The organism is Paenibacillus sp. W2I17, from assembly GCF_030815985.1.
Taxonomy (GTDB): Bacteria; Bacillota; Bacilli; order Paenibacillales; family Paenibacillaceae; genus Paenibacillus.
Window position 1 is genome coordinate 4,380,868 of the sequence record NZ_JAUSXM010000001.1, and the last position, 115,343, is coordinate 4,496,210.

Sequence of the window (115,343 nt, forward strand, 5' to 3'; positions counted from 1 at the left end):
TTCTGGAGCGTGTGTTGCCTGTCATCGGCTCAAGTCTGAACGTTAATGCGATTCAAGAGCCTTCTGAAGCCAAGTATGAATTCGGTACTGTGGATGTGATTGATCTGAACCTCGTTCCTGCGGATCTGGAATACGGTAAAGTATCTGCCGTGGCTGGGGATGCAGCATTCCAGTTTCTCGCCAAAGCTATTGATCTTGCTAAAAAACAGCAGATTCACTCCATCTGCACCGCGCCTTTGAACAAAGAAGCTCTCCATCAAGGGGGGCACCTGTATCCGGGGCACACCGAGATTCTGGCTGACCTGACGGATACGCAGGACTTCTCGATGATGCTGACCACGCCGAATCTGCGCGTTATTCACCTGACAACACACATGGGTCTGATCGATGCCATTGCGAGTATTAACCCGGAAAGAACCTACACCGTTGTGAAGCTTGCTCATGATACGTTGAAAAAAGCAGGCTTTGAGAATCCGCGCGTTGCCGTATGCGGAATCAATCCTCATGCCGGGGAGAACGGCTTGTTCGGTAATGGAGAAGAAGAAGAGAAACTGCAGCCCGGCATTGAGCGTGCGCAGCAGGAAGGCATTAACGTCGTTGGTCCACTCCCGGCGGACACACTCTTCTTCCGCGCTGGCCGCGGCGACTTCGATATCGTAGTAGCTTGCTACCACGACCAAGGCCATGCGCCAATTAAGGTAATGGGCATCGAGGAAGGCGTGAACATCACCGTTGGTCTGAAGGGCGGCATCATTCGTACGTCGGTTGACCACGGTACAGCCTTCGATATCGCCGGCAAAAATATCGCCGATGATAAAAGCATGCTGGCCGCCATCCGCTCTGCTATTGAGCTGGCGCCGAAAGATCATGTTTAAGAGTAGCCGTCATACGGGGACATGAGTGAGTCTGATCGTAAGATCAATTGTATTCGTATCGGTATATATTCGGTATTCGATAAATAGAAGGAAAAAGGCAAACCCTCTGTAAGTTCAAGGGTTTGCCTTTTTGTATATCGTCCACCCATTTATCCAGAACAATAGTCTTGGTTGGTATTATGGCCATCAAACATATGCTAAACTGATCATAATAAGCAAGTAAGTGTAGAACTCCTGCAGACCTGCAGTACACATCGATTACGTGAAGTTCACACCGACTTTAAATGATAAAAAGGAAGAGATTTAATGGGAAGAAAACAATCTTTTACTGAAACAGAGCTACTGGACACAACTAAAAAATTAATACTTGAGCATGGCTATGACGGTTTTCATCTCAAGCTGCTCTCACAGCATCTGTCCGGAGCCCGGAGCACGATATATCAATATTACGCGAATAAAGAAGAGATCGTTGCTGCTTGTATGAAGCGATCAATTGCAACCGTATTAGAGAATTCATTAGCCATTGATGAGACTGATCCAATGGATGCTCTTGAGCAACTGCTTCTGATCTACGCAGAAGAATCTACGCTCCATCAACTTCTGGGAGATGCCAGTAAAATTAATACGACTAATTCTGCTGCTGCAGCGAGAGATCTTGAATTTATTGAGGAAGCACATAGGACCCTAAAAATTCAATTATCACGCTTATTTGAACGTGCACAGCAGGATCAAGCCCTGCGACAAGATATTCCTCTACCTGTACTTATTGGTGTTTTTTTTAACTTAATTAATACGCCTAATATGCTAAATATCCCTACGCCTGATTGGGGGAAGCTGTTGTTTCAAATGTGGGTTGGGGGAGCCAAGAGCTAGATTTATTCTTGGATTAAATTTGACACATGTGTCATTTATATCGTTTAATTATATAAACCACGCGGCCGCACCTCTAATTTGACACATGTGTCAATAAAAATGAAAGAAGGAGTTGAACAGATCATGTTTTTAGCTATGAAGGAATTAATGCATAGTAAAATGAAATTTTTAATGATTATCATTATTTTTGTACTAATCGCTTGGTTGGTATTTATTTTATCCGGTCTGGGGAATGGATTATCTACGCTAGCTGCGTCAACATTCAAGACCATGAAGGCTGATTATGTCATCTTTGAAGAAGGGTCACAGTCTTCAATGAGCAAGTCGTTGCTGTCAGATCAATTGGTTGCTGAGGCAGAAAAGCTTCCAAATGTGGATGCTGCTGCACCCATGGGAAGTACGATGGCAACGGCACTGAAAGAGAATAGCACCAAGAATGAAGATAAGGTAGATATAGCGATTATAGGAATTGACCCAGGCAGCTTTTTGGAACCAGCTATTGTAGAAGGTGAAAGCCTGTCTTCCGAGAACCCTACGGGTGTCGTGGTGAATTCAACCATGAAAGATGAGGGCTATCAACTTGGGGACACGTTTCAACTGGATGGAACGACTGAATCATTGACAATTATCGGATATGTGGAGAATCAGACCTATAACCACGTTGCATCCGTATTTACTCCAATGGCTGAATGGCGGAAGATTACCTTCGCGGCTCCGGGTTCTGATAAAGGAGTTACTGGACCCGTCAATGCAATCATGTTACAAGGCAAGGATATCGATCCAAATGTAATTAATAACATGCTATCAGGTACGGATACGGTTACTCGAGCGGCAGCCGTTCAAGGTATGCCAGGGTACAAAGAAGAGAATGGTACGATTCTAATGATGCTTGCATTTTTGCTTGCAATCTCCGCATTTGTGCTTGGGGTATTCTTTTATGTCATCACGATGCAAAAGACCAATCAGTTCGGCATTATGAAAGCGATAGGCGCTAGTAACCGTTTCTTGGGAAAAGCCATTATCTCGCAAGTGTTTGTACTTTCGCTGACTAGTATTGTTGTTGGAATCTTGCTGACTTATGGGACAGCAGCAATTATGCCAAAAGGAATGCCATTTAAGCTGGAAACCAGTCTTGTCTTCAATTATTCTATTATCTTGCTGGTTATTGCTATGTTAAGTTCACTGGTATCTGTTCGCAAAATTACTAAGATTGATCCGCTTAAGGCGCTCGGGAGGGTTGAATAATGAGTAAGGGACTGCACATGCGGGAAGTCACCATGTATTATGCCGAAGGAAACAATCGGATCACCGCGCTTGATCATGTATCCATATCCGTGGAACCGGGGGAGTTTGTTGCTGTAGTTGGACCTTCTGGTTCTGGTAAAAGTACATTCTTATCTATTGCTGGGGCCATGCTGAAAGCCTCCGAAGGAGATATTCAACTAAACGGAAATCATATTTCGAAGCTTACGGAGAAAGAGCTATCTAATATAAGGCTGCAAGAAGTTGGATTTATTATGCAATCTTCAAATCTAGTTCCCTATCTAAATGTTCTGGATCAACTGCTAGTTGTAAAAAGGATGGCGGGGACGATTAAAAAAGAGGATAAGGCATTTGCCACCAAGCTGTTGGAAGAACTGGGGCTGGGTTTGAAGTTAAAAAGTTTTCCCGAAGAGTTATCCGGTGGTGAGAAACAACGGACAGCCATTGCTCGTTCTTTAATGAATAATCCCAACATCATCTTAGCTGATGAACCAACCGCCAGTTTGGATACCAAACGAGCCCATGAAGTGGTTAGTCTAATCGCGCAAGAAGTGAAATCACGCCAAAAAGCAGCCATTATGGTTACCCATGATGAGCGTATGCTTGAATATTGTGACAGAGTATATCGGATGTATGATGGCGGTTTGTCCCTAGCTGAGTCGTAAATATATGCACCAAACAATATACCATTTCTCTTCTCTATTCTTTCTTTTATAAAAAGCTTCTATTCAGAAAAGAGTAACATGTTAAGTAGATTTTAGCTCTGTCCATCACTCTCCTCGTCCCTCTCACTCTAGGCTCCCAAGTGATTCGGGGCTCTCACCCACAAGCATAACTTCACGCTCGCTCTGCGAATGTCTGCTTCGGCGATATGCACTTGGTGACATTCCGTTCTGTTTGTTGAAGATGCGATTGAACTGGGAAAAGCTTGTGAACCCACACTGTGCAGCAATATCTGTGATTTTCTCACTCGAATTCAGCAGCAATTGCTGAGCATTCCGAATACGGGTCATCTGCACATACTCCGTGAAGGTGAAGCCGGTAACCCTATTGAATTGGCGAGACAAGTGATGGGCACTTACATAAAAACGCTTGGATACTTCGTCCAAAGATAAATCCTGCTGATAATGGCTGTGAATATAAGAGGCAATGGCATACATGCGCCTGGACATCGTTGATCCAGTCTCTTCACGCACATACCCGTTCTCTGGTGAGTAACGATGAAGAGCACAGAGAAACTCCACGAACTTGCTATGAATCATAACCGATTGAAGTGCAGAAGGCTGCTGCGATATAGCAAAAATATCATTGATCGGCGCGAGGACTTCCTTGCGTCTTTCTTCTGTAAATCGGAATATCGGGATCGGTTTATCAAAGATTGAGAACAGCTCTGTGTAACCGCTATCAAGACCAGGTGTATTACGTGGCATGGCAAAGGTGATCATCAATCGTTTAGGCGGAGCACCCTTCGGATATTGCGTTTTATGCAGCAAAGAAGGCCGCAACAGAACGATATCCAGAGGCTGGATCTCATATAAACTGCCTTCAATGATGTGCGCAGCTGTGCGATCCAGAAGGATACAGATTTCATAGCAATCATGGAAATGCTGAAACTCCATATTCAGTTCATGGGAACGCTCGTCATAATCGAGATGATAAAAAAGTGAATCTCCAGGCTGGTTCACATGGATCGCATATCCCTGCTCGTATGCCAAAATCGATGGTGTCATGGACATGCCCCCTATCCCTGATTCTAATGATTTTATTTTAGCATGAAATGCAATAAAAAGACGTTGTTTTCAGCATACAATACGTAGTTTCGTCCATTTTTCTTTTGTTATGATAGAGTTGATATGTTAGCGCTTGCATTGTTATCACTCCAACAACGACTACAGCCTGTACTTACTACAAACCAAGGTGGGAAACCAACATGAAAATGAATTCCTTATATACTCGAATCCATACCATTGTTAAACACTTGGAACGTGCTCGTCTTACCTCAAAGACATATATCCCTGAGCTTTATCATAAAGAAAGTGGTTACCACTCCTGGGAACTGGTGCATGAGGACCCTTCCTCCTGGAACGTATTCCGTAAGGGTGATGGCTGGGGCGGCAAAGACGTTCATAGCTGCTTCAAAACCCGCATTCAAATCCCGGATCATCTGGAAGGGAAAAAGGTCGTGTGTGCCATCGTCACCGGTGCTGATGATATCTGGAATTACGATAATCCGCAGTTTCTGGCATTCCTCAATGGGGAATTGATCTGCGGTCTGGATGTTAATCATACGGAAATCGACTTGACCTCATCCGCAGTGAAGGGCGAAGAGATTGAGTTGGCATTATATGCGTATTGCAGTACGTCTGCCGCGGATGTTTTTCTAAATGTATATATCGCCGAGCATCATCAGCAAGTCTCCGATTTGTATTATGATCTCAAGGCTGCGCTAGATGCTGCGGATCTGCTGCGTGAGGATGATCTGGAGCGGCTGAAGTTGGTCGAACATCTGAATAAAGCCGTGAATCTGCTGGATTTGCGCCAGGAAAACAGTGCAGAATTCCATGCGTCAGTGCTGGAAGCGCGCCGATATCTGCAAGATCATGTCTATGGTGATATCCGCCCTGCCGGTGATCACATCCCTACCGTGCACTGTATCGGACACACGCATATCGATGTGGCATGGCTGTGGACGCTGGATCAGACTCGGGAGAAGGTCATCCGCAGCTTCGCCAGTGTACTGTATCTAATGGACAAGTTTCCAGAATACACGTTCATGTCTTCTCAGCCCCAGCTGTATGCGTACCTGAAAGCAGACTACCCACCTCTGTATGAGAAAATCAAAGAAAAGGTGGCGGAAGGTCGCTGGGAAGCGGAAGGTTCAATGTGGCTGGAAGCCGACTGTAACCTGATCTCGGGTGAATCCATGATCCGTCAGATTATCTACGGCAAACGTTTCTTCAAGGAAGAATTCGGCGTGGAGAACCGTGTGCTCTGGTTGCCAGATGTATTTGGTTATAGTGCAGCGATGCCGCAGATTATGCGCAAGAGCGGCATTGATTATTTTATGACAACCAAAATTGCCTGGAATGATACAAACCAGATTCCAAACGACACGATGTACTGGAGAGGAATCGACGGATCAGAGGTCCTCACCCATTTCATTACAGCAACAGACTATGACAAACATCCTGATTTCAGGCAGCACCGCTTCGAAACGACCTATAATGGACGATTTAATGCTTCGCAAGTAAAAGGCACGTGGCAGCGATACCAGAACAAAAATATCAATGCAGATGTGTTACAGTGCTACGGCTTCGGCGATGGGGGCGGCGGTCCAACCGAGGAGATGCTAGAGCACGGCAGACGGCTTGAAAAAGGGTTGCCAGGCGTACCCGACGTGAAACGTACGTTTGTACGAGAGTTCTTCGAGAAGCTGGAGCAAAATCTGGCGGATGTTCCTTCCGTTCCCCGCTGGTCGGGAGAGCTGTATCTGGAGTATCACCGGGGTACCTACACTTCCATGGCACGTAACAAACGGTACAACCGTCATAGCGAATTTGCACTGGCCGACGCCGAGCTATATGCCATGATTCATCGTCAGGCGAATGCACACGCGGCCTATCCAACCGATGCACTGGAGCATGCATGGAAGCTGACGATGCTGAACCAGTTCCATGATATTCTCCCGGGCAGCTCCATTGAGCAGGTATATGTGGATTCCAAAGAGCAATATGAAGAAGTTCTGCGTGTCACGGATGAGCTGAAAGACAGCGCACTGAACGGCATTGCGAGCCGAATTACATCTGATAGCGAAGCCATTGTGGTATTTAACACCACCGGATTTGTACGGACGGATGTGGTTGAACTGCCTGCTTTTGCGAGAAAGGTAACCGTCTACGATGGAGATCACCCTGTACCAAGCCAGCGGACTCCCGAAGGCGGACTTGTATTCCTTGCAGAAAATGTACCTGCATCCGGGTATAAATCTTTCCGAATCACACCGGATCTCACAGACGAGCTTGTCGCGGGCGTATCGGTTGCACAGTGGGAAGCAGATCAGCGCCACATCCATACACCTTGGTACGATATTGACCTGAATGAAAGTGCCGAATTCACATCCTTATGGGACAAGCTGGAGGGCCGTGAGCTGCTTCAGTCTGGCAAGCGCGGTAACGTGCTGCAAGTGTTCGAGGATCGACCTGCGGAATACGAGGCATGGAACATTGACGATTATTATGAACAGCATATGTGGGAGATTAATCACCTGCAGTCGCTGGAGTGGATTGAAAGCGGGCCGGTGCGTTCCGTGCTTCAAGTGAAGCGACATTTCCTGGACTCTGTCATTGAGCAAACGATCATCTTCTATGCGCACACGCGCCGGATTGATTTCCGTACGTTTGTGGATTGGAAGCAGGAGCATTTGCTGCTGAAAGCCGCCTTCCCGCTCGATATCTGGAGTGAAAAGGCCGTCTACGAAATCCAGTACGGCAACGTTGAGCGTGCTACCCACCGTAATACGAGCTGGGATCAAGCCCGGTTTGAAGTATGCGGGCAGAAGTGGGCTGATCTGGCGGAGAACGGGTACGGCGCTGCTCTGCTGAACGACTGCAAATACGGATATGACATTCATAACTCGGTGATGCGACTGTCACTGATCAAGAGCGCAACGTACCCGAATGAAAATGCCGACAAAGAGCAGCACGTATTCACCTACGCGCTCTATCCGCATCAGGGCGACTTCCGTGAAGGACGTGTCATCCAAGCCGCTTATGATCTCAACCGTCCACTGGTTGCCCGTGAAGTAAGTCCGCAAACCGGTACGTTGCCGGGAACATGGTCACTTGCATCGGTCGATCAGGATAATGTCGTGCTGGAGGTTATCAAAAAAGCCGAGAACAACGATGATATGATCATCCGTCTCTACGAAGCACACGGCCGCCGCAGCCGTGCTTCCCTGCAATTGCCTGAAGGAGCAGGTGCTACGGCGTACGCGTGTGATTTGCTCGAGAATAACGAAGCGGAATGCGCCGTGGAAAATGGTCGGATTACTTTTGATATCAAACCGTACGAGATTTGTACCTTCCGTATCCCTGCCGGACACTAAACAGAACTTACGCAACATGGAAAACTGCAACAATGCTTACTATGCTTCAACAATAAAGGGCTGCTTCCTGTCATATCTGACATGGGAGCAGCCCTTCATTTGTCGTTCTTTAAAATTCTTCGTACTCGCTTGGGTCCTGATCCCACAACCGTCCATCCGGACGATTAAATGCAGAGATGACCTGCATCTCTTCTGTGCTCAACTCAAAATCGAATATATCGATATTTTCCTGCTGATGCTGCAGGGAGCCGGCTTTCGGAATTGGAATGGAACCCAGCTGAACATGCCAGCGCAGAATGATCTGGGTTGGCGTTTTGCCATGCGTTTCCGCGATCTGAAGAATATTCTCATCCTTCAGAATATCCTGTACGGCATCATTGCCACGTCCAATCGGACTCCAGGATTCGTTCACGATGCCATGCTTCGTATCCTGTTCCCGCTGATCGGCTTGGTCAAAGAACGGATGCAGCTCAATCTGATTCAGACTCGGCGCTATCCCCGTTTCCTTAATCAGGCGTTCATTGTGCTCAGGCAGGAAGTTGCTCACTCCAATGGATCGGATATATCCACGTTTTTTGGCTTCGATCAGCGCTTGCCATGCCTCGACATACATGTCCTTCTTCGGATTGGGCCAGTGAATCAAATACAGGTCGTAATAATCCAGATCCGCTCTGTACAGGGATTCCTGGATCGCTACAAGTGCTTTATCATGAGCGTGATAACGCCCCGGCAGCTTCGAGGAAATGAGCAGTTCTTCTCTGGCGATGGAGCTTTGTTTGATTGCTCTGCCCACCGTTGCCTCATTCTCATAGTTATACGCCGTATCAATTAATCGATAACCCGCATCCATTGCGGACGCGATCGATTTAACGCCTTCTTCACCTTTTAAACTATAGGTACCAAATCCAATTGCAGGCACTTTCAAGCCATCGTTCAATGTGTATTCAGGGATTGTATGATTCATGTGGGAACTCTCCTTTGTGAAAGGTATGCTTCCTATTTTAATGCGACAAAATGACATGTGCTCTCGGTTATCTCTAACCTTTCCTCAAGCGCTTGAATCAATTGTACACCATCATCGAGAATCCCTTCGACCTCTCGCTCTGTTCACACGGTAAGTCAACCTCTCTAATAAGAGGAAAGTCGCCTCTTCATTCAAGGGAAGAGATAGTCGTGGCTGATAAAGGTCGATTGCCCAAAAATTCTTTGATGGCAGCAGCCGCCCGCTTATACCCGCCAGCATCACGCAGTGTGTTCCCAATCACTCCTGCATGTTCCCTGTAGGAATCATTGCCGAGCACCTCTAATACTGCGGTTCTCAGTATGTCAGGCGTCAGGTTATTTTTATCCACGATTACTCCCGCGCCCAACTCCTGTATCCGGCCTGCTACACGAGGCTGATCCGAGGTTAAAGGGAGCATGATCAACGGTACATTGTAATACAAAGCCTCACTTGCACTGTTCATGCCTGTATGTGTCAGAAACGCATCGACATGTTGCAGCACTTCCAACTGAGGCAGGTACGGTCTAATGATGAAATTATCGGGAATGAGATCCGCAATCGGCTCCAGATCGGTATCCTTTCCCGAAGCCAATATAAATTGCACAGGCAAATCACGAAAGGCCGTAAAGCAAAGCTTATAAAACTCGAGATCTTTATTTAAAATGGTTCCCATCGAAATATAAACGACCTGCTTATAAAGAGCATGCAGAGATTCATTTGCAAAAGCTGGCGCATCCTTACGAGGAATAATGGACGGGCCAGTGAACACAAAGCTGTCGTCCAGCTTGTCCCCCATGGGTTGAAAATAGCGGCTTGTATAGACAATCTTCAGTTGTCCTGGATGCCCTGAAAGTTCCGCCAGAGAAGGCGCAGCCACATTGAACCGGGAAGCTAATTGTTGAGATATTTCCATAATGCCGTTATATAGCTCCTGAACCTCCTCATTGTCATCCTTCAGATTATGGCTACCTGACCCGAGAGGCTCTACAAAAACAAAGGTACTGGTCGAGCAGATCGTGGGTATCCCCAGCTTTTCGCCCAAAATTTGTCCGCCCCAGCCGATTAAGGAATCAAAAATTAAATAGTCATAGGTTTCATTTTCGATCAAATTCAGAACATCCGGAATAAACCGTTGAGTTATTTTTTTCAAAATCATATATAAGAATTGGTAAGGATGCTTGATTTCAAATGGCTTCATATTGGGGTTGTTGAGCAGGGTTGCCTCGTTGAAGGAGTAAGCTTTAAATTGAGCACCTAACGCTTCAATCTTCGTCCGGTATTTTTCAGTACAACAATAGACGACCTCATCTCCGCTCTCTATCAACTCCTTGATTAACCCGAGCGACGGATTGATATGCCCTTCTGCAGGCATCATCACAACTAACACACGTGCCACGAAGCTCACCTCCATCAAATTTTTCAATAATCAAAGCGGTACATTGTATATCCATATGATTGAGAAGATAAAGAAAAAATAGAATATGGAAATCAAACCCACATAAACATAATATTAATTATTTCCATTTTTGTAAATAGTAAATATGTCACTTTTTGAATAAAAAAAAGCACCTTTACGGTGCTTCGGATCTCAATATCCGCTCGAATATTGCTTATCCTCTTTCAGCTGTACAATGTCATGTCCAGTTGGATTCTGGAAGGCCCGTAGTCCAAATGTCGACGCCACCGCGAAGATATGGTCGAAGATATCCGCCTGAACGTTCTCATATACACCCCAGTTGATATCATTGCTGAATGCATAGATTTCCAGAGGAAGCCCGCGATCTTCCGGTGCTAATTGTCGCACAATCATCGTCATATCTTTATTGATTTTTGGATGATTCCTCAGATATTGATGGATATATTCCCGGAATACACCGACGTTTGTCAGTTGTCTGCCATTCACGTTGCTTTCGGTATTCACCTGGTGCTCCATGTTGTAAGCCTGAATTTCTTTCAATTTCGCCGTGACATAATCAGTCAGGTAGTGGATTTTCTCAAATTCAGCCACCATCTCTTCCGTACAAAAACGGATACTGCTGATATCAATATAGATACTCCGCTTAATCCTTCTGCCACCGGACACCTGCATCCCTCTCCAGTTACGGAACGAATCCGAAATGAGGGCGTAGCTTGGAATCATCGTAATCGTTTTATCAAAATTCATAACCTTTACCGTATTCAAAGTAATGTCGATGACATCGCCGTCCGCATTATACTTTGGCATCTCGATCCAGTCACCAACGCGCACCATATCGTTTGACGATAGCTGTACACCGGCCACGAGGCCCAGGATTGAGTCTTTGAATACGAGCATTAATACTGCCGATAACGCCCCAAGTCCACTGAGGATAATGAGCGGGTTCTGTCCGATCAGGCTGGAGATGACGATAATGCCCCCGATAATGAACAGGACAATCTTGGCTACCTGAATGTAACTCTTGATTGGGCGGATCTTAGACACCTCATAGGTACGATAGATATCATCGAAGACATTCAGCAGAGCATTCAGAACCGTAATCATGATAACAATCATATAGGTCATTGCTGATTTTTCAATCAAAGCCTGATAGGGTGGGAAAATATAAGCAGAATAATAGATAATAATGGCCGGTACGAGATGCGACAGCTTATGGAATAACTTCTTCTCCACAATGATGTTGCCCCACTTATACCTATTGTTATTAACGATATGATTAATCGCTTTGAGCACTAATTTTTTGGCTATAAAGTTCGCCAGTACCGAAATCACTGCTATAAAAATAACCATAATCACATTCGAAAGGTATCCAATGGAGGGTCCACTCATGCCGAGTTCTTCTAGTTGATTTCTGATAAAGTCCATTGTTTCCTCCTGACATAATCTAGTTTAGCCTATTATTATAAAGTAGTTTGAGAGGGCAAGCAAAGTTTGTGCTTTCACTTCATTCTTCCTATGTATTATATATATTAAAAAAAGACCCTGTCATTCAAAGAATGATGGGCCCACTTGATTATGTCGTCTTTTCATCATGATCACGAGAAATTTCTAACAACTCACTCACCGTCACCAGACGGTACCCTTCCGCGACCAGTTCCTCCACCAGCACACGAACCGCCTCCACCGTCTGGGAACGATCCCCGTACCCGTCATGGAATATAAGCACGCTGCCGGGTTTCACTACAGACCGAGTATGCTCCAGAATGTGCCCAACGCCGGGATTGTCCCAATCCTTCGCATCACCGTTTACCGCACCAATCGTACGATATCCACGCTCCGCTGCCAGAGACAGTATATCATCGTTTACGCCAAAATACGGCGGGCGGAAGCAGCGGGCAGGTTGCCCCGTAACTTCTTGAACAAGATTTTCTGCGCGTTGCAGCTCCTCCCCGGCTTCCTCCAGCGTCAACTTGGTCAGATCCGGATGCGTGTACGTATGGTTGGCAATCTCATGCCCTTCACGATGCACCTCCACCGCAATCTCCGGGTGAGTCTCCATCTCTTGGCCAATCATGAAAAACGTCGCCTGCCCACCCGCACGGCGGAATATCTCAAGCACTTGAGGTGTATACACCGGATGCGGCCCATCATCAAACGTGAACGCCACAACCTTTTCCCGAACTGACTCCTGCTCTACCATCGCGATATTGACCATAAATAATGACCCCTCTCTGCAACTGCCTGCTACATACTCCCTTATTATTCCATGACCACAGGCTCCGGTCTAGTCCAGAGATCATACCTTGCGAAATCCCAAATCAAGCCGATATCTACCAGAAAGAGAGTACAGCGAGCGAGCAGCAAGCCCTTCTAACGCCAAGCCTCCAGTCCAGCCTCCAGCTAACCTTTGATCGCACCTGCGATCATACTCTTCTGCACCTGTTTGTTCAACAGCAAATAGATGACCACCGTTGGCACTGTCGTAATCATCAGTCCCGCACCAATGATACCCCATTGCGTAATGTACGTTCCCACCATCGACATCATGCCCACCGTCAATGTCTGGTAAGCCGTGTTATTGATAAACGTGACCGCAAACATCAGCTCATTCCAGCAGGACAGAAATGTGAAGATCGCTACAGTTGATATGGCCGGACGCACAAGCGGCAGGATAATGGAGAAAAACGTCCGGTATATGCCGCAGCCGTCGATAACCGCCGACTCCTCCATCTCTCTTGGGATACCTTTGAAAAAGCTGCCCAGAATGAATACTGCCATCGGAATGCCAAATGCCACATAGGGAATGATCAGAGACCAGTAGCTGTTGAGCAGGCTAAGATTCTTCAAAATAATAAACAATGGCAGCAGCGCCGCATGAATCGGCACCATCATGCCCAGCAAAATGATCGTCATCGTCAACCCGCTGAGCTTCCAGTTCATTCTTGTGATTGCGTATCCCGTCATGGAGGACAGGATCAGTACCAAGACAATGGAGGCCGCAGTAACCAGCACACTATTCATAAAATAGGTCAGCACATGGCCGTCGGACATTGCTTTGGTGTAGTTGCTCCATAGGAACGCTTTGGGCAACCCGGCCACATCACCGCTGAAAATCTCACTATTATCCTTCAGGGAAAACAGCGCCAGCCAGATGAGCGGGTAAATCTGCACAATCGCAACGAGGATCAGAAACGCTTGCAGGAACACTTTCCCGATCGGTCCGGAGATGGACCTCGGCTTGGGCTTTTTTTGCAACATGACTTCTACAGTACTCATGCCTTATGCCTCCCTCTACTCCGTTTTGAACAATGAATTAATGAGGACCGTACACACCAGACACTCCACAATGATAAAGACCGAGATCGCACTGCCATATCCGTATCGGAACGTATCAAAAATGGTAGCGTACATCAGCGTGCTCGGCACTTCAGTTGTGTAAAATGGCCCACCACCTGTCAGCACATAGATCAGGTCAAACACCTTGAATGCACCGATGACCGAAAAAACAAGGCTTACCTTCAGAATTGGCTTCATCAGCGGGATCATAATGGACCACGCCGTGCGAATACGGGAAGCACCATCCATTCGAGCAGCTTCGAGCACATCCTGAGACACGGACTTCGCACCTGCATACATCAGCAGCATGTGATACCCTACGTACTGCCATAAGGTTGGAATAAACGATGCCGCCAGCGCGGTGTCCTTCTGCCCCAGCCAGTCCTGTGCCAGGCTGGATAAGCCGATACTTTGCAGCAACACGTTCAGTAGACCATAATCGGCATTGTAGATTTTAGACCACAACTGGGCAATAACCACCGTTGAGATCAACACCGGGATGAAATACACGGTCCGGTAGAAGCCTTCCCCCTTGACGCTGGACGCCAGAATCAGTGCAAGCACCAGCGAGATCGGCAGTTGAATGAACACCGAAGCACCTGCGAATAACAGGGAGTTCTTGATCGAATTCAGCACCCGGGTATCCTTAAACATCTCTACATAGTTGTCCAGGCCGATAAATGTACCCCTGCCCACGCCGTTCCAGTCCAGCAGACTGTAATAACTGGAGACAAAGATCGGAATAAGCACAATTCCGCAGAACAGAATCAGGGTAGGCAGTACAAAGACGGCTATCGTGCCTTTATTGGAAAATACAGAGTTCATTATTGTTCTCCTCTCAAAGGCGTGACCGGGATACACCGGACCACGCCTTGTTTGGGTTCATCTTCATTGTTAGAAGCGGTAGCATTGCAAGCTCACAAGGTCTATGCGCAAGATATTCACAGGTAATTTACAAAGCTTATAGTGTAAGGACCTAGGACCTGTAAGCATTTAAGCTTGTAAGCTTGCACGCACGTATACCTGCCTACCTGTTTTCTATAGACTCAGCTCTGTTGGTTTGAGCTGTGCCATCTGTTTGCAGAACTCCTCCGGTGTTACATCTCCGGCAAGCAGCTGGGCAATCAGGTTTTTGTGCGCTTCCGCAGACTCCGCTGGCAGAATGTTATCCCACCATGCGATGAATGAGGTCGCCGTTTTCATAATATCTGCCGCAGACAGATCTAGAGAGGACAGGCTGGACGTGTCGAGTGCATCTGTTTTCCAGCTTGGCAGACCCGCTCCAGCCAGGAAACCTTGCGTACCAAGCTGCTCACTCAGATACATGAGGAATTCCACGGCTTCCTTCGGATGTTTGGTATTCTGGTTGATGTAGAAACCATCGACGGCTCCGCCGAAGATTTCGGTATTTGTGCCTTTTCCATCCTCAAACACCGGGAACGGAATCACTTTCACTTTGCCTTTGACTGCGGAGGACGGGTCCTCAATTCCAGCATTCACCCAGTTGGCCTGGAACATCATCGCCCCGTTGCCTGCATTAAATGCCCCAAGCATCTCGTCATAGCTCATGCTGAACATGCTGCTGTTGAACGCTCCTGCTTGCGCAAGCTGCTGCATTTTAGTGGCCGCGGCAACAAAGTCGGGCGAATCCCACTTTGACGGATCTTTAAAGGCTTCCATCACCGCAACATTGCCTGCCTGACGCATCGCAATAATGTCGTACCAGTACATGCCCGGCCAGCGATCCTTTTCCCCAATCACAGCCGGGGTGATCCCCGCCGCTTTCAGCTTGGTGACTGCATCCAGCAGTTCCTTATAGGTGGTCGGAATCTTGGCACCCGCCTGCTCGAACAGTTCTGTATTCACGTAAAGGTTGGCGATATGTGTGTACACGGGCAATGTGTAGATTTTGCCGTCCATATTGATGGCCTCAGCCATACCCGGACCCATTCGTTCTTTGATATCGTCAGTCAGGTAACTTGAGATTTCCAGCACATTGCCGGATTTGATGTACGGCTGCATGAAGCTGCCGCCACCCATGCCATAGAACAGGTCTGGCGCCTCACCAGCCGCAATCGATGTTTTGACTTTGGTTTTGTACTGTTCTCCTGTCTGCCCGTACGTTCAACCTGGATGTCCGGATGCTCGCTGTTCCATTTCTCAACAATCTCGGGCAGCAGTTTGGCTGAAGGATCGGTATTGCCAACTGATTGATCCCATAGCGTCAGCTTGATCTTTCCATCGCTCTCCCCCTGTGTACCACCGGACGAACCGGTTGAACATGCCGCCAGACTGATTACAATTCCCAGAGTCAGAATTAGACTTGCTGATTTTTTTAATAGCGCTTTCATCTCTATGGACCTCCCTATATGTTTTAGTTGGTTCTAGCCCATATTTTAGGCGAACTGTGCGTTGTTCTCCATTTAGAAAACAGGCATCGATTTGTAATATTCGAACATATGTGGAATTGGAAGTGGGGGTTGGTATTCTCGTTTTTCAGGTTTTTACATTCCGATATTCATTCATGGATCGGCCGATATGTTTTTTGAACAAGACGCTGAAATAGTGTGGGTCCGGGATGCCTACCTGCTGCCCGATCTCATACCCCTTTAAATCGGTCTGCTTCAGCAACGTTTCGGCCTTTCTCATACGAAGCTGCGTCATATATTCCACAAATGTCTGCCCGGTTTCTTTTTTCATCAGCCGCCCCAGATGGCCCGAACTTACGTAAAAAGTAGCCGCGGTGCTGGAAAGACCCACCTCCGCATTGCCCATGTTCTCTTCAAGATAAGCCATCACCCGGTCGATCAGATTGCCTTCCTTCGCCTGGCGCTTGGCTTGTATGACATCCGATACCATGCGGACATGCTGCTCCAGCATGTTTTTTAGTTCAGGCAGATGACCTGCTGTAAAAATGGCCGCAACGGCCTCTTTGTTCAATGCGTACTCTCCCTCAAGCTGCTGCTCTATGGCAGCACGCTGGCACTCCGTAACCACATCCATGGCTGCCATCCGAAACTGTGAAACGTCCGAGAACGGCACAGACAGCATACGCTCCAGCAACAATACGGCTTCTTCCCCCGCACCAACACTGACGTAAAATTGCAGTTGTTGGAGCAGCTGAGCATCCGAGTGGTAGGGCTTTTTCCCGCCTTCGATGACCAGATCCTCGAAGCAAATGACCTGATTTTTCCCCACAAACGCCTGATAATCGAGTGCACGACAAGCTTCCCGGTATCCCACACAGGCCCTTCCCCATCCTGATTGCCATTGCCCAATCCCTACGGTCACATCAACTTCACACCCTTCGAGCTTAAGTGTATGTTGAAGTTCTTCCTGAAGCTGCTGTACCTGATTGGCAAATTCCGTATCCGCACCAAGCGAGAGCACAACTATCCGGTTATGCGGGTCCATGACAATAATGGTTTGCGAATCCTGCGGATAAAATGCCTGCACCTGCTTCATGCCTACCATTCGCAGCAAAATATGTATTTCCTCAGCGGGTTGTCGATGAGCTTCTGTCTGATGCTGGCTTAATTGGGGCTGACCGTGTTGATGTTGAGGCCCTCCTTGTGCTTGGTGTGTTTGGTGATATGGTTCGGACAGATGTGGATATACCTCTGGTGCAGCTATCTTCGCTTGCGATACGGCAACCTCCACCTCCATTACTGCAATGCGCAATCCTGGTTCGCCAGACGAGATAGGAATGCCGAAGAAACGCGCCTTCTCTTGTAGTTCATCCTCAGGTATCACATCACTTAACCATTGATTTATAAACCTCTCCCTGAGATAAGGGAAGCTCTGCTTCATCTCCTCCCGCAGCTTCATCAGCTCGTACTCGCGCCCCATCTCCTGCTCGATTGCCACTCGCAGCTTCGTCGTAACCTGTAATAACTCAGAAGCACGGATGGGTTTCAAAATAAAATCGGATATGCCCAGCTTCACACTCTGACGAGCATATTCAAATTCATCATGTCCCGTCACAACCACGATTTTTAAGTTCTGGTAACGCTCCATGAGGATGCCGCTTAGTTCAATGCCGTCCATCTTTGGCATGTATATGTCCGTGAACACGATGTCTGGACGCAACAGCTCAACCTGATTCAAAGCCTCTTCAGCATCGGAGGCCTCGCCAATGATGGTCATGCCTTGCTGCTCCCAATCGATACGCATGCGCAGCAGATTTCGGATGAGGTACTCGTCATCCACAATCAATACCTTTAATGGTTCCACAGTTAATTCCATGATTCATCGGCTCCCTTCGGGATCGTTATAATAATGGTGGTTCCTTTTCCAACTTCGCTCTGCAGCTTGAGTCCATCTTCTCTGTCATAAAAAATGCGAAGCCGCTCCATCGTCCCCCACAAGCCAAAGCTTGGATTGTGTTTAGAGTGATAGGTAGGATTAGAAGTATTAGAAGAGTTAGATGGGTTAGATGAGTTCGAGCGATTAGACCTGTTCATTTCTGTTCGTTGAATCTGCTTCACTTCTTCCTCGGACATGCCGACTCCGTCGTCAGTGATCGTTAGAAGTACTCCCTCCTTGGATCGACGAGCTTGGATGCATATCGTGCCCGGGCTGCCTTTGGGACGAATACCGTGATACAGCGAATTTTCCACCAACGGCTGGAGCACAAGTTTGGGAATCATCACTCGCTCACAATCTGGAGCAATATCGTACTGCACCTCAAATACACCGGGGTATCGTACCTGCTGGATCGTCAGATAATTGCGTACAATCTCAACCTCCTCGTGCAGCGTAATCAGTTCGCGCCCTTTACTGACACTCAGCCGATAGTAACTTCCGAGTGCTTCTAACAGCTCACATACCTTATCGTTCATGCCCGACATCGCTAGGGAGGTAATGGAATCAAGTGTGTTGTATAGAAAATGCGGCTTGATCTGCGCCTGAAGTGTATTCAGCTCTGCTCGGCGAATCGTCTGCTGCTCCTGAATGATGCGTTTCAACATCTGGTCAATCTGCTCAATCATCTGGTTGTATCCTCCATATAGCTGTGCGAACTCGTAGCTGTTCAGTTCAACCGTCACTTTGTGGAAGTTGCCACTTGGTGCTTTCTGCATGGAACGAAGCAGCTTGTGAATCGGCTTAATGACACTGCGCGAGATGATGAACGAACTGACGAAAAAAACAGTCCCGTTCACCGCCAGTAGGATCAGCGCAAGCAACACCATAGATTTATTGCGGGTATCGGTAGCCTGGTATGGGCTCATGCTGATGAATTTCCACTGATCATCACCAGCCGAACGATAGGTCACCGCATATTCCTGACCACCCGATTGCAAGGTGATGAAGCCGGAGGATTGCTCTTGAAATGTTTGTTTTAACTTGACCTGATTGGCCTCTAACATCTCGTACATCCCTTCCTGTCCAGAAGCCGCTGACATGGATGCGTCGGATACAGCAGGCACGGCCTTCTTTCCATCGGTAGCGTTCGTTGCGATCACCCGCTGATGCTCATCCAGGATGGCCACCTGAAATGAATCCGGTGCAGACAGGTTGGCATAGGCTTGAGCGATGGATTTGCCCTTGATGTTCATGACCAGAAATCCAAGCGGAGACGTATCATCCAAATCTCGAATGAGTCGAATAAATGAGACCACCTCGTGCCCATCATTCTCCCCCGTCGCCGAGACTTCGCTGTCGTTGTTGCCACCATTCAGCCTGAGGAGATATCGTCCGTTGTGCTTCAGTGCCTGTTCGTACCACGGCGCTTCCTTCACATTCGCTTCCATAAACGTGGGCCATTCCTGTGTACCGACCGAGAATCGGTGCCCGGAATTATCATAAATATATACTGAATCAATAATTGGAACCGCTTGCATTAGATTGGTCAAATACGCGCTGACCTTGGACTGTGTCTGTAAATTGGAGTACACATTGCCCTGCCGCAGCAGGTTCTGCAAGTTGGGATCGGAGAAAATCATTTTCGAATAATTGTTCACGTTCTCGATCATCAGATTAACGTTGGTCTCAATGGATGTAATCGTCTGCAGTGATGCCTCATTGATCTTTCGCTGCGCATCACTTTCCGAGATTCGATTCAACACCAACGCACTGAACGCCACCGTTAGCAGAATAATGACAAAGTAGGCAAACGGGATTTTAAAAGCCAGCGTCTTGGGCTTGCGTTGAATGAACTCTTTGAAATGGGGAGTCCAATTCTTTTTCATTGCACTGGTGTTCGCTTTTGCATTTGCGTTTACTTCTGCATCGGTCTCAATATCTGATTGGGCTGTTGCTTTCACTTCTGTTTATCATCTCCTTCTGTTGCTGCTGCATCCGTTGTTGCATCTTTTGCTCATTGATTCAATGTGACCCTCCTTTGGTTCCGAGGTGTGGTGGGTTTAACGGTTGTGATCGGATGACCTGTTGTGATATCCACCACTCTCTCGGATTTTATACAATTGTATATTATAGGACTGTGCATGGAGAAGGCTCAACTCTTTTTGTCGCATACGGATGGCTTGACTGAGTGAAATAGAATGAGGCTTTGGGAAGAGGATTGCTGTGAATGCTGCGGGTAGGGGCCCCCGTAATTGGAGCCGCAAGGAGTACTGCTTTATAAAATGTTGGAGGTACAGATAATAAGTTGTGGTTTGTGCCGGATGGAGAGTGAGGCGAGGGAGAGGCGGAGGGTCTGATTACACAAAAACGATGATAAACGTCTACCTTGATATGCGCATACTTTTGAGCAAGATTACAATATCTACGGGCATAATCTTACTACTTACAGAGTGTTGATCGAGTGGTTAAGGCTGGGAAGTCCAATTATGGTCTTCTCGTATGATGAATTTAAGTGGGGAAAATGTCGGGGGCAAACTGCCCTCGGGCAGGACAAGTACAGAGTTCGTTTATGGTAAGAAACAGCGAATCGTGATCAAAGCGAGAATTCGGTAACGCCTTTTTTGGAGGCATATTTCAGCGTGTAGCTTCCTTCTTTGCCATATGGCAGCGTAGCGATTTGGATGCGGGTATAATCCAACCGACTCTCTCTCAGCACTTTTTTAATCAGCGCTATGCTCCGATCCTCGTCCGTGACCACACAGAAAATATTCATTACATATTCCTTTGGATCAGCCACACGGCTACCCATATCACATCCATCCACCTCTCCCAACTCCGCCTGGGTCAGAACGGTTTCCAGATATTCCATCACCTTTTCCTTCAACCAATGATCTCGTTTGCTGCCCTGCGCGCTCTTCAGCGGATATTGCACCACAAGCCAGTATTTTTCACTCATTTAGCTTCACCAACCAATCTTTATATGATGGGGCACTACGTTATGTGTAGGACACTTGAACAATAAGAATACATATGTCAGCCTCACATTCCTCCAGTTCAAAATGGGCTAGATAATTGACCTTACTGCTTTTTGGAATTGTACTGCCCTTCCATTTGCAGGATGAGGAACATGGTGATGTTTAATGAGATGTGAGCTTAACGTGTCTGCTGACTTTCTGCCAATAGCCACGATCTGAGCATCGGGATTCAGTTGCATAAGCTGTCTGGCGAATAAAACACCTTCCTCCAACTCTGCCAAAGTCGGCGTTCGATTCGTCATCCTGTTTTCAGCAGATTGATGAGGATGAAAGGGATAAATGTTCCAGAATATAAAGTCCGTTGGTTTCCACCTTGAACTGAATAACACTTCACCCCATATGATGGATGCTGTCGGTTCTGCGAAACCATACAGTGCCTGACTCCGGTTAGGTTTGGCGATATTGGGCAGACTTGTTCGGATACCCGGCTCGCCTGAAAAAATCATCTGGTGATTCACCAGCGAGTGATTCCCGGTAACCATTCGCTCGGACGTCAGGGGTACGCCAGAGAACCTCGCCCCTTGATATCCCACGGCTTCAGCAATAAAAATGTACCGAGCCTTGGACATTCGTGGTTCCAAATACCTGACCAAATGTTCCGAACGAATCTCCACCGCTTCGGGGCCGATATCATAACCCATCACATAATCTCTCCAAGGATTAATCACATTTACTGGCGAGACATATGCTTGTACCCCTGCAACAAACTCGCGGATCTGTTGGTGCGTTTCGCTCATGCTTTTCTGCCTCCTTTGGGAGATTACAGAGTATATCGGGCCTGCATCAGCTTATTTTACAAAGATTATAGCATAAACAGAAAAACCACCAACCAGGACGCTGGTTGATGGTTTATGACTCTAATGGAGGCGAGGGGATCGAACCCAATTTAGTACTTAAAATTATATGAAGACACAATGTATGACAAAAACAAACGAAGAGACCTTGACGATCTCTCCGCTTTTGTTTAATCGTATAATTCACCGAAACCGGCATATGTAACTACTTTATCATCAACTTCGTTTACAGTGAATCTCATATAGGCATCCTCGACTTTTGTTGTCTTACCATGTATGGTGAGCTGTTTTCCTTTATCTTTATTTTGCCCCCATGCATCTGTGTAACCCCATTGCTCAGAACCCAACCATGTATTGTTTCTGATTTCATATCTTACCGTGTTATCAATTCCTAAACCATTATCATTCCATTGCCGATAGTTTATAACAACTTCACTATCTGTTGTGTTAATATCAAATGAACATATTGAATCAAAACTTCTCCCATCTACACGACCTGAAAAATTCCATGTACATCTTGTGGCTTGAATAGTAATAGTATCAGTATTATTTTGAGGCACTACTGAACTCTCTAACTCGTCATTATCTGGAGCCTTTTGAATCTCTAAAATATCATCATTGATTGTGTGCGGGCTTTCTATTACTACCCTCATTTCCCCTTCAATATTATCAACCACAAACGGAGCTTCTGATATTGCCCCATTCTCAAAATATATTCTAACAGAGAATTTAGTTGCCTCATTCTTTATTTGTTCACTGTCAGTTATCTCATAGTCAGTAATCCCCTCCCGATCAGAGGATAACGATCTTTGATACAAATCCTTTTTATCATCCAAATTAGAAAATCTATAATCATGAGTGAGATCCATCATCCTATCTAAATTCTTGTCTTTAACGGCATTTAAATAATCCTCTAAGTAAAATTTCGGATCTGAATGGATATTTAGATCGCTTGAGGCACTAGCATTATGGACAGTTGTTAACATTACTAGAATACACAGAAGAATTGATAAAGATGCTCTTTTCATACTTACATTCTCCTTAATTGAATAGATTATAGTTTGATTCTATATAAGCACAATTCGATTCGATAAGGTGACTATCATAGTTATCTTCTAGGCTCTCCATTGTCCGAGAGAAATTTATAGCAGACTCTGTAAGCCCAAAGATGAAACTTTTCTCCTCACAATTAAATAAAAAAATACTTTCCCCTCCTAGAATTTCTTCGTATTGAAGGCATACTTCAATGACGCCTGGCTCCAATTCAGTAAAATTCAAAACCATAGGCTCTACTCCAAAAGGGACTGACACCTTTTTTGAATTAATGTATTTTGAAGCTGCATTAGTGTATGAATTCCAGATCTCAAACCCTGATTTTTCAGCAACAATTTTCTCATTCAAAAGTATGCAAATATTGTAATAGTCTAATTTCGCCTTGGAGAAGTAATTATTATAGGTATCTTGATTTAAATCGTTCAATTCAATATTTTTGTCAGATAGTTGTACTAAAGTTTTAAAATGAATCAAGCTATTTCACTCCTTAAAGTAAATAGTTAGCGAAGCCAACTTCATATAGCTTCACTAACTTTCTTTACTTTTATCGACTTTCAGCTACGTTCCAACCGTAAGGGTAGGCTGTAACTACCTTCAGGTTTCCATCCACCACTACTCTATAAAGCTTACCACTGTAGTATCCGTCAACTGCTACATTATTGCTATAATTGTTAAGAATTTTTTGTTTATTTTCATCACTATAATTAATTACTACTGCGATTATGTCCACTATATCTTGCATTGAAGTAGTGTCATTAAAAAATGAATTGTACTCCCGGTAGCCTAGCCCAGTCCAATATTTAGGATGGTGTTTTGACATAATGTGCTCGAAACCTCTACTTTGAGTACCGAACTCTATGGTAACTTTCTTATTTGAACCTATTAACCATAGTTCCTTTATGTTCGTATATTGTGTTGTAAGTGCAGATAAATCAAAATAATCTTTAATTGCATCCTCTACATGGTTTTCAGTCACTTTTGCATATGTTTTAGTTGCTCCATATGCAATCCTTGCCAGATACATTATGATGCTGACAACATTCTGTGGACGAATTTCTCCATCGGTATTATTTTGTTGAAAATTAGAAGCTCTCTCAATTATCTCAAGTGTTTCCTTTTTGGTTTCTTCTGTGACCATCAGTTCTCTATTATTTTCATTCTCTGAAACATTGTTATGGTCTGTACTTGCCGCTAACGCAAAACTGCTCATGCTAGAAAAAATCAGAGCAAATGATAAAAGCAAAGCCAAAGAAAATTTAAATTTTTTCATTATTTTTTCTCTCCTTTTGTTTTTTGTTCTGTATGCTGGCCAGCAATACAAAAATTGTAAATATGTAATCCGATAATTATAGTATCACCACACCCCTAAAAAGGTAAAGTATGTAAAAAAAGAGTGTGTAAATATTTATTACTTTATATAGTCAAAGTTTCTAGTTTGAAGTTATTTTTCTGAATTTTAGACTATATTCCTTAACTATAGAATAGACCAGTATTACTGCTTGTCTTTAAATCTCTCAATATTTAGTCCAATATTCCATAATTGTCTTTGTGGGTATCTTTGGTTTGCGGAAGTTTAGGAAGCTCAGACTCCCTCTCCCATCCCACCAGAATAAAAATATTAGCCGTATCCGATTTGTTTTTCCACGTTATGTAATTCCCTGCGATTAGACCATCAAACGCTGCCATGATGTCTGCCTTGTTCCTTCCGGTCTTAATGGTCAATTCATAAAGTGTCGGAAATCGTCTGCGCCCGCTACTTAATTAAACAAGATCCTCAACATTTTACGTTCGTAATCAGATAACATATATCCGCCTCCAAAGCCGTTGTTCTGATTGGATAACATGCCAGCAAACCGGATTCCTTAACTGTCCGTGGCTGCCCCGACAATAGATCATCAGCTTTAATCATTCCGAATCCACATGCTCCGTGCATAGCGAGACGAGACAACTTAAGAATGTTGAAAATCCTCAGAGTAATGAGTGTCATGAAAATTCATTTCATATTGATGGTCCCATGGAACCTTAGTTATCTTTGAGACGAACTAATTAATACTAATGGGTAACTTTTCGATATAGACTTAACTCAAATAAAAAATTTTCATACTTGTAATCCATAAAATTAACGTTCATAACTACCTCTGAAAAAGAAAAATCTAATTATGTATGTTACAAAAAAAAATCAGATTGCTGACATCTATTGATGTTCCAGCTACCTGATTTTTTTCGCTTGGAGTTACCTAAACGCCTTCAACATAGTACATACTCATTAAGTTCCATCTTGGGCGAGGGGAGTCGAACCCCTGTCCGAAGATAACGGCACATAAGCTTCTATGAGTGTAGTCACAGTTTTGATGTCACCCAAGTATCGCCCCGTAATCCGCTATACATTGAAATAGCCTGATTGTCTTCTCCAGCCCACTCCAGGAGTAGATGTGACAGTGTATCCCACTACTTGTTAGCCCCTATCCCTGTCACATGGGCTATTCAGGCTAGAATATTTAAAGAGATTATTGTATCTCCCAAATGCCTTTTAAGCGATTAATGGTATGAATCCATTTAGATGCACGCGGCTTACAAACGGTGTTTTGGTTTCCAAAAAAACCAATTTCCGATATAGCTACATTCGCAGGCAGAGCTTTAACCCATGCCACTTTTACAATGAACTCGGCACGATCATCGTCACATAAGAATTCTTTAAAGTAAGCGGCATTATTGCTAAGTTGATATATATTCTGTTCAACTCCATTTTCTTCAAAGAAAACTTCATCTGCTTTTTTGGCTGTATCCGTAACTTTACCAACACCAACATAACCAACACCAGGAATATTAACCCAAACTCGGTCGCCAATAGATAACTGATTAAGTGTACGTGAGTACCACTCTCCGCCTCCCCCTGAGATAAATCCATATTTTAAAGCATCTGACCAACTTCGACTCAATCCATCACCAAAAGAAACATAATACTCTCCGTTCCAAGGTTCCTTATCTTTAACTACAATAGATGCATTATCTAATGTCTCTTGCGGATCAATCATCCATGCACGGCTTATATATTTAGTAGCCTCCTCTTCAAATACAGTGAAAAAGATGACATTTATCGGTATAAGAGAGTCACTCAAGTACTCCACAATTCTTTCTGTGCTTGAATCCAATTCAGCCGCTACAATAACGATCTGATGGGAGTGATTAATACTTTCTTCTTCTAGTTTAACCTTGAATTTTGCGTAAAATTCGTCCTCTAAACTGTTTTGTTTTAGAGAGTATCTAGCTATATATGCCTCATATATTGCGGAGATTTGACTTGCAGACAAGCCTTTAATCCACGATGCATAATCTAGTCCCTGTGCAACAACTTCTCGACTTGTTTTATGTTTTTTTAATTCAATGATAATTATTGAGCCGCTATTATCAATTGCTAATAAATCAATGTATGTATTAAATTCGGTCATGACTTGTCTTCCAATAATCAGCCAATTTTCATCCAGTATAGCTGGATTGGATTGAATAATTTTCTCAAGTTCGATTTCTAGATTTAAAGTAACATTCTTTACTTCTCTAACCCCATCATCGGCAACTCTCCATATTCCATGCTTGATCGCCATTAAAATCATCTCATTTCATTTTCAATTTAAATCTAGCGTTTTATAATTTTATCAGTTCAAAAAATCATTGGCTAGTGTTTAATTTTATAGCTTTTATAAGATTTATGTTCTCGATTTTTAATCATCTTGAGTCCCCCCAACTATTAATTGAGTATAAATTAAAAACCACCAACCAGAACACTGGTTGATGGCTTTTGACTCTAATGGAGGCGAGGGGAGTCGAACCCCTGTCCGAAGATAACGGCACATAAGCTTCTACGGGTGTAGTCACAGTTTTGATGTCACCCGAGTATCGCCCCGTAACCGGCTATACGTTGGGTCAGCCTGATTGTCTTCTTCAGCACACCCCAGGCGGAGATGTGACAGCGTATCCCACTACTAGTTAGCCCCTATCCCTGTCACATGGGCGATGCAGGGTAGAAGCACGCACACAGTTTCTTAGGCTGCGAAAGCGTAGTTTGTTTGTTGTTTGCCGTTTAATAGGCTTTAGCGTTGATAAAGCGGACGCGTCCCCACTACCCGCTACCCATGCTCGAACTATCCCCGTCGAATCCATAAACGCCCCCTCAATGAAGAAGGGCTCCAGGATTAATCCGTGAATACGGAGCAAAGGTGCTGCACATCTTTTTCCTCCAAGGTAAAAAGATGCTTCTTTCAAACTCGGCATTCCTGTCTGCTACATGAGTAATCATAACACAGGACACATCACCGAAATAGTACAGATTGCTGGAAGACATTCCAGCTGGCTGAGCACAGATACAAGGTTATCCAATATAACAGGCTCAATCGTCTACATATTATACCGCGTCACCAATCGGAAGTAAAGTTTACCAGATCGGATCATGTACAAGGACACCTAAGTATTTTACCCACGTTCCAGGCAAACTACGCAACAGCTGATAATTTAGATTCATCACCGCACTAAGCTCCATGCTCCTAGCAGTTTTCTTAGTCACACATCAATAAAAATCAGCCCACTGCACACTTCAGCTATTCACATCACATCCCCTTTCTACTAATAATAAAAAAGCCTCAATCTTGCCCATTGCAGGGCAAACCTTGAGACTCCTTAACTCATACATCAATCTTCCTAGCTCCATCACAAAAACTAACATATACACCTAAAGTAAGGCTTTTCACGCACATCGCTCCACTTAACGTGCAACCTTCTGCTTCTCGCGCAGTACCCGTTGGATATCACGTTGAGCATCGCGCTTGGCTGCAGTCTCCCGTTTATCATACTGCTTCTTACCTTTACCCAGGCCAAGCAAAAGCTTTGCGTAACCATTGCGGATATAGATTTTCAACGGCACAATGCTGTACCCATCCTGTTTCGACAGCCCGAGCAGCTTGTGGATCTGCACTTTATGCATTAGCAACTTGCGCGTACGTGTCGGATCGAGCGGATTATTTCGGTTCCCTTGTTCAAAAGGACTAATATGCATATTGTGAATATGAATCTCACCGTTTCGAATCGTGGCAAATGCATCTCCAATATTCGCACGGCCGTTACGAAGAGATTTGATCTCCGTTCCGGTAAGCACCATGCCCGCTTCATACGTATCTTCAATGAAGTAGTCATGGGAAGCCTTTTTATTCTGTGCAAGCACTTTACTCTGTCCATCATTCTTGCCCATGTCCTCACTCCTTCTCCGTAAAATAAGCCGGTACCATGCTCTATAGCAGCACCCAATGTTGCACCAAGGTACCACGTGCCAGACCTTAATTGTAGCAAGTACGGCTGTTAAAATCAAGAAAGAGGCGACCTCTGCCGCCCCTCCTCATTACACCACTTTCAGACTGTGCGAAACAACACACCGGCTGAAGTGACTATTTTCTCCAACGCTTAACCTGGAGGAACGAATTGTAATCCATTTCTCCAAGTTACGTTAGCTTTATTTTTTCTTTTTCCGTACAAAAGCTGCCGTACCATTACCAGCTGCACCTTTGCTCTTCTTCCGCTTGCGTCGTGGTGCTCCACCTTCCTGAGCGCCACCAGGAGTTGCATTTTCTCCAATAAATACGCCGCTTGGCGAAGTGTTTTTGCGTCCACTTCCGCCTTTGCCACCTTTACCGCCGCCCTTGCCGGACTTAAAGCTTCCTTCACCACGACCGCTGCCGCTGTTCAGGCCACTTCCTTGTCCACCGGTTGAACTACTATCCGATCCACCCGATGTAGAGCTATATCCGCCTTTACCTGAGCCAAAACCAAAGCTCAACGCGCCTTTGCCCCGGCCAGTTGATCCACCAGCATCACCAGCACGACGCTCACCTTTTGGTTTGCCACCGCCCTTACCTGCGTAGCCACCAGATGAGCCCGCGCCTGCACTCGCTGCTCCACCGCGACCGCCACGTCCACCTTTGCTGCTTTCTTCCGTTGATCTGCCACCACGGCTGGCTCCAGCACCTGTCGAACTGCCTTTGCCGCCACGTGAACCGCTGAATCCACCTGGTCCACCCTTGGCACCGCCGCGTCCGCCGCCGCTACTAGGACGTCCACCTTTACCGCCACGTCCACCACCGAAGCCGCCAGGACGTTCAGCGCGAGGTTTCATATCCACCATTTCAAAATCAATCGTGTACTCTTCCATGCTTACACGTGCCACACGGATCTTCACTTCATCACCGATACGGAAGACTTTCGAGGTACGTTCACCAATCAGAGCCATATGCTGATCGTCAAAATGGTAATAGTCGTCCGTGAGCGCGCTCAGGCGAATAAGACCTTCAACCGTATTCTCCAGTTCAATGAACATACCAAAGCTGGTCACACTGCTGATCATGCCTTCGAACTCTTCGCCTACTTTGTCGAGCATGTACTCGGCTTTTTTCATTTTCTCCGTATCCCGCTCAGCTTCTACCGCCACACGTTCACGTTCCGAAGACTGCTGCGCAATATCGGACATACGTGCTGCCAAATATTCCTGACGGTTCTCCGGCAAAGCACCATTATTTTCAATGACTTCGCGAATCACCCGATGAATGACAAGATCGGGATAACGACGAATTGGAGAAGTGAAGTGACTATAGAATTCTGCCGCGAGGCCAAAGTGACCTGACATTTCAGAATCATACTTCGCCTGTTTCATGGAACGGAGCATCATCGTACTAATCACGGTTTGTTCTTTCGTTTCTTTGATATCCTCAAGCAACGATTGAAGCGCCCGTGGATGAATTGCATTGCCACGTCCTTTGACCTGGTGTCCAAAATTCGCCGCAAAGGCGAGGAAATTTTGTAGTTTTTCCTGATCGGGATCTTCGTGCACACGATAAATGAACGGAACCTTCAACCAGTGGAAATGCTCTGCCACTGTTTCGTTCGCTGCCAACATGAATTCCTCAATAATTTGCTCAGCAATCGAACGTTCCCGTTTCACGATATCTACCGGTTTGCACTCTGCGTCCACAATGATTTTGGATTCTTCAAAATCAAAGTCAACCGCACCACGGCGCATACGCATAGCACGCAGCTTCAGAGCAATCTCTTTCATCAGATGGAAATCATCTACCAGATCCTTATACCGCTCGAGCAATTCTGGCTCTTCACCTTCAAGGATTTTACGGACGTTGGAATACGTCATCCGCTCTTTGGTTTTGATTACACTTGTGAAAATGTCATGTTTTACAACCTTCATCTGGTCGTTAAACTCCATCTCACAAGACAGTGTCAGACGATCTACCTGTGGGTTCAAACTACAGATCCCGTTGGACAGACGCTGTGGCAACATCGGAATAACCCGATCCACCAGATACACACTGCATCCACGGTTGTAAGCTTCCTGATCAAGCTTGGAATTCTCCTGCACATAATAGCCAACGTCAGCAATATGAACACCCAGACGATAGTTACCGTTAGGCAGCTTCTCTACGTTAACAGCATCATCCAGATCCTTGGCATCTTCGCCATCAATCGTGACAATGTTAAGTCCGCGCAGATCACGGCGACCCTGTTGTACGATCTCCTCATCCGTGATGGAGTCGGGTGCTTTCTCCGCCTCTTCTACCACCTCATCAGGGAAAGCTTCAGGCAACTGATGCTTGCGAATGACGGACAAAATATCAATACCCGGCTCATCCTTATGACCGAGAATCTCGATCACTTCACCCTCGGCTGCCGCACGACCCTCCGGATAGCTGACGATCTTTGCTACGACCTTCTGTCCATCAACCGCCCCAGCAAAGTTGGTACGCGGGATGAAAATATCGCGATTAATCCGTTTGTCATCCGGAATGACAAATCCGTACACCTCATGGCTTTGGAACACACCAACGACTTGTGTCACAGCACGAGTAACAATGCGAACGATCTCACCTTCAAGGCGACCGCCAGAAGGTCCTTGAGACGTGACTTTAACCAATACCGTATCACCATTCATCGCACTCTTCATATCATTGGCATGAATGTATACATCCGGGTGCTCCCGATCCTCAGGAATGAGGAAAGCGAACCCTTTGGCGTGAGCCTGTAAACGTCCACGTACCAAGTCCATGCGCTCTGGCATACCATAGCGATTGTTACGGGTCAGCAAAACTTTACCGGATTCCTCCAGCGTATTAAGCATAATCAAAAAGGCTTTGAAATCAGCTGCATCTTCGATCGCGAAGTGCTGTTCCAACTCCTGATAAGTCATGGGTTTATAAGCGGTCTCCCGCATGAAGTCGAGCAATTGTTGTTCTGTTATCATTAATATATTCACCTCGGGAAACATAAAAGTGTAATCAAGTCTCATCTCTTTATGTATCGGAATTCTTACCATTTTCATGATACATATTGCCGTTGTCGTGTAGAGTGTAGTAGTGCAACCATACTATCTCATACCCTAGTATACACGAATTCAATCCGGACCATCCGTACCTCGCAAAAAAACCACAGTGGCCTGACGCTCCGTTATAATCACGCTTTCACATATCTCTACAGACATTTTATGCGGCACATATACAGTACGCATCTGGAAAAGGACTAGACCCGAAAAATTTTCTGTACACATGACATTCATTATAAGGAGTGAATTCGCGTAACGAATAAGCGAGGGACATACCATGCATGATAGGGGTGTTTCACGCTAAGGAAGGAATTCTGAACAGAAGTTGAGAAGAAGACCGAAATCATGGAGTCTATTAGTCATTGGAAAAGTTTGGACGCGTAAGAATTTATTAAAAAACCCCCGTTTCTCCACGAAACGAAGGTTTATCAATTAAGCCATTAGCTTAAAAGCTATTCATTGCCGTGCTGATCCAAGTCTTACTTGGAAACCACCGTAACAATAATAGACAAAATCATAAATCCTGCACCCAGTACCACCGTTGCACGTTGCAGGAAGAGATCCAATCCGCGCGCTTTCGTTTTACCGAAAAGATGTTCCGCACCACCGGAGATGGCACCCGCCAAACCAGCGCTTTTCCCGTGCTGCAGCAATACTACAGTGATTAGACCGATCGAGAAAACAACGAGCAGCAATTTCAAAGCAATATCCATTCTTTCCACCTCCTACCCATGTGGGCATACATCTCACCATAAAAACAGTTACTTTAATTGTAACATAGCTATGGTTGTACTACAAGTAGTACAGTTTATACAATGCCCTAAATTTCACCATCTGCTCGATCCTTACGTTATGCCATTACATCGTTGCAATAAAAAAGACAAGCCGGTTACCCGACTTGCCTGTAAAAGCTGGATATCCAGCTTATTTTTTAAGGTTGTAGAATCCTTTAAGACCATTGTATTGAGCCAGTTCACCCAGTTGATCCTCAATGCGGAGCAATTGGTTGTACTTCGCGATACGGTCTGTACGGGAAGGAGCACCCGTTTTGATTTGACCAGCGTTAGTTGCAACAGCGATATCAGCGATTGTGCTGTCTTCGGACTCACCGGAACGGTGGGAGATTACAGCTGTGTATCCTGCGCGTTTAGCCATTTCGATTGCATCAAATGTTTCAGTCAATGTACCGATTTGGTTAACTTTGATCAAGATGGAGTTACCGATACCTTCGTCGATACCTCTGCCCAGACGCTCAGTGTTTGTTACGAACAGGTCATCACCAACGAGTTGTACTTTGTCGCCCAATTTCTCAGTGAGCAATTTCCAACCATCCCAGTCATCTTCGGACATACCGTCTTCGATTGTGATGATTGGGTATTTCTCAACCCATGAAGCCAGAAGGTCAACATACTCAGCGGAAGTGTAAGATTTACCTTCGCCAGCAAGTGTGTACTTACCATCTTTGTAGAACTCAGTGGAAGCAACGTCCATACCCAGGAATACGTCAACGCCTGGTTTGTAACCAGCTTTTTCAATTGCTTCGATGATTGTAGTGATTGCTTCTTCGTTTGAACCAAGGTTTGGTGCGAAACCACCTTCGTCACCTACAGCTGTGTTCAAGCCTTTTGAGCTCAATACAGATTTCAGGTTGTGGAAGATCTCTGCGCCTACGCGAAGAGCTTCTTTGAAGCTTGGTGCTCCAACTGGAAGAACCATGAACTCTTGAACGTCGATGTTGTTGTCAGCATGCTCACCACCGTTGATGATGTTCATCATTGGAACTGGCAATGCTTTAGCGTTGAATCCGCCCAGGTAGACGTACAATGGCAGGTCCAGAGCGTCAGCAGCTGCGCGAGCTACTGCCATGGATACAGCCAGGATTGCGTTTGCGCCCAGTTTACCTTTGTTTGGCGTACCATCCAAAGTGATCATCAATTTGTCGATACCCAGTTGATCCAATGCATCCATACCGATAACTTCTGGAGCGATTGTTTCGTTTACGTTTTTAACAGCTTGCAGAACGCCTTTACCGAGGTAACGGGATTTGTCGCCATCGCGAAGCTCAACGGCTTCGTGGGCACCAGTGGATGCACCGGATGGAACGATTGCGCGTCCGATTGCGCCGGACTCCAGGTATACTTCAACTTCTACTGTAGGGTTACCGCGGGAGTCGAGGACTTCGCGAGCGTACACGTCAGAAATAATAGTCATTTGTGATAATCTCCTTTAAATTTGAAATTTTATTTTAATACGTTCAGAACAAACATGTTTCACCAAGCCACTCCGCGTGCAGTACCGTCCTTCGATCGCTGTTATCCCCAAACCTTTGAACTCTTTATAAAAGGTGAGAATTAGGGGATAAAGGCGAGCGCTTCGCTTCTCCAGATCGGTTCTGCCCGCTTCGTTAAAGTGTAACTTAGGTCTTATTCGACAACCTATTAAAATTATATTATTTACGGGTAGAGATAACGGATGTACCTGTCATCTCAGCAGGTTTAGGCAATTGCATCAGGTCAAGGATCGTTGGCGCGATATCTGCCAGGATTCCGCCTTCACGCAAGGTTACATTTGCATCCGTAACGATGAATGGAACCGGGTTCGTTGTATGAGCTGTGAACGGACGTCCTTGCTCATCGAACACCATATCCGCGTTACCATGATCCGCAGTGATCAGTACAACGCCGCCTTTGGCAAGTACTGCATCTACAACACGGCCCATGCACTCATCTGTTACTTCAACCGCTTTGATGGTAGGCTCCAGCATGCCGGAGTGTCCAACCATGTCAGGGTTAGCAAAGTTCAGAATGATGGCGTCATGTTTGTCTGCTTCGATCTCGCGAACACATGCGTCAGCCACTTCATACGCGCTCATCTCTGGTTGCAGATCATACGTTGCAACTTTTGGCGAGTTTATCAGTACGCGAGTTTCGCCCGGAAGCTCCACATCACGACCGCCGCTGAAGAAGAAGGTAACGTGCGGGTATTTCTCAGTTTCTGCAATACGCAGTTGTTTTTTATTGTTCTGTACCAGAACTTCACCCAGGGTGTTGTCGAGGTTTTTCGGCGAATAAGCCACATAACCTTCAACCGTCTCACTGAACAAAGTCAAGCATACAAAGTGCAAGCCCACAGGGAACTTCGGACCACGATCAAAACCGCGGAAATCCTGGTTTGTGAATACTTGCGACAACTGGATCGCACGGTCAGGACGGAAGTTGAGGAAGATAACGGAATCGCCGCTTTCTACCAAACCTACCGGCTCACCATCCGCTTTGACGATAACCGTTGGTTCAACGAATTCATCAAATACGGACTTCTCATACGATTCTTCAACCGCTTTGAGTGGGTCGGTGTATTTTGGTCCATCTCCATAAACGATGGCGCGGTATGATTTCTCAACCCGTTCCCAACGTTTGTCACGGTCCATCGCGTAATAGCGACCTTGAACCGTTGCGATTTTACCTACTCCGACTTCTTCAATCTTAGCGATCAGCTTCTGCATGAAGTCTTTACCACTGTCTGGCATAACATCACGGCCATCCATGAAGGCATGAATATATACATCGTTCATTTCTTCTTTTTTGGCCAGATCCAGCATAGCAAACAGGTGGTCGATGTGACTATGTACGCCGCCATCGGACAACAAACCGTAAAGATGAAGCTTTTTGCCGCTTTGTTTCGCTTCGCGAACAGCTTTGACAAGTGTTTCATTGTCGTAGAACTCGCCGTCACGAATGGATTTGGAGATACGGGTCAAATCCTGGTATACGATCCGGCCGGCACCAATGTTCAGGTGACCTACCTCGGAATTCCCCATTTGCCCTTCTGGCAAACCTACAGCTTCACCGCAAGCAGTGAGTGTTGTATGTGGGAATTGGCTCATGAAACGGTCGTAGTTCGGTTTCTTGGCTTGCGCTACCGCGTTGCCTTCCACCGTGTTACGCAGACCAAAGCCATCCATGATGATCAGTGCTACAGGTTTTGGAGCTGTCATCTTACTTCGCCCCCTCAACAAGCGCGATGAACGAAGCCGGCTGCAAGCTGGCACCGCCAACAAGTGCGCCGTCGATGTCGCTTTGTCCGAGGTATTCTGTTACGTTCTCCGGTTTAACACTGCCGCCGTATTGAATACGAACTGCACTCGCAACCGTCTCGTTGTACAGATCCTTCACCAGCGTACGGATGTAAGCAATAACTTCATTCGCATCTTGGGAAGTGGATGATTTGCCTGTACCAATCGCCCAGATTGGCTCATAAGCGATAACAACTTGTGCCGCTTGCTCTGCAGACAGACCTGCAAAAGCAGCTACTGTTTGCACTTTGCATACGTCTTTTGTTTGGTTCGCTTCACGCTCTTCAAGCGTCTCACCAAGGCAAAAGATTGGAGTCAATCCGTGACGGAATGCTGCATGCAACTTTTTATTAACAGTCTCATCGGTTTCCGCAAAATATTGACGGCGCTCCGAGTGACCAATAATGACATAATCCACACCCAGGTCTTTCAGCATTACACCGCTGATTTCACCTGTGAATGCACCGTTATCTTCAAAGTGAAGATTTTGTGCACCAATTTTGATGTTTGTGCCTTTAACGGCTTCTACCAGGGATGGCAGATTTGTAAACGGTGCGCAGATTACAGTCTCCACGCCTTCAACTTCCGCTTTTCCTTTAACTTCCTGAATGAAGTCATTGGATTCGGAAACCGTTTTGAACATTTTCCAGTTACCTGCGATAATCGGTGTTCTCATGGGTTTCAACTCCTTCATGCTATAGACTACTAAAACTTACTTGTCGTTCAATGCCACTACGCCTGGAAGTACTTTACCTTCCATGAACTCGAGCGATGCACCGCCACCTGTAGAGATGTGGTTCATCTTGTCAGCCAATTTGAACTTCTCAGCTGCTGCTGCGGAGTCACCGCCACCAATTACAGTGTAAGCTTCTGTCTCAGCGCAAGCTTCCGCTACTGCACGAGTACCGTGGGAGAATGGTTCGATTTCAAATACGCCCATTGGTCCGTTCCACACAACCAATTTGGAGTTTTTGATAACGCCAGCATAGATCTCACGTGTTTTAGGACCGATGTCGATGCCTTCCCAATCTGCTGGGATGCCGTCGATGTCAACGATTTGTGTGTTTGCTTTCGCACTGAAATCGTCAGACACTACGATATCTACCGGCAGGTAGAAGTTTTTGCCCAGTTTTTTCGCTTTTTCGATGAAACCGAGAGCAACATCAAGTTTGGAGTCATCCAACAAGGATTGTCCAATTTCATGTCCTTGTGCTTTCAAGAACGTGTAAGTCAGACCGCCACCGATGATCACGTTGTCTGCAATGTTCAGCAGGTTGTCGATTACATCGATTTTGTCCTTAACTTTGGATCCACCAATGATAGCTGTGAAAGGACGCTCAGGGTTGGAGATTGCTTTACCCAACACTTCAAGTTCTTTCTCCATCAACAAACCGGACACTGCTGGAAGCAAGTGAGCGATTCCTTCAGTCGAAGCGTGTGCTCTGTGAGCCGCGCCAAACGCATCGTTAACGAAAACGTCAGCCAGTTCAGCAAATTGTTTTGCGAGTGCTGCATCGTTTTTCTCTTCGCCTGCATGGAAACGAACGTTTTCAAGCAACAATACGTCGCCGTTGTTCAGTTCAGCGATTTGAGCTTTAACAGCGTCACCAACAGAATCGTCAGCTTTAACAACTGTTTTACCAAGCAATTCAGACAAACGCTCAGCTGCTGGAGTCAAACGCAAGGATTCAACCACTTCGCCGTTAGGACGACCCATGTGGCTTGCCAAAATGACTTTAGCGCCTTTTTCAATCAAGAAGTTGATTGTAGGAAGCGTTGCACGAATACGTTTGTCATCTGTAATTTTACCATCTTCGAGCGGCACATTGAAATCTACACGGACAAAAGCCCGTTTTCCTGTCAATTCGATATCGCGTACACTTTTTTTGTTCATCTGTATTTCCTCCGCACCCATGTATTTGGTGGACCAATCAAGAGCTAAAATCCCCTGTCAATCCTGGTGTTTTTGAGAAATTTGCAAAATGTAGATATATAAAGAGCGGAAACAATATAGCATCTGTTTCCGCTCTATGTTATTGCAGATATTACTTAATCATTTTTGCAAAGTGCTCCAAAGTGCGAACCAATTGTGCAGTGTAGGACATTTCATTGTCATACCAAGCTACAGTTTTAACCAATTGTTGGTCGCCAACAGTCAGAACTTTAGTTTGAGTTGCATCAAACAGGGAACCGAAAGTGATTCCTTGGATATCGGAAGATACGATTTCGTCTTCTGTGTATCCGAAAGTTTCTGGATCGGAAGCTTCTTGCATAGCAGCGTTAACTTCTTCAGCAGTTACTTTTTTGTTCAGAACAGTTACGAGCTCAGTCAGGGAACCAGTAGCTACTGGTACACGTTGAGCTGCACCATCAAGGATGCCTTGCAGTTCTGGGATTACCAGACCGATTGCTTTAGCAGCACCAGTTGTGTTAGGGATGATGTTTTCAGCTGCTGCGCGAGCACGACGGAAGTCACCTTTAGGGTGTGGAGCATCCAACGTGTTTTGGTCGCCAGTGTATGCGTGAATTGTAGTCATCAAACCTTGAACGATTCCGAATTTGTCTTGCAGTGTTTTTGCCATAGGTGCCAGGCAGTTTGTTGTGCAAGATGCGCCGGAGATTACAGTTTCAGTACCGTCGAGGATTTCATGGTTTACGTTGTAAACGATGGTTTTCATGTCGCCAGTAGCTGGTGCGGAGATAACAACTTTCTTAGCTCCACCTTTCAAGTGTTTCTCAGCTGCTTCTTTAGTTGTGAAGAAACCAGTACATTCCAGAACGATATCTACGCCCAGGTCGCCCCAAGGAAGTTCTTCCGGGTTACGGTTAGCCAATACTTTAACTTCTTTGCCGTTCACTTTGAAGAAGCCATCGTGTACTTCAACATCGCCATCGAAGCGACCTTGAGTTGTATCATATTTGAGCAAATGAGCGAGCATTTTAGCGTCAGTCAAGTCGTTGATTGCTACTACCTCGATGCCTGCTACATTTTGAATACGGCGGAATGCCAAGCGTCCAATACGTCCAAAACCGTTAATACCTACTTTAATCATGAGTAAGTTCCTCCCAAGTTTTGATTAATTTTTTTATGAAACTTATATATTCAAGACAGACGGTGAAGTCCGTCAAGACAACAATAATTGTAATGCAAAGCAAACACTTATTCCATTTCAGCAACGATGACTTCGGCAGCAGCCTCATCAATAATCAGAATATCTTCCTGACCAAATCGCAACACGGAATGTATAGCAGCAGCTTTGCTTTTGCCACCTGCAATTCCAATCACAACATCGGTTCGTTCAATATCCTGAAGTCGCATACCCAGTGTAAGCATGGTATGTACCACCTTACCCTGATCATTAAAGTAATAACCGAAAGATTCAGATACGGCCCCTTGCTCCTGAAGTTCATCTATAATCTCCGTCGCAAGTTTACGTCTTGTCGCCATCTCTACGGCATCACCAATTCCATGAATAACAATCCGCGATTTCCGAATCAGCTGCAGAATCTCCTGAACACTGGGATCCTGGATTAATGATTCATAGGCATGATCACTAAGCAAATCCGGTACATGCAGGAGTTTGTATTGCGCTCCTACCCGTTTTGCCATTGTGGATGCAATCGTATTTGCCTGAATTTCAAGGCTTTCTCCAAGTCCACCGCGTGCCGGTACGAACCAGACACCTTTGAGCGATGTTGGCGGAGTCAGTTGCTCTGCGACTTCGGCCGTTGTTGATCCGCCAGTAACGGCGACAACGTCGTTGTCACTCATGATATTGCCGAGAGCCTTCGCTCCGGCTCTGCCCAGTTCCCTTTTGGCAAATGGAGAAACGTCCGAATCACCAGGAACCACAACTACCTTTTGCAGACCGTAGGCTTGCTTGATGCGCTCTTCCAGCTCGGATAATCCGAACAACTCTTTGGCTACGGGCTCTAACTGCTGCAGCAAATCATACCCTGCCTCGCTGATCTTCATTCCTGCACTGTCAATTTCAATAAGTCCCTGAGCCTTTAACAGATCGGTCTCAGCCCTCAGAACCCGCTCGGTCATCTGCATGGAATTAGCTAACGTTCTCCGTCCGATCACATCCGATAACATGATATGTTGCAGAATCGTATACCTCTTTTTCAAGATATCCATGAGATCAGGCAGAAGCTGCTTTTGTACTTCTAAAATCGTTCGCATGCTTTCCACTCCCGCAAGTTCTCGTTCTAAGCTCTCTTTCGTGGCCCTAAAACGTCCCGGGTTAACTTTTTAAGTCCCACGTCTATTCTACCTAAAACTGACGTGACATGCAAGTGTTTCAACGTGTTATTTCGACACGCATTCCGCGTTTGTACGCGCCTATTTTCACAATCCTAGACTTCCATGATCAAGGACTAGCTCACGCATACCATATATAGAAGAAACAAATGAATTCAATCTACATATCGCTCAGAATCACATTTCATACGGCATGTCCAAAACCTCTAATAGCATTTACTTAAATGCACTCTTTATCCACTCTTCTTCATCATGATCATTTTTATGTTAATCCAAACCAATACCACAACGAACTGCTTGCAATTAAATATTTCATGAGCTATAATAATTATTGCTGTCACATAATGTGCGCCCGTGGTCCAATGGATATGACGTAGGCCTCCGAAGCCTGAGATCCAAGTTCGATTCTTGGCGGGCGCGCCATTTTTATTTAACAGCTCATAACCCATTTAACCAATGAAACCGGAAAGGTTTCTTTTTTTTGCAAGTTAGTTTGACTTTCTTTGACTTTTTGTTTGGAATTGTTTATTATGTGGGTAATACGGTAACAGTTTAAGTATAAACACCAATAACATTTACATTCCGAGGAGGTTTTTCACGTGAGTTTTATTCCAATGGTCGTTGAACAGAGCAACCGGGGGGAGCGCGCCTACGACATCTACTCCAGATTGCTGAAGGATCGTATTATTTTCCTTGGTAGCGATGTTAATGACGTAGTGGCTAATGCCATTATGGCACAGATGTTGTTCCTGGCTGCGGAAGATCCGGAGAAAGACATTCACTTATACATCAACAGCCCAGGCGGATCGATTACAGCCGGTATGGCCATTTACGATACAATGCAATTCATCAAACCGGATGTATCTACCATCTGTGTAGGTATGGCCGCTTCCATGGGTGCATTCTTGTTGAATGCCGGTGCAAAAGGTAAACGTTTTGCATTGCCTAACAGTGAGATTATGATTCACCAACCACTTGGTGGTGCTCAAGGTCAAGCTTCCGACATCGAAATTCGTGCTCGCCGCATCCTGAAAATGCGTGATACCTTGAACCGCATCATCTCTGAGCGTTCAGGTCAACCGCTGGAGCGGATTGAGAAAGATACAGATCGTGACTACTTCATGAGTGCTGCTGAAGCCGCCGATTACGGTATCATTGATAAAGTTATTGAAAACGTAGGTTCCCAAGGCATCTAAGTGTGACGCAGACCACGGTCTACGCGCTAACATAATCAACACCTAACGTAATCAGCAACACCTCATTGTGTTGTCTATACGGGAAGAAGCCCTCATCATAATTATGATGAGGGCTTCTTTTTTTATTTTATAAGAAAGATAACTTAAGAGTGCATAATAATGATTCGTTATTTGGTTCCAGTTACATTACTGAAAGGTTCTGTGCCTTTAGGGAGAAGCTCTTTATACGTAAATGGCATTTCAGGAAATCCCTCTGCGTATGCCGTATATTCATACAACTGGAAGAACACAACTACACCCGTTGGTGTCACATAGAAATCTTGATCTTTATTCAATCCTTTGTAACCGTCGAGGTACCCACCGCGGGCTTTCAGTTGCTCACCCACTTTTTTACTCAACGTTTCGCGCATGGTTTTGTTATTTTGCAGCACATCATCCAACGTAAGCTCCTTGCCTGTGTCCAGTGCAAAGGTATGGCCCGTACGGTATGTCATCCCATGAGCGCCAGCATAATCCTCATATCGTTGTGTAATGAGTCCCAGCACGCCTTTTTCGTTGTACGTCACGACATAAGAGCTCTCAAATGCATATGGACGGTTGGCTGTTGCACCGCCGAATTCAGATGTCTGTTTCTTGAAGTCAGCTACATAAGCATCCACTTCGTCTTTCAACACTTTGTTGATCGCTGCTTCAGCTTCTTTGCTGGCAAGTCCACTTACCTGTGGATATTGAACATCTACTTCAGCATTTTTTACAGTGACATTGACTGTTGCCGCTTTAATTTTTACGTTATTTTGTTTCACCTTGCTGAGTGTCAACGTTTTGGTTTTGGCATCCCAATTCCCCTGTACACCCAGATAATCTCTCATTGCCGAGAATGGAATATACAATCTGCCGTTGATCAGCTTTGCGTCCACTTGAGGATAATAGTTGTTAATTCGAACACTCGGCTCGCCATCCAATAGGCTGATCGTCATCGTGTTATTGGCTGCTGTCAAAGCGTACTCTTTGGTTTTCCCATCATATTTCAGCGTTCCACCTGCCACATCTTTAACTGCCGTAAGAGATACCCAAGTTGAGCCACCTTGAAGAAGTCCTTTTTGAGTCAGTGTTTTTCCACCCGATTTCAGAGTTACCTCAGCCGGGGTTGTCACTTTCGAGGATACCGATGCTGCCTGAACCGAACTGTCCTGCCACACCGAACCGCTACCTACAATAATTCCTGCTGCAAGCAATGCACTTGTCCATTTTTTCCATGATGTCATATATAAAACTCCTCTCTGAATTCACAATTAGGGATCATTGCGTATGTAATCCTGACCTGATCGCATATCTCATACGCTCACCTCTCTATTATAATTAACCCGAATTCGGAAAGGTTTACAGCTCGAGTTACAATGTTGATGAATATCAGACCGAAAATATAACGGGATATGACCTTTTTGTCACGAACAACTATACAAAAAAGATACCAATATACAGCATTTCATGTTGCTTCAAAAAGGTACCCTCCTATCTAACTTCATCAAAGTTTGCTTTTCCAACAAAAAAAGACTCTGTCCACAGGACAAAGTCTTTGTCATTATTTCGTTGTACCCTTCAAATGATACTTGATAAGGTTACTTGAGCTTACAATCCTTAGTTCGATCTTGTTTATTTCATTTCATACGTGATATTCAGGATTGTGCTTACTTTAACCTGGCCTGTTTCAATCTCAGTGCCACCTGCTGTATCTTGTGCTTTGGACATCAACGCCTCGCTTGCATAGAATACAGGCACATTGGCATCACCTTGGCTCACGGAAAGAACAGCACCTAGTTGACGTTTAACTGCTTTTGCAATGGCGCCAGCTTTCACATCTGCATTGGCAACAGCTTTTTCAATCACTTGGGACTCATAACTTTCCGGATTTTCTACAGTAAAGCGCACGTTTTCAATATTGTTTGCACCCGCCCCCGAAGCAGCATCGAGCAATTCGCCAATCTTGTCCATCTCACGATATGTGACTGTCAGCGTATGATGCGCTGTATATCCTTTAATTTGTTGTCCGTCTTTTTCGCTATACGTATAGTTGGGTTGTACAGAGAACTGACTCGTTTGAATGTCGTCTGCACTGATCTTCCACGTATTCTTCAGCAAATTGGATACCTTTTGAACTTTGGCAGCATTCGCTTTTTGAGCAGATGCAGCTGTCTCTGCAGTACTGTTCACACCAATGGACAGATAAGCGATATCAGGCTTCACCTGAATCTCACCTTTACCCACAACATTAATCACATTCTGTTGTACTCCCTGAACCTCTGCAGCGTAAGCATAGTTGCCTGGTGCAACCCATGCTGTTCCTCCAACAAGCAACGTACTTGCCACCAGCACCGCACCAAACGGTTTCATCCATTGTTTACCCATCACGATAGCCTCCTTATGTGTTAACATCTCAAACTTTAAACGATTTGATACCTTAACAGACGGGACAAATTCCATAATGTTGCACTTGACGATAGCATAAACGTGAAAAACGCAAAAAAGCCCCTTTCGGGGCTTCTTCATTGGATTGATCATATCTTATTGGTTTTCAAGCTCTTCCTTGCTTACCAGACTAACTAAAGCGTTTACAGCCTGTTCGGCATCCGCGCCTTCTGCACTAATCTGGATTTCCGTACCTGTGCTAATTGCAAGGCTCATGATCCCCATGATACTTTTTGCATTAACTTTTTTGTCGTCCTTCTCGACGAACACTTCAGACGAGTACTTATTCGCTTCTTGAACGAACAGTGCCGCAGGTCTGGCATGGAGACCCGTTTTCAAACGGACAACTACCGGGTGCTTTGTCATGGAAACTTACCCCCTATTATGAAATCTGGACATTAAATACACAATTATATTTATACAACATTATACCATTAACCCGTGCAGGACACTAGAAGAAAAAACTCAGGGTGCTTTGACGGACGTTATCTTGCCCTAATTTCATCTTTTGCACAGCGCATCCAACGACCCAAGTAAGTCTTCTAGATCCTTAACGGTTGACTTTCCCGACCTTTCTGTTCAGCAGAAACAGCCGACCTTGTTACTTTACCCTACTCCGTCTTAACCATAACGTTCTGTGCGTACTTTCTCAGCCAGCTCATCAATTTTACGAAGCCGATGGTTCACTCCCGACTTGCTGACTGTACCTTTAAGGAGCTCGCCAACTTCCTTCAAGTTGATATCCGGATGAGCGAGTCGAACCTCCGCCACTTCGCGAAGCTTCTCAGGCAGCGATTCCAGACCAACTTCCTTTTGTAACAACCGGATATTATCGATTTGTCTTACCGCAGCTCCAATGGTTTTATTCAGGTTGGCGGTCTCACAATTGACAATCCGGTTAACGGAGTTACGCATGTCTCGCATAATTCGTACATCTTCAAACTTGAACAAAGCCTGATGAGCACCAATGATGCTGAGCAGCTCAATGATTTTCTCGCCTTCCTTAATGTATAGGATGAATCCTTTTTTCCGTTCTATACACCGTGCATTCAGATGAAATTCATTGGCCAGGTCAACCAGTGCCTGACAGTGCTCTTCATACATGGACGCAATCTCCAGATGGTACGAGGAACCTTCCGGATTATTAACCGATCCACCAGCCAGAAATGCAACCGCGAAGATAGGCCCGTTTACAACAGTTCTGCTGAAATAACTCCGTATTGATCCCTGGCGTAAACAGAAAACCTTCCGATACAATATGAAGACTGTTGAGAATCTCCTGTACCATGGTTGGAATACGAACAATATATACATTGTTCTTTTTCAGCCGCATTTTTTTGCGGACCAGTAATTCCGTATGCACTTGAAAATGCTTTTTAAGCAGAGAGTATGCCCGTCTTGCAATGGCGGCATTCTCCGTCGAAATATCCAAGATCACTTTTTTATTCGATAACTGCACTGCACCAAGCATACGGATGAGGGCTGAAAGTTCCGCCTTTTCGCAGCACGGTTCGCTCTCGATCATGGTTAGCTCTTTTTTGGTCTGTGCTGCAAACGACATGGGACTTCACCTCTTCCGTAACATCCAATTTTGTACCAGTTGGTAGATGTGATGACTCAACTTGTCGGCATCATGACGCAGATAGGTTTTGAACAGAACAAGGGTATCTGCAACCACCTGATAGCCGGCACTTTCGAGTACATTCATATCCAGTACAACCGGTTTTGCTCCTTTTTCCGCATACTTATTTTGCACTTGCAGCGGAATATCACCATTATTTACGATAACATAGTCGAAGAGCTGATGACCTATATGCTCGTGTACCGCCTTAAGATGGTCACTTACCGTATAGTTATCAGTTTCTCCCGGCTGTGTCATAACATTACAGATAAACATCTTCACTGCATCAGCCTCTACCACAGCCTCAGCCAGCTTAGGTACGAGCAGATTGGGAAGGATGCTTGTATAGAGGCTGCCTGGCCCGATCAGAATGGCGTCAGCTTGACGAATGGCCTCTACTGCCTCTGGCAACGGCTCCACGTGATCCGGTTCAAGGAAAACACGTTTGATGCGTCCACCCGCCTCAGGGATTTTGGACTCACCTGTAATAATTGTCCCATCTTCCATCTCCGCATGCAACACAACGGCCTGCCCTGCTGCTGGCAATACCTCACCTCGAACGGCAAACACGCGGCTAAGCTCCCGCACTGCGGTCACAAAGTCGCCCGAAATATCCGTCATTGCAGCCAAAATCAAATTCCCCAAGCTGTGGCCTGCAAGCCCCGCGCCTGTATTGAAACGGTACTTCAACATATCTGAAAGCAATGGTTCTACATCAGCCAGTGCCGTAAGCACGTTGCGAATGTCGCCCGGAGGCGGCATTTGTAGCTCATTGCGCAGGATGCCTGAACTTCCACCGTCATCTGCAACTGTGACGATGGCCGTGATATCCAGCGGCTTCTCTTTCAAACCGCGCAACATCACGGATAATCCGGTTCCGCCGCCCATTACAACTATTCTCGGACGTTCTCTTCGTGGTCCGGCCTCTTTCATCCCTTCACCCTCTTCAATGACGGTCCCGGTCAGCGTCGCGATGGCTCACGGTAACAGCTTCTGTCTCGCTGCTTCCCAACATCTTGCCCAAATATTCCGATATTGCTACCGAACGATGCTTGCCTCCGGTACAGCCGATTCCAATAATAACCTGGCTTTTGCCTTCCTTCCGGTATTGCGGAATCAGGAAATGCAGCATATCCAGCAGCTTGGTCAGAAACGCCTGTGTCTCTGGCCACTTCATAACATATTCGTACACATCACTATTCTGTCCCGTATTCGGTCGCAAATGATCAATATAATGCGGATTCGGTAAAAAACGTACATCAAACACCAGATCAGCATCAATCGGAATGCCATACTTGAATCCAAACGACGTAATATTCACCGACAGCATTTGGCTTTCCAAATGAGAAAAGCGGGATATGATGCGTTCTTTCAGTTGAGCAGGTTTCATTGTGCTTGTATTCAGTACCTGAGTCGCAGAGTTTTTGAGTTCCTCCAACATCTTGCGTTCCAGTCGGATGCCGTCCAGCGGCATGCCCTCAGGAGCCAGTGGATGTCTGCGCCTGCTTTCTTTGTAACGCTGAACAAGTACAGAATCTGTAGCATCCAGGAATAAAATTTCGCAGTGAATGGTAAAATGATCTTTAATATAGTTCAAAGACTCGGACAGAGCCGTAAAGAATTCACGCCCGCGCAGATCGATAACCAATGCAACCTTACCAATCTTGCCGTTTGACTGTTCAATTAGTTCCGCAAATTTCGGAATCAATACCGGCGGCAGATTATCCACACAGAAGAAACCCAGATCCTCCAGGCTTTGTACTGCAATGGTTTTACCTGCTCCGGACATGCCCGTAATGATAATGAGCGTGGCGCCTGTGCCTGGTGAGCCTTCACCTTCAAGCATAAATGTCCCCTCCTTATCATATTGCTGTCTTCATATATTGTTACGAGGTCACTAGGAACGCAAGAGAAGACCTGCTGCACCCACAATACCTGCATTATTACCAAGTGTAGCTTCCAGAATCTGAACCCCTTCTTGCAGTGGTTCCGGTGTCAATTTAGCAAATACGGTACGGATTTCATCAAACAAGAAATTACCGGCTTTGGATACACCTCCACCAATAATGAACATCTCCGGGTTAATGACAGCTGCTACAGTAGCCATGGATTTGCCCAGGTAGAAGGCCGCACGATTCACAATGCGCTGTGCCACTTCATCGCCTGCCTTGGCAGCATCAAATACTTCTTTGGCTGCAATCTTGTCGACAAGTGCCAGTGACGTATGATCACCACGTTCTACGGCATCCTTCGCCATACGGATAATTCCTGTTGCAGACGATACTGTTTCTACACATCCCATTTTACCACAACCGCACTTGATGGCTTCCAGATCAGGTACAACACTAATATGACCCAGTTCTCCCGCCATACCGGAGAAACCCTGATAGATGTTGCCATTCAGGATCAAGCCTCCACCAACACCCGTACCTAGTGTATAACATACGCAGTTGTCTACGCCTTTGCCTGCACCTGCCCATACTTCACCCAGTGCAGCCACGTTTGCATCGTTATCTATTTTGATTGGCTTGCCCAGACGTTCTTCCAGAATCGAACGAATGGCCACATTCCGAAATCCGATGTTAGGGGCATGAACGATAATTCCCTCACGTACATTCGTGAAACCGGCCACTCCAGCACCCACACCCTCAAGTTGTTCCCAACTGTAAGGTGATTCGGCTACGATATGTCGGACATACTTCTCGATGTTGGCGATGACCGTGTCTACGCCCTTATCCACTTCAGTCGGTCCTTCATACGTATGCATTAGCTGACCTTGTTCATCGCATATACCGACCTTGATTGCTGTTCCGCCGAGATCGACCCCAACGTAGATTTTCTCAGACATGCTGCAAGCCACCTTTATCTATCTAAAATAGTTTAAGTCCTACGTACCAACTATAATTGAAGGATACGCCTGGGTCAAGACGAGAAGACCTCTAGTACCTCCTGCTCCGCCGGGGTTGTGAACCAAATCACACACCGTTTTTGAATACGTATACATCCTCATTACCTTCATTTATAAACGCACGCTTCATTCCTTTCCTCCATAACAGAGGAAGCCTCAACTCATGATATTGCATCTTCACTCGTTCCATTCATAAAAGATGATCTTCGCCCCCTCAGAGTGGTGACTCGTCTTATGCACCCCACCACCTGCCATTCTCATGCAGAAAGTTATCTAAAGGCGGTATTGCCAACAAAAAAAGAGCCTTCCATCCACAGGAAGGCTCCCTTACTTTTATGAAAATCTGAAATTGTAGGATTGGATTAAACTCAGTTGAATTTTTACGTTATAACTTCGATTCCACACGTACCGGCTCTTCTGTCTTCTCCATCTTGTTCACATCCAGAATATCAAGCAGGAAGACAAAGATCGGAATACCAATGATCAGTCCCCAGATCCCCAGAAAGTGTTGCGACAGAATTAGTACGATAAAGGTGTAGAACATTGGCAATTTGGTCTTGTGTGCCATCAGTTTTGGATTCAGGAAGTACGTCTCCAAAGCATGAATAACAATAATCATGATGATTACAATAATACTTAATTTCAGTCCACCCATCTGATACCCAATCAGACAGAGCGGTACAAGTGAGATGATAACCCCCGCAACGGGAACCAGACTGAGCATGAACACCAGAATGGTCAGAGCGAACAGATACGGGAAACCCAGAATCCATAAGCCCAGTATGGTCAGCACCGTATTAAACACCGCAATAAGAAGCTGTGCCTCAATGACTTTACCAAAAGAAGACACGAATTTGTCTCCCAGATAAGCCACTTCATTGTAGAACCATCCAATTTTACTTGTTTTGAACTTGGACGTGAACTTGGATATCTCCTGCTTCTGCAACAAGAAGAACAGACTCAGAATGATGACGAGCAGAATAAACTCCAGCCATTTGCTCAAAGCGAAAATATATTTCAATGCATCATTGGTGTAATTTTTAATATCGAAGGATTGAAGATAACCCGCAATTTTGGATGCAAAATTATCACCGTCTGCACTATCCAGAAATTTCATAATCTCGTTTGTCAACTGAACGACCTGATCCACGATCCGTGGTGAATATCTGGAAATGCCAAGCACAATGACTGCGATCACAATCATATAGAGCAGGATGACCACAACTTTATAATTGATTGGAAACAACCGATTCAGACCACCTGTAATGAAATGCTGTAACCTGTTCATGACATATGTCACTAGGAACAACAGCAGAATCATGTGCAGCATACTCCCCATACTGAACAAAATTAAACAGAACAAGAGCAGGATCAAAAACCGTCTCACTGTCGCATTCTGTAACCAATCTTTTATCATTTCCCCCAAAATCTTCACCTCACAGCTAATATGCCCTATATGTATACGAACTCATGCCCACTGTAGTTTCAAAAAAAGAGAAGCCTTCCGGCTTCTCTCATTTCATGAGACTTCCCGTTGTCTCTTATTCCTAACATATGCCTAACCTCACGCATGTAATGCTTATTTATCCAACGTTTCGCTCCAATCATGGACAATGCTTCCTTCAAGGAACTTCTCACAATCCATCGCGGCCATACATCCTGATCCTGCAGCCGTAATAGCTTGACGATACTTCGTATCCTGAACATCACCACAGGCGAATACACCCGGAATATTGGTCTCCGTTGTTCCCGGTTTAACGACAACATAGCCATGTTCGTCCAGTGCGATCGCATTCCCCAGGAATCCGGTATTCGGTGTGTGACCAATGGCAACGAATACGCCATCTGCTTCAAGCAACTCTTCCTGCCCCGTCTCGTTGTTGCGCACTTTCAGCCCTTTGACACCCAGCGCTTCAGGTACGACCTCGAGTGGAGTACGGTTCAGCGCCCACTTCACCTTTTCATTGCTGCGAGCCCGATCCTGCATAATCTTGGATGCACGCAATTCATCCCGGCGGTGAACCAATGTCACGTCTGTTGCAAAACGAGTCAGGAAACTCGCTTCCTCCATCGCGGAGTCTCCGCCGCCCACGACCACGATTTTTTTGCCTCGGAAGAAGAAGCCATCACATGTCGCGCATGTACTTACACCACGTCCCACATTTTCCTGCTCACCCGGAATACCGAGATAACGAGCGGAAGCACCTGTGGAGATAATGATCGATTCAGCTTCCAGTTCACCAATTCCTCCAACTTTGACCTTGAAGGGCGGTTTGCTGAAATCAACCTCTTCCACCCAACCGTTTTTGAATTCCGCTCCAAAACGTTCAGCTTGCTTACGCATGTTGTCCATCAGTTCCGGACCCATGATACCTTGTGGGAAACCGGGGAAATTCTCAACTTCCGTTGTCGTCGTCAATTGACCACCCGGCTGAAGACCTTCGATAACCAGTGGTTTCAGATTAGCACGAGCCAGATATATCGCTGCTGTCAGACCCGCAGGTCCCGTTCCGATCACAATCGTTCTGTATTTAGACATATAGATACAGCCTCCTTAATTAAGGTGAGAATGTGTTGTACTAGCGATGAACTTGCCAAGATGATATCCTACAGGCGTTTACGAGGCCCATTCGTTAAGTTTACCCGTTTTCCCGGTTGTTGTATCCTTCACCTGATGATGTCTTTCTGAAAACGAGTTGAAGCGAACTCTCTATACAAGTGGTGGCTTGCTGTTACAAACCGAATGAATCTGTTTAGCATACTTGCTAACCGTTGATGCCGATATCCCATAACGCTCAGCAATGCTTTGATAGGTAACGGGCCGACTGTGATTCTTCGCTGCCAAATATTCAAGTCCTGCAGCCCAACCCTCAATCTGCTTCGTACCCGGAACCTCCGGATGTACCCGGGATACATAATCCGTCCAGAGCCGTTCCATCTCTTGCTGCAACTCAGCCTTTGCTTCAGACATCTGTAACGCACGATCAACAACAGCCTGCCAATGGGTGGTTGAACCAGTGTCCGATTGCTCTGATGTGGATGGAACCTTCCCAATAGACTTCAAGGCTACAGGAGAAAAGGGTCGAACCACCTGAGAATTCCGATCCTCATGTTCAGCCGATTTCAATCCGTTCAGTACAGTTTGTGCTGCCTCAAGCAGATCCTGTTCTTCTCCAGGCTCTTCAATAAAGGATTGCAGAGCCTGCTGCACCTCATAGTCACCGATCATCCCAAGCGCATGAATAACCTGTAGCTTGGTTGCCCGATCACCATGACGCAATGCCCAGAAGAAAGATGAACGAATCAGTGGATCATTTTTCATTTCTTCAGGTATGCCACTACCATAGTTCTCCCACTGTCTGAACTGCTCATCAAATGGCAGATGATAATGATAACTTAGCTTCTCTGGCTCTTGCTCGCCTTGTCTTACAGCCTCAAGACCTGACAGATAATACCGGGATACTTCGGAACCCGGATCAAGCTTGGACACATGATGCCATAAACGCTCAGCAGCATCATAACGTTCTGTATTATAAGCCGCCACTGCTGCATAGTGAGCAAGTGCCGGATCAGCAGCTGTCTCTTCGTCCTTGAGCAAACGCCGGAAGTGAACATAAGCCGTATCGTGTTGGCCCAGAATTCCCATCGTTGTCGCCAGTTTGTAGACTTGTTCGTGCTGGAATGGCACGATGACCCGCAATTTTTTGATCAGAAGCAGCACTTGATCAGCCCGGTTCTCATTTTGATGGAAAATGGCCAGATTACAGAGTGCGTGCAGATTACCTGGTTCCTGTTCAAGCACTTCGGCAATAGTCTCTTTTGCTTTGGGAAACAGACCCATATAATAGTAGGCGAGTGCCAGATTGTTACGGGCAGCCAAGTAATCAGGATAATCAGAAGACATGCCTTCGAGCAATTCAGCAGCCTGTGCAAATTTCCCTTCTTCCAGCAGTTCCCGTGCCTGATCGTGCTCCACTACACCTTTGCGTGATTTGATTCGATTCAGTTTGGTCGGACGATCCAGCTCATAATACAGAAGCTCCATCATATCTTCGGCTTCCGTCATGAACTGACCTTGAGTGTCCTCCTCCAGATAGGTAACAAGTGCTTGCTCGGCTTCCTCAAACCGATCCATATTTGCATAATTGTTCGCCATATAAAAATAACATTCCGTCATTGACGGATCTACCACTTCCAGCACGTTAGCCAGAATGGCATTGGAGGCTTCGTAATCCCCCTTCTCCGATAATATACCCGCCATATTACAATGATTTACCGGATTTTCCGGTTCGTATTCAACAGCTTTGCGAAAATATTTTAATGCCTTGTCGACATGATTTCGGTCCAGCGAGCGGACAGCTCTTTCAAAGAAGAAAGAAGCATCCAAGTGAATCGGTATAATATTGGCAAGGTGTCCCTCAGCCCGCACTAGCTTGCCCTTCATCTTCCAAGGCACCTCCTCTTTGCATTTCATTCATACTCTTCAGTATACCACATCTTAAGGCCCACTTCTCAATATGTAGTTTCATGTCGTTTATGAAAAAAATGCAAAAGACGGTGATATTCCATTTTGCGGAAACCTATCACCTTGGAGCGTTGTTTATTCAAAGGAAAACCGCCTTTGCCTAGAGACTCCTACACTCACTTGCCACAGGCTCTCTTTGCAGTATTGCATTAGTCCATTCTTGTCGGTTACGCGGCGTCTAACTGGATTCGGTCCGGTTATAATAAAGATAAGTATACTTTTATGGTATTATTATCCTCATTGCCTTTTTGAGTGGTTTATCTCCATTAAAAAATCAAACAACGTATATTAGCTCTTTCCGTCAGCCTCTTTTACGCGTGTGTAATAAAAAATAAAGACCCATCATTATTATTTTAAGGGGATGTTATATTGAGGATCTCAAAGATAAAACCACTTATATTCATCTTAATCTGCTTGTTTGCTTTGAACGGATGTTCAAAAGATATAGAAAACATAGAAAATAAGTTCACATTAGGTGATGTACTGAGAGCGCTCGAGTCTCAAGAACTGGATTTAGTGTCCTTTGGTATAACCGGGTATCCTTTGAAATTAAATGATGTTGTACCTGAGGTGTATTCGGTTGAAGTGCCCGTGGAAGAAGAACCATATAGCCCTGAATTTATACATTTTTATATTTTCAATTCTGAAAAGGATCGCATCAAAGGGACAAAAGAATTCAACAAACACATGGAGAGTGCCCAATTCACAACATTCCCTTTTCTATATGAGAAAGGAAATGTTCTTATCGTTTACTGGAGCAAAACCAAAGATGATCCTCTGTTCACTAAACCAATCGAAACTGCGTTAGGGCAACTGAAATGATAATAGTTCATACATTACTGGACTGAGCTCGACAGTGGGAATATCATTTTAGAACGTTAATTGCAGTCATTCGTACAAAAAGAAGACCGAGCATTTGGGCTCGGTCTTCTAACTGTTATGGCTTAAATATCTAATAAATCTATATCTTCGACGCCATCGAAGGAGAAAGTGAAATTTGAATGGTTTTATCAAACGGCGTCATGAAATTGACCAGCACAACCTTACACTTGTCCGGCAGTTTTGCCTCACGTACCGTTGCCGCCAGATGCCCCAGCTCGCCCCCGGTAATCTCCAGCCAGTCTTCTCCGCAGGTATAGCGTAATGTACCGCCTTTCCACAAGTAGTGACCCTCACTCGTTTCAATCGCGTCCTCACAGGTCAGCTCACCTTCGCTTCCGAATACAAAGGACAACTGCATCATAATTTCCTCCGGTTCCTGTCCAGATAGATGCATGTTCCATCCGTTTTCCGTTGGCTGTAATTCTGCTCCTACACGGAAGGTCTGCTCATGAGTAAGCTGACGACTCTGATGAGGTAACAAATACCATGGACTTATATCTGATGCAGCCGATTCTGGCAGCAGGTTCGCAGGGATTGGGCCGTAGTAACCTTTTTTCTGCTCACCAGTTAGTCGATACCCTTCGGACAGCCTCGTCATTTGCTGCATAGGTACATACCCTGGATTAAAGTAAGAGGCCAGTTGCACAGCCAGCAGGCGCACCTTGCCATGACGAAGAGCGAAGAAAGAAGGAACTTCTGTCATCACAGTCACACTTGTAGCACCATCCCGAATTCGGGCTACCGGAGCACCAAAATCCGTATGCATCCGACTGTGAGAGATACGTCCGTGATGTCCTACTGAGTCCATCTGTTTCAAATATTCACCCCGTACAAAATGTTCATTCAACATGACCTCATACTGTTCCGGTAATGCATCAAGTGTATCATTCGTCTGTTGAAGCTCCGGCTCAAGCATTAATCGAATGAGTGTATTCACCGAACATACTCCCGGATCGGTCAATGTATCTCCAGCCCAGGCTGCCATACCTGCAAAGAGTGGATCACCGTCTAGCCGAGCCAAAATGGCATAAGGCAGATAGTAAGGTGACAGATCATGAACACTGCCCAGATCCTGTCGCCCTGAATAATCCGTAACAATTTCACCCGTTGGATGGACCAGATACACCATCATGCGGAGATTAAGCCTCACTGGTTCCAGCAGTTCAGGACGATTGAGCAGGCGCGCAGCATGAATTAACATGATGTCGCTAACTGCGCTGTATATCCCATTGCTCCGTTCTGTCCACTCCCCATCGGGTGTAATATCCATGCCTTCATCCATCCACTGCTCTGCGCGCTGCACAGCTTCCTCCAGATCAAATATTTCATGCAGGAAACCAAGCGCCGCGCATAGCACCCAGCGATGATTGGGCGTATGACAACCTCCCGTAAGCATGGTTGGGATTGTACGTTCCAAGAATAGCCTCATATTGTTCAATACGGGTTGAAGCGGCTCCCATTCTTGCTGCTGAAGAAGCTGATACAACTGTGAATACCCTACAACGACAAATGCAGTATCTGGAGGGGAATGGTAATTGGTCCAGCCAGGCGATATTGAACCGTCTTCATGCTGGAAGCGGAGTACAAATTCCGTAGCTAACAGCAGTCGATTTAACAACGACTCATCCCGGTAATAGATGGAGTCCGGATTGGAGAGCGCAGCTCCCCAGTAACACATATCCGTGGGTGTTCCAGTCGTATGGTTGACCCAGGCAACACCTGTGAAGGGATCAATTGTCCCTCCATAGTAACGGCTTTCCGGGTCAAGCATCTGCCGGGATATGCCTCTTTCTACCGCTCTGTCATTACTGTCCACCAGTTGTTTGTACATGTGCAGTCCCCTCCATACCAATGCATTCTCCCGATGTGCGGAGTAGGTTGCTTCAGTGCCTTCAATTCAGACCGGAAGCTTACTCATACCGCCCGTAGGTGAGTTCATTTTTCTCGTCAGTATATATCATATTTTTACAGTCGTTTAACACAGGCTGTGAACATGCAAACTGTTCCCCACTTCACCGCGCCTACTCTGTCACTCCAAGCTTCTTCATTAGCAAGTCATGACTCTCATGAATCTCTTCTGCCTTACAGGCAGACTTCAACTCATACACCTTCACCTGTGCGCGACGAATCATCGGCAGATAGGCATCATAGAAGTTCATATCCTTACTGTGTACATACGGGCACCAGTGATCCGAGAGATCAAGTGTCTCATGGATATGGACCCCTACGATATCATCCATCAGGCCTTGCATTTCTCCCACACTGTCATAAAGGCCCATTCGGTCCATCATGATGGCATGACCTGTATCGTACCAGATACCAACCGGAGCCCCTTTGAGGGCAGCAATGATGGTCTTAGCTTCGGCAAGGGTAGGAATCTGTTGTGGTCTGGATCTCGTCTCGATACCAAAACGAACATCCAGACCTTTAGCTGCCGCTCGATTGCATACCTCATCCAGACTGGCGATAATTTTCTCCACATACCCTGAACTGAGGGCTTCCCGCCGCTCCATCAATTCAGCCCATTTGCTGTGATACTTCGGTGAATCCGGACCTTCCTCGTTATAGATCTTTCCAAGGTCTTTGCTGATATCCTCAGGAAAAGGTACCTCTCCCGGGTGTACAACAACTGCTTCTCCCCCATAACGTTGGGCATATTCAGCCGACTCTACCAGCAATTCGATCGCCCGCTTACGTTTCACTTCATCTTCGAAGCCAAGCAAGATGGAATCCGTACCGTAGTCTGGATCGGGGTCATGTGGAAAGGTGTTGTGGACACTAGAAATTCCAATCTCTCCACGCTCAATCATCGGCTCAATCGTCTTGAGCATCTCCTTCGTCACATTATAATTGAGCTCCACCCGACGAAAGCCGAGATCCGCAATCTCCCGAATCATATCTTCCCCGACATCATGTTTTCGGATATTCCAGCATGTGGAGAACGAATATATACCCTTATCTATGTGCTGCATCTGTTTTCCTTCTCCTCCCTCTGGCTAAACTTTTTACATCAGCCTTAACTCAACCTTTTACCGCGCCAAGCATCGCACCACTGACAAAATACTTTTGCAGCCACGGATAAACGAGCAGAATCGGAACGGTTGCAAAAATAACAGTTGCGGCCTTGAGACTCTCGGGAGTCAATGGCGTACGGTTAGCACCCTCCATTTGGGTAAGCTCGCTGACCATATTGTTCTGTACCATTTGGAATAACTTCAGTTGAAGCGGGTACAGCTTCGGATCATTAATATACATCAGGGAATCCTGGAACCCATTCCAGCGTCCAACCGCATAGAATAGCGCTAGTGTAGCCAGTACTGGCATGGATAGTGGCAATATAATTTTGAAGAGCGTGTGTACATGGGAACTGCCATCAATCTCAGCGGACTCTTCCAGACTTTCTGGAATGCCTCTGAAGAAAGAAATCAGGATAATCAGGTTAAACGGACTGACCAGTCCAGGCAGAATCAGTGCCCACACGGAATTAAGCAAGTTCAGGTCACGAATGAGCAAGTACTCGGGAATGATCCCGCCACTGAAGAACATCGTAATGATGATGACATACATGAAGAGCTTGCGCCCTTTTAATTTTTTCTTGGTTAACGGGTAAGCAGCTGCCAGTGTGAACACCATGCACAGCACAGTAGTAGCAATGGTCAGAACTGTCGTGTAACCCAGTGAATAGATCATCGACTGATCAGAGAACACCTGAATATACGCATCCCAATTAAACTCTTTCGGGAATATGGTCACTTCGCCTGACGTAATCGCACGGTTAGAACTGAATGAGATCGCGATCGTGTGCAGGAATGGAGCCAGGCAGAATATAACAAACAAGGTGATAAAGGAGATATTAACGATATCAAAAATCCGGTTTGAGGTGCGTTCACTCATATGCGCACAGCTCCTTTACTGATGGTCTATACAAACAAGCCGATTGGCGTCTCTTCCGTTCATCCACAACCTACAATATACCTTCACCGGTTGCTTTCTTCGAAATATAGTTAGATCCTAGCACGAATATGAGTCCCACCACTGCCTGGAACAGTCCGACGACAGTTGCCAGCGTGTATTGTCCTGATTCAAGACCAACTCTGTATACAAAGGTACTGAGTACATCGGAATATTCACGCACGGCCGTATTACCAATGATATAAGGCCGATCAAAACCGATGCTGACCATATGTCCAAGATTAAGAATGAGCAGGGTCACAATGGTTGGTTTAATACTTGGCAAAGTTATATGCCAGATTCTCTTCAGCCGCGATGCTCCATCGATCTCAGCTGCTTCAAACAATTCCTTGTTGACGCCGGTTAATGCGGCCAGATATAGAATGGTTCCCCATCCTGCACTTTGCCAGACACCTGTGAAGAGATACGTCACAAGCCATGGATTTTTTTCTGTCAAAAATGGTATTGAATTTAAGCCCATGCTTTCCAGTACACCGTTAACCATACCGGATTGATTACCGAACAATTGGTACACAATTCCCCCGATGATTACCCATGAGATAAAGTGAGGAATGTACAGAATTGTCTGTGATATTTTTTTGAACCATTTGAATCGAACTTCATAGAGCATGATCGCCAGAATAATAGGAGCTGGAAATGAAACGACCAGATCAAGAAAATTCAGCATAAAGGTGTTGCGCAATGTCGTGTAGAAGTCCCGCATTCCAAATACTTCGCGAAAAGCATCAAAACCGATCCACTCACTGCCGCTGATTCCCTGAAACAGGTTAAAGTCCTTAAAGGCGATCTGTACACCGTACATCGGTCCATAACGAAAGATTAAAAAGTAGATAATGGGCAGTGAAATCAGAGCGTATAATTGCCAATACCTCTTCAAGTATGTGGTGGTCAAGTCGGTTTCCTCCTATCAACAAGGAAACGGCTGTGCCGCCAGTCCGGCGGCACACGTTCCTTTCTAGTTAAGCCGTAGTATGGGTATCTGTCTTTGCTCTTGAAGTGTAGAGTTACTTATTTTGCAGGGAGTGCCTGAACCGCTTCTTCAAGTTCTTTTTTCAGTTCAGTACCACCCAGAGACATGAAATCAGCCATTTCCTTTTCATATACCGCATCGAATTCTGCTGGCTTAGCCATCGCTGTTTTTACGATAATGACATTTAATTTGTCTTTGAGAGCTGTGCTGTACTTCATCTCTGCTTCAATCGGTTTGTCGAAAATGATCGGTCCTACTGTATCGGTGTTAGCAATATCAATGGATTGTTTCAGCATTTCCTGATTATTTTGCGGGAAGCCCATAATCCATGCCTTTTCATTCGTCGCTTGATCACCAATGTTTTTACCGTTCGAGATAATGGCTGTATCCCCTGCGTTAAACAGACGATCCTGCGCTTCCTGGGATGCATCCTCTTTCACAACCGGAATGCCGTCTACCAGATCATAGTTCTCGCCTTCCACACCACTGTAGATATCAATCAGATTGTTGTCAGATGCCATCCAGTCGAGATATTTGATCGCTTCGACAGAACGTTTGCTGCTCTTCGGAATCATAATGTACATACCATTTGTTCCGTAGCGTGACTTGATGTGTTTGTTGTCTGCATTTGGATTGGTGTATACATCAACCGGCAACACTTCACTGCCACTCACATTTTTATGCAAATTATCCAGTGTGCCATCTCCGTAGAACATGGCATCCACATCTTCAGACCAGTAACCTACGTTACCGTTTTGAATGTCTTTCCCTAACTGCGTTTTGTCTTCATCCAAACTGAAGTCTTTGCTGATCAGACCTTCGTTGTACAGTTTGTTCAGGAACTGCATCGATTCTTTGAATCCTTCATGCAGTGGCAATTCATACCGTTGACCATAGGTCAGGTCGCCACTAACTGGCTTGATGAATGAGTAGATGAGCGTTTCGAATTGAGCTGGTGCAAGAGCCATACCCATTGGGATGTTTTTGCTTCCGAGACCACCAGGATCTTTATCCTTGAACGCTTTCAAAGTTGTATATAATTCATCCGTGGTCTTCGGCGCTGGCAATCCCAGTTTATCGAGCCAATCCTGACGGATGTAAGAACTGTATCGGCCTGTGATAGCACGTTTACCCGGAACAGCAAACTGTTGTCCTTCCACTTGCCCAAACTTCAAAGTATCTTCACCCAGGAACTTCTTCAGGTTCGGACCGTGCTGATCAATCAACTCTCCAACATCAGTCAAACCACCCTGCTGGGCATACCGATAAAACACGCTTGAGTCATAAACAAAGACAATATCAGGGACATCCGTATTGCTAGCCATCAGGACGTTCAGCTTGGTAACTTCCTCAGAACGCTGAACGGGTACAAACTGTACATCAATATTGTTGGGATCACCGAACTTCTCCTGAATCATTTTAGATAGATAGTTGTTCGTAATTGTGTACGGTGAAGGACTGTTACCACGGTCGAAAATCTCCACCTTTAAGGTAACGCGCTCGCCATTGCCTGATGTTCCGCCTTCAGCTGATTCTTCTGATGCTGATGAGCATCCCGCAAGTAAAGAAACGCCCATTACCATCGTCAGCGCCAAACCCATCCATTTCTTTAGACTCCCTTTGGTTGCTTTGCTTCTCATTTTGTCATCCCCTTTGGCTTTGCGTGAATGTTTAAAGCTTGCCCAGAGTATTTCACATTTTTCCGTTATCCTGCAATAAACCACTTTCGGAAGCGCTTACAAACGGATTATGGTTTATATGCTAAGCCTATTTTCGCAGACTGATTCTTTTCCAAAAACCATGCTGCTCTAGGCTTTGACGGCACTCTTCGCCTCAAGGATCGGAACTGCCTGTCCCAAGTCGGATAAACCATTTTCACACACTGCCTAAATTCGTAAACGGGAAAAAAACAGGAATATTAGCTTGTTATCCTGCGAAAACAGTTACATCGATCTCGGGCAGCAGAGTATTGTTCAACGAAAACAGGGCGAACCTCTGCAAGCCTCTCTCCTAAGTGGAAAGTGACTGCATGAAATTCACCCTGTGTTATCCTGATGTACAGATCTCAGAATATGTTCACTTTTGCGCTACTCTTCGGGTTCTCGATGTTCACGTTTCAAACGACGATAATCTCCTGGTGTAATACCCGTTACCCGCTTAAATACACGTCCCAACGTAATTCCATTTGCATACCCAACCTTTAGAGCAATATCCTGCAAAGAGTAATCGGTATTGAGCAGAAGCTGCTCCGTCTCCTTCATGCGAAGCTCTGTAACAAAATCAACAAACTTCATGTTGAATTCTGTCTTGAACAAATAACTCGCATGTTTGCCCGTAATCTGGAATCGATCGCTCAGATGTTTCAATGAAAGATCAGGATTTGCAAACTGTTCTTCGATATAATTTTTCATTTCATTAACCATGGCTTTGTAACTCTTGGTTTCCGTTACCGCTACATACGTTCTGAACAAGTCCGTCAGACCATCAAATAAAAGACTTTTCACATCGGTAAGCGTCTCTGCCTCTTCCACAGCACTCAACCATCTGTTGATGTTTTCTTCGGACAGCTCTTCCTGAAGTCCTTCCGACATCATGGCCACCTCTCGGCTAAGCATCTGTAACATGGCCTGAATCAGAGATCGAATCTCATCATCCGGCAGTTTGTTCTGTTCAAATGCTGTAAAGATCTCCTCCAACTGTTCCCGCCACTGTCCACTCGACATCCGGAACCGCTTAACAAAGTCCGCAATCATCTGCAGATAGGTATAGGTATCCAGCAAAGGATGCTGTGTTTTCACCGCAATCGGCTTGGCCGACATCTCCATTCATCAACAGTTTACGTTGCATTACCGCTTCTGCGGCTGCATAGGAATCTTGTATTGCACCGATTCCCTGAGCGATAGGTCCAATGCCAAAGCTTAAGGAAATGCGTAGATTTTGTTCTACCCAAGATTTGCATTCCTCAGCTACAACACGAATCTGTCCAGACATATCCAAGTTGTTATCATTCTGTTCTTTGAACACAAAAAGGATTGCAATTCGATCTACACTAATCCATTCCGTCCAGCATTGGACTCCCGTATTACGTGACAGCTCTTGCAAAACGTTCATCAAGGCAAACTTCAGAGTATTTTGTTCACCTCTCGTGTACCTCTCCTGAAATCCCTTCTCATAACGGTTAATCTCTCCAACAACAACGACAAAACGCGACGAGTCATGCACATCATTCAGTGGAGAGAGCTCTTTTAATTGCTCTGCTGCATTTTCCATGTGTTCACCATGCAACAGGGCATTGAACAACTTGCTGCGCTGCATGAGTACATTTTCCCTGCTTTTCTTGTCATAATCCATCATATGATTAATCAGATTCTCAAGCACACCATCAATCATCTTCATCTCATCCGTGCGAGCACCGGAGTGTTCAAACGCCCGAATCTGATGAGACTCAATCCGGTTCATGATGATCTGAATGGGTTTATAGTTACGGCGAGTAATATACACGATATATACAATCGCACAGATGACAGTCACAATAGCAATGATTACCCATACATAAGATATGACAGAGACCCAGCCAAATAAGTTGCCGGCCTTAATTCCACTGGAAATTGTCCAGCCCAGTCTTTCTAGCGCTAGCCTATTCAGTTCCTGACCGTCTATCGAGCCCTCTTGGTCCGAGTGTGCATTATACACAACCTTACCATCCCGATCCGTAATCGTTAGGAATGAGAGCTGACCATTAACCATACTATCTACACTCTGTTCAATGCTGCTCATCTTGATATTAATGACCAATGTGCCCTGCGAGCCAAAAGGCAAAGGCATGTCCTTGTTCACGGTTAATACGCGAATAGGGGTGCGTTGAACAGAGTCCGCATCGAATTCCCGGACCGGTTGCCAGCCTGAACCGATAGACCCGTTACCCATCTGATCAATCCATGCCTTATCCGAGAAACCTTCCACTTCTCTGGAACCACTTACGGTCAGAACATGTTTATTTCGCTTGTCATATAGATAGATGGATTGAATCCATGAGGGCGAATTGGATAGCTCACGTAAATTCTGCGCAATTGCATATACCGTGTCCGAGCTGGTCAGGTTTGTGTTATTAAAATAGAGTTTGTATGCCTGCTGACTCTGTACCGTTTCCAGGATGGATAGTTCAATATCCCTGATTGTACGATCCACCATGTCTATCATATAACTGGAGGAGATTCGGTCTGCTTTTTTAGTTTCCTCTTTGGAGATGTCATTGATGAAAACAAACGCGATGAAAATGAGTATGGTCACCGTAAGAAAAAAAATTGGGAAGTACGAGAACAATAACCGGTAGTACCAATTACGAGACAATAGACCCCACTCCTCACTCCACGATGCCAATGTTCTCAGCCGTGGTTCTACTGTTCAGCATCCATCTCACCTTAGGGGCTGAATACTATATGATAACGCTATCATAACTGATTTTATGTTATTATAGCACAAGCCTCTGAGCAGCAAAGCAAGAATTGAATTCAAAGAGCCAAAACAAAAAAACCGTGCTGAGCAGACAACAACTCAGACACGGAACAGTTCATCTGGCAGCACACCGTTATATCTTCGATGCTCTAAATGCCAGAATCCTTAAACAATGTGGCCATGGAGCCACCATCCACAATAATGCGTACGGCGCGGGCCAGCATTGGCGCAACAGGTAACACTTTGAAGCATTCAGGGTGATCATCTGGCAGTGCGATCGAGTCCGTAACGACCACCTCTTCAATTGACGGGTGATTCAATTTACTCACTGCCCCATCGGAGAACAATCCGTGTGTTGCACATACATATACATTTTTGGAGCCACGTTCCTTCAACCCTTCCACAACATTCAGAATGGTTGTTCCGGTGTCGATCAGATCCTCAATAATAATAGGTGTCCGTCCTTCTACATCACCAATGACATGGGTAATCACCGATTCATTATGGCTTGGACGTTTCTTGATCATTATGGCAAATGGAGAATCCAGACGGTTCGCAAGCTTCTCAGCCATGGATGCTCGTCCCGCATCCGGGGAGACTACAACAGGGTTCTCAATTCCTTTGCTTAACAGATAATCACTAATCAGATCCAGTGATGTCATATGGTCAACCGGAATGTTGAAGAATCCCTGAATGGCCGCTGCGTGCAGATCGATCGTTACCACTCGATTGGCGCCAGCTGTCGTTAATACATCTGCTACCATCTTGGCCGAGATCGGTTCCCGTGGAGCGGATTTGCGCTCTTGACGAGCATAGCCGTAATACGGAACAATGATGTTCACCGTGCGCGCTGAAGCCCTCTTTGCGGCATCAATCATCACAAGCAACTCGACAAACAGCTCATTGATCGGATGAGACAACGACTGTACCAGAAACACATCACAATTACGGATCGTTTCTTCATAATGAACGTATATTTCTCCGCTCTTGAACCTGGACAGCTTGATCTTGCCCAGTTGTACACCCAGCTTGTCACATACCTGTTCTGCCAGCTTAGGGTTCGATGAACCGGAAAAAATACGTAACGAATGCTGCATAATGCCCTCCCGAGGGTTGAAGTCCCTATATAATCCCTTATCTAAAAGGTTATTTCCTACCCTCATTATACTCTACTGGCTTATACATTTAAAGGAATGAACGAGCGATGACGGCCTTCGAAAACAGCGACTTCTGTACAGCCCAACTCATGTAAAAGTGCTTCAGCTTCAGGCAAATAATCGCCCAGCTTCATTGGGTCATGTGCATCAGAGCCCATGGTTAATGGAATCCCCAAGCGAATGGCTTCCGTCAGCATTCTGCGACTAGGGAACATCTCGGCACAAGGCTTCGATATCCCGGAAGCATTCAGCTCCATGGCGCAGCCACTTTTGGCAATAGCCTGCAGCGCTGCGTTCTCCAGTGAGATACGTTCTTCTGTCTGCTCCGTTGAAGGAACAAAGCCGAAGCGTTTAATGACATCTGTATGGCCCATAATATCGTACATGCCCGTGGCAGCTGCTTTGCTTACGGCATCGTAGTACTGACGATATACTTCAAGTACGTCTTTGCCTTCCCAATGATGGGTCTGGCGGAAGTCTGTAATGTCCCATTCCCCGAGGAAATGAACAGAGCCGATCACATAATCCCATGGATAACGCTCAATAATCGCACGGATCTCTGTTTCCCAGCCTTCAATATAGTCACCTTCCAGACCAACACGTACGTCAATCTGCCCACGGTAACGTTCTTTCAGGGAGAAACACTCCTCTACGTAACGCGGCAGTTCATCCATAGGCATCGCCATTTCCGGATAATATTGAGCCGGATCGACATGCAACAATGGCATGTGATCGGACAATCCAATCTGGGATAGTCCGATCTCCACACCACGTTGCACGTACTCTTCCAGTTTGCCAATGGCATGTCCACACCGCTCATGGTGTGTATGATAGTCTATACGCACGAAACTCGCCTCCTAATCGCGGCGAGGCCGTTCATGACGGCGGCTCAGCTCTGACATAATGTCGTCCAGCGGCAGCTTGCGCTCTTGTAACAGGACGAGCAGGTGATACATCAGGTCACTGACTTCCAGACGAAGCTCGTCATTATCTTTATTTTTGGCGGCGATGATCGTCTCGGACGCTTCTTCACCGATTTTTTTCAGTATTTTGTCTACACCTTTATCAAACAGATACGTTGTATAAGCACCCTCAGGACGCTCACGTTCACGCTCTGCAATAACGGATTCCAGTTCAGCCAATACCTCAAAGCGACTTTCGGAACCGGAACTTGCAGAAGCAGATGCCACACCCGCTTCATCCGAAGCCTTGGCTGCCGATTTCTCTGGCAAACCAATGATCTCATTATGGAAACAAGTTACTGCCCCTGTATGGCAAGCCGGTCCGTTCGGTTTCACCTCAACCAACAAGGTATCGCCGTCACAATCATATTTTAGGGAAGTAATCGTCTGCACGTTGCCAGATGTTGCCCCTTTATGCCACAACTCCTGACGCGAGCGTGACCAGAACCACGTCTCACCGGATTCCAGCGACAACTTCAGAGATTCGCGATTCATATAAGCCATCATTAAGACTTCCCGAGTATCCACATCCTGCACAATGGCTGGAACCAAACCATCACTCCAACGAATGTGTTCCACAACCTGTTCCAAGGACAACTGTTCCTTGATTTCATCGCTCACTTTAGTCACGGATCTCCACCCCTTGTTCTCTCAAATGTTGTTTTAACGCCGGTACGGCGATTTCTTTGTAATGGAAAATTGTTGCGGCTAGCCCTGCGTCCGCTTTGCCTGTGGTAAATACATCATAGAAATGAGATTCCTTGCCCGCACCGCCCGATGCGATGACTGGAATACGCACAGATTCGGATACCGCTGCCGTCAGCTTCAGATCAAAGCCGTCTTTTGTTCCGTCCGCGTCCATACTTGTGAGAAGAATCTCCCCCGCGCCCAAGCTCTCAGCCTGTTTAACCCATTCCAGCGCCTTGATCCCGGAGGGTTTCCGTCCACCATGGGTATAGACTTCCCACTCGCCCCAAGCTTCGTTATACTTGGCATCGATCGCTACCACGATACACTGCGAGCCAAAGCGACGTGCACCATCTGCAATCAACTGCGGATTAAGTACCGCGGCTGTATTCACTGCGATTTTATCCGCTCCTGCACGGAGAATCCGCTTCATGTCCTCTACCTTGGAGATGCCACCACCTACCGTAAAGGGAATAGCGATCTCGCCTGCCGTCTGCCGCACGACTTCTTCCATCGTTTCGCGACCTTCTACCGAAGCGGAGATATCGAGAAACACCAATTCGTCCGCGCCCTCGCGGTCATATAGTGCCGCCAGCTCTACCGGATCACCCGCATCGCGGAGATTAACGAAGTTGACGCCTTTGACGACCCGGCCGTCCTTCACGTCCAGACAGGGGATGATTCTTTTTGCCAGCATGCTACCTCTTCCTCTCTATCCGAATATCCCTTACTTATTGACCGCACGTACTGCTTCAGACAGATCGATGCTTCCTGTATACAGTGCTTTACCCACAATTGCTCCACCAACACCATCATCCGCGTGGCGACTCAGACGAAGCAGATCATCCATTACACTCACACCGCCGGAAGCAATAAACGTCCGTCCACTTGCCTTGGCTAGAGACACAATCGCTTCCACATTAGGACCCTGCATCATGCCATCACGGGAAATATCCGTAAAGATAAACGTTTCTGCCCCATATGCCGCCAATTCCTTTGCGAGTACCTCTGCTTGCACTTCCGATGTTTCAAGCCATCCGCGGGTTGCCACATAACCATTCCGAGCGTCGATACCAATTGCCACTTTGTCGCCATAACGTCCCAGTACTTCCTCTGTAAAAGCACGATCCTCAATTGCTGCTGTTCCAATAATCAGCCGGCTAACACCCAGACCTAGCAAACGCTCTACATCCGCTACTGTACGAAGTCCGCCGCCCACCTGAACAGGTACGTTCACAGCCGAGGCAATCCGCCCGATCAGCTCATCGTTAACAGGATGTCCTGCTTTCGCACCATCCAGATCCACCAGATGAACGTATGTACCACCTTGCTTCTCCCAGGAGAGAGCCACTTGAACCGGGTCATCGTTATACACGGTCTCCTGATTATAATCTCCCTGCACCAGTCTTACACATTTGCCGTCCCGGATATCAATCGCCGGATATAGGATAAAAGATGACATACAAGGCCTCCTGAATATGAATTAGATTTGTACGCTTTCTATAATTAAGAAGAGATGATGATTTACCCTTGTACAGGTGCTCCTGTTAGAGCCAAAAAGTTGCCGAGCAGCTTCATACCAAGCTCTCCACTTTTCTCCGGGTGGAATTGCATGCCGAAGTTGGATCCTCTGCCTACAATGGCTGTCACCGGATGTCCGTAATCCGTTACCGCCAGCAGATCGTCCCTGTTTTCAGTAAGCGCATGATAGGAATGGACAAAATAGACGTGACCTGCCTCAAGCCCCGTAAATAGCGGATTTTCCGCGTGCAAGAATTCCAAACGGTTCCATCCCATATGAGGAACTTTCAGCTCTCCCGGTGCGAATCGCACCACTTTACCTGGCAAAATATCCAGTCCCTCATGCTCACCATGCTCTTCACTTGAGCTGAACAACAACTGCATCCCCAGACAGATTCCGAGCAGTGGCTTGGACCCGGCAGCAGCTTCCTTCACCACCGTATTCAGGCCACTCTCCCGCAGATGAACCATTGCATCACCAAAAGCACCTACGCCTGGCAGAATGACACCATCTGCGCCAAGAATCTCTTCCCGATCACCCGTGACCAGCGCTTCGTAGCCAAGACGTTCGACCGCTTTGCCGACGCTGTGCAGGTTACCCATACCGTAATCGACAATTGCAATCGCCATCGTCTACAGCACTCCCTTCGTGGAAGGCACACCCGTTACACGTGGATCAATCATCGTTGCTTCATCCAGTGCACGTCCCAATGCCTTAAAGATCGCTTCAATCATGTGGTGGGTGTTCTGACCATAATGTACGATGACATGCAAAGTAATCCGAGCTTCCAGCGCCAATTTCCACAGGAATTCATGCACCAACTCCGTGGAGAAACTACCTACCTGTTGAGAAGGGTATTCTGCACGGTATTCAAAGTGAGGTCGGTTACTCACATCAATAATGACTTGAGCGAGCGCCTCGTCCATCGGTACAAAAACACTGGCATAGCGCTTGATGCCACGTTTGTCACCCAAAGCTTCACGCAACGTCTGCCCCAGACAGATTCCGATATCTTCAACTGTGTGGTGATCATCGATGTCGATATCTCCGCGAGCCTGCACGTTCAGGTCGAATTGTCCGTGCTTCGTGAACAGATCCAGCATATGGTTCAGGAAGGGTACATCCGTTTCAATCGTGGATTGTCCTGTTCCATCTACAGTAAAGGCCAATTGGATATTGGTCTCGTTAGTTTTGCGGTCAACCTCTGCTTGGCGCACTGCACCTTTGTTTTCAAGTTCCAAACCATTATTTTGCTTATCCATTGTCCGATTCCGCCTTTCCTTCCTGTTCTAACCGTACAGCGATTGCACGGGCATGCCCTTCAAGACCCTCATGGCGGGCCAACTCTATAATAGCCGCTCCGTTCTTCAGCAGCGCTTCTTTACTATAATAGATCAGACTCGATTTTTTGATAAAATCATCCACGTCCACTGGCGAACTGAATCGCGCAGTGCCATTGGTCGGAATAATGTGATTGGGTCCTGCAAAATAATCCCCCACCGGCTCCGAGCTGTACGGGCCGAGGAAAATCGCGCCGGCATTTTCGATCCGGCCAGCGTAAGCCATCGGCTCCTGCACCATGATCTCCAGATGCTCCGGTGCAAGCCGGTTCACCACGTCGATTCCTTCATCGATGGAATCGACTACAATAATCGCGCCATACTGCTCCACGGAAGCAGCAGCGATATCACGTCGCGGCAGCACTTCAAGCTGCCGATGCACTTCGCCCTGCACGGCTTCCGCCAGCGTGGCCGAATTCGTGACGAGAATGGCCGATGCCATCTCGTCATGTTCCGCCTGCGACAACAGGTCGGCGGCGACGTACACCGGATTCGCCGTATCATCGGCGAGCACCACAATCTCACTCGGCCCGGCGATACTATCGATATCGACCGCCCCGTACACCTCGCGCTTCGCGAGCGCCACGTAAATATTGCCCGGTCCACAGATCTTGTCGACCGGGGCAATGCTCTCCGTGCCGTAAGCGAGGGCGGCGATGGCTTGAGCGCCGCCAACCCGATACATCTCGCTCACGCCTGCTTCCGCAGCAGCAACGAGAATGTACGGGTTAATACCTTCGCCACCGTTTGTTGACGGCGGCGTCACGAGAACAATCTCCGGCACGCCTGCCACCTGTGCCGGAATCACATTCATCAGCACAGACGATGGATACGCTGCTTTGCCGCCAGGTACATAGACTCCGACCCGCTTCAGCGGTCGGATGACCTGGCCCAGCAGGCTGCCGTCCGGCTGCCAATCCATCCACGAGTTGCGTTTCTGTTTCTCGTGAAACGCACGAATGTTGGCGGCGGCTTGCCGAATCGCCGTCACAAAGGATGGCTCCACGGCTGCATAAGCCGCCTGCAGCTCTTCCTGCGGCACGCGCAACTCCGCGGCAGTCAGCTTTGTGCGGTCCAGCTGCTCCGTGTAACGCAGCAGTGCCGTATCACCCTCACGGCGAATGTCGCTGACAATACGCCGTACCGTTTCATTTTGCTCCGGCGTGCCATACTCCACTTCCCGCTTCAGATCAAACTCCCGTGCAGGTACAATTTTCATACATACAACCTCCTCATCCTCTGTAATACCTGCCTTCTTGTGGCCGATTTGCTTCTTTATTTTGTCTCTTACTCTTAATTTTGCTTCTGCTTCTGCTTTGTATGTTTCTCATCTATGTTTCCAACGTAGTAATTTATCCCCGAAAGCTTCCCGCCGATATCTCATTCGATGCCGGTATGACCTGCTGAAGTGCATCACATAAAGCCTGGATTCGTGCATTTTTCATCCGATAACTTACCCGATTGGCGATAAGACGGCTGGTGATGTCCAGAATGCCTGTCATCTCCACCAATCCGTTCTCGCGCAGTGTCTGACCTGTCTCCACCAGATCGACAATCCGGTCTGCCAGACCAATCAGGGGCGCTAGCTCAATGGAACCATTCAGCTTGATCACCTCGACCTGCTGCCCCTGCTCCCGAAAATACTGTGAAGCAATCCTTGGATACTTCGTTGCAACACGTTGCTGGATGCCTGGCTTCCAGTCTGGAAGTCCGATCACAGACATACGGCACTGAGCGATTCCCAGATTCAACAGTTCGTACACATCCCGATCTTCCTCCAGCAGCACGTCTTTACCGACAATTCCGATATCGGCAACACCGTACTCCACATACGTTGGAACATCTACTGGCTTCGCCATAATGAATTCCATTCCGGCTTCCGGTACTTCGATGACCAATCTGCGTGTATCGTCCACGTCTTCTGGAATATCCAGCCCCGCTTCACGAAACAATTTGGAGGCTTTTTTATAGATTCGGCCCTTCGGCATGGCCACCTTCAGAATATCCGACATCTCAGCGTCCTCCTTCTTCAGATCCGTAAGTAATAACCTGCTCAGCCTGAGCGGTTCTTGCTTCAACCGATACGGCACTTGCCCCAGCCCCATCTTCAGGAAGAAGGAGTGTCACTACATTTTGTCCCATACTGCGTAATCTTGCCGCTTCTGTTAGTGCCTCGGCCCGACGTTTCGGGGTATATTGGATAAGTACCGTTTTTTTCTCTTCAATGGTAATGCCATGAACACCATCAATAATACGGTTCGTTTTCAGTGCAAATCCTGTAGCTGGCAACGAGCGCCCAAACTGTTGTAACAGATTATCATACCGTCCGCCGCTACATACCGGTGAGCCCAGTTCTGCCGCATACCCTTCAAACGTCATGCCCGTATAATAGGAGAAATCACCGATCATCGTCAGATCAATAAGTACATGCTCGGATACACCGTACGCTTCCAACACTTCGAATACGGCACACAGATGTGCAATCGATTGTGCTGCTTCAGCGCTTGAACTTAGCTCTACCGCATGTGTGCATACTTCCTTGCCACCACGCAGACGAAGGATCGCTTCAAGCTGTTCTTTCAATTTAGGCTCCAGATTTAATGCTTCAATCGACTGGCGATAGCCGACATAATCACGTCCGAGCAGCCCTTCCTTCAATTGCTCCTGCTCAGCGGTCTGGCCTGGAATCACTTCCTCCAGTAATCCGTTCAGGAATCCCATATGGCCCATCGCTATTTTAAAAGAAGACACACCCGCTGCCTGCAAAGAGGCAATCGCAAGCGCAACAACTTCTGCATCCGCTTCAGGTGAGTCGTCTCCAACCAACTCCACGCCCGTCTGAAAGAATTCAGCCTCACGCCCAGCTTCCTCTTCAATAGAACGAAATACGTTCGCATGATAGGACAGACGCAGCGGCAACTGCTCATCTTTGAGCATGGATGAAACTACGCGTGCAATTGGAGCCGTTAGGTCCGATCTGAGCACCAGCGTGGTTCCCCGACTGTTTAGCAATTTAAATAATTTACGATCTGATGTAGAGCTTGCCACACCTACCGTATCGTAATATTCAATCGTTGGTGTGATGATCTGACGGTAACCCCAGCGTTCCATACATTCCAGTACATTGCGTTCAATCGTCCGCAGCTTGGATACTACATGTGGTGTATAGTCGCGGAATCCGGTCGGTTTTTCAAAACCTTTTGGTTTGGACATTGGTAATATTCACCCCGAGTCAGTAATTTAAGAGTTGCACTCGTTCTATTTCAACAGGATTTATGTAGTGTAAATCCCCATTCTATCTTATAAACCTGAATCAAAGTATTATCGCATAAGCCTTCAACTATTGGTTTAGTTCAATCTTTATCATGCTTCATTTCTCCAAGAATGCTTTCACATGGTAAAGTGCTAACAAACTAAAGGATATGGGATATGATAACATGAAATCCGCACTACCGTCAACATACCAAAGCTTGATTGCCCTTGGATCGACATATCGTTTTATATACACACCGTTACGCTCGCCAATCGGTATTTATATACGAAAAAAGCTGCCATAAGCAGCTTTTTACTTCAACCCATCTTCATTCATTACTTTATTGACTCAATGCACACTACCCTGAGAAGAACCATCCGTGTTAAAGACAGTTTCTTCCGTAGAAGCTGCCGCACGGGATAAATCACGCAGTGGATTACCTCCAACAAAAGCTCCTGGTGCAACATCCTTATGTACGACTGCTCCAGCAGCTACAACGGCTCCATCTCCTATGGTTACCCCGGGAAGAATCGTTGTGTTAGCACCAATCAGTACATTTTCCCCGATAATCACCTCACCGAGCCTGTACTCCTTAATGAGATACTCATGAGCGAGAATCGTTGTGTTGTAACCGATGACCGAGTTTTCGCCGACCGTTATTTTCTCCGGAAAAAACACATCCACCATCACCATCAGGCCAAAGGCCGTATGTTTCCCCACCTTCATACCGAGCATTCGGCGGTAAATCCAGTTCTTCACCGATAGAATCGGACAGTAGCGTGACAACTGGATCCAGATAAAATTACGAACGCCCTTCCACGGACTCACTGTCTTGTAGATATGCCAAAGTGCATTCTGGTCCTCTACCGGATAGCGGGTTACTTTTCTCATGAACGTCCCGTTTCAATACGGATGAGTTTCAACAAGTCTCTCATGTCATGCAACATATGGTCGGGTCCATATCCGTTCAGGATTGTTTCCCCTTTAAGGGACCATGCAACCCCCGCCGAGAGTGCGCCCGCATTTTGAGCCGATTGGATATCCACTGGACTGTCACCCACCATCAGCGTTTTACCAGGATCTGCACCCAGTTCCGTCATCGCTTTCAGTACAGGTTCAGCGTGCGGCTTTGGATTCGTTACATCGGTCACTGTTACAATTGTCTTCATATATTTCAGTAGATCAAAACGTTCTAGCACCTTTAATGTGGATGGGCGAATTTTGGTTGTGACCACACCCATTACAATGCCAGCCTGATGCAGCGCCTCTACTACCTCAATGACATGTGGAAAAGGTCTAACCATCGCTTCATGATGGATATCATTATAAGCACGATAACCTTTCACGTACTCGGAGACTTCCTCCTGGCCAGAGAAAGTGCGCATTTGCTGCTCCAGTGTGCCACCCATATGTGGAATGATCTGTTCCCGAGTCCATGGAGCTGAATGCTCCCATCCCCCCATGACATGCTGGAATGAGCTGATAATCAACTCATTGGTATCAATAATCGTTCCGTCCAGATCAAACAATACCGTGTCAATCATGTTGCATTACTCCTTTTTATCATCAACTTGCTTTGGATCATCTTTGGCTGGAGGTGTTAACTTGCTCTCTTTGCCAGCAACTGTTCCCGTATGCTCCATATCATCTGAGGTAACTTTGGACGATACAATCGGATCACTATAACGAACAACTGCTTTACCTGTCACTCTTCTCACTACAATGAATACAACAGCAACAATAATGATGCCAATCGCGAGCAGTTGCGAGATTCTTACGTTACCGTAAGCAGGATCAAGATATCCTTGTTCAAAGCCCATTGCAGTCATTGGAGACCACAGCCCGTTCACTAATGAAGCAACCCATTGCGGAGCCTGGAAGCCCAGACTGTCTGTACGTAAAGCTTCAATGAAGAAGCGACCGATAGAGTACCAGATGAAATAAGACATGAACAGTTCACCTGAACGCAGAAACTTCTGACGACGCAGAACCAGCAGTAAGACCAGACCAACGAGACTCCACATCGATTCATACAAAAATGCAGGATGGTGAAATACCCCATCTACGTTCATTTGATTCACAATAAAGTCCGGCAGATGTAGCTTGTCTCTCAAAAATGATTCTTCCACAGGACCGCCGTAGGCTTCCTGATTCACAAAGTTCCCCCAGCGTCCGATCAACTGTCCAACGAGCAGTCCAGGCGCACAGATATCGGCCATACGCCAGAAGTTATATCCTTTACGACGGAAGAAAATAACTGCACAGATAATAGCACCAATAAGTGCACCATAGATGGCTATACCGCCATTCCATATTTTAAAGACATCCCAGAAATTATCCTTATAATCTTCCCATTTAAATGCTACGTAGTAGATGCGGGCACCAATGATGGCAGAAGGCACACCCAGCAGGACCATGTCCATAAACACTTCCTGTGGAATATTGTATCGTTTGCCCTCCCGGATCACGAGCAGTAATCCTATAAGCGCCGCAGCACCAAGAATAAGCCCGTACCAGTGAACCTTTAACGCTCCAATAGAGAACGCAATCGGGTTCAACAGTAATAATGTATCCATTCATTCACACTCCTATTTATTCAATCAATCACACGCATGACGAATGGTTGGCATACACTGCGCCTTAAGAGAAGCAGTACATGTCAACCATTTATCTTCATTTCCTTGTATAAAATGTTTCTTAATCCATGTCTTCCATATCTTCCGAGATGGTTGCTGTCAGCTTGTTCGTGAATTGCAGCGCAGCATTCAGACCCATCTGTTTCAGGCGATAGTTCATACCTGCCACTTCAATAATAACCGCCAAGTTCCGTCCCGGACGAACAGGAATCGTAACAAGAGGTACATCCGTATCAATGATACGTGTAGTCTCTTCATCCAGACCCAGACGATCATATTGTTTATCCTGCTGCCATGCTTCCAGACGTACAACCAAAGTAATCCGTTTGTTATTCCGAACCGCACCAGCTCCGAACAATGTCATGACGTTGATAATACCGACACCTCGAATTTCGAGCAAGTGGCGGATCAATTCTGGTGCAGTACCATGCAGCTGAAAATCTGACGTTTGGCGGATCTCTACCGCATCATCGGCAATCAATCGGTGTCCACGTTTCACCAGTTCAAGTGCTGTTTCACTCTTACCAATACCGCTACTACCTGTGATCAGCATACCTACGCCATAGACATCACAAAGTACACCGTGAATGGTTGCTGTTGGTGCCAATTTCTTTTCCAGGAATCCCGTGATCCGGCTGGATAGAATCGTTGTAGCCATATTGCTGCGAAGTACAGCCAGATTCTGCTCTTCACTAATATCAATCAGCTCTTGCGGAACTTCCAGTCCACGCGTGACAACGATACAAGGCGTCTCTTCCGTACAAAGACGTTGCATACGATCGCGCCGCTCTTGCTCAGGTAACATTGCAAAGAAAGCTAACTCCGTTCTTCCAAGCAGCTGTACCCGTTCTTGTGGATGGTATTCAAAATAACCGGCCATTTCCAGACCAGGACGGTTCAGGTCATCTACCGTAATGACTCTTTTCAATCCGTGAGATCCAGAAACAACCTCCAACTGAAATTGCTGCACGAGTTCAGATACTTTCACTTTTTTCGCCATTTGTCTCTTCCTTTCAGCATTAGCTGTCCCTCTATGTACATCAGATCGTGTATCAGTTATTTCCATTATTAGCGCATTCACAACATGGGGTACAGCCTGCATACCCTTCCAACAGTCGATTCTCTCAAATATATGAAGACAGACCTTCAAATAATCTTAAATGAATTCAGGGATGAATGCAATCGCAGCCTCCGACAACCATTAGTAAGAAAAGTCTTCTGATCGAAGCACCTTCTAGGATATTACATTCGTAGTTTAGCGGCTGTTTTTCTTGCGGTTATTAATCCTTCAACTCCGCCGAAACTTATAATTCCAATAATCTTAAAAAAAGCCCCTTCCAGCAACAACGGAAGGGGCTCTCATTACAATGTATAATTGCATTAACTGTCAGGTTCCATCGTCACCGAGGAATCCCAGTAATATTAGTCTTGAAGAAGTACGTTCACTTCAGTCTCTTTGTCAAAGATATGAACCTTGTTCATGTCGATGGCCATTTTAACTGTGGAACCATCACGAGTGTTAGAACGTCCGTCTACACGTGCGATCGTTGTATCGTTACCAACACCGCTCAAGTAGAGGAGCATTTCGTGACCCAGGTTCTCTGTAACATCTACGTGTGTAGAGAATACGGAGTTCGGGGATGCTTCCAGGAATACTGGCTCTTCGTGAATGTCTTCTGGACGAACACCCAGAATCACTTCTTTGCCAATGTATCCTCTAGATTTCAACACTTGTGCTTTACCTTGCGGGATTTCAACGTCCACGCCTGGAGCAATAAAGTGAAGGTTAGCACCTTGCTCAGCCAGTTTACCCGAGATAAAGTTCATTGTCGGGGAACCGATGAAACCAGCTACGAACAGGTTAGCCGGCAGGTTATACAACTCTTCCGGAGAAGCTGCTTGTTGGATGATACCATCCTTCATAACAACGATCCGATCACCCATCGTCATAGCTTCGATCTGGTCATGCGTTACGTAGATAACAGTTGTTTCCAAACGTTTCGCAAGTTTAGTGATCTCTGCACGCATTTGACCACGCAGTTTAGCATCCAAGTTGGAGAGAGGCTCATCCATCAAGAACACTTGTGGATCACGGACAATCGCACGTCCCAAAGCGACACGTTGACGTTGACCACCGGACAATGCCTTAGGTTTACGCTCAAGCAAATGCTCGATATCCAGGATTTTAGCTGCTTCACGTACACGTTTGTCGATCTCATCTTTTTTAACCTTACGCAATTTCAAACCAAACGCCATGTTTTGATATACGCTCATGTGCGGATACAAGGCATAGGATTGGAATACCATCGCGATATCGCGGTCTTTAGGTGCAACATCATTAACGACACGGTCACCGATATAGAGTTTACCTTCAGAAATTTCCTCAAGGCCTGCGATCATACGAAGTGTTGTTGATTTACCACAACCGGACGGACCTACCAGTACCAGAAATTCTTTATCTTTAATGTCCAGGTTAATGTCAACTACAGTTGCTTTATCAGAACCCGGGTATTTTTTGAAAATATGCTCTAAACGTACTCCAGCCATGATTGTTGCCTCCTCAGAGATCATTTTGTAATCGAATACAATTTGTATTTTTATAATACCCTATACACGTGAGGTTTGACTATTCGCAAACTGCACAAAAATATCAATGCTTTTTCGTCACTTTGTACATTAGTAGTAAAAACTGCACTAGAACAGCACTTTCGAAGTGCCTCACATCATAGCCAATCTCCTGTTTGATCTTGTCCAGACGGTATACCAACGTATTACGATGAATGAAAAGTCGTTTCGCTGTCTCGCTGACATTACAGTCCAGGCTAAAAAAAGTCTCCAGCGTAGCAAGTGTCTCACTGTCATTGAAGATTAACGTGTCTTTGCCTGTTTCCTGTATAAAACGTGTACGTTGATCATCTGGAATGCTCGCTACCAACCTTTCCAGATGCAGATCCCATGGGAGATGAATATGCTGCGTAACATGGAATGCTCTCCCCAAGTGAACACTTTCTTTAAGAAGAGTTGTGACCGATACAAGTTGTTGTGCAGGAATGCATGGCAGAGATGCGGACAGATGGAACACCCCAGCCCACTCACTGGCAACCAATTCATGCAACCCCAGACAAAAAGCGTTCAGTGAATCCTTTTTGGCTTCCGTTGTATCTTCCTCGGCTTCTTCTGTAACAATTTCTTTATCACCCATGAAAATCCACTCTTGCTCCCCCAAAGGAATCAAGACAATCTCCTCGCCAAAGTAACTCTCAAGTAACTTGTTGAGTTCCTTGGACCGCAAACGATGTGCATCCGGTGTATCCCCTTGCAGCAAGAACAGAATCTTCTCAGCATTCAATCCTGCAGGCGCCACAAAGCGATCAGGAACCGCTTCAGATTCCTGCTTGGTTGGTTCTTCGATCTGCTCTTTAAGCCAGAGACCCAATTCAGTCAAATACTGCTCCCTATCATTCTCATATACAACAGGTTGTACCTCATCGGGTAGAGCCGTGTTAGTACGGATCAAAAGCTCAATCAATTGTCGTGTCTCCACGGTAATAGATTTTGCAGGGCATCCCCAACACACGACACTCTCTTCTTGCTCATTCATCCGAACCTTAAAAAATATACGCTTTCCCGTATTCAAACTGATCACATCGGATGAAATTGGAGATGCAGATTGATCAGATAGCTCCTGATGCTCACCCTCATCACCAAAGGTCTCTGAATTTTCATGTCGACCAACCAGATTCGCAACGGATTGCATCCATTCTTCTATTGTAATTTCATATTCGTCCAAAGTTGTGCCTATAATGACTTCAATTTGCTGTTTTAGATCAGGTATGAGCTTCATATAATGAACGTCACCACTCTGCATGTTTTCTATTAGTTTATCATATCTTGCCCAGCATTAATAAATATCCATATTGAGCTAAAATCACATAACAAAAAAAAGCGACTAATCAAATTAATGATTAATCACTCTTTTCTTAAAGATGAGTCATGAAGGGCTCGAACCTTCGACACCCTGATTAAAAGTCAGGTGCTCTACCAACTGAGCTAATGACTCATAAAACTGGTGGAGGATGATGGATTCGAACCACCGAACCCGTACGGGAGCAGATTTACAGTCTGATGCGTTTGGCCACTTCGCTAATCCTCCAGGGATTAAAGGTGGCTCGGGACGGAATCGAACCGCCGACACGAGGATTTTCAGTCCTCTGCTCTACCGACTGAGCTACCGAGCCATATTTAATTTTTAGGATTAATGGCGGAACCGACGGGATTCGAACCCGCGATCTCCTGCGTGACAGGCAGGCATGTTAGGCCAACTACACCACGGTTCCAGGCATTAATGGTGCCGGCGAGAGGACTTGAACCCCCAACCTACTGATTACAAGTCAGTTGCTCTACCAGTTGAGCTACACCGGCGTATATGGTGGAGGCTGAGGGGATCGAACCCCCGACCCTCTGCTTGTAAGGCAGATGCTCTCCCAGCTGAGCTAAGCCTCCTGGGTAATATGGTAGCGGCGGAGGGGATCGAACCCCCGACCTTACGGGTATGAACCGTACGCTCTAGCCAGCTGAGCTACACCGCCATATTAATTGTGTCTTGATTGCTTGTCCATCTTTAGGTAAAGATGGCGGAGAGAGAGGGATTCGAACCCTCGCACCGCTTACGCAGTCTAACCCCTTAGCAGAGGGTCCCCTTATAGCCACTTGGGTATCTCTCCAAATAACAATCATCAACATCATTCAAGGATTGCTCCCTGAAAACTAGATTCGAAACGAAACATGCGAATTATCACTTGCTATTGGATAAGCCCTCGACCGATTAGTACTGGTCAGCTCCATGCATTGCTGCACTTCCACCCCCAGCCTATCTACCTCGTCGTCTTCAAGGGGTCTTACATACTGGGAAATCTCATCTTGAGGGGGGCTTCACGCTTAGATGCTTTCAGCGTTTATCCCGTCCGTACATAGCTACCCAGCGGTGCTCCTGGCGGAACAACTGGTACACCAGCGGTACGTCCATCCCGGTCCTCTCGTACTAAGGACAGCTCCTCTCAAATTTCCTACGCCCACGACAGATAGGGACCGAACTGTCTCACGACGTTCTGAACCCAGCTCGCGTACCGCTTTAATGGGCGAACAGCCCAACCCTTGGGACCTACTTCAGCCCCAGGATGCGATGAGCCGACATCGAGGTGCCAAACCTCCCCGTCGATGTGGACTCTTGGGGGAGATAAGCCTGTTATCCCCAGGGTAGCTTTTATCCGTTGAGCGATGGCCCTTCCATGCGGTACCACCGGATCACTAAGCCCGACTTTCGTCCCTGCTCGACTTGTAGGTCTCGCAGTCAAGCTCCCTTATGCCTTTGCACTCTTCGAATGATTTCCAACCATTCTGAGGGAACCTTTGGGCGCCTCCGTTACTCTTTAGGAGGCGACCGCCCCAGTCAAACTGCCCACCTGACACTGTCCCCGCACCGGATTACGGTACCAGGTTAGAATCTAGATACGATCAGGGTGGTATCCCAACGTTGCCTCCACGCAAGCTGGCGCTCACGCTTCAAAGGCTCCCACCTATCCTGTACAGATCGTACCCAAATTCAATATCAAGCTGCAGTAAAGCTCCATGGGGTCTTTCCGTCTTGTCGCGGGTAACCTGCATCTTCACAGGTATTAAAATTTCACCGGATCTCTCGTTGAGACAGCGCCCAAGTCGTTACGCCATTCGTGCGGGTCAGAATTTACCTGACAAGGAATTTCGCTACCTTAGGACCGTTATAGTTACGGCCGCCGTTTACTGGGGCTTCGGTTCACAGCTTCGGGATTACTCCCTAACCACTCCCCTTAACCTTCCAGCACCGGGCAGGCGTCAGCCCGTATACTTCGCCTTACGGCTTCGCACAGACCTGTGTTTTTGCTAAACAGTCGCTTGGGCCTTTTCACTGCGGCCCCCTCGTGCTATTCACACTACCGGGGCACCCCTTCTCCCGAAGTTACGGGGTCATTTTGCCGAGTTCCTTAACGAGAGTTCTTCCGCGCGCCTTAGAATACTCTTCTCGCCTACCTGTGTCGGTTTGCGGTACGGGCACCATCACCTGGCTAGAGGCTTTTCTTGGCAGTGTGAGATCATGACCTTCGCTACTATAATTTTCGCTCCCCATCACAGCTCAGCCTTACAATGTGCGGATTTGCCTACACATCAGCCTTACTGCTTAGACGGACATCCATCAGTCCGCGTCACTACCCTACTGCGTCCCCCCATTGCTCATAACGGCTTACGGTGGTACAGGAATTTCGACCTGTTGTCCTTCGACTACGCCTTTCGGCCTCGCCTTAGGTCCCGACTTACCCTGAGCGGACGAGCCTTCCTCAGGAACCCTTAGGCTTTCGGCGGATCAGATTCTCACTGATCTTTTCGTTACTCATACCGGCATTCTCACTTGTATAATGTCCAGCGCTCCTTACGGTACACCTTCAACCCTTATACAACGCTCCCCTACCCCTGATGCAAAGCATCAAGCCATAGCTTCGGTGGTGTGTTTAGCCCCGTTACATTTTCGGCGCAGAGTCACTCGACCAGTGAGCTATTACGCACTCTTTCAATGGTGGCTGCTTCTAAGCCAACATCCTGGTTGTCTGTGCAACTCCACATCCTTTCCCACTTAACACACACTTGGGGACCTTAGCTGATGGTCTGGGCTGTTTCCCTTTTGACAATGGATCTTAGCACTCACTGTCTGACTCCCGGAAGTAAGTCTATGGCATTCGGAGTTTGACTGAGCTTGGTAACCCTTGCGGGCCCCGCACCCAATCAGTGCTCTACCTCCACGACTCTGTTTTCCGAGGCTAGCCCTAAAGCTATTTCGGGGAGAACCAGCTATCTCCGAGTTCGATTGGAATTTCTCCGCTACCCCCACCTCATCCCCGCATTTTTCAACATGCGTGGGTTCGGGCCTCCAGTGCGTGTTACCGCACCTTCACCCTGGACAGGGGTAGATCACCCGGTTTCGGGTCTACGTCCACGTACTATGTCGCCCTATTCAGACTCGCTTTCGCTGCGGCTCCGGCTCTTCACCTTAACCTTGCACGGGAACGTAACTCGCCGGTTCATTCTACAAAAGGCACGCCATCACCCCTAAAACGGGCTCTGACTTTTTGTAAGCACACGGTTTCAGGTTCTATTTCACTCCCCTTCCGGGGTGCTTTTCACCTTTCCCTCACGGTACTGCTTCACTATCGGTCGCTAGGAAGTATTTAGCCTTGGCAGATGGTCCTGCCGGATTCATACGGGGTTTCACGTGCCCCGCACTACTCGGGATCCGTCTCGGAGGGAACAGACTTTCAACTACAGGGCTTTTACCTTCTTTGGCGGGCCTTTCCAGACCTCTTCGCTTAACCGGTTCCTTTGTAACTCCATGTGAGACGTCCCACAACCCCAAAGAGCAAGCTCTCTGGTTTGGGCTTCTCCGCGTTCGCTCGCCGCTACTGACGGAATCACTATTGTTTTCTCTTCCTCAGGGTACTTAGATGTTTCAGTTCCCCTGGTATGCCTCTGCATAACCTATGTATTCAGTTATGAGTAACTGGAAATTACCCCAGCTGGGTTTCCCCATTCGGACACCCCCGGATCAAAGCTTGCTTACAGCTCCCCGAGGCAGTTTCGTTGTTCGCCACGTCCTTCATCGGCTCCTAGCGCCTAGGCATCCTCCGTGTGCTCTTAGTAGCTTAACCTCGTGCTCCGGTTTCGGTCGCTCGCTTCCCTTGGTTTGGACTACGTCCAAATCCAAAAGTCGCTCTCACCCGATACCATCACAAAAGCAATTTAACTACCTTTATACACTTGACTTGTTTACACAAGTTCAGCTTAAAGGAATGTTCTAATTCGCGTTTGTTTCGTTTCGATATCTAGTTTTCAAAGAACAAACTTGTAAAGCATTTTTGGTGGAGCCAAGCGGGATCGAACCGCTGACCTCCTGCTTGCAAGGCAGGCGCTCTCCCAGCTGAGCTATGGCCCCATATAAAGTTTAAAGGTATAGATGGTGGGCCCTGGTGGACTCGAACCACCGGCCTCACCCTTATCAGAGGTGCGCTCTAACCAACTGAGCTAAGGGCCCACATTACATATACTATTTGAACCCAAAATGGGTTACGCTTGGCGGCGTTCTACTCTCCCAGGACCCTGCGGTCCAAGTACCATTGACGCTGAAGGGCTTAACGGTCGTGTTCGGGATGGGAACGTGTGGAACCCCTTCGCTATCGCCACCAAACGTTTGAGAGTTTGAGCTCTCAAAACTGAGCAACGAGTGAGTAACTAGCCGACCTGGCTAGATTTTATATTTGAATGTTTCCGTTGCAGGAAACGATTCTCCATAGAAAGGAGGTGATCCAGCCGCACCTTCCGATACGGCTACCTTGTTACGACTTCACCCCAATCATCTATCCCACCTTCGGCGGCTGGCTCCTTGCGGTTACCCCACCGACTTCGGGTGTTATAAACTCTCGTGGTGTGACGGGCGGTGTGTACAAGACCCGGGAACGTATTCACCGCGGCATGCTGATCCGCGATTACTAGCAATTCCGACTTCATGCAGGCGAGTTGCAGCCTGCAATCCGAACTGAGACCGGCTTTGTTGGGATTGGCTCCATCTCGCGATTTCGCAGCCCGTTGTACCGGCCATTGTAGTACGTGTGTAGCCCAGGTCATAAGGGGCATGATGATTTGACGTCATCCCCACCTTCCTCCGGTTTGTCACCGGCAGTCTATCTAGAGTGCCCATCCGAAATGCTGGCAACTAAATATAAGGGTTGCGCTCGTTGCGGGACTTAACCCAACATCTCACGACACGAGCTGACGACAACCATGCACCACCTGTCTTGAATGTTCCGAAGAAAAGGTACATCTCTGCACCGGTCATTCAGATGTCAAGACCTGGTAAGGTTCTTCGCGTTGCTTCGAATTAAACCACATACTCCACTGCTTGTGCGGGTCCCCGTCAATTCCTTTGAGTTTCAGTCTTGCGACCGTACTCCCCAGGCGGAGTGCTTAATGTGTTAACTTCGGCACCAAGGGTATCGAAACCCCTAACACCTAGCACTCATCGTTTACGGCGTGGACTACCAGGGTATCTAATCCTGTTTGCTCCCCACGCTTTCGCGCCTCAGCGTCAGTTACAGCCCAGAGAGTCGCCTTCGCCACTGGTGTTCCTCCACATATCTACGCATTTCACCGCTACACGTGGAATTCCACTCTCCTCTTCTGCACTCAAGTCACCCAGTTTCCAGTGCGATCCGGGGTTGAGCCCCGGGATTAAACACCAGACTTAAATGACCGCCTGCGCGCGCTTTACGCCCAATAATTCCGGACAACGCTTGCCCCCTACGTATTACCGCGGCTGCTGGCACGTAGTTAGCCGGGGCTTTCTTCTCAGGTACCGTCACCTTGAGAGCAGTTACTCTCCCAAGCGTTCTTCCCTGGCAACAGAGCTTTACGATCCGAAAACCTTCATCACTCACGCGGCATTGCTCCGTCAGGCTTTCGCCCATTGCGGAAGATTCCCTACTGCTGCCTCCCGTAGGAGTCTGGGCCGTGTCTCAGTCCCAGTGTGGCCGATCACCCTCTCAGGTCGGCTACGCATCGTCGCCTTGGTGAGCCGTTACCTCACCAACAAGCTAATGCGCCGCAGGCCCATCCCCAAGTGACAGATCGCTCCGTCTTTCCAGTTTCCTTCAGGCGAAGAAAACAACTATTCGGTATTAGCTACCGTTTCCGGTAGTTGTCCCAAACTTGAGGGCAGGTTGCCTACGTGTTACTCACCCGTCCGCCGCTAACCATCAGAGAAGCAAGCTTCTCTTCAAGTCCGCTCGACTTGCATGTATTAGGCATGCCGCCAGCGTTCGTCCTGAGCCAGGATCAAACTCTCCAATAAAGTATTGAAAAGAGCGATAAGCTCATTTTGAATCTGACGAGATTAAAAATCTCATTTGTGCTCCAGCCGATTCAAGCCAAGGCTTGTTTCCAACTTTCGCGTTCATTCTGCAAGCAGAATGTTTACTCACTCGTTGTTCAGTTTTCAAAGATCAAACTTGTTTTTTCGTCACCATTTTCTCTCAGCGGCGACTTTTATAATATATCATACTTCGTTTGTTTTGGTCAAGTGTTTTTTTGAAATTCTTTTTCGAAGTTCGTAATGAACTCCTTCATTTCATCTAAAGCATCTAACCAAGCAAGCAAAGCAACGAGATATAATGTACCATATAAATATCCTGCGAGTCAACTATCCGAACAAAGAAATTTTCAGCCCTAATAGTAACCCCACACCTGGCAATCCCAAAACAGTTACAGTCCCTATCGTTGCAGGGTTCAGCGGGATGTAGGTTCCTGTAATCCAGCCGGAATAATTCACGATATATATCCCTACTGCAGCCAGCACCAGATGAATTCCAAATGACGTGAAAAACGATAACCCTATCCGCTTTCTGAATAAAATAACGATAAGCCCCAGTAACGATATAACCAATACACTTCCCAGTATGATACTCTTCATATGTTACACCTCCGTGTTTAATGTAAACGTGACTCTACATACTAACCCCTCGCTGTGATGTAACATCATCATTAGCTCTGGCTCGCTTTGCTCTTCTCAAGTGGATCTGGTACTTCCGCTCAGCTGCCTCCAATACATAAATGGCATAATCAATCTCATCCTGCCCCTGTGCATCTTCAAACTGTCTCATAGCCCGTTCCCATTCCTGCTTAGCCATCTGAATATCTGCATAGATCTGATCCGCCTCAAGTTCCTTCAACATTCTGTTGTGTTTCTCTACCGAGTTCCGTGTATTTCGCCACAAAAACATAAACTCTCCCCCTCCTGATCAGCACAGCATATTCTCATACTTATCAGGGAAAGGACAAACTTAGAACTCAGGCACTCATTTTCTTCACAAAAAAAAGAGAGCCCTAAGGCTCTCTTTGCACATCGAAACTTATTTAGCATCCGAAGTTTCCAAGGAAGTTCGCTGCGTAATACAAATTGATCACACTAACGCATCTCCCTGCGCCCTTCCAACGCTTTGGAAAGGGTCACTTCATCCGCATACTCAAGATCGCCGCCTACAGGCAATCCATGCGCAATCCGGGTCACACTGATCTCAAACGGACGCACCAAGCGGGAGATATACATCGCTGTAGCCTCACCCTCAATGTTGGGGTTCGTTGCCAAGATGATCTCTTTTATACGTTCATCACTTAATCGAACTAGGAGTTCCTTCAAACGAATATCGTCTGGGCCAATTCCCTCCATAGGTGAAATCGCGCCCTGTAACACATGATAGTACCCATCGAATTCCTTGGTGCGCTCCATGGCCACCAGATCTTTCGAATCCTGAACTACACAGATTACAGAGACATCCCTGGACTTATCCTGACAGATGCGACACGGGTCCGTATCAGTGATATTACAACATACAGAACAGTAATGAAGATTACGCTTCACACTTACGAGCGCTTTGGCAAAATCGATAACGTCATCTTCCTTCATGTTAAGCACATGAAAAGCTAAACGCGCTGCCGTCTTGGGACCTACACCCGGCAACCGGGTGAAGGCATCAATCAGCTTGGCTATTGGTTCGGGATAATACAATCGATTGTGTCTCCTTTGACAGGATCAATTTTTTAATTAAAATAATCCCGGAATATTCATGCCGCCTGTGAACTTGCCCATATCCTTGTTGGCAATCTCATCAGCTTTGGCCATTGCGTCATTAACAGCTGTCATAACGAGATCCTGCAACATTTCAACATCTTCCGGATCTACCGCCTCAGGTTTGATCGTGATAGCAAGCAATTTCTTGTGTCCGTTAACTTCAGCCGTCACTACACCGCCACCAGAAGTACCTTGGACTGTTTTGTCCGCCAGTTCCTCTTGTGCTTTCAGCATTTGCTCCTGCATTTTCTTCACTTGTTTCATCATTTGGTTCATGTTGTTCATAATTGTTCATCTCCTTTGTTATGGTTATCGCGCTATGCGCATTATTCTTTGATCACTACAAGGTCCTCACCAAAGAGCTGGATGGCTTCATCAATCCAAGGCTGCTTGTTGCCTGAACCGCCGTCTTCATGCTCAGGTTCAAGCTTAAAGTCCTCCTTTGGCGCTTCAGAAGCTCCCTCCATTGCTCCGGTCCAATCTTTGAGCATCATCGTCACCAATCGTGCAGGACGCCCAAGCTGTTCGGACAACACCCGCTCAATGACTTCACGGTTAGCCTGCTTCTCCGTTGTTTCACGGTGAATGTTGTTTTTAAAAGCAACCAACACATTGTCCTCAAGCAATGATACCGGCTCACCATCCACAAACCAGGCGTGAACGGTAACCCGCTCTTCCTTCACTCGTTGCAGGATCTGACTCCATTTTTTGCTGATCTCTGCGAACTCAGGGGCTCCCTTGCGCGCAACATACTGATCCAACTGTGCAGGAAGCTTCGCAGGCGAGTTGCCTCTCGATACAGGGGCCCTTGTTGCCGGACGAGATGGAGCACTCGATGCACCTTCTCCACCAGACAAACCACTTTTCAGTGCACGATCCAACTTCTGCTCCAACTCAGCAAGCTGCTGCTTCAAGCGGTTGATCTCTCCCCCATCGGCAGGTGCTGCATGAGCTGAAGCTCCCACCTGAACAGAAGCCTCACCTTGAGCTGGAATACTACACAGTTTAAGCAATGCAACTTCGAATAATGTCTGTGGTTGTACTGCATATTTCATTTCACTCTGGTACCGATTAAGGGTGTCTATCATGTGGAACAGTTGTTCCCTGGTGAATGACTCCGCCATATCACGGAAAGATTCCGGATTAAGTACCCGGTCCGTCAGTTTATCTGCATTAGGTACCATCTTAATCATAAGCAAATCACGGAAATAATACAGCAAATTCTCCATACACTTGTCTGCACTCTTTCCTTCATGCATGAAACCTTCAATCATCTGCAAAATATGACCAACATCACCTTTGAGCAGCGAAGCAGCCAGTTTGGCAAATTGCTCTGAAGCAATTCCACCCGTCATGTCCATAACCTGCTGGTACGTTACTCGTCCATCCGTAAATGAAGAGATCTGATCCAGCACACTAAGCGCATCCCTCATTCCACCGTCCGATAAACGGGCAATGTATTGGAGCGCATCCTGGTCAGCTTCCATGCCTTCCTGTTCACAGATCAGTGTAAGTCTTGCTGTCTGTTCTTCCAGGGATACCCGGCGAAAATCAAATCGCTGACAGCGCGATATAATGGTAGCCGGAAGGCGGTGTGGTTCCGTTGTTGCCAAAATAAACATCACATGTGGTGGTGGCTCTTCCAATGTTTTGAGCAAAGCATTGAATGCCTCCGTTGTCAGCATGTGCACTTCATCAATAATATAGACTTTCTGCCGGACTTCGGTTGGCGCATATTTAACCTTTTCCCGAAGATCACGGATTTCCTCAACGCCCCGATTGGATGCAGCGTCAATCTCCTGCACATCCATCACAGCGCCAGTCGTAATTCTGCGGCAAGCTTCACACTCGTTACAAGGTTCAGGCGCAGGCCCACGTTCGCAGTTCACAGCTTTGGCCAAAATCTTGGCGGCACTTGTCTTTCCCGTTCCTCTGGGCCCGCTAAATAAGTAGGCATGGGAAGTCCGCTGTTCACGAATCGCGTTCTGCAAGGTCTGAATAATATGCTGTTGCCCCACCATATCTTGAAACGACTGGGGACGCCAAGCCCGGTATAACGCGATATGCTCCATGATGCGTTACCTTCCTTCCACTTCGCATTCGAGTCCTTTGTCGTTCCCCTATTATACTATATTCTAGGGTGAATCCAAACTTTATCTGACTCATTCATGCGGTTTATTAAGACATATCAAAAAGACCTCTGCATACATACTACTGCAAAGGTCTCTACATTTAAAAGGTAAGCCGTGCACCTGCTATCGATATTTGCGATCCAAGTGGCACCCCTGAACAATAGCTCGGGCTAGGCAACCCTCCGGCACAAGAGTGATCTCACTTATGGCTGCTTCCTTCCGGACCTGACCAGGTTCATGAGTACTCATTGCGGAGGACCCAACCGTCAACACCACGTTTAGGGACCAAACCTCACATCGGCAAAACCTCTAGCAGGAATTCAACCTCGCTATAGCGGATTGCGAGTTACAGGGCACCGCTACCTCCCCATCTAGCACGGTAAGAAATAGTATAACGTAAGGTTATCCAAATTGCAACCAGAGGAACGCGAATGCGACTTTGCTTACATATAACATATAAAAACCCCTGCCAGATCAGCAGGGGTGTGTTGGATGCAATTAGCAGACAACTCCAAGAATTGTCCAATTAAATTCCGTATTTCTTTTTGAAACGATCAACACGGCCGCCAGCATCGATAAACTTCTGTTTACCTGTGAAGAACGGGTGGCACGCGGAGCAAATCTCTACACGAAGTCCGTCTTTAACCGAACCTGTCTCAAAAGTATTCCCGCAAGCGCAAGATACTTGACCAATCGTGTAATTAGGATGAATTGCTTCTTTCATTACCTTTCACCTCTTTCCGCCCTGAGCCTCAAGCGGACCCAGAGTAAATGGCACAACCCTGAGATTATAACACGGCCTTGTGCCTGTTGCAATCCATTATTGTTAAGAGGTAATCAACCGTTTTGGACGTGCCATTCCAGCTGGTGGAACATGGGTGTACGATCCGATCACAACATCAGGCAACTCGTCTTCAAAAATCTCAATCATCTGCTTCATACCCAAGATATCACCTTGAGCAGGAGGAATTAATTCCAGATAGCTCTCCGGATCAATATTGAGATTACGCATCTGAATCAAGCGTAGATCGGTTCTTCTCGCAAACTCAATCATCGCCTCAATCTCTTCTTCACGATCTGTTACGCCTGGGAAGATCAGATAGTTAATGGACGTATATACACCCTGCTGCGCTGCGTATTTCATTGATTTCTCAACATTGGCTAAGGTATAACCACGCGGTTTATAGTAGGCGTTATAGTGGTCATCCAGTGCACTAATTGTACTTACGCGCATCAGATCCAATCCAGCATCTACAATACCTCTAATGTGGTCATTCAGACCAGCATTGGTATTAATGTTGATATACCCCATGTCCGTTACGGAACGCACTTCGCGAATCGCTTCAATAATCAGCTTGGCCTGCGTGGAAGGCTCCCCTTCACAACCTTGTCCAAAACTAATGATGGACTCCGGCGTCTTCAGGTGTTCCAGCATAACCTCCACAATCTCATCCACACGTGGTCGGAAGTTCATACGTGTCTGCGGGGAAACAAAGCCGCTATCATCCGGTTGCTCGGAGATACACCCGAAACAGCCCGCATTGCATGAATAGGATACCGGCACTCCACCTTCCCAACGATTCAGGAACGTGTTCGATGAAGTTAGGCATTCATATCCAAGCGCACAGTTGGATAGATGGGTGTAGAGACGGTTCTCGGGGTATTGCTCTGTCAATCGTTTAACCCCGGAACGCACATCGTCACGATCACAGTTGAGCGGATTCCATTGGTCAGGACTATCTGACTTCGCAGCCGTGACATAGAAACCGCCATCTTTCCAAACTACTGCGGAATAGCCGAATAACGGCAATTTATACTCTTTATCCGTCTTCACATAACCAGGGAGACACAAACGAGTGAATCCCTGTGGAAGCAAAGCACCTACAGCCTGTGTGTCCGTTGGCATTGGAAGCATCTCACCTGTGTCCGGGTCCATACCAATCGGCCGGGTACTCGGGAGTCCAACCAACGTTGCACCCTCTGGCAAAGGGATGAGTTCGTCTTCCATAATCTCAACGATCATATCTCCACTGCGGGCAAGCCCGTACAGGGAAGGATGATCAAATACATTACCTTTTTCATCTGCGTATACTAAATACATGATGTTCTCCTCACATCTAATGGGTTAAACCTAACGACGAGTGTATTGTAACATTCACAGCAATGCTGCAAAAAGAAAGTGATTAGTCGAACGACACTTACGTCGATGTACCTGACGTTGCTGTCTGTCTAGGTGAGCGACGGGTTGTTGTTGTACCCGAATTGCTTGTCGGGCTATTACCAGCCGAATCAAATGCCGCCAAAAACTCTGCATTTGTCTTGCTGTTACGAAGTTTTTTCAGGAATCCTTCTACAAAGTCATGGGAATCATTCATGTTTTTACGAATTGCCCAGATTGTATCCAACTCTTCCTTGCTGAGCAACACTTCTTCACGACGTGTACCCGAACGACGAATATCGATCGCCGGGAATATGCGGCGCTCTGCCAGACGACGGTCCAGATGGAGCTCCATGTTACCTGTACCCTTAAACTCTTCATAAATGACGTCATCCATACGTGATCCGGTATCAATTAATGCCGTTGCCAGGATCGTCAAGCTTCCGCCTTCCTCCACATTCCGGGCAGAACCGAAGAAACGTTTCGGACGATGGAATGCAGCTGGGTCAATACCACCACTAAGCGTACGACCGGATGGTGGAATAACCAGGTTATATGCACGGGCAAGACGTGTAATGCTATCCAGCAGGATAACGACATCCTTTTTAGCCTCAACCAAACGAAGCGCACGTTCAAGCACCAATTCCGCCACCTTGATATGATTCTCAGGCAGTTCATCAAATGTTGAAGCCACAACTTCCCCTTTTACCGAACGCGACATATCCGTTACTTCCTCTGGACGTTCGTCAATCAACAGGACAAACAGTTCAATTTCAGGATTGTTAGTTGAGATGCTGTTGGCAATTTCTTTGAGGAGAAGCGTTTTACCCGCTTTGGGAGGTGCTACGATCAATCCGCGCTGTCCCAATCCTACCGGGGCGAGCACATCCATAATTCGTGTGGACAAATGGTTGGGGGATGTTTCGAGAACCAGTTTTTTCTGCGGATACAGTGGGGTTAGTGCCGGGAAGTGAAGTCGCTCTGCAGCCGCCGATGGATTCTCACCATTTACAGCGTTGACTTGCAACAAACCGAAGTATCTCTCGTTTTCCTTAGGCGTTCTACACTTACCTGATACGAGGTCACCTGTTCTTAGGTCAAACTTGCGAATCTGAGAAGCTGAGATGTAGATGTCTTCTGTACTTGGCAAGTAGTTAATCGGCCGAAGAAATCCGTAACCTTCAGGTAAAATCTCGAGTACGCCTTGCATGAACATCAGGCCGCTCTGTTCAGCTTGTGCGCGTAGTATAGCAAAGATTAATTCTTTCTTTTTTAACGTACCATAGTAAGGTATCTGATATTTTTTGGCCAGTTTGTAGAGGTCCGTTAGTTTCATTTCTTCCAAATCGGAAATTTGTAGATCCATATAATAACCACCTATTCAATTAATAAGTCCGTGTGAAATGGATAGTTTCGCTAGATGTTCCGGCTATAGAGAGCGGCGTCTGCCACAATCTCTTCTGTCCATTGTACGGAATGTAACCGTTATAATGCAAATACTTGTCTTTGAGTGTAAGTTTCCGGGTGGGATGGCCAACATTCGGCAAGATCCGCTATTGAGTGAACGATGCATTGAGGCGATCAATCCGGATAGACCGGCTATGGAGCGCAGTTCAAACAAAACCGGGGGTTGGGGATGAGAAATGATGTTCTTACAGCCATATGAAGTTTATTTCAAAAAAAGACCCTCCGGTAAAGGAAACAGAAACATTTCGTCTTATGCCGGAGAGACTGAGAACTCTATTAAAACAGGTTTACCTAATCACCAAAAAGATATGCAGTTCAGTTAAAATAAACATGTGTAAGACTGAATCATGCATAATACTTCCTATTAATCAGTTTCCCGCCATACATCTGCACCGAGCAGGCGCAGATTAGTCACCAGATGATCATAACCGCGGTCGATATATTCGACCCCCGTTACTTCAGTCACACCTTCACTAACGGTGAGACCTGCAATCACCAGCGCTGCTCCAGCGCGAAGATCGGATGCTTTTACTTTGGCCGCATTTAATGCACTGCCTTCAATAATCGCTGACCGTCCTTCTACTCGAATCTTTGCACCCATCCGCACTAACTCAGGCACATGCTTGAATCGATTACTGTATACAAAGTCGCTCAGGACGCTCACACCGGTTGCCTGTGTCAGAACACTGGTCATGGGTGACTGTAGATCCGTTGGGAAACCAGGATATACAAGTGCCTTCACGTCCACATGGTTATAGCTTGGTTTACCAATGACACGTATACTTTCATCCAATTCCTCAATGCCAACACCCATCTCCAGCAGCTTTGCCGTTAAAGCTTCCAGATGTTTGGGAATCACATTGTCAATCAGAACATCCCCGCGCGTCGCCGCTGCAGCGATCATATACGTACCTGCTTGGATACGGTCCGGAATGATGGAATGACGGCAGCCTTTAAGCTCCGAGACCCCTTCAATACGGATCGTTTCGGTACCTGCACCCTTGATGCTGGCACCCATGGAATTCAGAAGTGTTGCTACATCTATAATCTCAGGCTCTTTAGCCGCGTTTTCGATAATTGTAGAGCCTTTGGCACGAGTAGCCGCCAGCATGATATTAATGGTTGCGCCGACACTGCTTACATCAAGATAGATTTTTGCTCCCCGCAGCTCTTTGGCATGCAAATGGATGGAGCCATGTTCGTTCGTTACGGTTGCGCCAAGCGCTTCAAACCCTTTGATATGTTGATCAATTGGACGAGGCTCAAAATTACAGCCCCCTGGTAAACCTATGGTCGCTTCTTTGAAACGCCCTAGCAATGCACCCATCATATAATACGAAGCACGAAGCTTCTTCACGGGACCATTCGGCATAGGAATGGATTTGATGTCAGAAGGGTCAATCTTCATCTGACTGCCTTCCCAAGTCACATGTGCTCCGAGTTCCTCCAAAATTTCTGCATAAACCGCCACGTCACTCAAAAGTGGCAAGTTGTCCAACACGACTTCTGACTCGGCAAGCAATGCTGCAGGAATAAGCGCAATGGCGCTGTTCTTGGCGCCGCTTATAGTTACAGTTCCCTGTAACGGACGTCCGCCACTAATCATCAATTTTTCCATAAAGCTTAATGTCCCCCTACGTGTTTTGCAGCCGATGAACGGCAATACGTGCTGTTGGCTTCCGATGTAGAAATAAGGTGTGAAAATGGAAAGACACCGGCTAGGCGGTGTTTTTCCATTTCACAGTATGGAACTGGTAAAGATAAATTACGCTTTGTTGTTAGAACCAAACTCGCGGATTTTACCTTTAACGGTTTCTTTAATTGCTTCACGGCCTGGTACGATGAATGTACGTGGATCGTAAGCGTCTGGTTTAGCTGCAAGCACTTCACGAACCACTCTTGCAAAAGCAATTTGGTTCTCTGTGTTTACGTTGATTTTGGACGTACCCAGGGAAATGGCTTTGTCGATGTCGTGTTTAGGAATACCTGTACCACCGTGCAATACGAGTGGAACTTGTACCGCGTCACGAACTTCTTCCATTTCTTTGAAGCCCAGGTTGGGCTCGCCATGGTAAGGACCGTGTACGGAACCAAGAGCTGGTGCCAATGTATCGATACCTGTTTCTTTAACGATACGGATACACTCGTTCAAGTCAGCGTACATGATACCGCCGATAACGTCGTCTTCTTGTCCGCCTACAGTACCTACTTCAGCTTCTACAGAAACGCCTTTAGCGTGTGCATATTCAACAACTTTTTTAGTCATTTCGATGTTCTCATCGATAGAGTGGTGGGAACCGTCGATCATTACGGATGTGAACCCAGCGTCGATCGCTTCTTTACACTTGTCGAAGCTTGAACCGTGGTCCAGGTGAATTGCAACTGGAACAGTGATTTTCATGTCGTGAATGAGTCCTTCTACCATTTTAACTACAGTGTAGAAGCCACCAATGTGACGTGCTGCGCCTTCGGATACACCCAAGATTACTGGGGATTTCTCTTCTTCAGCAGCACCAAGAATCGCTTGAGTCCACTCAAGGTTATTGATGTTGTATTGACCAACTGCATATTTTCCTTCAAGTGCTTTGTTCAACATGTCTGTCATAGATACTAATGGCATGGTTTCAATCCTCCTAGGGGTTTGGGTTGTGTCTATGGTTTTTAGCCGAAATCACATACGGGCTTATTATACCACATCCCATGTCAAATACTAAACAAGCATTTGCAAAAATGCTGTGCTTTGCAGCACAGTTTTCATAGACACCGCTTTATAACTTCCCCATTTCCAATATTCCCCGGATGAAGGAGTGAAATACCTCATTTTCCCACCAAGTACCTTCTATGTTCTCCACACGCAAAAAAATCCTGTATCAACAGGATTCAGCTGCATTTATTGGCGGTACCATTGCGAAGTTGCATATTCACAGCCACTCGCATCTCGTCGATATCAAACGGTTTCGTAAAGTGCATGAGCGCTCCGAGATCCGTGGCTTCCTTAATCATGTCCAGTTCACCATAAGCGGTCATCATGATCACCTTGATACCCGGATCAATTTCTTTAATATGCTTCAGGATTTCCAGACCGTCCATTCCAGGAATCTTCATATCGAGCAATACCAGGTCAGGCTTGTCATTATTCACAATCTCCAGAGCAACCTTGCCGTTGGGTGCTTGAAACGTGTTATACCCCTCACTGCTGAACACTTCCATTAACAGGATTCGAATACCATTCTGGTCATCAACAATCAAAACTTTTTTATCTTCCACTCTGTAACCTCCTAGAATTAGGAAAGCATGTACATCTTCGAATCTGGATAACTATCCCATAGTCGTCATGATAAGTATTCTACCTCTTCCATTAAAATCCTGCTACCTTCACAAAATGACAAAAAGCATTTCCACCTGCTTTTTACGCAAAAAAAAAGGATGTTCCGGCATCCGCTATGGTTGCCAGGAACATCCCCAATATCTATTACGTTAAACACTAAAACCACGTATTACTTCTGCGCATTCTCCAGAGAAGCTTTTACAAACTCACGGAACAATGGTTGCGGACGGTTCGGACGGGAAGTGAATTCCGGATGGAATTGTACCGCCAGGAACCATGGGTGTCCTGGAAGTTCCACGATCTCAACCAGACGTCCATCCGGGGATGTACCCGAGATAACCAGTCCTGCTTTTTCGATCGTTTCACGGTATTCATTGTTGAACTCATACCGGTGACGGTGTCTCTCATACACCAGCTCGTCATCATAACAAGCCATCGCCAAAGAACCTTCTTGAAGCTTACAAGGATACAGACCCAGACGCATCGTGCCACCCAGATTCTCGATATCTTTTTGCTCAGGCAACAGATCGATCACAGGGAATTCCGTAGCCGGATTAATCTCGGAGCTGTTCGCACCATTCAAACCAACGATGGAACGTGCATACTCAATAACGGAAACCTGCATACCCAGGCAAATACCGAAGAACGGAATTTGTTTCTCACGAGCATAACGGATTGCCGATACTTTACCTTCAATACCACGATCTCCGAATCCACCAGGAACAAGGATACCGCCAATACCATGCAACAGGTCGCCTACATTCTCATCCGTAATATCTTCAGAAGGAACCCAGCGGATTTTCACATCGGCATTGGATGCAAATCCTGCATGAGACAACGACTCAACAACACTCAGGTATGCATCATGCAACGCTACATATTTACCAACAATAGCGATCTCAACTGTATGCTCCAACTTGTTGATCCGGTCAACCAGCCCTTCCCACTCGCTCATATCCGGTGCAGGAGTAGTCAGTTTCAGGTGATTTACCACGATCTCATCCAAGCCTTCTTCACGCAGGTTCAAAGGTACTTGATACAAGGTGTCTGCATCACGACATTCAACCACGGCATTCTCATCAATGTCGCAGAAGAGAGCGATCTTGGCTTTCATGTCTTTAGACAATTCATACTCCGTACGGCATACAATCACATTCGGTTGAATACCGATGCTGCGTAATTCCTTAACACTATGTTGCGTTGGTTTTGTTTTCACTTCACCAGCTGCTTTGATATAAGGAATAAGTGTTACGTGGATGTACATCACATTGTCGCGACCTACATCACTCTTGATTTGACGGATAGCTTCCAGGAAAGGCAAACTCTCAATGTCGCCCACTGTTCCACCAATTTCCGTAATAACCACATCCGAACCCGCTTCACGTCCAGCGCGGAATACACGCTCTTTGATCTCGTTCGTAATGTGTGGAATAACTTGTACCGTTCCGCCCAGATATTCCCCGCGCCGCTCTTTGCTGATGACGGAAGAGTATACTTTACCAGTCGTGACGTTGCTGTTTTTGGAGAGATTGATATCAATAAAACGTTCATAGTGGCCAAGGTCCAGATCCGTTTCCGCGCCATCATCCGTTACAAAAACCTCGCCGTGCTGATAAGGACTCATTGTTCCCGGGTCGATGTTAATATATGGATCAAATTTCTGGATCGTTACCTTAAGCCCTCTGTTTTTCAGCAATCTGCCCAGAGAAGCAGCCGTAATCCCTTTGCCCAGGGAGGACACAACTCCGCCCGTCACGAAAATATACTTTGTCACTGTTATTACCCTCCTAATATAAGTACAGAAATTCAGGCGATATATGGTGTTATCGTAACCTGTTTCCCAGGTAATCATCGTTAAAAAGAGCAATGGCAGAAATTCCCTGCATCTGCGAACTGCTCTTTCTGCGAAGACGGTTTAAATACACGTTGTTCTACAGCAAAAAATGGTGCAAATATTCCGATAGCCTTCATTCCATTTGGTGTTTTTGATATACAAAAACGGGCCACGAAATGTTGGCCGGGAGCATACGGAAAAAATCATTTTGCAAAATTATGCCTCTAAAAATACAAAAAAAAGTACTCCCGCAGGACGGGGCACCTTCTATAAAAAACATAAATATATTGTCGCTCATTCATAAGCCCATGCAATAGTTTACCCGTTACCCCGTCTGCTGTCAAGGCTGACTATTCCGGGGAAACGGGTAAATTATAGACGTCAAAAATGACTACCGATTATCAGAATCGTCGTCAAATTCATCCTCGTTTTCGGACTCTTCTTCGTCTTCTTCGAGGTCTTCATCTTCCAGATCGTCATCTTCAACCAGCACTTCTTCTTCGCTGTCTTCTTCGTCAAAGATGTCGTCTTCGTCTTCATCTTCTTCTTCTTCTTCGTCCTTATTCGGGCTGTCGAAGTCTTCATCGCTGCTATAGCTGTCTTCTTCTTCACCGAAGTCTTCATCTTCCAGATCATCGTCTTCATCGTTGATGATACGCGGACGCTTCGCACCCGTCATGGAATCTTCTGTTCCAGCTACCGGATACCAGCGCTTTAAGCCCCACAGACTTGTACCGACGCAAGCAAAACGGCCATCGATATTAATCTCGGTATATAGCTGGGCGATAAACTCGTTGATTTCTTCATCAGTCATTCCGCGCTGCTTCGCTACCTCATTCATTAAGTCACGATAGTAATACGGCGTATTAGCCGCTTTCAGCACCATAAAGGCAAGGTCCACCAAAGGGATCTCTTTTACCTTTTCTTTATCAATTTTCAAATTGAGCGAGGTACTCACTGCAGACACTTCCTCTCACACAAATTCACTTTTTAACCCCTACGAACTGGACTGTTACGTATAACATATCCATTAACAAACCTAAGTAAAACCTATTTAGCGTTAAAAAGCAAGTTTTTATGTACGGATGTGACGCAAATGCGGAGAGCAGCAACAATATGTCCACATATTAAACTTGAAGTGACATCGAACCCACAAGAATATCCTCTTTGTCAAAGAGACAACTCCATAATAAAAAAGACGGAGTCCCCTCCGCCTTCTGACTGTATACCCTTGGAGGATTACTCCTCACCAGGTTCCCCGCAAGAGCCCTCTAGCTCTCCATCCATCATATGTCCCTGCGCCCGTTTTGACACGAAGAGAATGTGTTTTTGTAAAAAAAGGGCAAGTTCCCCATGCGGCGGGATGAGCGCATTCATAGAATACCTCAGCATGTTCATCCCGAAGGGGGCTGCCCATTATGGACTATACTGGTTTATTGCATCAATTGATTGACGGAATGCGACGCCCTGAACCAGAACAGGGAGGGCGATATTTGATCCGATTTGCCAAACCGCAGCAGTACGAGGCCTGTCTCGTAGAATTGTCCCGAATGCGGAATGAATTCACCGACCTTGGGGCTGTCCGTTCCTCGCGACTGGCTCGTTCCATTATCGCCCCAGTCCAACGCCCGGAGGACCTATACCGCTATGGGGATGAAATTACGATTGAAGCTGACGTTCCCATCTCCCTCCATGCCACCGCACTCCACAGCAAACCAAGCAATGCCCAAGGCATACCCTGGGGAGTGAAGCAGATTCGGGCGCCCAAAGTATGGTCTGTGTCTACCGGACACCGGATTAAAATCGGTGTGATTGATACAGGTGCTGATTATCATCATCCTGATCTTCGTTATTCCCTGGCACGCGGAATCAATCTGTTAAACCGCAGCCTGCTTCCTCATGATGATAACGGACACGGTACCCACATTGCGGGGACCATCGCCGCAGCCAACAGCACCGCAGGCATGATTGGTGTAGCTCCACGCTCCCTGATCTATCCGGTGAAAGCATTTGACCACAACGGATCGGCTTATGTATCCGACATTGTACTTGGCATCGACTGGTGTGTGCGCAACAAGGTCGATATCATCAATATGAGCTTTGGCATGAAAACACGCAGCAAGGCGCTTCTTGACGTTGTCAACCGTGCGTACCATGCCGGAATCGTCATTGTTGCTTCGTCAGGAAATGACGGCAAACGCCGCAGTATTGATTACCCTGCACGGTATCCCCAGACCATATCTGTTGGGGCAACTGACAAAAACAGACGTATTGCGTCCTTCAGCAATCGTGGCGCATATGTGGATGTCTATGCACCCGGTGATAAGATTGTCTCCTCTTGGGTACAAGGCAAACATCACGAGATGAGCGGCACCTCCATGGCGACGTCTCATGTGAGTGGTGCTATCGCCTTGCTGCTCTCCAAACATCCGGGGTTATCCCCTAGTGAAATCAAGACACTCGTCAAACGTTCTACGATTCCGCTGCGTGCCCGCAAGACCACCACCTCAAAAAGCAAGGTGCGCGGTGGTGAAATTGATGCCCTGAAGCTAATGCAGGAGGGCGGGGAGTGAGCCAGCTCTGTCAGCCGTCAGCAGAACTTGATTGAGGCTCGTGGCGAAACGCAGTAGCCCGGCCCAGGCAGTACGAGGGAAGTATTACGTAGCGGCTGAGACTCTAGGTTACGCCCGCTGTGATGTCAGGGCAGGCTAGTGTGCCTTGGACCAGGCATTTCGTTTTCTTCAGCTAGGGTACACAACAAAAAAAGTCTCCATGTACCACGTTGAAGATGCAACGTGGACATGGAGACTTTTTGCCTTAGGCAGAGCGGCGGCAGGCCGCGAGCCTGGAATTTACATTTTGTCAGGAGCGGTTACGCCTACCAGACGAAGCGCCGTTGCGATAACGGTACGTACAGCACCGATCAGTGCCAGACGTGCTTGAGTTTGCTGCGCGTCTTCCGTAATGACACGTTCTGCACGGTAGTAGCTGTGGAATAGGGATGCCAGCTCGTATACATAACGGATGATACGATGAGGCGCATATCCTGTTGCTGCTGCCGAGATTTCCTCAGGCAGCTCTCCCATTTTGCGGAGAAGGTCATACTCGTGTTCTGTTGTCAGCTTGGACAGGTCAATCTGTGCCAATGGCAGCAGTTCAATACCTTGTTCTTCGGCCTGACGGTATACGCTGCATACACGTGCATGCGCGTATTGTACGTAGAATACCGGATTCTCATTGGATGTCGAAATCGCAAGGTCCATGTCAAAGTCCAGATGGGAGTCCATGCTGCGCATTGTGAAGAAGTAACGGATCGCATCAATGCCGACTTCATCCATCAGATCTTCCATCGTTACAGCTTTACCTGTACGCTTGGACATCTTCACTTTTTCACCGTTCTGGAACAAGCTCACCATCTGTGCAATCAAGACCACCAGTTTCTCAGGGTCATTACCCAGTGCTTGCATCGCCGCTTTCATCCGTGGAATATATCCATGGTGATCGGCACCCCAGATGTTGATCATCGTGTCGTATCCACGAGCATATTTGTCGCGGTGATAAGCAATATCTGGCGTCAGGTAAGTATACGTGCCATCGTTCTTGATCAATACACGTTCTTTGTCGTCACCGTACTGCATCGTTTTCAACCAAGTTGCTCCATCTTGCTCATAGATCTCATTGCGGTCACGCAATTCATCAAGTACTCGCAACACTTCTCCGTTGTCGTACAGGGAAGTTTCGCTGAACCAGATGTCAAAGTTAACACGGAAGCGATTCAAGTCACGTTTGATCTTGTCCAGTTCCTTCTCCAGACCAAAGTCACGGAAATAAGCCGCACGGTCACCCGGATGCATGGACAGCAATTCGTCACCCTTTTCAGCAACAAGCTGCTTGGCGAATCCTTTAATATCTTCACCGTGATAACCGTCTTCAGGCATCTCAGCATCCTGACCCAGCTCTTGCAGATAACGAGCTTCAATGGAACGAGCCAGATTAAACACCTGATTACCTGCATCATTAATGTAGTATTCACGGGTTACATCATATCCTGCGTAGTCAAGGATGTTACATAGTGCATCACCTACAGCCGCTCCACGGGCATGGCCCAGATGCAGGCTGCCTGTCGGGTTGGCACTGACAAACTCCATCTCGACTTTGCGTCCTTCTCCGATGTTAATTCTTCCGTAATCTTTACCCTGCTCCTGCACAAGCGCAAGTACTGGATAAAGGTAACTCTTGTCCAATTTGAAGTTAATGAATCCTGGGCCCGCAATCTCAGCCTTCTCGATTCCGGCTTCAGCCAGATTCAGATTGGCAATGATCTCTTCAGCAATCTGACGCGGATTGCGCTTGGCAATCTTGGTCAGCTGCATGGCAGCATTGGTCGCCAAGTCCCCGTGTGTCTTCTCACGTGGCACTTCCAATGTGATGGCTGGCAATTCGTCCTGCGTAACAATTCCGGCCGTCACAATGGCGTTGCCGATGGCCGTACTTACCCGTTCGTTAATCGTATCTAGTGGATTACGTGTCATGAAATTGGTTCCTCCTGTATATGCAAACTAATCGCGAAATGTCCGGATTCTTCATCAAAGCGGTAAAAGTCGTAGCTCCACGCTGCGCGTGCGCTCAATCCCTGAATGGAAAGTTCCAGCTTCTGTGTATGCGTGGACAGGGCAAACGACATGTATGGCGATCGGTAGAAACCAGGAAGCTTCCGATTCAACTCAAAAGTCTGCTCCGATTCCACCTCACCATGACGTATAATCTTGATGGATTGTCCGCCCAGCTTCAATGTTGTACGGGTTGTACCTCCCTCAGGTCCAACCTGCGGTTCTTCATAACGAACATAAAGAACAGACCCTTTTAACACGGCTTCACCCTGCATTTCCTGCAGCACATCTTCACCTTCATAACGGCTGTGCAGCCGGATGTGTACCGGTCGCATGTTCGACATGAATGTTAACCTCCATTATATTCGAGGCGACGCAAAATCAGGCACGGCTGGTGAGAACAGCCCTTCCCGTATTGTTGTGCCGCTATACGCGCTCATATTCCCGGATAGCTCGCTATCCTACACTCTACTGTATAACTATATCCAGTTCCCTCGCTCAATTCAAATCCAAATTCAGAGTTTTTTCCTCATCAAGCCAAAAAAGAAGAGCCGCACCTGTAAAGTGCAACTCCCTTTTGCTTCATTATAATAAGATTCGTTCATCCGATCAGGCCCATTGCGATTCATAAGGAAAAGGACATGTCGACTCACTCAGCTTCGCTCGCACCTGTACGAGACAACCACAATGCCGACAAGTTGTGCCATATTGCAATCCCGGACAAGCAGAGCAGATGGATAGCCGACGTTCATATTCCTCATCCTGTACCGTCGGACGCGAACGTGAGGCAATCTCCACAAGTCTGGCCATTTTGGTATCGCTAATCTTCACATCGTACTGATCATTACAGCCCTTGCAAGGTTCCTGCCTTTTCATCATTAACCCTCAACAGCGATGACCCCAACCGATGCTGGAGGAAGAACAAAACGTAAGGTGTTATTCTCCAGTGTGAGTCCTTCCCACGCCACAGGCTGAACATGATTCGGCTGTTCAAAGGTATTGAATGCACCAAAATCAGTATGGTGCAGAATCTGCCCGGTTACTTATAGCCGCTTGAGCTGCGTCCAGCTGACACACAACTTCCAACTCATCGGTATGACTCAGATTACAAGCTGTCACATGAATGACCCCATCCTTGTTGCGGGAGGCTGACAAGCTGAGCTGAGGAATGGTTTCTTCTCCGAAGGTATACCCAGGGCTTTCATAATTCAAATCCAGTCGCTGCGCATCCATATGAACCTGATACATATCAAATACATGATACGTAGGGGTCAGGAGCATTTTGTCCCCTTCCGTGAGCACAAGCGATTGAAGCACATTGACGATCTGCGCAAGATTTGCCATGTGTACCCGTTTATTATGTTGGTTGAAAATATTCAGGTTAACACCTGCAAGCACAGCGTCCCGCATCGTATTTTGTTGATACAGGAATCCTGGATTGGTTCCCGGCTCAACGTTATACCACGTACCCCATTCATCCACAATAATTCCGACTCTGCCCTCTGGATCATATTTGTCCATAATCTCGGAGTGCTTCACCAGTAATTCATCCATATGGAGCGTCTTTTTCAAAGTGGTGAACCATTCAGCCTCACCAAATCCTGTAGCTGCGCCTTTATCATTCCACTCCCCTGTAGGGATAGTGTAATAATGAAGACTAATCCCATCCATAAAGCGAGCAGCCTCCCGCATCAGGACTTCCATCCATTCATAGTTGCCTTCGTTGGGTCCACAAGCGATTTTATAAATCTCGTTCCCGGAATAGTTACGTACATATGTAGCATACCGGCGATATTCATCCGCATAATATTCAGGACGCATATTGCCGCCGCATCCCCAGTTCTCATTTCCCACGCCAAAATACTTCATTTTCCAAGGTTCTTCCCTACCGTTACTCTTACGCCAGTTCGCCATCGGGGATTCGCCGTCAAACGTGATGTACTCCACCCATTCCTGCATCTCCTGCACTGTACCGCTACCCAGGTTGCCACTAATATATGGCTCCGTGCCGAGCAACTCACATAATCTCAAGAATTCATGTGTACCAAAGTGATTGTTCTCTTCCACACCGCCCCAGTGTGTATTAATCATACGAGCACGCTCACTCTTCGGACCTACACCATCTTTCCAGTGATATTCATCGGCAAAACAACCGCCTGGCCAGCGAAGTACTGGAATATTAAGCTTCTGCAAGGCCTTCAATACATCATTTCGAATCCCATCCGTATTCGGAATGGGTGAATCTTCTCCTACCCACAGCCCCTCATAAATACAACGTCCCAAGTGTTCGGAAAAGTGACCATATATATTGCGATTTATTAATCCTTGATCTGAATCCGCCTTTAAAATAACATCAACCATGATTTCAACCCCCATAAATTGTATTGTTATCGCTTACAATAACTCGTTTTGGAGTAGGTTTCAACCGTTTTTATTTCTACACAAACAAACCTCTTCCTGTGTAAATGATTAGGAAGAGGCTTGTTTGTTATTGAAATTCATGCAGAGACTTACTAAATTGATTTTCATTCATTTCTAATTTGGATTTGCTCCATTGTTATTTCAGAATAACAGGCTATTTAATCCTGCTCTGAAGGCAACAACATTTTTTGTGTCCAGGTCGTTCCACCATCTGTAGTCTGATAGATCGCAGGAGAGTTATCACTTGTTACTGCGAGCCAACCCATCTTGGCAGATGGGAACGAGATATGGGAACTGTATCCCGGATCTTTCAGGTCAATATTTTTCCACGTGGAACCTGTATCATAAGAACGTCCAATACCCACTTTGCCTGCTGCGGGTGAACCTGCAGACAGATAAGCTGTCTGATTACCAATCAACGCCATGTTGCCGGGATGACCACCCGGGTTGGCTGGTCCGTTTCCTTTGCCCGTACTGTTTGTACCTGGTGCAGGACCTCCCCCTGCTGTGGATTGCGCAAATACTTGGGTCCAGTTCTTGCCTTGATTACCGCTCGCATAGAGGGAGTAGGATTGTTGGGACATGCCTGCATCACCATACAGAAGGGCCCATACTTGCTGGCCATGTGCATACAGATCCGCTCCGCTCCATGTGTCTGAGACAACTCGAAGAGAGGTTGTCCAGTTCTTGCCGCCATCACTCGTTTGCTTCAGATGATACCCCGATCCGGGTACAACCACGACGGCATACCCTTGTTTCTCTGTCGCAAAGGCAGCTGCACGCGTGTTGGCAGGTGTATTCAATTTACTCCAGGTTACCCCGCCATCCTTCGTCTGATATGCACCATTATAGGTGTAACCATAACCTACATCTTTATTGCGAAAATCAATTCGCTTGAATTGAATGCCCGGCGTATCGAGCCGCGTCCAGTGCGATCCCCCATCATGGGTACGGATCAGATAGGTTGCAGGTGAATCCTTCACTCGCGCCAGCGCGTATCCGTTCACATTATTCGGAAAATCAAGCTGTGTGAATTGCCATTGCCCGGTATATATGGACTGCCACGTACATCCTGCATTCGAGGTGCCTATCAGGAAGCCCTCACCCCCAGCTCGTCCAGTCGTATCATTAAGAAAATCAATGTCCGTAAATTGCAGGTGTTGCTCTTCCACACCGCTGCCCTTTTTCAAAGTAGCAGATAGTCCGTGATCTCCCTTTCCACATGCCTGTGAGGATGCGGCGTTAGCACCTGATAGCGTATGTACCGGACCCATCCCCCAAGCTAGCGTTAACGATAATGCGATTGCACCAATCCGTTTCCATGTCTTTGTACTCTTGGTTGTCATCGTAACACCTCCTTTTATGGTTTTACCCAAATATGATGATTCTAACGTAACAATCTGATTAACCCCGAGGACAATTTCGCAAGAAAAAAACCACCTTTACCCATGATTGGATCATGTAGGCAAGGGTGGTTCATCACCAAGCATTGTGTACTCTAAGTTAAATGGGATACGTCACCACAGCAAGGATAACAAAACTGATACTTAATAAAAGGTATAAATATTAAGATGGAGTCATGCCAAGGCAGGATATCTGCATGTACGAGCATATACTGATATAAGCAATAAATGGTAGAGACATAGGAACATACGTGCTATAATTAATGTTATGGACTTTTGAATATCGGTGGATGTTTTCCCGACCACGGCGCAGCTTCCCGAAAGGGGGTGACGTCGATGGTCAAACTTGTGGCGTTGCTTGATGTAATCCGATGGATTGCTGCGATCCTCAGTATTGTACTGAGTGGGCGAAAGCTTTACCGTTGGTTGCGCAAAAAGTTTCGTAGCAAGCGAAAACCCACCTCATAAGGTCGGAAGCCTGACGGTGGGTTTCGCTTGAATAGCATTATTTAGTTCATGCGCGCCGTGGCAATCCACAGCCTTTCGGGTCCTAAGAGTCTTTACCGTTGACGCGGTGAAGACTCTTTTTTAGTATATGACCGAACCCGATCACCATATACTTCACGAATGTAATATATCAATTAATATACTACTGAATACTTATGTAGTCAGTATAGCACAGCTCTGTACAAAAGTTAACAATACAAAACGCCCTCCCCTGCGCAAAGTTGAAACCGCGCAGACAGAGAGCGTTATACTTATCGAGTATTCTGTGATTATTTCACGAATCCAAGTAGCATTTCACGGATCAGCTTCGCAGCTACAATCTGTGTCTGTTGTGTTGGATCATAGATTGGTGCAACTTCAACCAAGTCACAACCAACTACATTTACATCAGATCCTGCGATCATATGAATGGCTTCCAGCAGTTCCTTGGACGTAATGCCGCCCGCTTCTGCTGTACCTGTTCCTGGTGCTGCTGACGGATCAAGTACATCGATGTCGATGGTTACGTATACCGGACGATTGCCCATCTTCGGAAGAGCTTCCTTCATTGGAGCTGCCACTTCAAATGGATAGAAGTTGATGTTCTCGCGACCATACTGGAACTCCTCACGGGAGCCAGAACGGATACCGAACTGATAGATGTTTTTGCCACCCATCAACTCAGCCGCTTTACGCACTGGTGTGGAGTGGGACAATGGCTCGCCTTCATAGTTTTCACGAAGGTCAGCGTGTGCATCAATATGAATCAGGATAAGATCCGGGTATTTCTTGTACATCTGTTGGATGACTGGCCAAGTAACCAGATGCTCGCCACCGAGACCAACTGGGAATTTGTCGTCAGCAAGCAGACTGCCGATGTATTCATGAATTACCTCAAGGCTTCGTCCCGCGTTACCAAAAGGCAAGAGTAGGTCTCCAGCGTCAAAGTATGTCATGTCTACAATGCTTTTGTCGAGATATGGGCTGTACTCTTCAAGTCCAACCGATGCTTGACGGATATGAGATGGGCCGAAACGGGAACCCGGACGGAAGCTGACGGTGTAATCCATCGGCATGCCATAGATAACCGCTTTGGAGTTCTCATAATCCTCAGAGCTGCAAATAAATACGTTTCCTGAATAAGCTTGATCCAGTTTCATTAATGATTTCCCCTTTTATTTCGTTAAATCTTCCACGAATTTAGGAAGTACAAATGCTGCTTTGTGCAGACGCGGAGAGTAATACTTGGTATCCATCTCCGGGATTTGAGTCTCATCCACTTCAAGCGGGTCATGTTTCTTGCTACCCATGGTGAATGTCCACAAACCACTTGGATAGGTTGGAATATTACAGCCGTACACATGTACGATCGGGAAGATTTCTTTGACGTCTTTGTTCACCTTCTGGATCAGATCCGCCTTGAACCAAGGGTTGTCCGTTTGGGCAACGAAGATTCCGTCTTCTTTCAATGCTTCGTAGATGCCCTGATAGAACCCACGCTCAAACAATGGCGCAGCCGGACCTACAGGCTCCGTGGAGTCTACGATGATCACATCGTATTCATTTTTATGTTCAATAATATGCATGTAGCCGTCGTTTACGAGCACTTCAACATTAGGCTCGTCCAACTTGCCGGCGATTTCAGGCAAATATTTTTTAGAGTATTCAATAACTTTACCGTCAATTTCGACGAGAACTGCTTTTTCTACAGCAGCATGTTTAATGACTTCACGAATGACTCCGCCATCGCCGCCACCGACAACCAGAACTTTTTTCGGATTCGGGTGAGTGTTCAGCGCAGGGTGTGCCGCCATTTCGTGATATACGAATTCGTCTTTTACAGTCGTCATCACCATGCCATCAAGAAGCAACATGTTACCGAATTCTTCGGTCTCTACCATGGCCAAATCTTGAAAATCCGTTTTCTCTGTAACATAGGTCTGCTTAATCTTCGCGGTGATCCCGAATACCGGGGTCTGTTTCTCCGTAAACCACAATTCCATAATCTCTACCTTCTTTCCGTAAAGTTAATGATCAGCCATACCCGATCAAGCGCTGTGCACTATAATCGGTTCGCCCAAGCACGTCCAGCGTTCGGCGCCATATCGCGTTATAATTGCTGGCCTGTGGGAAAGGTCCGCGGTTCACTTCATTATATAGATTAAATTGACCAGAGAGTGCAGAGCGTCTGACTAATCAATGAATCAATGACCACTCGTCTGTTCGTCCTTACGCGCTTTAGTATCTTGTGCCGAATCTTACCTTTTCATTACCCTTTTGCATTATACGCGATTGACGTTTATACTGCAAAACGGTTTTTAAGGCGGAAATGCTACATTTTGTTTGCTTATGCACCCGATTGAATATCCCTGCCAATCAAGTCCCATACTGGAAGAAAAGAGAGGAGCCCGTTCCATGACCAAGCCAAATCAAAAGACCCGCAAACGCGGGTTCCGTGTACGTAAATTGTTTAAAAACCTGTCTCTGCTCGCCGTGCTCGCTATACTTGCTACCGCTGCAGGATTGGTCTATCTATACGCAACCAGTCTGCCCCTAGCAGACTCTGATCGGAATTCCAGATTACTGGACAGTCAAGGTGAAGTCATCGCTACCTTCTCTGCAGGTGGCAAAGACTCTGTACCCGTTCAACTGGAGGATATCGCTCCAGATCTGATCAATGCCACTCTGGCTGTAGAGGACCGCAAATTCTATAATCACTACGGGTTCGATGTGCAAGGGATGGGACGGGCTGTGCTCGTTAACCTCGAACATATGCAGATGTCGCAGGGTGCGAGTACATTGACTCAACAGCTGGCGCGTAACCTATATCTATCTCATGAGAAAACATGGACTCGCAAAGCCAAGGAAGCCATGTACACGGCACAATTGGAGATGAAATACAGCAAGGATGAAATTTTGCAGATGTATCTGAACGAAATCTATTATGGGCATGGTGCGTACGGAATTGAAGCGGCTTCACGAATGTATTTTGGCAAATCAGCCAAACAGCTGGATCTTGCAGAGAGTGCCATGCTGGCAGGAATCCCGAAAGGACCTACCTACTATTCACCCTATAACCATATGAAGAATGCCAAAGACCGACAGAAAATTGTGCTGAATGCCATGGCTGATATCGGCAAGATCACCCAGGCCGAAGCGGATAAGGCCTATGAGAAAATGCTTTCGTTCAAACCGGAAAGTGAGCGTAAAACGGTGGAAAGTGCCCCGTATTTCCGTGACTATATCCGGAATCTGGCCATCAAAGAGCTGGGAATCAGTGAAGCGATGCTGGATCATGGGGGATTGAATATCTACACCACCCTGGATCTGCGTGTACAAAAAGCAGCTGAAGATGCCATAGCGAAGGGTATGGATGCCAAAAGTGAGTTGGAGACGGCTCTGGTGTCCATCGACCCTCGGACGGGCTACATCAAAGCCATGGTGGGCGGCAAGAATTACCGCACCAATCAGATTAACCATGTACTGGCGACAACGCGCCAGCCAGGTTCGGCGTTTAAACCCATTATGTATCTGGCAGCCCTGGAATCCAAGCAGCTCACCAGTGCATCCATATTTAACAGTGAACCTACCCTTTTTCACTATGACAATGACCGCAAAACCTATAAACCCGGCAACTTTGGAGACAAGTATCTGGGTGAGATTGATCTAAGACAGGCGATCGCCGCTTCAGACAATATCTATGCGGTGAACACCATTATGCAGATCGGTCCTGAGCAGGTTGTGAGTATGGCAAAAAATCTCGGCATTACAAGCAACCTGAGCGCCGTACCTTCTCTTGCACTGGGAACGTCACCTGTCAGCCCGCTGGAGATGGCGTCGGCCTTTTCCGTCATTGCTGCCGGTGGACAACGAACGCCACCTGTAGCCATTCTGCAAGTGACAGATGCCGCAGGACGTGTGCTCTATGAATCGCCTCAGACGAAGGCTGAGACCGTGGTGGAACCTGCGGCAGCTTATGTACTGACTCGTTTAATGGAAAGTGTCTTCGAAAATGGAGGAACGGGCAACCGGGTGTCTAAGGCGATCAAACGTCCGGTAGCGGGAAAAACAGGAACAACCAACACGGATGCCTGGCTCGTTGGATTCACACCGGAGCTTTCCACTGCTGTATGGGTTGGTTACGATCAAGGCAAAGCCATCTCGACTTCGGATGGCCGCCGGGCAGCGCCGATCTTTGCCCAGTTCACAGAGCAGGCTCTTGCGAGCGTACCACCCAAAATTTTCACCGTTCCTGATCATGTTGTAAGTGTCTATATCGACCCTGAATCCGGCAAACTGGCAGGCAACGGCTGTGAAGAGAAACGATTGGAAGTCTTTATTGATGGTACTGAACCGACAGAGGTATGTCATGGTACGACGGATGATTCGGATTCTGGAGAAGATGAGAAGACCCGCCAAGTACAGAATCAACAAGGCATACAGGAAGAAAAACATTCCTGGTGGAGAGATTTCAAACGTTGGTGGGTAGAATGATGTAAATGGGCGATGACTTAGTTGCGTCACCTATAACCCCTGGTTATATTGAACAATTGGAAATTCACTTCGGATGAAAACTCATAATTATTCAGATCGATGTATACGACTAATGTACAAGCAAAAGACCCCCAACCGAACTTTCCGGTTAAGGGGCCTTTTGCTTTTTTTGCTATACTTTGTTGAAAATGATCTGCCTTAGGCGAGTGCTTCCTTCAATACATCTGGAGAAGCATTCCACCAGTCTTCGTTGTGTGAGATCAGCAGCGTCTTAAGTGCAGCTCGAGCTTCGGGTCCAAGCTCATCCAGCATGAAGCGACGCTTCAAGGCATAATCCATGCGATTCACATGTTCCGCCAGCAGTTTCCATCCACGTCTTGCTTCTGTATCAATCCACATCTCACATGCCGTTGCTCCACCATACAGTTGGCCTTCCTCCGTGCGATCGACAGCTACCCACACCAGCCATACCTGGCGTCCGTTGGGCACATCCTCACGATTGGTAGAGAACTTGATATTGCGTTCCACTTTGCTCTTCGCATGCATCGCCCCGATATCGATTTTGGCTTCGCCATTATCAATAATGACCGGGGAAAGGTTATTCAGCTCAATGGAGCCTGCACCGAAGCCTTTATGCTTGCTTTTTGCACTAACGATATTCAAGGCAATCTGTTTTTTGCCGTTTTGCTCGTTTTGGTCCATGTTTATAGCCTCCAAGGGTTGATACAAATATTTTAACTAATAATTGCCCCATTGCAAACATATACATGCTGTAGATGCTTGTCAACGGGAGGTATTTAACGATGATTCCACGACGCGCCAAGAGCTGGCTCACTGCATCCCTGGCCCTGTGTGTACTTGCCGGAGGGATATGGATCACTCTGGGTTATAATCGCTCAACTCATTCCGAATTGCCAGTACTCGCCCCCGAATCGGGCAAGCCTAAGGCAATAGCCCCAACGCCAGCACCTCCAGAAAGTGTACAGACCCCTACTGCCGAAGTGTACAGCAACCGTGTTGTGGAATATCACATGGATGTAAAACTGGTCGAAGGGAATGTACTGGAAGGGACCCAGACGATTACCTGGACACATCCAGGTAAAAAAACCGTCAGCGAGCTTTACTTTCATATGTATCCCAACGCCTTCTCTTCTGCTGACACCACCTTTATGAAGGAATCCGGTGGAAAGCTTCGGGGTGATGTCATGCCTACCAATGGTTATGGCTCCATGAACATTACCGAAATGAAAACGGAGGACGGGCTCTCTCTGCTGCACCGGATGCAGTATGTGCAACCAGATGACGGAAATATCAAGGACACCACCCTCATTAAAGTACGCTTGCCCAAACCCGTCAAAGGCGGGGAAAGCATCACGCTCCACACCCGATTTGAAGTGAATCTGCCGAAGATTTTTGCCCGGATGGGAACTGCTGATAATTTTGTCATGGCAGGTCAATGGTTTCCCAAATTAAGTGCCTATGAACCTGTGGGCAGACGTGGACGAGCAACGGAAGGCTGGAATCTGCACCAGTACCATGGCAATTCAGAGTTTTACGCCGACTTCGGTATATATAGTGTACGTATTCGGGTGCCTGAAACATACAAAGTTGCTGCTACCGGATTTCCGACGCAGCAAGCCGTGGTGAAGAATGGAGAAAAGGTCTATCAATTCTATGCCGATGATGTGCACGACTTCGCCTGGGCAGCCTCACCCGATTTTGTGTACGCCGAGGAACCCTTCTCTGCACCCAATGTGCCTGGTGTACGAATCAAGTTATATCTGGACCCAGCTCATCAGGATCTGAAAGAACGTTATTTCTACGCCGCGAAGGCCGCTCTAGCCAATTATAGCAAATGGTTTGGCCCATATCCTTACGCTACCTTATCCATCGTAGTTCCACCCAAAGCGGGGAACGGTGCTGGAGGTATGGAATACCCTACGCTAGTTACGGCCTTTGGAGCCGATGATACTACCCCAGGTTATGACCTGGAACGTACCGTAGTCCACGAGATCGGACACCAGTACTTCTACGGCATGGTTGCCAGCAACGAATTCGAGGAAGCCTGGCTGGATGAGGGGTTCACCTCTTATGCAGAAGACAAACTGATGGAGCAGGAATACGGATTGATTCCGAATCTGCCGGTACAATCGGGACTGATTACTTCTCCGTCATCCTTAACACAAGAATCCTGGAAGTTCGATTCACAGAATGAGTATGCAGCCAATGTCTATACACGTGGCAAGCTTGTATTGCTTGGTATCGAACATCAAGTCGGCACAAAAAAGATGGAACGCATCCTCTCTACCTATGTGAAGAAGTACCGCTTCAAACATCCCACTTCGGCTGATTTTCAAAACGTTGTGGAACAAGTGACCCGCACTTCCTGGTCTGATTATTTTGATCAATACGTCTATGGTAACGGGATGGCTGACTTTGCTGTAGAGAAGATTCGTGTTACGCCCATACAGAAAGACGGTCAAACATTGTACGAGTCATCCGTGACGATCGCAAAAAAAGGCAGTGACTACAGCGCCGTTCCTGTTCGCATTGCTTTTGAAGACGGCCATATCCTCACCAAGCAATGGAATGGCAAAGAAGATCGCATCACGTATAAATTAACTCACACATCCCCCGTATCCTGGGCCATGACCGATCCTCTGTACTCGATCGTGCTGGAGAACCACCATATGAACAATTTCCTGAAATCCGGACTGGATGAGCGGGCGAAGTCCCGCTGGAGCATGAGTGTAACCAAACTAATAGAAGCCATATTCGGAGGTCTGTCATGGTGAGGTGGAAACGGTGAAAGCGAAAATACGTGAAGGCTGGTTTCTCGTCCGTCAGCATATGTTCATTGCCGCACTCTTATTTCTTTATCAACTCATTTGGGGATATTTCTTCTATCGAATGGTACAATCGGCGGTTATCCCACTACTCCTTCGCTATCCAGATGCTGATGCCGGTGAGCTGAGTACACTTTTGTTCAAAATGGAAAGTCAACTTAACCTGTCTACCCATCCGGAGGTTCATCGTTATCTTTGGATTCTCGGGGGCATGCTGCTGGTTCGCATGTTGATCAGCCCCCTCATTCAGGCAGGACTGCTCTACTCACTTCAGCACTTTAATTCTACAGAAGAGCGCATCCCCTTCGTCCGCGGAATCAAAAATCTGTGGAAACCGATGCTGCTGCTCCACACCATACGTACTTTATTGATACTTCTGCCCGCCTACTGGCTCATACCGAAGCTCTATTCGATTCTCATGGACGGATTTCATTCCCTTCAATTACTTTTGCCTGGTATACCTTATGTTGCTGCCTGGATTGTATATGGTTGGATCATCCACCATGCCATACTCTACATGCAGTTTGGTGTGTCGGCACCAGAAGGAGAAGGCGGGGCTCACGGTACCCTCAAAGCACTCTGGATTGCACTGCGTCATCTCAGCGCTGTAATCGGCATTGCGCTCCTGCTGGGCGGAGTAAACCTGCTCGTCTTTGGGGCATTCACTTCAGCCTCATGGTTATTAACGGGACTTACCGGACTTATACTACAACAGACGTATCCACTTGCCAGATGTCTATTAAGTCTGTGGAAAATATGCAGCCATTTCCGATTATGGCAGTCCAAAATATCCAAAGGTGAGAGCAGATAGTTTAAAAATTGTTACCATCGCATGTTAAACTCAAGGCCTAATATGTACTTATAAATAGGCAAACCTCAACCTTTCCCCATCAAAGGTCGAGGTTTTTTTTGCTAAATTTGTTGCTAAACGTTGCCAAAGCCGTACTCCTCTGTTACAATAATCGCAGTGAGTTTTTAGTAACAACTTTGTAATCTTTACATTCATATTTGTAACTACTTAAAATTAAATCGTCATTTCTTGATTTCGCAGGTGCATAACTAGCATAGCCAAATTCCTGGCACCTGGGAAGCGGGGGAACCAGTTATGGGTGAATTGATCTTGCTACAGAGGGATCATAGGGGACCTTCAACCGAATCCTTAAGCTAACCTCGCAGGCGTTGGAAGGGGAATATCTCTTGTTCAAGAAGAAATTAACCGCAGCTGTACTTAGCATCACATTCGCTTTATCGCTTGGTGCAGGTAGCGCATTCGCAGATTCAAAGATGGACACAGTAATTGATTCAGCAATGGGAACTACATACAAAAGTGGGGGAACAACGCTTAACGGCTTTGACTGCTCCGGATTTACACGGTATGTATTCGACAAGTTGGGTATTGATTTGGCACGCCAATCCAGTTCCCAATTCGACATGGGCGATTCCGTATCCCGCATGGAGATGAGAGCTGGCGATCTGGTGTTCTTTAATACAACAGGTAAAGGCGTATCTCATGTAGGAATCTTTGTAGGGGATGGAAAGTTCGCACACTCCTCTTCTTCCAAAGGCGTTACGATCAGTGCATTGAGTGAAAACTATTGGGCCAATCGTTATGTTGGCGCGAAACGGATTATGAGCACGGACGCATATGAATCACTGGCCCTTGACTAGGGACAAGCTGAGCAACATGATGCTGTAACCATTAAACATACTGGAACGAAGCAAGAAGCATAACAGAACCGCCCGGTACATTCTCCGCAGGAATGTATCCGGCGGTTTTTTTGTGCTTCAATCCTTATTCATGTTGCAAGTTATACTCGGGGCATATCCTGCGACATCAAACAGGTTCATTTTGCGTTCGTTCGTCCGTGCCCTTATGATGTTTTTACCCATCCCGTTATAATATAAACGGAATTACCGGAACTTTTGTTTCATTTTTTTCTCGGGAAGGAAGACTTGCTAAATGAACATCTCTTTTGTAGAGTGGACAAAGAGTTCTGTTTCAAGGAAAGGAGCATGCAGGTGTATGAAGGAAACCCCTGTGACGTTTCACGTTGTACCTATGCGAGAAGAACATGCGGAGCTTATCTGCAGTTGGCAGTATGACCCGCCTTACAATATCTACAGCTGGCTCCCCTGGGAGCAGATGAAA

The 115,343-nt window shown here is 46.6% G+C and carries 93 protein-coding genes, 11 tRNA genes, 3 rRNA genes, 2 other RNA genes, 2 pseudogenes and 1 riboswitch (2 of these 112 only partly in view); of the genes and pseudogenes, 15 read left to right on the plus strand and 96 right to left on the minus strand.

Going from position 1 to position 115,343, the window contains the following annotated elements:
- The 4 genes from pdxA to QF041_RS19645 all read left to right on the plus strand — a co-directional run.
- A protein-coding gene (pdxA, locus tag QF041_RS19630) for a 4-hydroxythreonine-4-phosphate dehydrogenase PdxA (RefSeq protein WP_076329622.1) crosses the window boundary here: on the plus strand, nt 1-875 show its 3' portion. The gene continues 127 nt to the left of window position 1, outside the view; the window shows 875 of its 1,002 coding nt (coding positions 128-1,002); the start codon falls outside the window, past its left edge; it ends in the stop codon at nt 873-875.
- Nucleotides 876-1,181: 306 nt separating this feature from the next.
- Nucleotides 1,182-1,748, plus strand: a complete 567-nt coding sequence (locus QF041_RS19635) for a TetR/AcrR family transcriptional regulator (RefSeq protein ID WP_307415392.1) — start codon at nt 1,182-1,184, stop codon at nt 1,746-1,748.
- A gap of 123 nt (nt 1,749-1,871) precedes the next feature.
- A complete protein-coding gene (locus tag QF041_RS19640) occupies nt 1,872-2,993 on the plus strand; it encodes an ABC transporter permease (RefSeq protein ID WP_307415393.1) in 1,122 nt (373 codons plus the stop codon).
- Nucleotides 2,993-3,676, plus strand: a complete 684-nt coding sequence (locus QF041_RS19645) for an ABC transporter ATP-binding protein (RefSeq protein WP_307415394.1) — start codon at nt 2,993-2,995, stop codon at nt 3,674-3,676. Before QF041_RS19640 ends, QF041_RS19645 begins: the two co-directional genes overlap by 1 nt.
- A gap of 123 nt (nt 3,677-3,799) precedes the next feature.
- On the opposite strand, the gene QF041_RS19650 is transcribed toward QF041_RS19645, so the two are convergent.
- The gene (locus tag QF041_RS19650) at nt 3,800-4,741 is read right to left on the minus strand and encodes an AraC family transcriptional regulator (protein WP_307415395.1); all 942 of its coding nucleotides are present in this window, start codon (nt 4,739-4,741) and stop codon (nt 3,800-3,802) included.
- 200 nt (nt 4,742-4,941) lie between these two features.
- On the opposite strand from QF041_RS19650, the gene QF041_RS19655 reads away from it, so the two are divergent.
- Nucleotides 4,942-8,115, plus strand: coding sequence for an alpha-mannosidase (locus QF041_RS19655; protein WP_307415396.1), 3,174 nt, complete (start codon nt 4,942-4,944; stop codon nt 8,113-8,115).
- 109 nt (nt 8,116-8,224) lie between these two features.
- On the opposite strand, the gene QF041_RS19660 is transcribed toward QF041_RS19655, so the two are convergent.
- The 27 genes from QF041_RS19660 to QF041_RS19790 all read right to left on the minus strand — a co-directional run bounded on the left by QF041_RS19660 (nt 8,225) and on the right by QF041_RS19790 (nt 39,681).
- Entirely contained in the window at nt 8,225-9,079 is an 855-nt protein-coding gene (locus QF041_RS19660) for an aldo/keto reductase (RefSeq protein ID WP_307415397.1), read from the minus strand.
- 187 nt (nt 9,080-9,266) lie between these two features.
- Entirely contained in the window at nt 9,267-10,514 is a 1,248-nt protein-coding gene (locus tag QF041_RS19665; protein ID WP_307415399.1) for a macrolide family glycosyltransferase, read from the minus strand.
- A 192-nt stretch (nt 10,515-10,706) separates the two neighbouring features.
- Nucleotides 10,707-11,960, minus strand: coding sequence for a mechanosensitive ion channel family protein (locus QF041_RS19670; protein ID WP_307415400.1), 1,254 nt, complete (start codon nt 11,958-11,960; stop codon nt 10,707-10,709).
- Between the two features lie 148 nt (nt 11,961-12,108).
- Nucleotides 12,109-12,750, minus strand: coding sequence for a polysaccharide deacetylase family protein (locus QF041_RS19675; RefSeq protein WP_307415401.1), 642 nt, complete (start codon nt 12,748-12,750; stop codon nt 12,109-12,111).
- Between the two features lie 185 nt (nt 12,751-12,935).
- Entirely contained in the window at nt 12,936-13,811 is an 876-nt protein-coding gene (locus tag QF041_RS19680) for a carbohydrate ABC transporter permease (RefSeq protein ID WP_307415402.1), read from the minus strand.
- Nucleotides 13,812-13,826: 15 nt separating this feature from the next.
- Entirely contained in the window at nt 13,827-14,696 is an 870-nt protein-coding gene (locus tag QF041_RS19685; protein ID WP_307415403.1) for a carbohydrate ABC transporter permease, read from the minus strand.
- Between the two features lie 213 nt (nt 14,697-14,909).
- Entirely contained in the window at nt 14,910-15,947 is a 1,038-nt protein-coding gene (locus QF041_RS19690) for an extracellular solute-binding protein (protein ID WP_307417016.1), read from the minus strand.
- Nucleotides 15,842-16,222: a hypothetical protein gene (locus tag QF041_RS19695; protein ID WP_307415404.1), complete on the minus strand. Its 381-nt coding sequence runs from the start codon at nt 16,220-16,222 to the stop codon at nt 15,842-15,844. Before QF041_RS19695 ends, QF041_RS19690 begins: the two co-directional genes overlap by 106 nt.
- 145 nt (nt 16,223-16,367) lie before the next feature.
- Entirely contained in the window at nt 16,368-18,116 is a 1,749-nt protein-coding gene (locus QF041_RS19700; RefSeq protein WP_307415405.1) for a response regulator, read from the minus strand.
- A complete protein-coding gene (locus tag QF041_RS19705; RefSeq protein ID WP_307415406.1) occupies nt 18,107-20,137 on the minus strand; it encodes a cache domain-containing sensor histidine kinase in 2,031 nt (676 codons plus the stop codon). Before QF041_RS19705 ends, QF041_RS19700 begins: the two co-directional genes overlap by 10 nt.
- 632 nt (nt 20,138-20,769) lie before the next feature.
- Nucleotides 20,770-21,132 (minus strand): hypothetical protein, encoded by a 363-nt coding sequence (locus QF041_RS19710; RefSeq protein WP_307415407.1) that lies wholly within the window; start codon nt 21,130-21,132, stop codon nt 20,770-20,772.
- Nucleotides 21,133-21,240: 108 nt separating this feature from the next.
- Complete coding sequence (locus QF041_RS19715) at nt 21,241-21,948, minus strand: uracil-DNA glycosylase (protein ID WP_307415408.1); 708 nt, start codon at nt 21,946-21,948, stop codon at nt 21,241-21,243.
- A gap of 227 nt (nt 21,949-22,175) precedes the next feature.
- Nucleotides 22,176-23,033 (minus strand): hypothetical protein, encoded by an 858-nt coding sequence (locus QF041_RS19720; protein ID WP_307415409.1) that lies wholly within the window; start codon nt 23,031-23,033, stop codon nt 22,176-22,178.
- Nucleotides 23,034-23,046: 13 nt separating this feature from the next.
- Nucleotides 23,047-23,532: a hypothetical protein gene (locus tag QF041_RS19725; RefSeq protein WP_307415410.1), complete on the minus strand. Its 486-nt coding sequence runs from the start codon at nt 23,530-23,532 to the stop codon at nt 23,047-23,049.
- Between the two features lie 70 nt (nt 23,533-23,602).
- Nucleotides 23,603-24,328 carry a hypothetical protein gene (locus tag QF041_RS19730; protein ID WP_307415412.1) on the minus strand — a complete coding sequence of 242 codons (726 nt, stop codon included), beginning with the start codon at nt 24,326-24,328 and terminating at the stop codon, nt 23,603-23,605.
- Nucleotides 24,329-24,579: 251 nt separating this feature from the next.
- A complete protein-coding gene (locus QF041_RS19735) occupies nt 24,580-24,744 on the minus strand; it encodes a hypothetical protein (RefSeq protein ID WP_307415413.1) in 165 nt (54 codons plus the stop codon).
- A gap of 821 nt (nt 24,745-25,565) precedes the next feature.
- Nucleotides 25,566-26,660, minus strand: a complete 1,095-nt coding sequence (locus QF041_RS19740) for an endonuclease NucS domain-containing protein (RefSeq protein WP_307415414.1) — start codon at nt 26,658-26,660, stop codon at nt 25,566-25,568.
- A gap of 201 nt (nt 26,661-26,861) precedes the next feature.
- Nucleotides 26,862-27,226, minus strand: a transfer-messenger RNA (tmRNA) gene (gene ssrA / locus QF041_RS19745).
- A gap of 588 nt (nt 27,227-27,814) precedes the next feature.
- Complete coding sequence (smpB, locus tag QF041_RS19750; RefSeq protein WP_036674736.1) at nt 27,815-28,297, minus strand: SsrA-binding protein SmpB; 483 nt, start codon at nt 28,295-28,297, stop codon at nt 27,815-27,817.
- A 258-nt stretch (nt 28,298-28,555) separates the two neighbouring features.
- Nucleotides 28,556-31,345 (minus strand): ribonuclease R, encoded by a 2,790-nt coding sequence (gene rnr / locus QF041_RS19755; protein WP_307415415.1) that lies wholly within the window; start codon nt 31,343-31,345, stop codon nt 28,556-28,558.
- A 557-nt stretch (nt 31,346-31,902) separates the two neighbouring features.
- Nucleotides 31,903-32,136, minus strand: a complete 234-nt coding sequence (secG, locus tag QF041_RS19760) for a preprotein translocase subunit SecG (RefSeq protein ID WP_062837740.1) — start codon at nt 32,134-32,136, stop codon at nt 31,903-31,905.
- A 211-nt stretch (nt 32,137-32,347) separates the two neighbouring features.
- Entirely contained in the window at nt 32,348-33,634 is a 1,287-nt protein-coding gene (gene eno / locus QF041_RS19765; protein WP_062837741.1) for a phosphopyruvate hydratase, read from the minus strand.
- Between the two features lie 238 nt (nt 33,635-33,872).
- On the minus strand, nt 33,873-35,417 hold the full coding sequence (gpmI, locus tag QF041_RS19770; protein WP_221822440.1) for a 2,3-bisphosphoglycerate-independent phosphoglycerate mutase: 1,545 nt from the start codon (nt 35,415-35,417) through the stop codon (nt 33,873-33,875).
- Between the two features lies 1 nt (nt 35,418).
- Entirely contained in the window at nt 35,419-36,171 is a 753-nt protein-coding gene (tpiA, locus tag QF041_RS19775) for a triose-phosphate isomerase (protein WP_076216888.1), read from the minus strand.
- A 36-nt stretch (nt 36,172-36,207) separates the two neighbouring features.
- Entirely contained in the window at nt 36,208-37,389 is a 1,182-nt protein-coding gene (locus QF041_RS19780) for a phosphoglycerate kinase (protein ID WP_307415416.1), read from the minus strand.
- A gap of 151 nt (nt 37,390-37,540) precedes the next feature.
- Complete coding sequence (gap, locus tag QF041_RS19785) at nt 37,541-38,548, minus strand: type I glyceraldehyde-3-phosphate dehydrogenase (RefSeq protein WP_017691243.1); 1,008 nt, start codon at nt 38,546-38,548, stop codon at nt 37,541-37,543.
- A gap of 107 nt (nt 38,549-38,655) precedes the next feature.
- Nucleotides 38,656-39,681, minus strand: coding sequence for a sugar-binding transcriptional regulator (locus tag QF041_RS19790; protein WP_307415417.1), 1,026 nt, complete (start codon nt 39,679-39,681; stop codon nt 38,656-38,658).
- Nucleotides 39,682-40,107: 426 nt separating this feature from the next.
- On the opposite strand from QF041_RS19790, the gene QF041_RS19795 reads away from it, so the two are divergent.
- Both QF041_RS19795 and clpP read left to right on the plus strand, forming a co-directional pair.
- Nucleotides 40,108-40,182: transfer RNA gene (locus QF041_RS19795), tRNA-Arg, on the plus strand.
- A 176-nt stretch (nt 40,183-40,358) separates the two neighbouring features.
- Nucleotides 40,359-40,955, plus strand: a complete 597-nt coding sequence (gene clpP / locus QF041_RS19800; protein ID WP_017691245.1) for an ATP-dependent Clp endopeptidase proteolytic subunit ClpP — start codon at nt 40,359-40,361, stop codon at nt 40,953-40,955.
- A 167-nt stretch (nt 40,956-41,122) separates the two neighbouring features.
- Here clpP and QF041_RS19805 read toward each other — a convergent pair whose 3' ends face one another.
- The 10 genes and pseudogenes from QF041_RS19805 to QF041_RS19850 all read right to left on the minus strand — a co-directional run bounded on the left by QF041_RS19805 (nt 41,123) and on the right by QF041_RS19850 (nt 52,394).
- Nucleotides 41,123-42,220 carry a stalk domain-containing protein gene (locus QF041_RS19805; RefSeq protein WP_307415418.1) on the minus strand — a complete coding sequence of 366 codons (1,098 nt, stop codon included), beginning with the start codon at nt 42,218-42,220 and terminating at the stop codon, nt 41,123-41,125.
- Between the two features lie 388 nt (nt 42,221-42,608).
- The gene (locus tag QF041_RS19810) at nt 42,609-43,361 is read right to left on the minus strand and encodes an SIMPL domain-containing protein (protein ID WP_074092967.1); all 753 of its coding nucleotides are present in this window, start codon (nt 43,359-43,361) and stop codon (nt 42,609-42,611) included.
- A 156-nt stretch (nt 43,362-43,517) separates the two neighbouring features.
- Entirely contained in the window at nt 43,518-43,787 is a 270-nt protein-coding gene (locus QF041_RS19815) for an HPr family phosphocarrier protein (RefSeq protein ID WP_017691248.1), read from the minus strand.
- 255 nt (nt 43,788-44,042) lie between these two features.
- A pseudogene (whiA, locus tag QF041_RS19820) lies at nt 44,043-44,982 on the minus strand (DNA-binding protein WhiA).
- Nucleotides 44,983-44,988: 6 nt separating this feature from the next.
- Nucleotides 44,989-45,975, minus strand: a complete 987-nt coding sequence (locus QF041_RS19825; protein WP_017691250.1) for a gluconeogenesis factor YvcK family protein — start codon at nt 45,973-45,975, stop codon at nt 44,989-44,991.
- 13 nt (nt 45,976-45,988) lie between these two features.
- Nucleotides 45,989-46,888: an RNase adapter RapZ gene (gene rapZ, locus QF041_RS19830; RefSeq protein WP_017691251.1), complete on the minus strand. Its 900-nt coding sequence runs from the start codon at nt 46,886-46,888 to the stop codon at nt 45,989-45,991.
- Between the two features lie 51 nt (nt 46,889-46,939).
- Nucleotides 46,940-47,890, minus strand: coding sequence for an ROK family glucokinase (locus QF041_RS19835; protein ID WP_062837749.1), 951 nt, complete (start codon nt 47,888-47,890; stop codon nt 46,940-46,942).
- A 445-nt stretch (nt 47,891-48,335) separates the two neighbouring features.
- Nucleotides 48,336-49,367: an AI-2E family transporter gene (locus QF041_RS19840; RefSeq protein ID WP_091038752.1), complete on the minus strand. Its 1,032-nt coding sequence runs from the start codon at nt 49,365-49,367 to the stop codon at nt 48,336-48,338.
- 162 nt (nt 49,368-49,529) lie between these two features.
- A complete protein-coding gene (gene trxB, locus QF041_RS19845) occupies nt 49,530-50,489 on the minus strand; it encodes a thioredoxin-disulfide reductase (protein ID WP_036674745.1) in 960 nt (319 codons plus the stop codon).
- Between the two features lie 171 nt (nt 50,490-50,660).
- The gene (locus QF041_RS19850) at nt 50,661-52,394 is read right to left on the minus strand and encodes a tetratricopeptide repeat protein (RefSeq protein WP_307415419.1); all 1,734 of its coding nucleotides are present in this window, start codon (nt 52,392-52,394) and stop codon (nt 50,661-50,663) included.
- A 450-nt stretch (nt 52,395-52,844) separates the two neighbouring features.
- Between QF041_RS19850 and QF041_RS19855 the strand changes: the two genes are divergently transcribed.
- On the plus strand, nt 52,845-53,297 hold the full coding sequence (locus tag QF041_RS19855; RefSeq protein ID WP_307415420.1) for a hypothetical protein: 453 nt from the start codon (nt 52,845-52,847) through the stop codon (nt 53,295-53,297).
- Nucleotides 53,298-53,436: 139 nt separating this feature from the next.
- Here the strand turns inward: QF041_RS19855 and QF041_RS19860 are convergent, their stop codons facing one another.
- The 50 genes from QF041_RS19860 to rpoE form a co-directional block, all read right to left on the minus strand.
- Entirely contained in the window at nt 53,437-55,188 is a 1,752-nt protein-coding gene (locus QF041_RS19860; protein ID WP_307415421.1) for a hypothetical protein, read from the minus strand.
- A gap of 190 nt (nt 55,189-55,378) precedes the next feature.
- Nucleotides 55,379-56,329, minus strand: coding sequence for a sugar phosphate isomerase/epimerase family protein (locus QF041_RS19865; RefSeq protein WP_307415422.1), 951 nt, complete (start codon nt 56,327-56,329; stop codon nt 55,379-55,381).
- A 49-nt stretch (nt 56,330-56,378) separates the two neighbouring features.
- Complete coding sequence (locus QF041_RS19870; RefSeq protein WP_036616194.1) at nt 56,379-57,251, minus strand: carbohydrate ABC transporter permease; 873 nt, start codon at nt 57,249-57,251, stop codon at nt 56,379-56,381.
- 70 nt (nt 57,252-57,321) lie between these two features.
- A complete protein-coding gene (locus QF041_RS19875) occupies nt 57,322-58,221 on the minus strand; it encodes an ABC transporter permease (protein WP_036616191.1) in 900 nt (299 codons plus the stop codon).
- A 116-nt stretch (nt 58,222-58,337) separates the two neighbouring features.
- On the minus strand, nt 58,338-59,939 hold the full coding sequence (locus tag QF041_RS19880; protein ID WP_307415423.1) for an extracellular solute-binding protein: 1,602 nt from the start codon (nt 59,937-59,939) through the stop codon (nt 58,338-58,340).
- 447 nt (nt 59,940-60,386) lie between these two features.
- Nucleotides 60,387-61,118 (minus strand): AraC family transcriptional regulator, encoded by a 732-nt coding sequence (locus tag QF041_RS19885; RefSeq protein WP_307415424.1) that lies wholly within the window; start codon nt 61,116-61,118, stop codon nt 60,387-60,389.
- On the minus strand, nt 61,033-62,649 hold the full coding sequence (locus tag QF041_RS19890) for a hypothetical protein (protein WP_307415425.1): 1,617 nt from the start codon (nt 62,647-62,649) through the stop codon (nt 61,033-61,035). The genes QF041_RS19885 and QF041_RS19890 overlap by 86 nt, the downstream gene beginning before the upstream one ends.
- A 254-nt stretch (nt 62,650-62,903) precedes the next feature.
- Nucleotides 62,904-63,851, minus strand: coding sequence for a ribose-phosphate diphosphokinase (locus QF041_RS19895; protein ID WP_036616184.1), 948 nt, complete (start codon nt 63,849-63,851; stop codon nt 62,904-62,906).
- 80 nt (nt 63,852-63,931) lie between these two features.
- Nucleotides 63,932-64,756, minus strand: coding sequence for a histidinol-phosphatase HisJ (hisJ, locus tag QF041_RS19900; protein WP_307415426.1), 825 nt, complete (start codon nt 64,754-64,756; stop codon nt 63,932-63,934).
- A 12-nt stretch (nt 64,757-64,768) separates the two neighbouring features.
- Nucleotides 64,769-65,503, minus strand: a complete 735-nt coding sequence (hisIE, locus tag QF041_RS19905) for a bifunctional phosphoribosyl-AMP cyclohydrolase/phosphoribosyl-ATP diphosphatase HisIE (RefSeq protein ID WP_373461351.1) — start codon at nt 65,501-65,503, stop codon at nt 64,769-64,771.
- The gene (gene hisF / locus QF041_RS19910) at nt 65,496-66,257 is read right to left on the minus strand and encodes an imidazole glycerol phosphate synthase subunit HisF (protein WP_017691268.1); all 762 of its coding nucleotides are present in this window, start codon (nt 66,255-66,257) and stop codon (nt 65,496-65,498) included. Before hisF ends, hisIE begins: the two co-directional genes overlap by 8 nt.
- 30 nt (nt 66,258-66,287) lie before the next feature.
- A complete protein-coding gene (gene hisA / locus QF041_RS19915; protein ID WP_307415427.1) occupies nt 66,288-67,022 on the minus strand; it encodes a 1-(5-phosphoribosyl)-5-[(5-phosphoribosylamino)methylideneamino]imidazole-4-carboxamide isomerase in 735 nt (244 codons plus the stop codon).
- A gap of 62 nt (nt 67,023-67,084) precedes the next feature.
- On the minus strand, nt 67,085-67,711 hold the full coding sequence (gene hisH, locus QF041_RS19920; RefSeq protein ID WP_307415428.1) for an imidazole glycerol phosphate synthase subunit HisH: 627 nt from the start codon (nt 67,709-67,711) through the stop codon (nt 67,085-67,087).
- A gap of 3 nt (nt 67,712-67,714) precedes the next feature.
- Complete coding sequence (hisB, locus tag QF041_RS19925) at nt 67,715-68,344, minus strand: imidazoleglycerol-phosphate dehydratase HisB (RefSeq protein WP_307415429.1); 630 nt, start codon at nt 68,342-68,344, stop codon at nt 67,715-67,717.
- Nucleotides 68,337-69,641, minus strand: coding sequence for a histidinol dehydrogenase (gene hisD, locus QF041_RS19930; RefSeq protein ID WP_307415430.1), 1,305 nt, complete (start codon nt 69,639-69,641; stop codon nt 68,337-68,339). The genes hisB and hisD overlap by 8 nt, the downstream gene beginning before the upstream one ends.
- A 133-nt stretch (nt 69,642-69,774) precedes the next feature.
- Nucleotides 69,775-70,434: an ATP phosphoribosyltransferase gene (gene hisG, locus QF041_RS19935; RefSeq protein WP_036674770.1), complete on the minus strand. Its 660-nt coding sequence runs from the start codon at nt 70,432-70,434 to the stop codon at nt 69,775-69,777.
- Between the two features lies 1 nt (nt 70,435).
- Nucleotides 70,436-71,635 (minus strand): ATP phosphoribosyltransferase regulatory subunit, encoded by a 1,200-nt coding sequence (locus tag QF041_RS19940; protein WP_307415431.1) that lies wholly within the window; start codon nt 71,633-71,635, stop codon nt 70,436-70,438.
- Nucleotides 71,636-72,023: 388 nt separating this feature from the next.
- Complete coding sequence (locus tag QF041_RS19945; protein ID WP_127546293.1) at nt 72,024-72,566, minus strand: acyltransferase; 543 nt, start codon at nt 72,564-72,566, stop codon at nt 72,024-72,026.
- Nucleotides 72,563-73,219, minus strand: a complete 657-nt coding sequence (ppaX, locus tag QF041_RS19950; protein WP_307415432.1) for a pyrophosphatase PpaX — start codon at nt 73,217-73,219, stop codon at nt 72,563-72,565. Before ppaX ends, QF041_RS19945 begins: the two co-directional genes overlap by 4 nt.
- Nucleotides 73,220-73,225: 6 nt before the next feature.
- A complete protein-coding gene (gene lgt / locus QF041_RS19955; protein ID WP_307415433.1) occupies nt 73,226-74,251 on the minus strand; it encodes a prolipoprotein diacylglyceryl transferase in 1,026 nt (341 codons plus the stop codon).
- A 121-nt stretch (nt 74,252-74,372) separates the two neighbouring features.
- On the minus strand, nt 74,373-75,311 hold the full coding sequence (gene hprK, locus QF041_RS19960; RefSeq protein WP_017691278.1) for an HPr(Ser) kinase/phosphatase: 939 nt from the start codon (nt 75,309-75,311) through the stop codon (nt 74,373-74,375).
- A gap of 422 nt (nt 75,312-75,733) precedes the next feature.
- Nucleotides 75,734-76,858: an ABC transporter ATP-binding protein gene (locus QF041_RS19965; RefSeq protein ID WP_124118337.1), complete on the minus strand. Its 1,125-nt coding sequence runs from the start codon at nt 76,856-76,858 to the stop codon at nt 75,734-75,736.
- Nucleotides 76,859-76,961: 103 nt separating this feature from the next.
- On the minus strand, nt 76,962-78,155 hold the full coding sequence (locus QF041_RS19970; protein ID WP_307415434.1) for a PucR family transcriptional regulator: 1,194 nt from the start codon (nt 78,153-78,155) through the stop codon (nt 76,962-76,964).
- 143 nt (nt 78,156-78,298) lie between these two features.
- Nucleotides 78,299-78,371: transfer RNA gene (locus tag QF041_RS19975), tRNA-Lys, on the minus strand.
- A gap of 7 nt (nt 78,372-78,378) precedes the next feature.
- Nucleotides 78,379-78,464, minus strand: a tRNA-Tyr gene (locus QF041_RS19980).
- Nucleotides 78,465-78,476: 12 nt separating this feature from the next.
- A tRNA-Phe gene (locus tag QF041_RS19985) sits at nt 78,477-78,549 on the minus strand.
- Between the two features lie 21 nt (nt 78,550-78,570).
- Nucleotides 78,571-78,648, minus strand: a tRNA-Asp gene (locus QF041_RS19990).
- A gap of 9 nt (nt 78,649-78,657) precedes the next feature.
- Nucleotides 78,658-78,733, minus strand: a tRNA-Thr gene (locus QF041_RS19995).
- A gap of 5 nt (nt 78,734-78,738) precedes the next feature.
- Nucleotides 78,739-78,814: transfer RNA gene (locus QF041_RS20000), tRNA-Val, on the minus strand.
- A gap of 9 nt (nt 78,815-78,823) precedes the next feature.
- Nucleotides 78,824-78,900 (minus strand) — tRNA-Met (locus QF041_RS20005).
- A 43-nt stretch (nt 78,901-78,943) separates the two neighbouring features.
- Nucleotides 78,944-79,035: transfer RNA gene (locus QF041_RS20010), tRNA-Ser, on the minus strand.
- A gap of 81 nt (nt 79,036-79,116) precedes the next feature.
- Nucleotides 79,117-82,044: ribosomal RNA gene (locus QF041_RS20015) — 23S ribosomal RNA — on the minus strand.
- Nucleotides 82,045-82,252: 208 nt separating this feature from the next.
- A tRNA-Ala gene (locus QF041_RS20020) sits at nt 82,253-82,328 on the minus strand.
- A 22-nt stretch (nt 82,329-82,350) separates the two neighbouring features.
- Nucleotides 82,351-82,427: transfer RNA gene (locus tag QF041_RS20025), tRNA-Ile, on the minus strand.
- Between the two features lie 36 nt (nt 82,428-82,463).
- A 5S ribosomal RNA gene (gene rrf, locus QF041_RS20030) occupies nt 82,464-82,580 on the minus strand.
- Nucleotides 82,581-82,686: 106 nt separating this feature from the next.
- Nucleotides 82,687-84,239: ribosomal RNA gene (locus QF041_RS20035) — 16S ribosomal RNA — on the minus strand.
- The 16S, 23S and 5S rRNA genes sit together here with 10 tRNA genes alongside, the layout of an rRNA operon.
- A 348-nt stretch (nt 84,240-84,587) precedes the next feature.
- Nucleotides 84,588-84,857 carry a pro-sigmaK processing inhibitor BofA family protein gene (locus QF041_RS20040; protein WP_036607241.1) on the minus strand — a complete coding sequence of 90 codons (270 nt, stop codon included), beginning with the start codon at nt 84,855-84,857 and terminating at the stop codon, nt 84,588-84,590.
- Between the two features lie 34 nt (nt 84,858-84,891).
- Nucleotides 84,892-85,119 carry a DUF2508 family protein gene (locus QF041_RS20045; RefSeq protein ID WP_051447031.1) on the minus strand — a complete coding sequence of 76 codons (228 nt, stop codon included), beginning with the start codon at nt 85,117-85,119 and terminating at the stop codon, nt 84,892-84,894.
- 233 nt (nt 85,120-85,352) lie between these two features.
- Complete coding sequence (gene recR / locus QF041_RS20050; RefSeq protein ID WP_036607246.1) at nt 85,353-85,952, minus strand: recombination mediator RecR; 600 nt, start codon at nt 85,950-85,952, stop codon at nt 85,353-85,355.
- 36 nt (nt 85,953-85,988) lie between these two features.
- Nucleotides 85,989-86,300, minus strand: a complete 312-nt coding sequence (locus tag QF041_RS20055; RefSeq protein ID WP_036607248.1) for a YbaB/EbfC family nucleoid-associated protein — start codon at nt 86,298-86,300, stop codon at nt 85,989-85,991.
- A gap of 41 nt (nt 86,301-86,341) precedes the next feature.
- On the minus strand, nt 86,342-88,087 hold the full coding sequence (gene dnaX / locus QF041_RS20060; protein WP_307415435.1) for a DNA polymerase III subunit gamma/tau: 1,746 nt from the start codon (nt 88,085-88,087) through the stop codon (nt 86,342-86,344).
- 172 nt (nt 88,088-88,259) lie between these two features.
- Nucleotides 88,260-88,527, minus strand: an RNA gene (gene ffs / locus QF041_RS20065) — signal recognition particle sRNA large type.
- 146 nt (nt 88,528-88,673) lie between these two features.
- Nucleotides 88,674-88,871 (minus strand): 50S ribosomal protein L31, encoded by a 198-nt coding sequence (rpmE, locus tag QF041_RS20070; RefSeq protein ID WP_036607255.1) that lies wholly within the window; start codon nt 88,869-88,871, stop codon nt 88,674-88,676.
- Nucleotides 88,872-88,973: 102 nt separating this feature from the next.
- Nucleotides 88,974-90,248, minus strand: a complete 1,275-nt coding sequence (locus tag QF041_RS20075) for a radical SAM family protein (protein ID WP_091039190.1) — start codon at nt 90,246-90,248, stop codon at nt 88,974-88,976.
- A gap of 97 nt (nt 90,249-90,345) precedes the next feature.
- Nucleotides 90,346-91,671 (minus strand): transcription termination factor Rho, encoded by a 1,326-nt coding sequence (gene rho / locus QF041_RS20080; RefSeq protein WP_036607258.1) that lies wholly within the window; start codon nt 91,669-91,671, stop codon nt 90,346-90,348.
- A gap of 465 nt (nt 91,672-92,136) precedes the next feature.
- Nucleotides 92,137-93,390: a UDP-N-acetylglucosamine 1-carboxyvinyltransferase gene (locus QF041_RS20085; RefSeq protein ID WP_036607261.1), complete on the minus strand. Its 1,254-nt coding sequence runs from the start codon at nt 93,388-93,390 to the stop codon at nt 92,137-92,139.
- Nucleotides 93,391-93,537: 147 nt separating this feature from the next.
- On the minus strand, nt 93,538-94,392 hold the full coding sequence (gene fba / locus QF041_RS20090; protein ID WP_036607263.1) for a class II fructose-1,6-bisphosphate aldolase: 855 nt from the start codon (nt 94,390-94,392) through the stop codon (nt 93,538-93,540).
- Between the two features lie 260 nt (nt 94,393-94,652).
- A complete protein-coding gene (locus tag QF041_RS20095; protein ID WP_017691292.1) occupies nt 94,653-95,039 on the minus strand; it encodes a response regulator in 387 nt (128 codons plus the stop codon).
- 230 nt (nt 95,040-95,269) lie between these two features.
- Nucleotides 95,270-96,874: a CTP synthase gene (locus QF041_RS20100; protein ID WP_076217010.1), complete on the minus strand. Its 1,605-nt coding sequence runs from the start codon at nt 96,872-96,874 to the stop codon at nt 95,270-95,272.
- 451 nt (nt 96,875-97,325) lie between these two features.
- Nucleotides 97,326-97,892: a DNA-directed RNA polymerase subunit delta gene (gene rpoE, locus QF041_RS20105; protein WP_307415436.1), complete on the minus strand. Its 567-nt coding sequence runs from the start codon at nt 97,890-97,892 to the stop codon at nt 97,326-97,328.
- A 460-nt stretch (nt 97,893-98,352) separates the two neighbouring features.
- Here rpoE and QF041_RS20110 point away from each other — a divergent pair, with 460 nt between their 5' ends.
- On the plus strand, nt 98,353-99,507 hold the full coding sequence (locus QF041_RS20110) for a S8 family peptidase (protein WP_307415437.1): 1,155 nt from the start codon (nt 98,353-98,355) through the stop codon (nt 99,505-99,507).
- Between the two features lie 279 nt (nt 99,508-99,786).
- On the opposite strand, the gene argS is transcribed toward QF041_RS20110, so the two are convergent.
- The 5 genes and pseudogenes from argS to QF041_RS20135 all read right to left on the minus strand — a co-directional run bounded on the left by argS (nt 99,787) and on the right by QF041_RS20135 (nt 105,311).
- Nucleotides 99,787-101,466: an arginine--tRNA ligase gene (gene argS / locus QF041_RS20115; protein ID WP_249913826.1), complete on the minus strand. Its 1,680-nt coding sequence runs from the start codon at nt 101,464-101,466 to the stop codon at nt 99,787-99,789.
- Nucleotides 101,463-101,888 carry a YwiB family protein gene (locus QF041_RS20120; RefSeq protein ID WP_017691299.1) on the minus strand — a complete coding sequence of 142 codons (426 nt, stop codon included), beginning with the start codon at nt 101,886-101,888 and terminating at the stop codon, nt 101,463-101,465. The genes argS and QF041_RS20120 overlap by 4 nt, the downstream gene beginning before the upstream one ends.
- A gap of 265 nt (nt 101,889-102,153) precedes the next feature.
- Nucleotides 102,154-102,423, minus strand: a complete 270-nt coding sequence (locus QF041_RS20125) for a DUF6171 family protein (protein ID WP_256332465.1) — start codon at nt 102,421-102,423, stop codon at nt 102,154-102,156.
- A pseudogene (locus QF041_RS20130) lies at nt 102,423-103,905 on the minus strand (alpha-N-arabinofuranosidase). The gene QF041_RS20125 and the pseudogene QF041_RS20130 overlap by 1 nt, the downstream one beginning before the upstream one ends.
- 218 nt (nt 103,906-104,123) lie before the next feature.
- Nucleotides 104,124-105,311: a WD40/YVTN/BNR-like repeat-containing protein gene (locus QF041_RS20135; RefSeq protein ID WP_307415438.1), complete on the minus strand. Its 1,188-nt coding sequence runs from the start codon at nt 105,309-105,311 to the stop codon at nt 104,124-104,126.
- 393 nt (nt 105,312-105,704) lie between these two features.
- On the opposite strand from QF041_RS20135, the gene QF041_RS20140 reads away from it, so the two are divergent.
- A complete protein-coding gene (locus QF041_RS20140; protein WP_017691304.1) occupies nt 105,705-105,836 on the plus strand; it encodes a hypothetical protein in 132 nt (43 codons plus the stop codon).
- A 308-nt stretch (nt 105,837-106,144) separates the two neighbouring features.
- Here QF041_RS20140 and speB read toward each other — a convergent pair whose 3' ends face one another.
- Together speB and speE are read right to left on the minus strand one after the other, a co-directional pair.
- The gene (gene speB / locus QF041_RS20145) at nt 106,145-107,014 is read right to left on the minus strand and encodes an agmatinase (protein ID WP_036607280.1); all 870 of its coding nucleotides are present in this window, start codon (nt 107,012-107,014) and stop codon (nt 106,145-106,147) included.
- A 15-nt stretch (nt 107,015-107,029) separates the two neighbouring features.
- Nucleotides 107,030-107,857 carry a polyamine aminopropyltransferase gene (speE, locus tag QF041_RS20150; protein ID WP_017691306.1) on the minus strand — a complete coding sequence of 276 codons (828 nt, stop codon included), beginning with the start codon at nt 107,855-107,857 and terminating at the stop codon, nt 107,030-107,032.
- Nucleotides 107,858-108,269: 412 nt separating this feature from the next.
- On the opposite strand from speE, the gene QF041_RS20155 reads away from it, so the two are divergent.
- Nucleotides 108,270-110,348 (plus strand): transglycosylase domain-containing protein, encoded by a 2,079-nt coding sequence (locus QF041_RS20155; RefSeq protein WP_307415439.1) that lies wholly within the window; start codon nt 108,270-108,272, stop codon nt 110,346-110,348.
- Between the two features lie 198 nt (nt 110,349-110,546).
- Here QF041_RS20155 and QF041_RS20160 read toward each other — a convergent pair whose 3' ends face one another.
- Nucleotides 110,547-111,050, minus strand: coding sequence for a YwhD family protein (locus tag QF041_RS20160; protein WP_017691308.1), 504 nt, complete (start codon nt 111,048-111,050; stop codon nt 110,547-110,549).
- Between the two features lie 101 nt (nt 111,051-111,151).
- Here QF041_RS20160 and QF041_RS20165 point away from each other — a divergent pair, with 101 nt between their 5' ends.
- The 4 genes from QF041_RS20165 to QF041_RS20180 all read left to right on the plus strand — a co-directional run.
- Nucleotides 111,152-113,143 (plus strand): M1 family metallopeptidase, encoded by a 1,992-nt coding sequence (locus QF041_RS20165; protein WP_307415440.1) that lies wholly within the window; start codon nt 111,152-111,154, stop codon nt 113,141-113,143.
- A 10-nt stretch (nt 113,144-113,153) separates the two neighbouring features.
- Nucleotides 113,154-114,005 carry a hypothetical protein gene (locus tag QF041_RS20170; protein ID WP_307415441.1) on the plus strand — a complete coding sequence of 284 codons (852 nt, stop codon included), beginning with the start codon at nt 113,154-113,156 and terminating at the stop codon, nt 114,003-114,005.
- Between the two features lie 245 nt (nt 114,006-114,250).
- Nucleotides 114,251-114,388, plus strand: a riboswitch (cyclic di-AMP (ydaO/yuaA leader).
- A 3-nt stretch (nt 114,389-114,391) separates the two neighbouring features.
- Entirely contained in the window at nt 114,392-114,862 is a 471-nt protein-coding gene (locus QF041_RS20175; RefSeq protein ID WP_036607285.1) for a C40 family peptidase, read from the plus strand.
- Nucleotides 114,863-115,217: 355 nt separating this feature from the next.
- Nucleotides 115,218-115,343: the start of a GNAT family N-acetyltransferase gene (locus tag QF041_RS20180; protein WP_307415442.1), read on the plus strand. Its footprint extends 369 nt past the window's final position; 126 of the gene's 495 nt are visible here — the first part of the coding sequence; its start codon is at nt 115,218-115,220; its stop codon lies off the right edge, out of view.

Coding starts and splice junctions, on each gene's coding strand:
- secG (WP_062837740.1), bottom strand. CDS start 32,136: ATGGATATTGCTTTGAAATTGCTGCTCGTTGTTTTCTCGATCGGTCTA.
- QF041_RS20110 (WP_307415437.1), top strand. CDS start 98,353: ATGGACTATACTGGTTTATTGCATCAATTGATTGACGGAATGCGACGC.
- QF041_RS19645 (WP_307415394.1), top strand. CDS start 2,993: ATGAGTAAGGGACTGCACATGCGGGAAGTCACCATGTATTATGCCGAA.
- fba (WP_036607263.1), bottom strand. CDS start 94,392: ATGCCATTAGTATCTATGACAGACATGTTGAACAAAGCACTTGAAGGA.
- argS (WP_249913826.1), bottom strand. CDS start 101,466: ATGACACGTAATCCACTAGATACGATTAACGAACGGGTAAGTACGGCC.
- QF041_RS20040 (WP_036607241.1), bottom strand. CDS start 84,857: ATGAAGAGTATCATACTGGGAAGTGTATTGGTTATATCGTTACTGGGG.
- QF041_RS19670 (WP_307415400.1), bottom strand. CDS start 11,960: ATGGACTTTATCAGAAATCAACTAGAAGAACTCGGCATGAGTGGACCC.
- dnaX (WP_307415435.1), bottom strand. CDS start 88,087: ATGGAGCATATCGCGTTATACCGGGCTTGGCGTCCCCAGTCGTTTCAA.
- gap (WP_017691243.1), bottom strand. CDS start 38,548: ATGATTAAAGTAGGTATTAACGGTTTTGGACGTATTGGACGCTTGGCA.
- QF041_RS19660 (WP_307415397.1), bottom strand. CDS start 9,079: ATGAATCATACAATCCCTGAATACACATTGAACGATGGCTTGAAAGTG.
- QF041_RS19675 (WP_307415401.1), bottom strand. CDS start 12,750: ATGGTCAATATCGCGATGGTAGAGCAGGAGTCAGTTCGGGAAAAGGTT.
- QF041_RS19650 (WP_307415395.1), bottom strand. CDS start 4,741: ATGACACCATCGATTTTGGCATACGAGCAGGGATATGCGATCCATGTG.
- QF041_RS20055 (WP_036607248.1), bottom strand. CDS start 86,300: ATGAACAACATGAACCAAATGATGAAACAAGTGAAGAAAATGCAGGAG.
- QF041_RS20045 (WP_051447031.1), bottom strand. CDS start 85,119: ATGTTGAAGGAACTTGAGGCGGATCAGATCTATGCAGATATTCAGATG.
- QF041_RS19685 (WP_307415403.1), bottom strand. CDS start 14,696: ATGAACTCTGTATTTTCCAATAAAGGCACGATAGCCGTCTTTGTACTG.
- QF041_RS20155 (WP_307415439.1), top strand. CDS start 108,270: ATGACCAAGCCAAATCAAAAGACCCGCAAACGCGGGTTCCGTGTACGT.
- QF041_RS20135 (WP_307415438.1), bottom strand. CDS start 105,311: ATGACAACCAAGAGTACAAAGACATGGAAACGGATTGGTGCAATCGCA.
- QF041_RS19695 (WP_307415404.1), bottom strand. CDS start 16,222: ATGAAAGCGCTATTAAAAAAATCAGCAAGTCTAATTCTGACTCTGGGA.
- QF041_RS19940 (WP_307415431.1), bottom strand. CDS start 71,635: ATGTCCAAACCAAAAGGTTTTGAAAAACCGACCGGATTCCGCGACTAT.
- QF041_RS19700 (WP_307415405.1), bottom strand. CDS start 18,116: ATGGAATTAACTGTGGAACCATTAAAGGTATTGATTGTGGATGACGAG.
- QF041_RS19840 (WP_091038752.1), bottom strand. CDS start 49,367: ATGATAAAAGATTGGTTACAGAATGCGACAGTGAGACGGTTTTTGATC.
- QF041_RS19895 (WP_036616184.1), bottom strand. CDS start 63,851: ATGCAGCATTCGTTACGTATTTTTTCCGGTTCATCGAACCCTAAGCTG.
- eno (WP_062837741.1), bottom strand. CDS start 33,634: ATGACTATTATTTCTGACGTGTACGCTCGCGAAGTCCTCGACTCCCGC.
- QF041_RS19835 (WP_062837749.1), bottom strand. CDS start 47,890: ATGTCTGAGAAAATCTACGTTGGGGTCGATCTCGGCGGAACAGCAATC.
- QF041_RS19965 (WP_124118337.1), bottom strand. CDS start 76,858: ATGGCTGGAGTACGTTTAGAGCATATTTTCAAAAAATACCCGGGTTCT.
- QF041_RS19635 (WP_307415392.1), top strand. CDS start 1,182: ATGGGAAGAAAACAATCTTTTACTGAAACAGAGCTACTGGACACAACT.
- ppaX (WP_307415432.1), bottom strand. CDS start 73,219: ATGATTGACACGGTATTGTTTGATCTGGACGGAACGATTATTGATACC.
- QF041_RS19885 (WP_307415424.1), bottom strand. CDS start 61,118: ATGTCGGCCAAGCCGATTGCGGTGAAAACACAGCATCCTTTGCTGGAT.
- QF041_RS19815 (WP_017691248.1), bottom strand. CDS start 43,787: ATGACAAAGCACCCGGTAGTTGTCCGTTTGAAAACGGGTCTCCATGCC.
- QF041_RS19870 (WP_036616194.1), bottom strand. CDS start 57,251: ATGAGTGAACGCACCTCAAACCGGATTTTTGATATCGTTAATATCTCC.
- QF041_RS19640 (WP_307415393.1), top strand. CDS start 1,872: ATGTTTTTAGCTATGAAGGAATTAATGCATAGTAAAATGAAATTTTTA.
- rho (WP_036607258.1), bottom strand. CDS start 91,671: ATGGATCTACAAATTTCCGATTTGGAAGAAATGAAACTAACGGACCTC.
- hisH (WP_307415428.1), bottom strand. CDS start 67,711: ATGGCGATTGCAATTGTCGATTACGGTATGGGTAACCTGCACAGCGTC.
- QF041_RS20165 (WP_307415440.1), top strand. CDS start 111,152: ATGATTCCACGACGCGCCAAGAGCTGGCTCACTGCATCCCTGGCCCTG.
- hisB (WP_307415429.1), bottom strand. CDS start 68,344: ATGGATAAGCAAAATAATGGTTTGGAACTTGAAAACAAAGGTGCAGTG.
- hisG (WP_036674770.1), bottom strand. CDS start 70,434: ATGTCGGATATTCTGAAGGTGGCCATGCCGAAGGGCCGAATCTATAAA.
- speE (WP_017691306.1), bottom strand. CDS start 107,857: ATGGAATTGTGGTTTACGGAGAAACAGACCCCGGTATTCGGGATCACC.
- QF041_RS19865 (WP_307415422.1), bottom strand. CDS start 56,329: ATGCAGCACATAGATAAGGGTATATATTCGTTCTCCACATGCTGGAAT.
- QF041_RS19715 (WP_307415408.1), bottom strand. CDS start 21,948: ATGAGCGAAACGCACCAACAGATCCGCGAGTTTGTTGCAGGGGTACAA.
- speB (WP_036607280.1), bottom strand. CDS start 107,014: ATGAAACTGGATCAAGCTTATTCAGGAAACGTATTTATTTGCAGCTCT.
- QF041_RS19790 (WP_307415417.1), bottom strand. CDS start 39,681: ATGCGAACGATTTTAGAAGTACAAAAGCAGCTTCTGCCTGATCTCATG.
- QF041_RS19810 (WP_074092967.1), bottom strand. CDS start 43,361: ATGGGTAAACAATGGATGAAACCGTTTGGTGCGGTGCTGGTGGCAAGT.
- QF041_RS19730 (WP_307415412.1), bottom strand. CDS start 24,328: ATGAAAAAATTTAAATTTTCTTTGGCTTTGCTTTTATCATTTGCTCTG.
- tpiA (WP_076216888.1), bottom strand. CDS start 36,171: ATGAGAACACCGATTATCGCAGGTAACTGGAAAATGTTCAAAACGGTT.
- QF041_RS20140 (WP_017691304.1), top strand. CDS start 105,705: ATGGTCAAACTTGTGGCGTTGCTTGATGTAATCCGATGGATTGCTGCG.
- QF041_RS19740 (WP_307415414.1), bottom strand. CDS start 26,660: ATGGCGATCAAGCATGGAATATGGAGAGTTGCCGATGATGGGGTTAGA.
- trxB (WP_036674745.1), bottom strand. CDS start 50,489: ATGTCTAAATACAGAACGATTGTGATCGGAACGGGACCTGCGGGTCTG.
- QF041_RS19655 (WP_307415396.1), top strand. CDS start 4,942: ATGAAAATGAATTCCTTATATACTCGAATCCATACCATTGTTAAACAC.
- QF041_RS20160 (WP_017691308.1), bottom strand. CDS start 111,050: ATGGACCAAAACGAGCAAAACGGCAAAAAACAGATTGCCTTGAATATC.
- QF041_RS20125 (WP_256332465.1), bottom strand. CDS start 102,423: ATGATGAAAAGGCAGGAACCTTGCAAGGGCTGTAATGATCAGTACGAT.
- lgt (WP_307415433.1), bottom strand. CDS start 74,251: ATGGATACATTATTACTGTTGAACCCGATTGCGTTCTCTATTGGAGCG.
- hisD (WP_307415430.1), bottom strand. CDS start 69,641: ATGAAAATTGTACCTGCACGGGAGTTTGATCTGAAGCGGGAAGTGGAG.
- gpmI (WP_221822440.1), bottom strand. CDS start 35,417: ATGACAGCTCCAAAACCTGTAGCACTGATCATCATGGATGGCTTTGGT.
- QF041_RS19970 (WP_307415434.1), bottom strand. CDS start 78,155: ATGAAGCTCATACCTGATCTAAAACAGCAAATTGAAGTCATTATAGGC.
- QF041_RS20085 (WP_036607261.1), bottom strand. CDS start 93,390: ATGGAAAAATTGATGATTAGTGGCGGACGTCCGTTACAGGGAACTGTA.
- hisF (WP_017691268.1), bottom strand. CDS start 66,257: ATGCTGGCAAAAAGAATCATCCCCTGTCTGGACGTGAAGGACGGCCGG.
- QF041_RS20120 (WP_017691299.1), bottom strand. CDS start 101,888: ATGTCGAACATGCGACCGGTACACATCCGGCTGCACAGCCGTTATGAA.
- QF041_RS19680 (WP_307415402.1), bottom strand. CDS start 13,811: ATGAGTACTGTAGAAGTCATGTTGCAAAAAAAGCCCAAGCCGAGGTCC.
- QF041_RS19735 (WP_307415413.1), bottom strand. CDS start 24,744: ATGGCAGCGTTTGATGGTCTAATCGCAGGGAATTACATAACGTGGAAA.
- QF041_RS19780 (WP_307415416.1), bottom strand. CDS start 37,389: ATGAACAAAAAAAGTGTACGCGATATCGAATTGACAGGAAAACGGGCT.
- smpB (WP_036674736.1), bottom strand. CDS start 28,297: ATGGGCAAGAATGATGGACAGAGTAAAGTGCTTGCACAGAATAAAAAG.
- rpmE (WP_036607255.1), bottom strand. CDS start 88,871: ATGAAAGAAGCAATTCATCCTAATTACACGATTGGTCAAGTATCTTGC.
- hisA (WP_307415427.1), bottom strand. CDS start 67,022: ATGTCATCTTTTATCCTATATCCGGCGATTGATATCCGGGACGGCAAA.
- hprK (WP_017691278.1), bottom strand. CDS start 75,311: ATGGCGAAAAAAGTGAAAGTATCTGAACTCGTGCAGCAATTTCAGTTG.
- rapZ (WP_017691251.1), bottom strand. CDS start 46,888: ATGCTTGAAGGTGAAGGCTCACCAGGCACAGGCGCCACGCTCATTATC.
- QF041_RS19720 (WP_307415409.1), bottom strand. CDS start 23,033: ATGAAAAGAGCATCTTTATCAATTCTTCTGTGTATTCTAGTAATGTTA.
- QF041_RS19710 (WP_307415407.1), bottom strand. CDS start 21,132: ATGAGTGAAAAATACTGGCTTGTGGTGCAATATCCGCTGAAGAGCGCG.
- QF041_RS19860 (WP_307415421.1), bottom strand. CDS start 55,188: ATGTACAAACAACTGGTGGACAGTAATGACAGAGCGGTAGAAAGAGGC.
- QF041_RS19945 (WP_127546293.1), bottom strand. CDS start 72,566: ATGAGAAAAGTAACCCGCTATCCGGTAGAGGACCAGAATGCACTTTGG.
- rnr (WP_307415415.1), bottom strand. CDS start 31,345: ATGATAACAGAACAACAATTGCTCGACTTCATGCGGGAGACCGCTTAT.
- QF041_RS19825 (WP_017691250.1), bottom strand. CDS start 45,975: ATGAAAGAGGCCGGACCACGAAGAGAACGTCCGAGAATAGTTGTAATG.
- QF041_RS20075 (WP_091039190.1), bottom strand. CDS start 90,248: ATGTATTTAGTATACGCAGATGAAAAAGGTAATGTATTTGATCATCCT.
- QF041_RS19805 (WP_307415418.1), bottom strand. CDS start 42,220: ATGACATCATGGAAAAAATGGACAAGTGCATTGCTTGCAGCAGGAATT.
- QF041_RS19880 (WP_307415423.1), bottom strand. CDS start 59,939: ATGAGAAGCAAAGCAACCAAAGGGAGTCTAAAGAAATGGATGGGTTTG.
- QF041_RS19850 (WP_307415419.1), bottom strand. CDS start 52,394: ATGAAGGGCAAGCTAGTGCGGGCTGAGGGACACCTTGCCAATATTATA.